The organism is Phyllobacterium zundukense (assembly GCF_025452195.1).
GTDB classification, from domain to species: Bacteria; Pseudomonadota; Alphaproteobacteria; order Rhizobiales; family Rhizobiaceae; genus Phyllobacterium; species Phyllobacterium zundukense_A.
In genome coordinates, this window is the sequence record NZ_CP104973.1 from 3,501,578 (window position 1) to 3,613,802 (window position 112,225).

A 112,225-nucleotide genomic window follows, 5' to 3' on the forward strand; every position below is an offset into this window, starting at 1 on the left:
GCTGATTTCGATCGGCAGGTGAATATGCTCGTTTTGAAGCATGGGCCCGATCTGTCAGAATTCGGCCGTACAATCCGCTATTTGTGGGAAGCACGCTCCATTACAGGGCAAATGATTGCTCTCGACGGAGGGCAGCATCTGGCATGGCAGACGCCGGATGTTTCAGGAATTGATGAATGAACGACCCGGCAAATCAATCCAGTCCAAAACAGTTTCTTTCCAACGATGTGAAAGAAAACGATATCGATTTGCCCGTCGATGAGGATCTGGAAGAACCAATCGAGGAAAGCAACGAACCTGTTCGCGACGTAGCGGCTCTGATCAGTGCAATCGAGTGGGATTCGACGATCGTCAGCGATGGAACCAGCGGCGCCGATGTAATCGCTGCGCTGGTAAAGCGCTTGCCAAACAAGCCGGGCGTCTATCGCATGTTCAACGAGGCTGGCGACGTGCTCTATGTCGGCAAAGCGCACAGCCTGAAGAAGCGTGTTTCCAATTATGCCCGCGGTCAGGGCCACAACAACCGCATCGCGCGGATGATCCGCGAAACCATGAAAATGGAATTCGTCGTCACCCGCACGGAGACGGAAGCACTGCTTCTGGAAGCCAATCTGATCAAACGGTTGCGGCCGCGCTTTAATGTGCTGATGCGGGACGACAAGTCGTTTCCGTATATCCTTCTCACAGCACCCAAGCAGACTGACCGGCGGCTTGCGCCTGGAATTTTCAAACATCGCGGTGCACGCTCGAGCAAAGGTGATTATTTCGGACCCTTCGCATCGGCGGGGGCAGTCGGGCGCACCATCAATGCTCTGCAGCGTGCATTCCTTCTGCGCACCTGCACGGATTCGTTCTACGAAAACCGCACACGCCCTTGCCTGCTCTACCAGATCAAGCGCTGTTCCGGTCCTTGCACCGGAGAGATCAGCGAAGCGGACTATGACGAACTCGTCAGCGAAACCAAGGCGTTTCTTTCGGGCAAAAGCCAGGCGGTGAAGACGCATTTGTCAGATGCGATGCGCGAGGCTTCGGCAGATCTCGATTTCGAGCGGGCAGCTGTATATCGCGATCGCCTGTCGGCGCTGTCGCACGTTCAGGCACATTCGGGCATCAATCCGCAATCGGTGGAGGAAGCCGACGTTTTCGCGATCTATCAAAATGGCGGCGTGACCTGCATCCAGGTGTTTTTCTTTCGAACCGGCCAGAACTGGGGCAACCGCGCCTATTATCCCAAGGCGGATTCGTCGCTCTCGGGCGCCGAAGTTCTCGGCGCATTCCTGTCGCAGTTCTATGATGACAAGCCTTGCCCCGCGTTGATCATGCTTTCGGAAACCGTCGAAGATCAGGAATTGCTTGGCGTTGCACTGACGGCGAAATCGGATCGCAAGGTCACAATCACAGTTCCGCAACGCGGCGAGAAACGCGATCTGGTCGAGCACGCCCTCAGCAATGCGCGCGAAGCCCTTGGTCGCCAGTTGGCGGAGACGTCATCGCAATCGCGCCTGCTCAAGGGCGTGGCCGAGACCTTCGGGCTGGAGAAAACACCGCGCCGCATCGAGGTTTACGACAACTCTCATATCATGGGAACCAACGCCATCGGCGCGATGATCGTCGCCGGCCCGGAGGGTTTCGTCAAAAACCAGTATCGCAAGTTCAATATCCGCTCGACCGAGATCACGCCTGGCGACGATTTCGGCATGATGCGCGAGGTGATCGAGCGGCGTTTCAGCCGACTGGTCAAAGAGCACGGTACGCCGGAAACGAAGGATGCGCCGGCGGAGGATGTGGAGATCGATGAATTCGACGATGATTCCGATGCTTTCCCGGCCTGGCCTGACATAATCCTCATCGACGGCGGACAAGGTCAGATGAGCGCGGTGCGCGGTATCCTGCAGGAGATGGGCATTGCCGACAAGGTCACCGCCATCGGTGTCGCCAAGGGCGTCGATCGCGATGCGGGGCGCGAACGGTTTTTCATGGAGGGTAAGCCCTCCTTTACGCTTCCCCCGCGCGATCCGGTGCTGTATTTCCTGCAGCGTCTGCGCGACGAGGCACACCGCTTTGCTATCGGCACGCACCGGGCCAAGCGTAAGAAAGAGATGGTAAAGAATCCGCTGGATGAAATCGCGGGAATCGGTCCTTCACGCAAACGCGCTCTGTTGCATCAATTCGGCACGGCAAAGTCGGTTTCGCGGGCGGCTGTCGAAGATTTGATGAAGGTCGACGGTATATCTGAAGCCATGGCCATTACAATTCGCGATCATTTCCGTACATAAGGTCTTAACTCTTGAAATCGGGACATAAATGCGCCCGACTCTCCATTGATGAGCTTGACGTTTGGCGGTCGAACCCTTTTGATCGGCGCTGATTTGGATTGGTTGGAAATATGCCCAAAAACAACGCCTACTCTCTGCCGAATATTCTTACCTATGCCCGAATAATTGCCGTCCCCCTTGTCGTGGTATGCTTTTTTCTGGAAGGACGCCTGCAATCCAGCGATGCGGCGCGCTGGGGCGCTCTGGCGATCTTCGCTATTGCCAGCATAACCGATTTCCTCGACGGCTATCTAGCGCGCATCTGGAAGCAGACCTCGACCATCGGCCGCATGCTCGATCCGATTGCAGACAAGCTGCTGGTTTCGGCCTGTCTGCTGCTGTTGGCGGCGGATGGAACAATCGCCGGCTGGTCGCTCTGGGCTGCCATCATCATCCTTTGTCGCGAAATTCTTGTGTCAGGCCTGCGTGAATATCTGGCGGAACTCAAGGTCAGCGTGCCGGTAAGCCAGCTTGCCAAATGGAAGACCACTATTCAGATGGTTGCCATCGCATTTCTGCTAGCGGGACCTGCCGGCGACGAACTTGTGCCGGTGATCACCATATCGGGTATTATTCTATTGTGGATTGCCGCACTGATAACGCTGTACACTGGCTGGGATTATTTCCGGGCCGGGCTGAAACACGTGGTGGACTGACCAATGACCAAACTCGTCTATTTCGCATGGGTGCGTGAACGGATCGGCAAGGGCGAGGAATATCTCGATCTTGAGCCCTCGATCATCACGGTCAACGACCTCTTGACCCATCTAAAGTCCCGCGGTGAGGAATATGAATCAGCGCTTGAATACCAGGATGTGATCCGCGTCGCGATCAATCAGGAACATGTCGAGCACGATGCGCCGATCAAGGGCGCACACGAGATTGCGCTTTTCCCGCCAATGACCGGGGGATGAAGCATGAGCACGGTCGAACCACTCATCCGCATCCAGGCTGAGGATTTCGATACAGCCGCCGAAATTGACCGGATGACCAGGGACCGCCGCGGCATCGGCGCGGTGGTGACATTCAGCGGGCTTTGCCGGGATGAGGCCGGGACGCTGGCAGCACTTGAAATCGAACACTATCCCGGCATGGCGGAGGTCGAAATTGGCCGTATCGCCGAAGAAACTCTGGACCGCTGGAGTTTAACGGGCCTGACCGTCGTCCACCGCTACGGTTTTATCAAACCTGGTGAGAACATCGTCCTTGTCGTCGCTGCCTCCGCTCACCGGCAGGCAGCTTTCGAGGCCGCATCGTTCCTGATGGACTATCTGAAGAATGCCGCGCCTTTCTGGAAGAAGCAGCACCTCGTCAGTGGTGAGGTCAGCGACTGGGTCGAGGCGAAGGCAACCGACGAGGAAGCACTCAAGCGCTGGGGAAAAACCAAATGAACCGTGTCGCAGTTGGTTCACTCATCATCGGCTTTCTGGCCGTCCTGGTACTGCTGGTTTTGTCATTGTCCGCTCGCAGTGACGAACCCGGAGGTGAGATCAGGGATGTTACCTGGCTTGCCGAAGACATCGACGGGCGCGGTGTCATTGATAATGCGCAAACGGCTCTGACGATCAATGCCGACGGATCTGCGAACGGATCGGGCGGCTGCAATCGCTTCATGACCAGCGCCACGATCGATGGATCCAATCTGTCTTTCAAACCGGCGGCTGCAACACGCATGATGTGTCCGCCCGCCCTGATGGATCAAGAACAAAAGTTCTTCTCCGCACTTGAACGGACGCGGTCCTACGCAATCGATGCCGACACCGGCAAACTGCTGCTGCACGACGACGCCGGAAAAACCATCGTCCAGTTGGCAAAGCAGAATTGATTGATCCAAAACAAAAAAAGCCGGGCATTTCACCCGGCTTTTTTTATTCGCGCAGCCGAGTATCAGCCGACGATTTCAGTACCGGAAAACCAGTAGGCAATTTCTTCTGCGGCAGTCTCGGGGGCATCGGAACCATGAACCGAGTTCTCGCCGATCGAGAGGGCAAAAATCTTGCGGATCGTGCCTTCGTCGGCATTGGCCGGGTTGGTCGCGCCCATGATTTCACGGTTACGGGCAATGGCATTCTCGCCTTCGAGAACCTGAACGATAGTCGGGCCTGAGGACATGGACTCAACCAGCTCGCCGAAGAATGGACGTTCCTTGTGCACAGCGTAGAAGCCTTCGGCTTCGCGGCGGCTCATCCACACGCGCTTGGAAGCTACAACGCGAAGGCCAGCTTCTTCAAACTTCTGGGTGATGGCACCGGTCAGATTGCGGCGGGTCGCGTCGGGCTTGATCATCGAAAAAGTACGTTCAATTGCCATGGAATGAAACCTTGTCATTTGGGGGAATGGTGGCGGCTCTATAGCGGGAGCAGGCCCATTTGCCAATAGACCATTTGCCAATCCATTGCGGTGGCAGACCATTTCAAGGTCGTTTGGGCACTGGTTCCCTCGCGGGTGCTACGCTACGCTTGCTGATTGTCAGTGCTGCAACAAGCGCACTCAAGACAGCAAGGCCCGCAGCTCCAAACATGATGAGCCGATAGGCATTGGTCAGAGCATTGACGTCCATCGAGGAAAGTTCCGATCCGCCGACGGCAAGCCCCAAAGCCGCCACCGCTACAAGTCCCCCGCCCCGTGCCGCCGCATTGTTGACACCGGATGCCGTGCCGCTTTTTTCATCCGGGGCGGAATCGAAGACGGTGGTCGTCAGCGGCGGAATGCTGACTGTCATGCCGATGCCAACTACGATCAGCCCAGGCAGGAAGCCGATCCAATAGCCTGGATATTCGCCAGACACTGCCAGGATCACAAAGCCAACTGCCGTCGCCAAGGGGCCGATAATCAGCAGTATTCGCGACCCGATCCGTTCGACCAGCCCTCCGATCCAGCGCGATCCCAACCCCATGATCAGCGAGAAAGGCAAGAGGGCCGCCCCTGCCGCGGTCGCGCTGTACTTATGGACCTCGATCAACAGGAATGGCAGCAGGAACAAGGCTCCGCTAAGCGCGGCATACAGCAGAACGGTAATGCCGTTGGCGCCTGCAAAATCTCGATCGCGGAATAGCGACAGCGCCATAACCGGCGCGACAGACCGAGATTCTGCAATGATGAACAGCACGCCCGCGGGAACGGCTGCAGCAATGGCGAGCCCGCCAATCAGACCGCTACCCTCGCCAGAAGCAATTAATCCGTAGCTGAGTAATCCGAGAGCCAGCACCGCGAGCGCTGAGCCGCGCAGATCGAGGGGCTCGGATGCGCCTTTGCTGCGGTCGTCGGCCGGCAACTTCCACGCGAGGAACAATGCGACGGCGGCAATTGGTGGATTGATGTAGAAGATGGAGCGCCAGCCCACCGTATCGACCAGCCACCCGCCAAACGGAGGTCCCAGAGCCATCGTGAGCGCGCCAGCCCCCGCCCATGTTCCGATCGCCCGCCCGCGTGCCTCCCCCCTGAATGCGGCACTGATAATGGCAAGGCTGGCAGGCACCAGCATCGCAGCGCTCGCACCCTGCAACAGCCGCATCGCTATCAGCCATCCGGCCGATGGTGCCAAACCACATCCCATCGAGGCAACGGCAAAGCCGATGAGACCGGCGATGAAAATACGCCGCCGGCCGAAGCGATCACCAACCGACCCGCCAAGCAGAATGAGACTTGCAAGCATCAGCATATAACCATTGACCACCCATTGCATGGTGGCAAGGCTTGACCCGAAGCTCCCCTGAATCGCAGGGAGCGCGACGTTCACCACGGAACCATCGATGAAGCTCAAGCTCGAGCCGAGAATTGTGGCGGGCAGAACCCACTGGGTCTTGCCATTCGTCCCTTTCGGCTGTCTCGCATCAGGCGTTTCGCAGGGGAGGAGTTGCGGGCCCGTCATTTCAATTCTCGCGGCAAAATGATTTCATGGAAACAACTCCTCCTTCAGATATCATTATGTCAATAACGCAACCTTATTTATAGAGAGCCAATGTAATGGAACAGCATTTCAGGATGCTTGCCGCATATAACCGCTGGGTAAACCAACGGCTCTATGCCGCGGCAGCCGAGCTCAATGACGAAGAATACCGGCGCGACATGCGCGCATTCTTCACTTCGTTGCACGGCACCCTGAACCATCTGCTGGTGACCGATCGTATCTGGCTCTACCGTTTTACTGGCCAAGGAGATGCCCCGAAAACATTGGATGCGATCCTGTTCGAAAAACTGGAGGCGTTGAAGGCTGCACGAGAAACAGAGGACGCGCGTATCATCAGCTGGATCGACGGCCTGGACAGCTCGGATATTGCCGGGCGCTTTACCTATACGACGGTCAGCGACATGCGGACGATCAGTCAGCGTCTTGCGCCGGCGCTCTCACATCTCTTTAACCACCAAACGCACCATCGTGGTCAGGCCCACGCCATTTTGACAGCACTCGGCAAAGCTGCTCCATCCTTTGATCTCATCCAGTTCCAGCGGACAGAAGAAGGCAGACCTTATTCATAAGGTGTTGTGAAGTCTCTTTACCTCAAGCGCACGGCAGATATGCAACAGTACAGTCTTGCGGAAAAGCCATTTCCCGTGCAAAAGCGCGGCCATGCTTATTCTCGACGATATATCCGTGCGTATGGCCGGCCGCCTGCTCATCGACCACGCCAGCCTGAATCTGCCATCTGGCACCAAGGCTGGACTGGTCGGGCGCAATGGCGCGGGCAAATCAACGCTGTTCAAGGTGATTACCGGTGAACTTCACGCGGAAACCGGGGATTTCTTCCTGCCGAAGAACATCAAGATCGGTCAGGTGGCGCAGGAAGCACCGGGCACCGAGGATTCCTTGATCGAGATCGTGCTTGCCGCCGATACCGAGCGCACTGACTTGCTTGCAGAGGCCGAGACAGCCACCGACCCGCATCGTATCGCCGATATCCATATTCGGCTTGCCGATATCGATGCGCATTCCGCCGAGGCGCGCGCCGGTGCGATCCTGTCAGGACTTGGCTTCGACGCGGAAGCGCAGAAACGTCCGGCTTCATCATTCTCGGGCGGGTGGCGCATGCGTGTCGCCCTCGCCGCTGTTCTTTTCGCCGAGCCGGACCTTTTGCTTCTCGACGAGCCGACCAACTATCTCGACCTTGAAGGCACTTTGTGGCTCGAGGATTATGTGCGCCGTTACCCGCACACTGTGATCCTGATCAGCCATGACCGCGATCTTCTGAACTCCGCGGTGAACTCGATCATCCATCTCGACCAGACCAAGCTGACGCTTTGGCAGGGCAACTACGATCAATTCGAGAAGCTTCGCAGCGAAGCACTCGAATTGCAGCAGAAGCAGCGCGTGAAGCAGGAAGCACAACGGAGCCACATGGAGGCTTTCGTCGAGCGTTTCCGTGCCAAGGCATCCAAGGCCAAACAGGCGCAGTCCCGGCTGAAGGCACTGCAGAAACTGAAGCCGATTTCGGCCCATATCGAAGACCACGTGATGCCGTTTCATTTTCCGGAACCGGAAAAAGTGGTGGCCTCGCCGATCATCGCGATTGAAAGCGGTGAGGTCGGCTACACGCCGGGTAGACCCATTCTCAAGCATCTCAATTTGCGTATCGATGCGGATGACCGTATTGCCCTGCTCGGCTCGAACGGCAATGGTAAATCGACACTGGCCAAGCTGATCGGCGGTCGCCTGCCCTTGCAAAAAGGCAAGATGACCGTGGCGCCGAACCTGAAAATCTCGTTCTTTGCCCAGCATCAGCTCGATGATCTGATCCCTGAGGACAACGCGATCGAGCATGTGCGCAAATTGATGCCGGATGCGCCGGAATCGAAGGTGCGTGCCCGCGTTTCACGCATGGGCCTGGCCACTGTGAAGATGAACACGGCGGCAAAAGACCTTTCCGGCGGTGAGAAAGCCCGGCTTTTGATGGGTCTTGCCACCTTCCAGGGTCCGAACCTGCTCATCCTCGACGAGCCGACGAACCATCTCGACATCGACAGCCGTGAAGCACTGATGCACGCGCTCAATGATTTCGACGGCGCTGTCATCCTGATCGCTCATGACAGACATTTGATCGAAGCGACCATGGACCGGCTTTGGCTGGTGCGTGATGGCGGCGTTGCGCCCTATGATGGCGATCTCGATGCCTATCGCTCGCTGGTCTTGGCCGATGCGAAAGCCGAGCGGTCAGGTAACAAGATCGTGGTGGAAGAAGGCCAGAAACTGAGCAAGGCCGAGCAACGCAAACTTGCCGCGCAGAAGCGTGAAGCCTTGAAGCCTTTGCAAAAGAAAATCCAGGAAGCGGAGGCACAGGTGCATCGCTTTCAGAAAAAGATCGACTCGCTGCAGATTCAGCTTGCTGATCCGGTCATCTATACGCGCGAACCCGCAAAGGCGACGCAGATCGGCAAGGAAATTGGCTACGCCAAGTCTTCGCTCGCCCGCGCGGAAGAAGAGTGGCTGACACTTTCCGGCGAATATGAAGAGGCGATGACCGAGCTGGCGCAGTAGCGCCAGTTTCAAGCACCGGCATTTGGAATAACAGCGGTTGTATAGAGGCAATGTAACTGCCAGCCGAGCGGTTCATAGAGTGCACGGCCATCGGGCGTTGCCACGAGTGCCGCGCGTTGCATGCCTTTTTCTCGAGAAAGCATTTCGAGCCGCTTCATGACAGACCGACCGAGCCCCTTGCGGCGATGGTTCTCATGGGTACTTATCCGGTCATAGACGGCCAAATCCCCAGGAAATCCGATCCGTCCCGTGGCTGCGATCTCCCCGTCCCTGTCAAGGATATTCACGATGGTTACGCCATCATACACCTGATGGTCACATACATAGCCATCCGGCAAAGAGGTGGTTTCGCCTTGCATGCGCCCGGACAGCAACATCATGAATGCGGGAGATTGGATATGCCAACGTGCCGGCAGATTCGGCTGGACAAACTCCGGCGGCGCACAGACCTTCAGAAAGATCGCGGGCTCGGAAATGGCCTCGGCATGCTGACGGACACAATCGGAATATCCTGAGAAAACATAACGCCTCAACTGATCCGGAAGACCGACTTCGACACGATAGCCCCCGTTCTCGAAAACGGGTGGCGCTACCTGACGGGTTAGCGCCCACCCTTCCACCCAGATTCTGACTATTGCAGGATCCGCTTTCAAATTTTTCTCATTTGCTGACATGCAGATTCTATAGCTGCTTCCGCAACTCAATCGCCAGCAGATTTTTCTTGCGCGTTGGCAAGGCGAACCCGGCCACGAACGCACCAACGCCGATGACGGTCGAAACGGCAAAGACGATTATCGTGGCGTCGCGCAGGGCCGCCGGTGTCGCGGCTTCAGGATAGCCCACGGCATTGGCAACGAGACCAGCGAGAGCGGCGCCGATCGCATAACCAACGGATTGCAGGGTCGGCAACAGGGCCGAGGCACGGTCCCGTTCGCCGCTTCGCGCTGATTCCATGACCGACTGGCTGAGAAAACCCCAGCTGACGCCGAAGCCAGTGCCAATGGCGATCTGACCCAGCATTACGACCAGCGGCATATCGACGAAGAAGCCGAAGACGATTGTAGCGAGGCCCGCGACGAGCAGTGTCGGTCCGAGCCGTATCAACCATGCACGGCGACGCTGGTCCTGTATGTTGGCAACGAGGATGGCAACGGTACTCCATGCAATGGCGAACGTAGCATTGAAGGCACCTGCCTTTGTCGGGCCGTAACCCCAGAGGTTCTGCAGGGTCATGACCAGGTAAACGGACGTGGAGGCTTGTGCAACCGGCATGAGCAGGACAATCCATAGGCCAATGCCGACAGTGGAATTCAGAGCGAAGGCATCGGATGGAAAGAGGGGTGTGCGGCTGCGCCGGTCGATGACGACTACCGAAGCGAGGACCACTGCGGCGCCCAGGACAAACAGCACTTCCGTCGCAACCGTCTGCATGATGCTGGCAAAGGCGACCAGCATGATACCGAAACCGATGGCCGCCAACCGAAGGAACGGTACGGCCAGGCGTGCGATCTCACCGGAAAACCTGGGCACAATATAAAAAACCAGTGCGATGAATATCAAGGCCAAAGGCACATTGACAAGGAACGCGGCGCGCCATGACAGATGTTCCGTGAGCAATCCGGATACAAGTGGTCCGCCGAAGGCGGCAACGGCCCAAACGACGGCCTCGGCACCGAAAACCTTAGCGACGAGCCGCGAGGGGAAAAGTTCGGGAATGAGTGCGTAGCAAATCGCGGCGATGATGCCCTCCCCAAGTCCTTGAAACGCACGCCCGATCAGTACCTCAGTCATCGACGAAGCGAAGGCTGCGATAAGCGTGCCCGCGAGAAACACCAGCGCGGCCCCCACCAGCGCCATCCTTGCGCCTACTCTGGCCTTCAGCAATGCGCCACTGGCGCCGCCGACGATGGAGAGGACGAGATAGAGGGTGAAAGCCCAGGAAATCAGCTCGAGTCCGCCGATTTCACGCACTGCCGTCGGAAGAGATGTAGAAACCAGGAAACCATTGAAGGCGAACAGCGCGACACCGAGGCACAGCGTCAGGGTCGCCGCCGAATATGAAGGGCTCAGGAGCTCCGACCAGCTGGTACTGCGGGCTTCGTCTTCTGTCGTCTCGTGCATGGCATTTCCTCAATTTAACAAGTCTAGCATTTTTATATTCCCTCAGATAAAACAAGCAATAGCTTTTTAAATTTTTCTTGCTATCTTATGTCCATGCAGGATCGCACGACAAATCGCATGCTTTATTCGCTGAAAGTGGCCGGAGCGCAAACGGCGTCAGCGCTTGGTGACAGGCTCGGCGTTACCGCAGTAGCAGTCCGCCAGATGTTGGGACGGCTGCATGAAGATGGTCTTGTGGCTTTCGAAGATAGCCGGGAGAGCGTTGGCAGGCCCAAGCGCTTCTGGCATCTGACCGACGCCGGAAACGCCCGATTTCCCGACAACCACGCCGGATTGACGGCTGAACTTCTGGCGTCGGTATCAGCCGTCTTTGGTGATGCCGGGCTGGACCAGCTGATCTCCCATCGTGAGAAAATAACACTGAACCAGTACCGCACGGCGTTGGAACCGATTATTTCGCTAAAAGAGAAAGTCCAACACCTCGCAGAAATTCGTTCGGCAGAGGGCTATATGGCCGAAGTCAGCCGGGACTCAGGCGGCGAACTTATACTGATCGAGAATCACTGCCCTATCTGCGTTGCAGCCAAAGCCTGCCAGAAATTATGCCGGTCAGAGCTCGAGGTATTTCAGGCGGCGCTTGGGCCGAATGTCGAGGTCAAACGCTTTGAGCATATATTGAAAGGTGCGCGGCGCTGTGCCTACCGCATTGTCGAAAAGCACAATGAGGACCATCAGTTGGCGATGAAGCTGTAAAGCATGGGGCTCATATAATTGTTGCCGACACGCCAGTAATCGCGCAACGGCCCGCCCTCGCAGCGAAAACCAAGTCGTGTCACCAGCCTGATAGACGGCGCATTGTCAGGATGAATCACTGCTGCGATGCGGTGGGTGTTCAGCTTGCCGAGGCAATGGGACATCACCGCTCGGACCGCTTCGCTCATAAGACCCCGGCCATGCCATTCCGACCGAAGAATGTAGCCGATCTCCAACCGGCGATTGAGCGGCTCACGGTGATGATAGTTGACCATGCCGATACAATTATCGCTGTCCTTTTCGGCAACTGCCCAAGCGATGGATTGATCAGGCAACGTGGTCTTGGCGAGCATCCGCACCCAGCTCCGCGTTTCCTGAATATTCTTGCAGGCAGAAAAATCCCAGTAGCGCACGAGATTTGCATCTCCAATACAGGCGTGGAGCCCGGCGTCATCCTTCGGCTCGAATTGGCGCAGCCGAAGTCTTTCGGTAAGGATCTTCGGAAAGGTCCCTGCCTGATCCGCCATCATCTGCCCCATTTGGGCGAAGGTGGCACCTTGCTTGCTGCTGCCTTGCGACTGCGTCTCAGGCGAACGAGCCCAAAAAGACTGATCACAATCAGCGCAATGCCAACTGGCATGGCTCGCCAGTCGACAGCGGTCGCGCCCTTGCGCAAGACAAGATCAACCTCCGCCACCTCGAGACCGTCGAAATCGCCAGGTCCGATGGTGAAGACATAGTCGCCACCTTCCACCGGATCGATATCACCGATGGTGTCGCGGTAGACCTGCGGACCCTGCGGTGAGCCCCTGTTGGCCGCCTTGCTGTTCTCGTAATTCAACGTCGTGACAAGAACGTCCTTGCCTTGCCGCGTCACGACGGCTGTCAGCGCCGAGCGCCCTACGGAAGGGATAAAATTCCGCAAAGGCTGCATATCGACGAAGGCGCGCACCGGAGCGTCGTCAGCAGTCAAGGTGACGGTGACGGGCTTGTAGGGGCCGGGACGATCATAGACGCGCCACGAGCCGATTTCTTCTCCCGAGAAATTGCCGACCACCCAAGGATATCCAATCCCGAGCCCAATTCCAGCGATCAAGAGGAGTAGCAAAAGCGGACGCATCAACAGTTTCTCAAGCTTTCTTTTCCCAACGCCCTTCGGCGTTCTGCTGCCAGTAGGTCAATTTGTGCCCCTGTTCTTTCAACAGTTTCCATTGCGCCCTCGCCTGTTCCAGCTGTTGCTGGTCGTGGCCATCAAACATGAGAACCAGCCGCTCATAGGCTTCGACGTTCTGCGGTTCCGCGCCATCGACGAGAAAGCGTACCGTCGCGCTGTTGGGGTTGCCGTGGCCCGTCGTCAGAATGATGGGCTGCTCTTCCGGATGAGGCTCCTGGTCAGTCGCATGCGCAAGAAACGAAGCATCGGACCAGGTCCATAGATGATTGTCGAGACTGTCTCGCCGCTCTTCGGAACCTGTCTGGATGACGACTTTCCATTTGCGATCAAGCGAACGCTCGACCAGACCCGGCAGTGCGTTCTCCAGCGTCGATTCAGTCAGATGGTAGAAGAGGATTTCGGTCATATTACCCAAGAATTCAGAATTTCGTGTGTTTCGATCTGGTCTTCACCATGATTGGCTCAGTTTTGATATGGTTCCACCATCCCCGCAAGCGTGGCCGTTCGTCAATCAGTCGAGAGCCGGGTGCCACACTATCCGCTGCCGCCAGTACGCTGGCGAGATAGCATGTCGCCAAAGTCCGATCATTCAACCCGGCCTCGGGCGAAGAATTCACAAAGCCTTCAAGCACCCCAAGGACGTGCCGAGATTTCTCGATGTCCTCGTCAGCCGGATCAAGCCCCTCGCGCCAATAAACCGGAACGTACAGACCCCAAACCAGCGGGCGATAGGCATAGTTATCGACGATCCGCATAATCTGACGCATCCGTGCACTATCCTCGGCTCTGGACGGCACAAGCCTGGGATGTTCGATGACTGCATCGATGTAATGGACAATGACGTCCGTCTCATAAAGACGCACGCCGTCCATCTCCAACGCCGGGATACGCTTGAAAGGATGCCGGAGATCGTAGTCTTCCGGCAGGATTCCACCTTCAAATGGGTCAGCCTCGATCAATGCAAACTCGACCTTCTTTGCCAGGAGGACGAGCCGCACTATGCGCGTGTAGACGCTTTCTTCGGTTCCGTAGAGTTTGACCTCCACCCGACCTACCCTTCGAAATTGTCGCGAACCAGCCTGTCGAGAAGGCGAACGCCGTAGCCCGAGGCCCAGGACTGGCTATATTCATTGGTCGGCGCGCCTATTGCCGTTCCGGCAATGTCGAGGTGGGCCCAAGGCGTATCGCCCACGAAGCGCTTCAGGAACTGTGCGGCGATGATTGCGCCACCGTGACGCCCGCCAATGTTCTTCATGTCGGCATTCTTGGTGTCGATAAGTTTGTCGTATTCGGCGCCGAGTGGCATCCGCCAGAGCCTTTCGCCGGTTGCCTGGCCGGCATCGAAGAGCTGTGCGGCGAGCGCGTCGTCATTGGAAAACAGCCCTGCCTGATAAACGCCGAGAGCCACCATGATTGCACCTGTCAGAGTCGCGAGATTGACCATGAATTTGGGCTGGAAGCGATCATTGCAATAGTAGAGCGCATCGGCGAGGACGAGCCGTCCTTCCGCATCGGTGTTGAGCACTTCGATCGTCTGGCCCGACATGGACGTGACGATATCGCCGGGGCGCTGCGCATCACCATTGATCATGTTTTCAACGATGCCGATGACACCAACGACATTGACCTTGGCCTTGCGTGAGGCAATTGCATGCATAAGGCCGGTGACTGCGGCCGCACCGCCCATGTCGCCCTTCATTTCCTCCATGCCGCCAGCGGGTTTGATGGAGAGACCGCCAGAGTCAAAGGTCACGCCCTTGCCGACAAAGGCGATCGGCTTGTCTTTGCCTTTGCCGCCATGCCATTCCATGATCGCGATGCGCGCGGGGCGCGTGGACCCCTGTGCGACGCCGAGGAGCGAGCCCATGCCGAGCTTCTTCATGTCCTTCTCTGTCAAAATCTCGACCTTGACGTCGAGCTTCTTCAGCTCTTCGATGCGTTCGGCGAATTCGACTGGACCGAGAATATTCGCAGGTTCGTTGACAAGATTGCGGGCAAGAATAACGCCATCCGCCACCGCTTCGGCGCTTGCAAATGCCTTTTTCGCGGCGTGAGGATCCGCTACCTGGATAGTAATGCTGGCGACGAATTTATCTTCCTTCTCGCTCTCGTCTTTGCCTTTTTTTGTCTTGTACTTGTCGAATGTGTAGGAGCGAAGCAGCATGCCGAGTGCAAAATCCGCAGCGTTTTCGGCTGAAATCTCCGTGCCGGGCAAAGCGAGGATCACCGACACATTTTTTGATTTTCCGATTTTTGAGAATGCCGCGCCACCGATTTTCAACCAATCATCGCCCTTGAGCTTGGCCGGATCGGCGCCACCCACCAGTACCAACCGTTCCAGTTCAGTGCCATTTGGAGCGAGGGTCGAGAGGCTCGTTGCAAGTTTTCCCTTGAAATCCGAGACACCGATGATACGCGACAGCAATGCTTGTCCGACGACAGATTCGGCTTCTGCAGCTGCTTTGCCTTCAGCGGGAACAAGCAAGATTGCGGTGCCGCTTTCGACAGCTGCATATTTTGCGAAACTGATGGATGGGCGTTTGGACATGATATCTCCGGTTTGAACAAAAATGTGACTTTCATGATCATCGATCTTGATGAATGAAGGGGGTGATCGTGAAGGGATTGACTAAGACCTTGTTAACTAGCTTTCTTCGCCTATTTTTAGCCAAGCCTGACTAGATTGAACATATGTCGGGTTTATTGAACATGTAACGGGTTCGTCCCATAAAGCTCAAAATAATGCCTTGGCTCCCATGGCATGGATTGAACGGTCGGGCTTTAATGAACGGCTGGTCCAACAAGGTGGCGGAACTCTTTTTGCGAAACATGACATGCGCCTGATTGAGATATACATCTTGCGACGGATCGTCGTCATGTTTTTTGCCGTTCTGCTTTCAGCGGTCGGAATCACATGGATCGTCCAGGTGCTCGGTCGCATCAATTTTCTGACGACCAGCGGACAAAGCTTCTACTATATCCTGAAATTCAGTTCCAACTTGCTTCCATCCGCATTTCCCGTGGTGATGCCGTTTGCTCTGGTGATTGCCGTGACGCAAACACTTTCGACGATGAACCAGGATTCGGAACTGGTGGTCATCAATGCGGCTGGCGCGCCACGCTCCGCCGTGATCTCGCCCTGTCATGCTTTTTGCGATCGTCATTGCGGCTGCATCCTTCCTCATTTCCAACTTCGTCGTGCCGTATTCGCAGATGAACATGCGTCAGATGGTGGCCGAGGCGCGTGGCGATGTGATCAATCTCGTGGTTCAACAAGGTTCGTTCCGGGAAATCGATACGGATCTTTACCTCCAGATCGAGAACCGTGATTCCAACGGTACGATACAGGGCCTGTTCGTTTCTGATTCGCGCGACAAGACGACGGATCTCATTTATTATGCCAAGGAAGGCCTTGTCGTCCAAACCGCCGATCAGGGCCTGCTGATCATGAAGGATGGCGAGGTTCATCGACGCGATGTGCAGACTGGCAATGTGTCCATCATCAAGTTCAATACCTATGCTCTTGATCTCGCGGCATTTCTTTCGTCGGACGACAAGGAAGCCACGATTTTTCCGAAGGACCGGCCTCTCGATTACCTCATGAATCCGGATCCCAACGACAAACAATATCAACAGCGTCCGCTTCGCTACACTTCCGAGCTTTACAAGCGCTTGACGGACTGGATGTATCCAATCGTGTTTGCGCTGATCTCTCTCGCAGCAGCCGCCGACTCACGGTCTCACCGCGAAGCGCGCATATCCGCTTCATTTACGGCCATAACGATCAGTCTCATTGTGTTCTGGCTGGGATATTCGACCGGGCAGAGCACGGACAAGAATGCGTCGCTGCTGCCAATGCTGTTCGCAATTCCAATTCTCGCGGCGCTTTCCGCGATCTATGCGCTCGCAACCAATCGCCAGATCGGTATCCCGACAACGTGGAGCAACTGGTTCAAGAGTATCTTTGAAACCAGACAGGCAGCGTTCGCCAGCGCCGGAGCAAGATTGTTCGGTCGCAAGCGCGGAGGACACCGGTAATGATCGGCTGGACGCTCGGGCGCTACTTCTTCCTCCGCTATGTGACGATCACATGCTATTTCCTGATGGGCAGCTTTGCGTTGGCCCTGATCCTCGACTTCACCGAATTATCGGGAAAACTGTCTGCGCTGCCCGATTATTCTGCGATCCGTGCTTTTGGGCTGTCGGTGATGCGCATTCCCTACATCATGCAGCAGGTATTTCCGTTCATCGCGCTGTTTGCAGCGATGGCGACGCTTATTTCGCTCAATCGTAAATATGAACTGGTCGTCGCCCGTTCTGTCGGCGTTTCGGCCTGGCAGTTTCTTCTGCCGGCCTGTACAGGAGCGTTTCTTTTCGGCCTGGCGGCTGTGCTGGTCGTCAATCCGCTTGCTGCCTATGGTTTTGAGCGAAGCGAACAGATAACTGCTAACTGGCGCGCCGGAAAAGCCAATGATGTATCGGCAGATCGCGTCCCTTGGTTGCGGCAGAAAACCGAAGAGGGCGAAACGATCATCGGCTCCAAGTCGATCGTCAACCGTGGGTTGCGTTTGATCGACGCGGTCTTCATTCGGCTTGACAAGAATCAGGACGTTACCGAGCGGCTGGACGCCAAGAGCGCCGATCTGGATGACGGTTTCTGGCAGCTGAATCAGGTGACGAAATTTGTCTTGGGAGAGACGCCGGTTTCCTTGGACACCGTGCGCATTCCAACCCATCTGCGCCCTGAATTCGTTGAAGAAAGCCTCGCGCGGCCCGAGACCATTCCTTTTTTTGAGCTGCGTAACAAAATTGCCGCAGCTCGCTCTTTTGGCTATCCAGCCAACGCTTTTGACATGCATTTCCAGTCTTTATTGGCTTTGCCGGCTCTGCTGATGGCGATGACTTTAATCGCTGCAACCGTTTCGTTGAAATTTGTTCGGTTTGGACAATCGGGGACGATGATTCTGGGTGGCGTCCTCGCAGGCTTCGTGCTTTATGTCGTCACTGTTGTGGTCAAGGCATTTGGTAATGCGGGATTCGTTCCGCCTTTCGTTGCCGCATGGACACCCGTGTTGATTGCAACATTTTTTGGGGTCTCCTTTCTGTTGCACAAGGAGGATGGTTAGAGTGGGATTGAATGTAACGCGCTCGGTGTTGCCGGCGTGGCTTGCACACCTTGCGTGCAGCACGGCCTTGCTATGCCTTGCGGGCGGGATTTCGCTCCCAGCCTACGCCCAGACGGGCGATGCACTTGTTGGAAATGTACAAACGGATCCAAACGCACAATTGCTGCTGGAGTCGGATGAGCTTGTCTATGACATCAACGCCAAAACCATTTCGGCGGTCGGCGGCGTGCAGATCGATTATGACGGAAACCGCCTCGTGGCGCGCAAGGTCACCTATGATCAGAACACCGGCCGCCTCAAAGCGGAAGGCAAGGTCGAGATCGTCGAGAAAGACGGCAACCGCATCTACGCGGAAAATCTCGATGTTACCGATGATTTCAAGGAAGGCTTCGTCAACGCATTGCGCGTCGAGGCGGCCGACAATACCCGCTTTGCAGCCGAGACCGCCGAGCGCATCGGCGGCGAGCTGACGACATTCAACAATGGTATCTACACGGCGTGCGAGCCCTGCCGGGCCAAGCCTGATCGGGCGCCGCTGTGGCAAGTTCGCGCCCAGAAAATTGTCTGGAATGGCAAGAAGAAAACCATTCGCTTTGAGCGTGGCCGATTCGAGATGTTTGGCATGCCGCTGGCATTCCTGCCGGCGTTCGAAATTGCCGACCCTACGGTCAAGCGCAAGAGTGGCTTCCTGATTCCGAGCTACCGCCACGAAACGGAACTCGGTTCCGGCGTCACGGTGCCCTATTTCTGGGCGCTGGCTCCCAACTACGACCTGACGCTGCAGGGAACTTACTATACGCAGCAAGGCTTCCTGGGCGAGGCGGAGTGGCGTCACCGGCTGGCGAATGGTCAATATACGATCAAGCTTGCTGGCATCGACCAGCAGGATCCTGGTGCGTTTGACAGCATTGACAACGGCGACGAGGTCGACGCAAATGCTACGACACGCGGCATGATCGGAACGACCGGAGCGTTCAACATAAACCCGCGCTGGACGTATGGCTGGAGTGTCCTGGCTCAGTCGGACAAGGCTTTTGCCTATCGCTACGGCATCGCAGACTATGACAACTATAACATTACCGACCAAGTCTATCTGCGTGGCCTGCATGACCGCAACTATTTCGATCTCAGTCTCTACCGGTTCCACGTTCAAGAGGGCTTTGAAGACTCCGATTCGAGATCTTCCGAGGAAAAGCAGCCCTGGGTGCTGCCCAGCCTCGACTATGCCTACACGCCTACGCAGTCGGTTGCGGGCGGCGAACTTAATTTCAATTTGAATTTGCAGGCCCTGCATCGTGACAAATTTGACGGCAATTTCAGCGGTGTTGATCGGACTGGCTACATAGCCGGCATAGAAGGCGACGATGGCCGCATTACCGGGGAAGCCGAATGGAAACGGTCTTTTATCACGCCTAGCGGACTGGTCATTACCCCACTTCTCGCCCTACGGGGCGATGGTGTTTATGCAGATGGCACGTTTGTCAATGCCGACAAAAGTATCGGTGATGTGCGTTCCGACGTCTTCCGCGGCATGGCTACCGCCGGTCTTGAAACGAAATGGCCGATCCTGTTTACAGCCGCCAACTCGTCTCACGTGCTCGAGCCGACGGCCCAACTTTTTGTTCGCAACAACGAATCCTATGCGGGTGACTTGCCGAATGAAGATGCACAGAGTTTCGTATTCGATGCCTCAAACCTGTTCGAACGTGACAAATTCTCGGGATATGATCGGGTGGAGGGTGGTACCCGTGCCAATCTCGGTCTCCGCTATTCCGGTACCTTCAATAATGGCTGGGGCTTGAATGGTATTGCAGGCCAATCGTTCCAGCTGGGCGGGCTCAATTCCTTTGCATCGCCAGATTTTGTCAATGCTGGTGCCGAATCCGGGCTGGAATCGGCTCGTTCCGACTATGTTGCAATGATCGGTGCAAACAAAGGCGCGTTCAATATCACGACTGGCGGAAGATTCGACAAGGACGATTTTGAAGTCAAGCGTGCAACAGTGGCAACCACGACGTCTGGTAAATATGGCTCCGTTTATGTGAAATACGCTTTCATCGCCGCACAGGAAACCTATGGCTTTCCCGACGACCGACAGGAAGTCACTGTCGGTGGACAGGCCAAGTTGACGCCGAATTGGCGGCTCCTCGGCTCCGGAACGTATGATCTTGTGTCAAGTACCCTCGTAAAGCGCACTGCTGCGCTTGCCTATGATGACGAGTGTTTCACGTACAGTATGTACTACACTCAGGAGCAACCTGTTACCGTGAACAATGTCGAGGGGGAGAAGACGTCAACGTTCGGCTTCAACATCTCTTTCCGGACCTTGTGGGGAATCGGCAAACCGGTCGATATCGGCGGCATCTAATCGTATTGTCTAAGCTGGCCGCACTTGCGGCCAGTCATGCTTTTGCCTTAGTAAAGCGACAATAAAGAGGAAATGAAAATCACAAGAACAAAAACCAGGGTCCATTTCGCGAAAATGGTCCATGATCGGACAAGTTGAGAAATGATGGTGAGGAAGCATATTCTTGCAGCGGCGATGATCACTGCATTGAGCTCGGTTCTGACGGTTGGCGTGACATTGCCTGTTGCAGCAAGCGAGATCAAGATTGTCGTCAACGGAGCCGCCATCACCGACTACGATATTTCAAAGCGTGCTGCCTTCCTGAAACTTCAGCATAAAAAGGGCAACCTTACCCAGCAGGCGCGGGATGAGTTGACCGACGAGGCGCTCAAACGTCAGGAATTGAAACGTCTCAATTTGCTTGTTTCGGATAGTGAAGTGAACGATGCCTATATACGCTTTGCCACCAATAACAAGATGACGCTCAATCAGCTTAACGGCGTGCTGGACAAGTCCGGCGTGACACCGCAGCACTTCAAAGAATACATCCGCATGCAGATGAGTTGGGGCCGCGCGCTCGCCACCCGCAACCGTAATCAGGGTGGAACCAGGGTTTCCGAGCAGGATGCCGTGCAACGCATGCTCAAGGATGGCGGCAAGAAGCCCGTCTCTACCGAATATCAACTGCAGCAGGTGATCTTCGTCGTACCGGCCAATAATCGCGGCATTCTCGCCAAGCGTCGGGGAGAAGCCAATGCCATGCGTGGCCGTTTTAGCGGCTGCCAGGCAACGCGCGATATCGCCAAGGGCACACTGGATGTCACAGTGCGCGATCTCGGCAAATTCGTAGAGCAGGAACTGCCACCGGAATGGTCGAAGCTGGTCATAGCCACGCCGGTGGGTCAGGCGACGACGATCCTGGATACGGATAAGGGCGTCGAATTTCTCGGCGTTTGCGCCACCCGTCAAGTCTCTGACGATCGCGTGGCCCGCCTCGTCTTTTCCCAGGAAGCGACAGCCGCCGCGGGCGACGGCAAGCCGGATGCATCGGCAGATGCCGTCGACAAGAAATATCTCGAGGAACTGCGCAGCAAGGCGAAAATCGTCACTGAATGATGGGATTGCATCAGGTCGTAAACTCATAAATCTGATGGAAATGGTATGAGTTCACGATCTAGCATGGAAGCCGCTCTCGCCGTCAGTTCCGGTGATCCTTCAGGTATCGGACCCGACATAGCAATCGCTGCATGGATGTTGCGCGAGCACATGCGGCTTCCCGCGTTTTTTCTGCTTGCAGACACGAAGTTAATCGCGTCGCGCGCTGTAAAGCTGGGCGTGAATATTCAACTGGAAATCGCAACACCCGAGAACGCAGCGACTATATTCGGCGAGGCGCTACCGATCGTGCCGCTGAAGCACCGGCAGTCGGATCAACCAGGCGTTCCACTGGCCGAAAATGCGGCAGGAACGATCGAGGCAATAGAAGAAGCGGTAGCATTGACGCTTGCGGGCCGCGCTCGTGCTGTTGTCACCTGCCCCATCGCCAAGAAGCCGCTCTATGAGGCCGGTTTCAAATTTCCGGGTCATACGGAGTTTCTGGCGCATCTTGCCGGCGAGCATCTGGGATATGAGGTAACGCCGGTGATGATGCTGGCTGGACCCTTGCTACGGGCAGTTCCCGTAACAATTCACATCGCCTTGAACAAGGTTCCTGCTGTTCTCGACACGGTGACGATCCTGACTGTCTGCCGTATCACTGCACTGGCACTCAAACATCAATTCGGCATAGCCAACCCACGGCTTGCCATTGCCGGGTTGAACCCGCATGCGGGCGAAGGCGGCAGTATGGGTATGGAAGACGAACTCATCGTGCGTCCGGCGGTGGAAACGCTGCGTGCTGAAGGTATCGATGCGCGCGGGCCTCTCCCGGCGGACACAATGTTCCATGCCGCTGCACGAGCCACCTATGACGCCGCGATCTGCATGTATCACGACCAGGCACTGATCCCCGCCAAGACGCTGGGTTTCGATGACAGTGTCAATGTTACGCTCGGCCTGCCCTTCGTGCGTACCTCGCCGGACCACGGCACAGCTTTCGATATCGCAGGATCCGGCAGGGCCAAGCCTGACAGCCTCATTGCAGCATTACGGCTTGCCGATGAACTGGCGCCAAACCGCACACCAGGCACATGAGCATAGATAGCCTTCCACCGCTGCGCGAAGTCATCCAACGCCATGAGCTGATGGCGAAGAAGTCGCTCGGGCAGAATTTTCTGCTCGATCTGAACCTGACAGGAAAAGTTGCACGCCAGGCAGGCGATCTCAAGGATCAGACTGTCATCGAGGTGGGACCCGGCCCTGGCGGCCTTACGCGTGCCCTCCTCGCCCAAGGTGCCAACGTTATCGCCATCGAGCGCGATGAACGCTGCCTGGCCGCTTTACAGGAAATATCCGATCACTACCAGGGCCGGCTTCGAGTCATCGCCGGCGATGCCCTGGATACGGATTTCTCTGCGCTAGCAGACGGCAGCAAGGTGAAGATCGTCGCCAATCTGCCCTATAATGTCGGCACGCAACTGCTGATCAGTTGGCTGCTTAGTGAACCATGGCCGCCGTTCTATGCGTCACTGACGCTGATGTTTCAGCGAGAAGTGGCTGAACGGATCGTTGCGCGCCCGGGCTCGGACGCCTATGGCCGTCTCGGCGTGCTGGCAGGCTGGCGAACAGAGGCGAAGATTACTTTCGACGTACCGCCACAGGCATTCACACCGCCGCCAAAGGTTACGTCCTCGGTCGTCCATCTGGTACCGCGTGTGGCCCCGATCGCCTGCGATGCGGCAGTGCTTGGACGTGTCACTCAGGCTGCCTTTGGCCAGAGGCGCAAGATGCTGCGTCAAAGCATCAAATCGCTTGGCGGTGAAGCGTTGCTTGCCAAGGTCGGGATCGACCCGACACGCCGGGCGGAAACGCTGTCAATCGAAGAGTTCGTAGCGCTAGCGAATGCGCTTTAGTCCAGCTTTTCATCAAGAAGACTGCTGACGAAATCGAACAGGCCCGGACAACGGTCACGGCGCAAGCGTTCGGCGGTGACGATCGACTGAACCTGCTGATAGGCGCGGTCGAGATCTTCGTTGACTATGACATAGTCGTAGGAGCGCCAACGCTCGATCTCGTTACGCGCATTGTCCAAACGCATATTGATCACCTCTTCAGCGTCTTCGGCACGCCGATGCAGCCGCTCTTTTAAAGCGGCCATGGATGGAGGAAGGATGAAGATACTGACGACATCGCCTTTCATCTTCTCCTGCAACTGCAACGCGCCCTGCCAGTCGATATCGAAAAGCATATCCTGACCATCTGCGAGCGCATTTTCCGCAGCCTCCCGCGGGGTACCATAAAAATTGCCGTGAACCTCTGCCCATTCGATCAACGCGTCGCTGTCGCGCAGCCGCTCAAACTCGCGTGTCGAGATGAAATGATAGTGGACGCCCTCGATTTCGCTGGCGCGGCGGGGCCGTGTCGTCACGCTGATCGACAGCGCGAGCTCAAGCTTTTCCTTGTCAGTAAGCAGCATTCGGGCAAGCGTCGACTTACCCGCCCCGGACGGCGATGACAGGACGAGCATAAGACCGCGTCTTTTAATGCTGTGCGAGCGAGATCGTGTCATATTGATACCGTTCTGTTTCCCGGATGGCGAGACAATCCACGCGGAAGGTGGCAAGGCCGATGCCTTTCCATCGTCCCATGCCGCCTGACAAAGTGGGTGTCCGCCAGCCGGAAACCCAGCCGTTGGTTTGCTCTGGCAAACCAACACGCTGTTAAACCCGCTGATCGAATTATCCGCATTTCGCAGAAACGCGGTTCGATCAGTGGGCCGGGTGAATTCGGGCCAAATCCATCGGGCTTCGGCGTCGTCCGATGGAAAGGCATCGGCCTCGCCAAAACCCTCGACCTTGTCCGCGAAATCCGTCCGGCAGAACGCATCAATATGGCCCGATCTCGCTCTAGCATGATTACTCCAGATTCTGTATCTGCTCGCGCAATTGATCCACAACAGCCTTCAGGTCAAGTCCGATCGATGTAATTGAAGCGGCATTGGCCTTCGAACAAAGCGTGTTCGCCTCGCGGTTGAATTCCTGGGTCAGGAAATCAAGCTTGCGGCCAACACCGTTGCCTTGCTTCAGAAGATCACGAGCTGCGGTGACATGCATTTCCAGCCGGTCAAGCTCTTCCTGGATGTCGGCTTTCGTCGCCAGGAATGCCGCCTCCATATACAGCCGCGACTCATCCAATGCGGGAGCGGCATCGAGCAGCAGCGAGACCTGTGCAGCCAGACGCGAGCGAATAGCATCGAACGAGCGGCTTGGATCAAGCCTCGCCTGTTCCACCAGCATCTCGATCGCCGCGATCTGTACAGTCAAAATCTCGCCCAACGCCTTGCCCTCGGCTTGGCGATTGTGCACCAGTTGAACCAGTGTTTCGTCCAGAACCGCCAGCACTGCCTCTTCTATCTTGCGCTGTTCTTCCGGATCGGCCGTCTCCTGCGGCGCCTCCAGGACGCCACGGAGCGCTATGAGGCCCTCCGGCGTGGACGCTGCCAGACCGTAATCTTCGCGCAGACGTGCAGCGATCGCTGCCAATTCCTTCAGAAGTGGTTCGTTGATGATCGCCTTGGCAACACCCGCGCTGCGATCGACGGTAAGGGCCGCCTGAAAATTTCCGCGCTTGAAATGCTGGCTGAAAAGGACGCGGGCTTTCTGCTCGATCGTTTCAAGACCAGCTGGCAGGCGAAACCGCACGTCGAGACCTTTGCCGTTAACCGACTTGATTTCCCACGAGATTTGCACCCCGGCGCTGTTCCGGAGGTGACGGGCAAATCCCGTCATGCTTTGCAATGACATGTCTACCCCCTGGAACGGAAGGCCACTCCTTCGGGCCTCCAGTATCAATTTCCGCCAGTTGCATCCGGCAATGCATTCTTGTCACCGGTTGCCGCCTTGGCGGCCTCATCGAGGCGATTCTTCTCGACATCGCGCCAGCGTTTCACATTATCATTGTGTTCTTCAAGCGTCTCGGCAAATACATGTCCGCCAGTGCCGTCGGCAACGAAGTAAAGGTCCTTGGTCTGCGACGGATGAGCGACGGCTTCCAGCGCATCACGACCAGGATTTGCGATCGGCCCGGGTGGCAGGCCATTGATCGTATAAGTGTTGTAAGGCGTCGGCTTCTCAAGATCTGACTTCAGGATCGGGCGGTCCGAAGGCTTGCCCTTGCCACCAAACAAGCCATAAATGATCGTTGGATCGGATTGGAGGCGCATGCGCTTGTTCAACCGGTTGATGAAGACGGCGGCAACGCGTGGACGCTCGTCCGCCTTACCAGTCTCTTTTTCGACGATGGAGGCGAGCGTCACGAACTCTTCGATGGTTTTCAATGGAATCTTGGGATCGCGGCGCTCCCAAATGTCTTCAACCAGCTTTTTCTGATCGGCCTGCATCTTCTTGATAAGTTCCTCGCGCGTTGTGCCGCGAGAAAAACGCATTGTATTAGCGAAAAGCGAGCCTTCACTGGGCATGATTGCCGGCAAATCGCCAACAAGCACGTCATCCTCGCGCACCCGCTGGAAAATCTGCTCAACGGTAAGACCCTCCGGAATCGTCAGCGAACGAAGTACGGATTTTCCGCTGCGCAACAGATCCATGATCTCTCGCATGGACGCATGCGCCTTGATTTCATATTCGCCGGCTTTCATGTCTCCCTGATGGCCATAGGCCTGAACGCCATATTTAAAGACCCGGGCATCACTGATAATGCCCCGCCTTTCCAGTCCATCGGCTATCTCGACAATCCCGGTACCGCTCTTCACAACGTAGTTGGTTGTAACATCGCTAGGTCCAGGCTCATTGAAGGCCAGCTTGCCAAAGTATACCGCGGCCGCGGCCGCAAGAACCACCAGCACGACGAGCGACAGCATGAAATTGGCAAAAACAACGATCTGGCTGCGAGCGCGACGAGAGCGTCGCTTCGGCAGAGGTGGCGGTGTACCTGGTTCCGGACGCAATGCTTCAGAAGCCGATTGCGGGACAATCGGCTTACGATCCGGCGTGTTGGCCGCTGAACCGTTTGTCTCTTCAGACTGCTGATCTGAGCTCACGCAAGCACCTCGGGACATGATACCGGCTGACGCCGGTAGAATCGATTGTGATTATGGCAAAAACGCGAGAGCGCCCCGCCATAAAATCAATCACTGTTGATAACGCCGCATCACGAGCGAGGCATTGGTACCGCCAAACCCAAAGGAATTGGAAAGCGCGATATCGATCTTGCGTTCGCGCGGCTTGTGCGGAACCAGATCGATCTTCGTTTCCTTGGACGGCTTATCCAGATTGATCGTTGCAGGGGCGATATTATCGCGGATCGCCAGCACGCAGAAAATAGCTTCTGTCGAGCCAGCGGCACCAAGAAGATGACCGATGGAAGATTTGGTGGATGACATCGATATTTTCGAAGCGGCATCGCCGACAACGCGTTCGACCGCACCGAGTTCAATCGTATCGGCCATGGTCGAAGTGCCGTGTGAGTTGATGTAATCCACATCGCCCGGCGTTATACCTGCGCGCTTCAAAGCCATTTCCATAGAGCGCTGTGCGCCCTCACCACTCTCTGATGGTGCGGTGATGTGGTAAGCATCGCCGGATAGGCCATAGCCGATGATCTCGGCATAAATCCTGGCGCCGCGAGCCAGGGCATGTTCCAGCTCTTCAAGGACGACAACGCCAGCGCCTTCACCCATCACGAAACCATCGCGGTCTTCATCATAGGGTCTCGACGCGGTTGTCGGATCGTCGTTTCTGGCAGTGGACAATGCCTTGCATGCAGCAAAGCCGGCTAGCGAAATGCGGCTGACTGGCGACTCCGTGCCACCGGCCACCATCACATCGGCATCTCCAAAGGCGATCAAACGCGAGGCATCGCCGATAGCGTGTGCACCGGTGGAGCAAGCGGTAACGACTGCATGATTTGGACCGCGCAGCTTGTGTTTGATCGATACCTGACCGGAAGCCAGGTTTATCAGACGGCCGGGAATGAAGAAGGGCGAGATGCGGCGGGGGCCCTTGTCGCGCAGTGTATAGCCTGCTTCGACAATGCCCTCGAGGCCACCAATGCCGGACCCGATCAAAACACCTGTACGGATCTGATCTTCATCGCTTTCCGGCGCCCATTTGGCATCCGCAAGGGCCTGGTCTGCAGCCGCAACGGCGTAAACAATGAAAGGATCGACCTTGCGCTGCTCTTTGGGTTCCATCCAATCGTCGGGATTAAACGTACCATCAGAGCCATCACCCACCGGAATACGGCAGGCGATCTTGCAAGGAAGATCTTCAACTTCAAATTCCGTCACACGCCGGGCACCACTCTGGCCGGCAAGAAGCCGTGACCAGGTTAGTTCAACCCCGGATGCGAGAGGAGAAACCAGCCCAAGGCCGGTTATGACAACACGCCTCATGGCAGATCCTTAACTATCCAATGCAACATGATTGTTTCCGGCCCAACGCATGAACGAGCAAGGTTAAGCACCTTATATCACGATCGCTGCGGGGCCGAACAAAAATCAGGCAGATGCTTTGTCGATGAACTTGACGGCATCGCCGACTGTCAGAATCGTCTCGGCAGCATCGTCCGGGATTTCGACGCCAAACTCTTCTTCAAAAGCCATCACGAGCTCGACAGTATCAAGGCTGTCGGCGCCCAGATCGTCGATGAAGCTCGCACCATCGGTGACTTTCTCGGCATCAACGCCCAGATGTTCAATAACGATTTTCTTGACGCGTTCTGCAGTATCACTCATGTGGAAACCTCAACCTGTTTGTTTTTCCCTATGCCTTGGTTAGCGGCACGGATGACTCTAATCAAGCAATAAGATGGTTGTTCCGCCCTGTTTAACAGCTAAAACACCCGTCCTTGCGGCTCTTTCCTTGCGGAACTGAAAGGACATCAAATCGATTTGACTGCCCAGACTGGTGCGCGACTTATCACGCTTTATTCACTGCCTCAATCTCATAAATGTGATTGAGACCAATACCCACCGATACCGCGGTACGTTCTGGCTCAGATCATCGCCATGCCACCGTTGACGTGAATGGTCTGACCGGTGACATAAGATGCTTCAGTGCTGGCAAGATAGACAACCGACGAAGCAACTTCGGCGCCCGTACCCATGCGGCGCATCGGAATTGCCGACATGATGCTTTCTTTCTGTTTGTCGTTGAGCTTGTCAGTCATTGCCGATTCGATGAAACCCGGTGCAACGCAGTTGACCGTGACGTTGCGGCTGGCGATTTCCTGCGCCAAAGATTTGGAGAAGCCGATGAGTCCAGCTTTGGAAGCGACATAATTGGTTTGACCCGGATTTCCTGTGACGCCCACGACCGAAGTTATGTTGATGACGCGGCCATAACGGCGGCGCATCATCGGATGCGTGAGTTCGCGGGTCAGACGGAAAACTGCAGTCAGATTGACTTCAAGCACATTGTCCCAGTCCGCATCGCTCATGCGCACGAAGAGGCCGTCTTTGGTGATGCCCGCGTTGTTGACGAGAATATCAACGCCCCCAAGATCGGCTTCGGCCTTTTCGCCAAGCGCCTTGACCTCGTCGCGATCGGAAAGATTAGCCGGGAAGATCATCGCCCGATCACTAAAATCAGACGCCAGAGCTTCGAGCTTCTCTACACGTGTGCCATGGAGCCCCACGGTTGCGCCCCGTGCATGGAGCGCACGAGCGATTGCCTCGCCAATACCACCCGTCGCACCCGTGATAAGAGCCTTGCGGCCTGTGAGATCAAACATTGCGCGTTCCTTTTTAAGCGTTGAGGGCAGCGACAGCCGCATCGATGTCTTCTGGTGTGCCGACAGCAATACCGGATATGTCTTTATTAATACGGCGGGCAAGACCAGTCAGCACTTTGCCAGCACCGATTTCGTAGAGCGTTGTGACGCCATTATTACCAAACCATTCTACCGTCTCGCGCCAGCGCACCTGTCCGGTCACTTGCTCAACCAGCAATGCGGCGATTTCGGCCGCAGACTTGACGGGCGCAGCGCGGACATTGGCAATAAGCGGCACGACCGGATCGTTCTTGGAAACGTTGGCCAATGCGATGCGCATGGCTTCCGCAGCGGGCTCCATCAAAGAAGAGTGAAAAGGAGCGGAAACCGGCAGCATAATCGCGCGTTTGGCCCCTTTGGTGGAGGCCAGCGCAGCCGCTGCCTCGACAGGGCCCTTCGCGCCGGAAATCACCAACTGACCGCCGCCATTATCATTGGCGATCTGAACAGGTCCCTGATTTGAGGTTTCGGCGCAAATCGCCTCAACATCTTCATGCTCAAGGCCGATAATGGCGGCCATGGCGCCCTCACCCGCTGGAACCGCCTTCTGCATGGCGTTGCCGCGAATGCGCAAGAGGCGCGCCGTATCGGATAGCGAGAATGTGCCGGCTGCACAAAGCGCCGAATACTCGCCGAGAGAATGGCCGGCGACATAGGCAATTTTATCCTTCAAGGATACGCCCTTGGACTCCAGCACCCGAAATACGGCGATGGATACGGCCATCAATGCGGGCTGGGCATTGGCAGTCAGCGTCAATGTTTCTTCAGGACCTTCCCAGATGATTGAAGACAGCTTCTCACCCAGAGCTTCGTCCACCTCGTCGAGAACAGCACGGGCCTCCGGGAAATTCTCGGCCAAAGCCTTGCCCATGCCGACAACCTGGCTTCCTTGACCTGGAAAGGTGAATGCAATGGACATAAGCTGCGCCTCCAAAGGTTGCTTATATTGTGAATCTGACGCGCGATGTGCCTACAGGCAAGGACGAAGTCAAGCTTTGATGCAGCCAAAACGACTAACGCTAGGCATGCTCGGCTTTAGGCTAAGTGATAGATTGACTGACGTCGACCACCCTCCTCATAGTTGCTCAGGCTACGAACCGGGAGAGTTAATGAGCAAACGTCTTGAGCAGATGCGCTGGAATCCAAAGGCGGACTGGCGCATTGAAGATGTTCAGACCGTTTGCAAGGAGTTTGAAATTATCTGCAAGAGGTCCCGCTCCGGCAGTTCTCATTATAAGGTCTCGCACGCATCACAGTACGAGATTTTAACGATCCCTTTTAAAAGACCGATTAAGCCTGTATATATACGGAAACTCATCGAGTTTGTTGAAGCTGTGAGGAATTCACGTGACCTATCATAAATATCCGGTCGTTGTTTCTGCCCTTGCCGATGAGGAAGGCGGAGGATTTGGTGCTTATGTACCCGATCTTCCAGGTTGCATGAGTGACGGCGATACACCCGAAGAGGCCGTACATAACGCTTATGATGCAATCGAAGCCTGGATCGAGGCCGCCAGTGAGTTGGGCCGCGATATTCCAGCACCCTCTCAGAAACTGACACTTGCCTGATTATACGCAATTTACGCCCACTTAGAAAATCTGCCAGGCGGGTTGCTTATTGGGCCATTTGCCCGTATAGAGCGCCCGTTCATTGCTCGGCGTCAGCTGGGGGCTGAACGGAGGGCCGGATTTCGATCCGTCGAAGCATAAGAGCTTCAGCCTCCCGTGTCTCCGCTCTCGATCGTCTCCATCAGCGTCCTTTCTTCCCCGGTCATCCGGCAGAGAGATTCGCAGAGGTTTACCGTTGGTTCCGGGCAATATTAACGAAGAAAGGCAAAGACAATGGCTCTTTATGAACATGTGTTCCTTGCTCGACAGGACATTTCGCAGCAGCAGGTCGATGCGCTTGTAGAACAATACAAGGGTATCATCGAGACCAATGGCGGCACAGTCGGGCGTATTGAAAGCTGGGGGCTCCGTGCTCTCACCTATCGTATCAACAAGAACCGCAAGGCGTACTATTCGCTGCTCAACATCACTGCTCCTGCAGCAGCTGTTGCTGAGCTCGAGCGTCAGCAGCGCATCAACGAAGATGTCCTGCGTTTCATGACGATCCGCGTTGACGAACACGAGGAAGGCCAGTCGGCCATGCTCGCTCGCCGTGACGATCGCCGCGACCGCGACGACAACAAGTTCGGTGGCCGCGACGACGACCGTCCGCGCCGTCCACGCCGTCCGCGTGACGAAGCCGGTGAAGGAGCAGAATAATGGTTGATATCAATCAGATCCCGACCCGCCGTCCGTTCCATCGCCGCCGCAAGACCTGCCCGTTCTCGGGTGCCAATGCGCCGAAGATCGACTACAAGGACGTAAAACTCCTGTCGCGCTACATTTCTGAGCGTGGCAAGATCGTTCCTTCCCGTATCACGGCTGTCAGCCAGAAGAAGCAGCGCGAACTCGCACAGGCGATCAAGCGTGCCCGTTTCCTCGGCCTGCTGCCATACGTTGTAAAATAATAAACTGAGGCGGTGGGTTTCGACCCTCCGCCTCATTCCACCATCCGCGATGGGCGCGGGTCTGGTGATTCAGAAAACCCGAGTTGAGGTAGTGGTCTAAGGACCGCCTCTAACTGCTGAAACAAGCAGGACAGCGAGTGAAATGAAACTGACTGCAAAAGATATTGGCGTAGGTGTGCTAGCGGGCTTTGCCGCTGCACTGCTTTCGGTTGGCGTTATCACGCAATCGACCCTCGCCATGGCGCTCCTGCTGTTTTCACCGCTGCCTATTTTTGTGGCCGCTCTCGGCTGGGGTACGGCCGCCGGATTGATTGCCGCACTTTCCATGGCTGTCGCCGTCTCCGTGCTTGCCGCGCCAATGGCGGCCCTTATCGTTGTCCTGATCACTGCGCTCCCTGCTGCCGCTGCATCGTACTTTACCGGCCTAGCGCGCCCTGCCGATGAAATCGGTGGACCGAAGGACGTCATGGTCTGGTATCCGCTCGCCGATACTCTGCTGCGCCTAGCGCTGATTGTGGCAGCCAGTTTCATCGCAATCGGCATGCTCGTCGGTTTTGGCGATGAACTCGCGGCCGAACTGGCGAAATCACTGGGGCAGCAGCTTGCCGCGAGCAACCCTGAACTTGCCGCAAATGCCGACGTTGCGCAGAGCATGGCACTGTTTGTCGTGCGTGTACTGCCCGCTCTGCAGCCTGCCATATGGGTGACGATAATCGTCGCCAATCTTTATCTGGCGCTGCGGTTGACGGCCGCTTCCGGCAAACTACGCCGACCGCATGACGATTGGCCGCGGGCGCTGCGCATGCCCCGCGCCGCGCTTATCGTCTTCGCCATCGCTTGCGCTGCCTGCTTCCTGCCGGGCGGCATCGGCTATGCCGCAACCGCGATTGCCGGCGCACTCGGTGCCGGTTTCACGATGGCGGGTTTCGCCATACTGCATGCAAGGACGCGCGGCGCAGCGTGGCGCCCAGTGGCACTATGGTTCGCTTACCTCGCGGTTGTGCTTTTCGCCTTTGTGCTTTTCCTCTTCCTTCTTGCCGGTTTGTTCGACACGTCGCGCAACGCCCCGGTTTCGAAGGCTGCGAATACAACACCACCTAACAACGACAACTAACATTAGAACAGACAAGGATAATTCAAATGGAAGTCATTCTTCTCGAACGTATCAGCCGCCTCGGCCAGATGGGCGAAACAGTCAAGGTAAAGGACGGCTTTGCCCGTAATTTCCTGTTGCCACAGGGCAAGGCTCTTCGTGCCAACGAAGCCAACAAGAAGAAGTTCGAAGGTCAGCGCGCGCAGCTCGAAGCACGCAATCTCGAACGCAAGACTGAAGCACAGGCGATCTCCGAAAAGCTCGACGGCAAGTCGTTCATCGCCGTTCGTTCGGCAGGTGAAACCGGTCAGCTCTACGGTTCAGTTTCGACACGCGATATCGCTGATCTGATCACCGCTGAAGGCTTCTCGATCAACCGCAACCAGGTTGAACTGAACACGCCGATCAAGACCATTGGCCTGCACAAGATCGTGCTGACACTTCATCCGGAAGTTGAAGCAACGGTCACGATCAACATTGCTCGTACTGCAGATGAAGCCGAGCGTCAGGTAAAGGGCGAAGATCTTACCTCCGCCGAGGCGATCTACGGTATCGAAGAAGTTCCGCTTGCGGACGAATTCTTCGACGAGGACGAAGAAGGCGAAGAAAACGCCTGATCTTTCTTCGATAGATCATTCTTTCGAATGATCTCATCAACATTTTGAAAGTACCCGGCAGCAGTGCCGGGTATTTTTTTGCTTTTCAGGAACAAAAAAACGATTAGATTTGTTTGTCTTACCACGCCCGACCACGGCTCACCTCGAGCCTGCTAATGGCCGAGCTCTATCGTCAATGATGGAGATTGTTCATGAATGCCATACTAAAAGCCGCGCTCTCGCGGATGATCTACACTGGCACTTTGGTTATCACAGACTCTTCCGGTAAATCTCAAACCTTCGGTGATGGAACCGGAGAGCAATTCGCCTTTCGCATCAACAGCGCAGCGGCCGAACGAAAGATCGCTTTCGACCCATCGCTACACTTCCCGGAAGCCTATATGAACGGCGATATCGACGTTCTCGAAGGCGATATTTATGACGTCCTGAAGATCATTTTCGAGAATACCGGGGCGACTGTCGCCAAGGAACCCTGGATGTTGGCGATCGAAGGCATACGCCGTGCCACCCGCCGCCTGCATCAGATGAATACGCTGACTCGCGCTTCCAGCAACGTCCAGCGCCACTATGACCTGTCTGAAGACCTCTACAGGTTGTTCCTCGATACGGACATGCAATATTCCTGTGCCTACTTCGAACGGCCGGATGCAACGCTGGAAGAAGCACAACTGGCGAAGAAGCGTCACATCGCAGCGAAACTGCTGTTGAAAAAGGGGCACAAGACGCTCGATATTGGTTGCGGCTGGGGCGGACTCGGAATCTACCTCGCCAAGCACCTCGAAGCCAATGTGACCGGTGTAACGCTGTCGCAAGAGCAATTCGGTATCGCCAACAAGCGCGCATTCGAAGAAGGCCTGACGGGAAAAGCGCAATTCACCCTTCAGGACTATAGAACGATCGAAGAGAGCTTCGACCGCATCGTGTCGGTCGGCATGTTCGAACATGTCGGTATCGGGCACTTCCCGGAATATTTCCAGCATACCGCACGGCTTTTGAAGAAGGACGGTGTATTCCTCCTGCATTCCATCGGCCGCTCGGATGGCCCCTCCTATACGAACGCCTTCATCCAGAAATACATATTCCCGGGCGGTTATATTCCGGCACTCTCGGAAGTGCTGCCGCACATCGAAAAGGCTGGTCTCGTTGTCACCGATATCGAGATTCTCCGGCTGCACTACGCGGACACCCTGCGTATCTGGCGCGAACGATTCATGGCGAGATCGCGAGAAGGCCAAGGCGATCTACGATGAACGGTTCTGCCGCATGTGGGAGTTCTATCTTGCGGCTTCGGAAGCGGCGTTCCGCTGGCAAAACCTGGTCGTGTTCCAGATCCAGCTCGCACACCGGCAGGAAGCCGTGCCCCTAACCCGGAACTATATCGAGAAGGAAGAAAAGCGGCTGAAGCGGCTTGAATGCGAACGGAGCTCCGCCAATAGCCAGGTGGAGACCAAGGAATCAGTCGCCGGGCGGTAAGTCCGACGACAGACTACCCCCTAACATCAAAAACCATCCGCAGGGCGATTTGCGGATGGATTTTTTGTGTTTTCCACTGCGCCCAAATTGCGACATTGAGCGTTGCGGGTATACACTGTCATCTGCGAATCACGCGCCAAATCGGTGGCTCTGAGTCAAGCTGTAACATCCTGTTTTGTACTTCTTGCTGTGGACGGAAATGTATAGTCCGCCTCCGCATTGCGTCGTTAAAAACGCCGTGGCCATGTTGATCGAGGAACAGGAAAATTTGAAATGGCTGAAGCTACGGTACGCAAGATCAACGAGGCTCAAGGAGCGCTTTACCGCGAGGCCCCTAACAATATAGAGGCTGAACAGGCCCTGTTGGGTGCCATTCTCGTCAACAATGACGCGTTTTACCGGGTTTCCGACTTTCTGAAACCGACCCATTTCAACGAACCGCTACATCGCAAGATCTTCGAAGTCGCTTCCGATATGATTCGCATGGGAAAGATGGCGAATCCGGTGACGCTGAAGACATTCATGCCCGCTGACGCCAAAATCGGCGAAATGACGGTGATGCAATATCTCGCCCGCCTCGCTGCAGAGGCGGTAACGATCATCAATGCCGAGGACTATGGCCGGGCGATCTACGATCTTGCCACGCGCCGGGCTTTGATCACTATCGGCGAAGACATGGTCAACATAGCCTACGACGCCCCGGTTGATGTGGCGCCGCAGGGCCAGATCGAAGATGCGGAGCGACGCCTGTTCGAACTCGCCGAAACCGGCCGCTACGATGGCGGATTTCAGACATTCACCGATGCAGTCAAGACTGCCGTCGACATGGCCAACGCGGCGTTCATGCGTGACGGTCACTTGTCCGGCATTTCGACAGGCATTCGTGCGCTCGATGCGCGCATGGGCGGCCTCCAACCATCTGACCTGATTGTCCTCGCAGGACGCCCCGGTATGGGCAAGACCTCGCTTGCGACGAATATCGCATTCAACATTGCCGCCGCCTATGAGCCCGAACAGCTCGCTGATGGCACGTTCAAAGCCAAGAACGGCGGCGTGGTCGGCTTTTTCTCGCTCGAAATGTCGTCGGAACAGCTGGCAACCCGTATCATTTCCGAGCAATCGGAGATCAGTTCCTCGAAAATCCGTCGCGGCGAGATCAGCGAAGCCGATTTCGAAAAGCTTGTCGCCTGTTCACAGCACATGCAGAAAGTGCCGCTTTATATCGATCAGACCGGCGGTATTTCTATCGCCCAGCTTGCAGCGCGAGCGCGGCGCCTGAAGCGCCAGCGCGGGCTGGACGTCCTGGTCATCGATTATATTCAGCTCATGCAAGGGTCGTCAAAGCGCGCATCGGAAAACCGTGTGCAGGAAATTACCGAAATCACCACCGGCCTGAAAGCGCTTGGCAAGGAATTGAACACGCCGATCATCGCCCTCTCCCAGCTGTCGCGTCAGGTGGAAAGCCGTGAAGACAAGCATCCGCAACTTTCCGACTTGCGTGAATCCGGTTCGATCGAGCAGGACGCGGACGTTGTGCTTTTCGTCTATCGCGACGAATATTACATCAAGAACAAGGAACCCAAGGTCGGGACGGAAGAGCATTTCAAGTGGCAGGCCGATCTCAACGAGGCTACGGGCAAGGCGGAAGTCATCGTCGCCAAGCAACGTCACGGCCCGACAGGCACGGTAAGACTGGCGTTCCAGGCGGAATTTACCCGCTTTACCGATCTTGCCGAAGATCCGCATCTTCCTGAACGGTTCGAGTGAACCTTTGACTGCCAAAAAGCCCCAGATCACTACGGCCGGCGCAGATCCCCGGTTAGCCGGGGGGCGGTTGACCATCGATCTCGATGCGCTCGCCGCCAATTGGCTATTTCTCGCTAAAAAGTCGAAACCCGCAGAGACCAGTGCCGTCGTCAAGGCCGACGCGTACGGCCTCGGCATTGTCCATGTCGTTCCGGCGTTATGGCAGGCTGGATGCCGCACATTCTTTGTCGCACTGGCCGAGGAAGGTCTACGGGTAAAAGCTGTCGCACCCGATGCGCGGGTGCTTGTGCTCAACGGGTTTTTTGCCGAGGCATTCGAAACTTATGGCCAATCGGATCTCATTCCCGTTCTTGGCTCGATCCATGAACTCGATTTGTGGAAGAGCCTGAATGCCCGTCGAAAGGACAAGCTTCCCTTTGCGCTGCATGTGGACACCGGTATGAACCGTCTCGGCCTTAGCCTGACTGAAGCCTTGGCCTTTGCGGCCGATATGCGGGACCAAAAACCGGTTCTACTGATGACGCATCTCGCTACGGCTGACGAGCAGGCGCATGCGTTAAACCTAAAGCAAATTGAATCATTTCAAAAACTTCGCGGGGCTTTTGCAGGAATTGAATCCAGCATCGCAAATTCCCCCGGCATTTTTCACGCGCGTATAGGTGAATATGAACTCAGCCGACCCGGCGTTGCCATGTATGGCGGTGAACCACTTTCGTCCGCCGCCAATCCCATGCGCCGTGTGGTGACGCTGGAAGCACGCGTTGTACAGATCCGCACCGGACTAAAGGGCGAGACCGTGGGTTATGGCGCTACCACGACGCTTGAACGCGACACGCGTATTGCGGTTTGCTCGGCAGGCTATGCGGATGGTTATCTTCGTTCTGCATCGGGCAGCGGTGTGCCGTTGCGCGCCGCCGTACCCAATGGCGGCGTTGGCTTTGTTGCCGGGAGCAAAGTTCCAATTATTGGTCGTGTCACCATGGATCTGACGTCATTCGATATCACTGATCTTCCAGTGGATACCGTTAGCCCGGGAGACTTCATCGAACTCTTCGGCCACAACATTGCGTTGGACGACGCTGCCCGCGCCGCTGGAACGATCGGATATGAGTTGCTTACCAGCCTTGGGAATCGCTATCACCGGCGCTATCTCAAATCCGAAAGTAATTGATGGCAAAGCCAAGAATTCAATTTATCTGTCAGAACTGCGGTGCGGTGCATACCCGTTGGGCCGGCAAGTGCGATGAGTGCGGCGAGTGGAACACGCTCGTTGAGGAAGGCACGGCTGGCGGCATCGGCAGCGGACCTGGCAAGCTATCGTCGCGAAAAGGCCGCGCAGTAGCGCTGACCACACTTTCCGGCGAAATCGAGGATGCACCGCGCATCCAGTCAGGAATCGGCGAACTGGATCGTGTGACCGGCGGGGGATTCGTCCGCGGTTCGGCGATCCTCATCGGCGGCGATCCCGGAATCGGCAAATCGACATTGCTGACGCAGGCTGCGGCTGCCCTCGCCCGCCAGGGTCACCGCGTCGTTTACGTTTCAGGTGAAGAGGCAGTGGCGCAAATCAGGCTACGCGCGCAGCGATTGCATGCTGCCGACACCGACGTGCTGCTCGCGGCCGAAACCAATGTCGAAGACATCCTGGCCACCATCTCCGATTCGAAGCGGCCAGATTTGATCATAATTGATTCGATCCAGACATTGTGGACAGACGCCGCCGATTCTGCCCCCGGAACAGTGACGCAGGTGCGTGCCGGCGCCCAAGCCATGATCCGCTATGCCAAGCAGACTGGCGCGGCAGTTGTTCTGGTGGGGCACGTGACAAAGGAGGGTCAGATCGCCGGGCCTCGCGTGATCGAGCATATGGTCGATGCGGTGCTCTATTTCGAAGGCGAAGGCGGCCATCATTACCGCATCTTGAGGACTGTAAAGAACCGTTTTGGCCCGACGGACGAGATCGGCGTGTTCGAAATGTCAGACAAGGGATTGCGCGAAGTCGCCAATCCTTCCGAGCTTTTCCTGGGTGAACGCAACGAAAAGTCGCCGGGAGCTGCGGTTTTTGCAGGCATGGAGGGCACGCGTCCGATACTGGTCGAAATCCAGGCGCTGGTTGCGCCCTCGACACTTGGCACGCCGCGCCGTGCGGTTGTCGGATGGGATGGAAACCGGCTGTCAATGATTCTCGCCGTACTCGAAGCGCATTGCGGCGTAAGGTTCGGTCAGCACGACGTTTATTTGAATGTGGCCGGCGGATATCGAATAACCGAGCCCGCAGCGGACCTTGCAGTTGCATCTGCACTGGTTTCCTCAATTGCCGGTATTGCCCTTCCCGCAGATTGCGTCTATTTCGGCGAAGTCAGTTTATCTGGTGCGGTTCGCCCGGTGGCGCATGCTGTGCAGAGGCTGAAGGAGGCAGATAAGCTTGGGTTCAAGCAGGCTGTTCTTCCCAAGGGAAGCAACGATGTGGCAAAGAACGGCAATGCTCGTCTGACAGAAACCGCTTCGCTGCCGGACCTAGTGGCCCGGATTGCGGCATCGGGACCTGACAAGAGACAACGCGACGACTGACCAGATAGTATTGGCCAGACTGAATATGGGGACGAACTTAAATGCCAATAACGTTGCTTGACGGAATTCTATTGGGCATCACTCTCGTTTCGGCGGTTTTGGCCATGGTGCGCGGCTTTTCGCGCGAAGTCTTGTCGGTGGTTTCCTGGGCAGCCGCGGCCGCAGCCGCATATCTCTTCTACAAGCCGGTCATTCCGTTTCTTACGCCGTATATCAGCAATGATACGATTGCGCAGATCGCAGCGGCTGGCCTCGTCTTCGTCGTTACGTTGATTGTCGTGTCGATCATTACAATGAAGATTGCCGATTTCATCATCGACAGCCGTATCGGCGCACTCGATCGTACGCTGGGTTTTCTCTTTGGCGCAGCACGGGGCATCCTTCTCGTCGTTGTCGCCATGCTGTTCTTCAACTGGCTGGTTCCCGAGAACCAGCCGGCATGGGTGGGCCAGGCAAAATCCAAGCCAATGATCGATCAACTGAGTACAAAGCTGATCGGCCTGTTGCCGGAAGACCCGGAATCGACCATCCTTAATCGCCTGAAGCCCGGTACGACAGCGGCTCCGGATGCGGCACCCGACGGCACCACCACAACACCGGAGCCGAAGGAAGACATTCCGCCGGAAGGGTCGACAAACCAGCCTTGATGCAGTCGAAGAACACAACTGCGTCAATATTGGCATTTATCAGGCCTTGGCGTTTACTTGGTAATGCTCCATATACGTGGCATAATGCGAAATAGGCACAATTGACTCGATCCCGATTACCTTGGCCAAGGTAATCTTGGGGCGGAAGGGCTGGCGGCAATGACCGACATTTCTCGTAACGATAATCAATTGATGTCCCTGGATGACGACACACTGCATGAAGAGTGCGGTGTGTTTGGCATTTTGGGGCATCCCGACGCCGCGACCCTGACCGCGCTCGGGCTGCACGCACTGCAGCATCGCGGCCAGGAAGCCGCCGGTATCGTCTCCTATGACGGGAAGCAGTTTTGTTCGGAACGCCGCATGGGTCTCGTCGGGGACCACTACACCAATCCGGCAACCCTTGCACAATTGCCCGGCGACCGGGCAATCGGCCACGTACGCTATTCAACCACCGGCGACACGGTTCTACGCAACGTGCAGCCGCTTCTGGCCGAACTTGAGGTCGGCGGCATCGCCATTGCCCATAATGGCAATTTCACCAACGGCCTCACCCTGCGCCGCCAGCTGATCGCTGATGGCGCAATTTGCCAGTCCAATTCCGATACTGAAGTCGTACTGCACCTCATCGCCCGTTCACGCCACGCGTCATCCAGCGATCGCTTCATCGACGCGATCCGCCAGATGGAAGGCGGTTATGCGATGCTCGCACTCACCCGCACCAAGCTCATCGCTGCGCGTGACCCGATCGGCATTCGCCCGCTCGTGATGGGCGAACTCGACGGCAAGCCGATTTTTGCTTCCGAGACCTGCGCGCTCGACATTATCGGTGCGAAATTCGTCCGCGATATCGAGAATGGCGAAGTGGTGGTCTGCGAAATCCAGGCTGATGGGTCGATCAGCATCGATACTTACAAGCCGCAGAATCCAAAGCGCGAACGGCTTTGCCTGTTTGAATACGTTTACTTCGCCCGTCCGGACTCGGTCGTTGGCGGACGCAATGTCTACACTGCCCGCAAGAACATGGGCATCAATCTCGCCAAGGAAGCGCCACTCGAGGCAGATGTGGTGGTTCCAGTTCCGGATGGCGGCACCCCGGCAGCCATTGGTTTTGCCCAGGCAAGCGGCATTCCCTTCGAGCTCGGCATCATCCGTAACCATTATGTCGGACGCACCTTCATTGAGCCAACGCAATCGATCCGTGCCTTTGGTGTGAAGCTGAAGCATTCGGCCAACCGTGCCGTCATTGAAGGCAAGCGCGTTGTGCTTGTGGATGATTCCATCGTTCGCGGTACGACTTCGGTCAAGATCGTGCAAATGATCCGTGACGCCGGTGCGCTCGAGGTACACATCCGCGTTGCCAGCCCGATGATCTTTCATCCGGATTTCTACGGCATCGACACACCCGACGCCGACAAGCTGCTGGCCAACCAGTATGCGGACCTCGATGCGATGTGCGACTACATCGGAGCGGATTCCCTGGCATTCCTGTCGATCGACGGGCTTTACAAGGCTGTCAGCGGGGCTCCCCGCGATCCGCGCTCGCCGCTTTTCACCGATCACTACTTCACTGGCGATTATCCGACGCGGCTTCTCGACAAGGATGGGGCGAGTAACGTTCGCCAGTTCTCGCTTCTCGCAAATAACGGTTGAGTTCACTCTATGATTTCTGACGGCAGTTTTCGGCTGGACGGCAAGCTTGCGCTCGTCACCGGCGCATCCCGTGGCATTGGCTATTCTCTCTCCAAAGAACTTGCAGCCCGCGGCGCTCACGTCATTGCCGTTGCCCGCACAGTGGGCGGGCTTGAGGAACTCGACGACGAAATCAAGGCAGCAGGCGGGACCGCAACGCTCGTTCCCTTGGACTTGACTGACATGCCCGCCATCGACAGGCTTGGCGGTTCCATCCATGAGCGCTGGGGCAAGCTTGATATCATGGTCGCCAATGCGGGCATTCTCGGAACGATTTCGCCAATCGGACATGTGGAGGCGAAAGTCTTCGATCGGTTGATGGCAATCAATGTCACGAGTGTCTGGCGTCTGATCCGCACCGTTGATCCCCTGTTGAAGCTGTCTGACGCCGGGCGCGCCATCCTGCTATCATCGAGCGTCGCACATACTGCTCGCGCCTATTGGGGACCCTACGCCGCTTCCAAGGCTGCTGTGGAAGTGATGGCGCGCGCCTGGGCCGAGGAATCGCAACAGACGCGCTTGTGCATCAATTCCGTCGACCCTGGGGCTACCCGCACCGCCATGCGTGCGCAGGCTATGCCAGGCGAAGATCCTGAGATCTTACCCACGCCAGCGGAGGTCGCCGCAAAGATCGCCCTGCTGTGTGACCCGGCGCTGAACGCGACCGGCAAGCTCTACGACGTGCGCGCCGACAAATTGCTGAGCTACAACGACCCGAGCTAACCAACGAGGCGCATGATCTTTTCCGCCTTCTCGTTTGCGACTGAAGTCCGGCCACGCCATGCCTTCGGGCTCATGCCGGTCACACGCAGGAACTCGCGATTGAAATTCGACTTGGTTTGAAAGCCGGCATCGAACATGATCCGTGTGATCGGTTCGTCCGTGTCAGCCAGCGAGCGGCAAGCTTCCCTCACCCTGTAATCATTCACATATTGCGAGACGCTCATCGACTTGACGCGATTGACCGCGCTCGACACTTGCCGGACCGAGAGCCCCATTTTCCGGGCAAGCCGGTTGAGATTGAGATCGACATCACGATAGAGCGTGCGCGATTGCATCAGATCGTCGAGCGAGGCTGCTATTTGCGCATCCTCAGCACTTGGCGTTATGACCGGTGCAAACCTGTCATCACCCGCTGACTCGGTGGGCGGCTGGCTCGTCCCTGCAACCGTCGCTGCTGTTCCCAAAATGAACAAAGCCAATACGTTGCCGAATGCAACGATGCTGCCGGAATAGACGCCGCCAGTTTCCGCGAAATCAAAGCTGATCACGATATCCATCAAGCCTGAAGCCAATACGGCAAAGGCTGTAACCTGCAAAGCCCGGTAGGCGCTGATCACGCCATCGAGCCTCGATGAGCCGAGCGCATTGGGTCCCGCCCATGCGAGCGCAGTGAGCGCAGTGCCGTAGCCGAGAAAAATAAGAATGAGAGCAAGCGAAATAGGGGCTGGCCAGAACGCGATGAAGCCAAGGATTACCAAGGCCGGAAGCGCGTGCAACAGGAGGACTGGCCGGTTCAACGGCGACCGACCATCCCTCAGCCCTTCGAAACTCAGCCAGGCGAGTGCGGGAACGATCGCCGCCAGAAAGGCCTGCACCGGCAGGATCAGGGTAATCCCGTAACCCCAGCGCACACCAATCACGACCGACTGCAAAATATAGACAGCGATCAGTGCGGCAAAGAACGGATTCGGAGCGTTGCCGTCATTCCGCCTGATCATCTGGATCAGCAGGATGAGAAGCAGAAAGGCAACGACAAATGGCAGCGGGACAAAGAGCATGAGTCAAATACCAACAGTTTATGAATCACTATGACCTCAATTGCGATTGAGGACGACCGAAATTGTGTTTGAGGTCGAAAATAGCGCCTCGATACCGCTCCCTTGGCCCAGCGCCGATCAAGTGCCAAATCAAGGAGAACCGATGAAATTTTCGACCAAAATTTGTGCCGCAGCCATCCTGTCCCTCACCGTGATGCAGACGGCCAAGGCTGATGATACAGTCGGCGTTCGCCAAATCCTTGCACCGTCGAAAGAGCGTGGCGTCGATCTTGATGTAACCGTCTGGTATCCGGCGCAAGCCGGTGGCGAGACGGTCGTGCTGGGCGAGACCGCGTTTTTCATTGGAACGCCCGCCACGCGCGACGCGCCGATGTCCCAGGGGAAGTTTCCGCTTATCCTGCTTTCACATGGTGCCGGGTTGGCCGGGAACGCGCAAGCTTTGAGCTGGGTTGCAACACCCTTAGCTGAACAGGGCTTCGTTGTTGTCGCGCCTACGCATCCGAGGAATACGGGCAGTAATAAATCCGCCGCTGAGACAATGAAGATATGGTTGCGACCTTCCGATCTCACGGAAGCCTTGAATACAATTGAGAAGGATGAACTCTTCCAAAATCACCTTGATCAAGACAAAATTGGTGTTCTTGGTCTTTCCATGGGTGGTAATACCGCTTTGGCATTAGCGGGTGCTCGCATAGATCCCCAACTTTTGGCAGGCTATTGCGATACGGACTTGCTCAATCCTTCCCTTTGCGGGTGGGTCAGACAGAGCGGCGTTGACCTTCATGCGATGAATTTGGAATCTGCAAATCGTGACAATAGAGATGAACGCGTCCGGTTTGCCATGGCAATTGATCCTGCCCCATCTGATATCTTTGAATTCAACAGCTTTTCCAAGATCAAAATCCCGGTTGATATCATTAATCTCGGTAAACCAGGAAAAATCCCGCTGAGCGCTCAAGCCTCCGGGATCGCAAAAACGATTTCCAATGCGAGGTACACAGTCGTTGAAAATGCCAGCCATTATAGCATGTTTGCCGAATGCAAACCCGGCGCCGCCGACATCATTGTGTCTGAAAAGATAGGTGATCCACTTTGCGATGACGGTGGCGGGCCGTCACGCGCCGCAATTCATGCGCAGCTGATCGACATGATAAGCAAAGCCTTTGAACGGACGCTAAAGGCCTCCCGCGCCAAATAGCCTGCGCATCGAACCTACAAAAAATAGCTACCTCAAAAGGCTCTTCGGACGAAGTGTCTAAGCGATGGAGATTGCAATGAAATTCCGGAAAATAGTTACACTCTCGACCTTCGTTTCTGCTCTTGCCTTGAGTATCCTCCCCTCTCAGGCCGCAGGTCTCAAATTCCTCGAGGTGCCTGCCAACAATCGTGGACCCGTTCTGACGGCCGCCGTCTGGTATCCGTGTGTTGGCAAGCCGATACGGGTAGAAATCGGCTTCGACTATTCGACAGCTGTGCGGGACTGCCCACTCACAGGTGAAAAACTTCCGCTCATCATGATCTCGCATGGTGTAGGTGGATGGTTCGGCAATTATCATGCACTTGCTGAAATGCTTGCCGATGCAGGATTTGTAGTCGCTGCTATCAATCATCCACGGGATAGCGGCCAATCGAAAACGAGAGATCCGAACGATATAGCCTCCATGACCCAGCGCCCTGTCGACATGACAAGGCTGGTCGATTTCATGCTGGACCGCTGGTCAGGTGCACCACAGGTCGATCCGGCACGAATTGGCGTTTTCGGCTTTTCAAGAGGCGGCTTCACTGGCCTCGCCATGATTGGCGGCAACCCCGACTGGAAATTGCTGCTAGATAATTGCCCGACCTATCCGGGAAACCGCTTTTGCGAGCAAATTCGTAGCTCCGCAATTGCTCCTTTGGCCGGTGATCCACGGATCAAAACTGCAGTGTTGGTTGATCCTGCGGGCGGTAGCCTATTCACCGCCGAGGGCCTGGGCAAAGTGACGGTTCCAGTCCAGTTATGGGCATCCGAATATGGTGGAGACGGTCTATCACCCAAAGATGCCGCAACGGTTGCTCATAACCTGCCCGCCAAGCCAGATTACCGTATCGTGCCGAACTCTGGCCATTTCTCTTTTCTCCCACCTTGCAGCCAGGAATTTGCGAAACTCGTGGCCAACTCCGGTGAGCCTGAGCTATGCACCGACACGGCAGGCTTTGATCGCGTGGCTTTCCACAAGCAGTTCAACGCAGATATCCTGGCCTTCTTCCGCAAAAATCTGATCGAAGCCGAGCAGTGAAACCGGTGTGGTTCCGAAATCAGGATATAATTTCGGAACCAGCACTTTCAGCATTTGCCAATGCGGCGCGATCTGCCGCTTCGTAGCGCTTCCAAGCACGCGCACTGAACGGCAGTGTGAGGAAGAAGCAGATCGTGGTCAGCGTCAACGTTTCCCAAGTGTAGCTCATCAGAAAGGCGACATAGAGAACAATGAACAGAAACGAGGGCATGACCCAGTCCGAACGCAGCCTCGTTCCTAGGGCCTTGCCGCTATAGACCGGCAGGCGGCTGATCATCAGCACTGCTACACCAACGGTATAGGCGGCGGCGGCGAAGGCGATTGCACGTGTGGGCGCAAGACCGAGGAAGCCGAGATAAACCGGCAGCATCACAAGCATCGCGCCCGCCGGGGCTGGTACGCCCGTGAAAAAATGGTTCTGCCAGAGCGGTTTCCCAACCACATCGAGCATAACATTGAAACGGGCAAGGCGAAGACAGCAGGCTATGCAGTATAACAACGCGGCGATCCACCCAAACGAACGCGCCTGATCCAGCATATAGGCGTAGAGGACCAGAGCCGGGGCGACACCAAAATTGACGATGTCGGCCAGCGAGATCCATCTGTGCACCGAATTTCGTGGAGCCCTTCATCATACGGGCGAGGCGTCCGTCGATTCCGTCGAGAAATGCCGCCAGGAGCACCATGGACACTGCCAGTTCGTAACGATTCTCGAAGGCCAGCCTGATACCCGTCAGCCCGGCGCAGATGGCAAGAACTGTAATCACATTAGGCGCGAGATAGCGCAACGGGATTCGCCGACCAACAGGGCCGGTCGTCTGCGGCTTCTCGTCAAACAATGGATCGACTTCGGTCTCGGTCATGCGCCCTGCCTCAACTGATCCGCACTAACGGAGCGCTTGCCGCGCCACCGAATTCGGCGATGACGGATTCGCCGCCGACCGCAGTCTGGCCGATCGCGACGCGCGGCGTAAAGCCCTCCGGCAGATAAACATCGACGCGCGAACCAAAGCGAATGAGACCGAACCGCTCGCCGATCGAAATGGCAGTGTTTTCGTCCGCCCAGCAGACAATGCGGCGCGCCACAAGCCCGGCAATCTGCACGACGGCGATCTCACCATTTGGACTGTCAATCAAAAGGCCATTACGCTCATTCTCAGTGCTGGCCTTGTCGAGGTCGGCATTGAGAAACTTGCCCGGCTTGTGGACAATCGTAGTTATCCGGCCGCGGACCGGAGAGCGGTTGATGTGGCAGGAAAAGACGTTCATGAACACGGATATCCGGGTCATCTCCTTATCCCCAAGGCCAAGCTCGCGCGGCGGGATAGCGGGCCCAACAGCTGAAACGATGCCATCTGCCGGACTGATCACCAGCTTGTCATCCGTCGGGGTAACACGCTGCGGGTCACGATAGAAATAGATGCACCAAGCAGTGAGAATGAGACCAATCCAGAACAGCGGCTCCCAAAAATAGCCGAGGATGATCGTCGCTCCGGCAAAACCGGCGATGAACGGGTACCCCTCCCGGTGGATTGGTACCAAGGTGTTGCGTATGGAATCGACAAGACTCATCAATGTATTCCTGGTTGTACCGGCAGCTCAAATTCCCTGAAACGGCGAGCGCTCCACGGCAAGTCGCGCGTTACTTATCGGAGATTGGCAGCAGGAGCAAACCATTCAAGCGGGCATTGCGGGCTTTCCACGCACGATGACGCCAAGGTCGTCTTCCTCCTGTACCCGGCGCAAACGCTCCTCAGCTTCCGTAGCCTCGCGCTGACGGTTCCACATGGAGGCATAAAGCCCCCTCTTGGCCAGAAGCTTTGCATGGGTGCCGCGCTCGGCGATCACTCCATCCTTCAGGACAATAATGTCATCAGCCCCGATGATGGTTGAAAGCCGATGGGCGATAACCAGTGTCGTGCGATTGCGACTGACAAGGTCAAGCGCGGACTGGATCTCATGCTCGGTGGCGCTATCGAGAGCCGAAGTCGCCTCATCCAGGATCAGGATAGGCGGAGCTTTCAAAATCGTTCTTGCAATCGCCACGCGCTGCTTTTCGCCGCCGGAAAGCTTAAGTCCGCGCTCCCCCACCATGGCGTCGTAGCCTTCGGGCAACGTTTCAATGAAAGGTCCTATCTGTGCAAGCTCCGCCGCATTGCGCATCTCGGCCTCCGTCGCAGTGATGCGCCCGTAGCGGATATTATAGGCGATGGTGTCGTTGAAGAGGACAGTATCCTGCGGAACCATGCCGATAGCGGATCGCAAGCTGTCCTGCGTCACGTCGCGGATATCATGGCCATCGATGGTGATCGAGCCGTTCTGGATGTCGTAAAAGCGGAACAGCAGGCGCGACAGGGTTGATTTGCCCGCACCGGAAGGCCCGACAATCGCTACTGTCTTGCCTGCGGGAACCTCAAAGCTGACGCCTTTCAGGATCGGGCGCTTCGGATCGTAGGCAAACTGGACGTTGTCGAAACGCACAGCCCCCCGTTCGATCACCAGCGGCTTGGCATCGGGCCTGTCCATCACTTCCTGCTCGACATCGAGCAGGTCGAACATCTGCTCGATATCCGTCAGACCCTGACGCACTTCGCGATAAATAAAGCCGATAAAGTTGAGCGGGACGGACAACTGCATCAACATTGCATTGATGAAGACGAAATCGCCCAATGTCTGCGTACCCGCAAGCACCTCCCTGCCCGACATGATCATCATGACCGCCATGCCGATGCCGAAAATAACCGCCTGTCCAAAGTTAAGCCAGCCAAGCGAAGTCCAGATGCGTGTCGCCGAAATCTCGTAGCGCGCCATGGCAGCATCGAAACGACCGGCCTCCATATTCTCATTGCCGAAATATTTGACAGTTTCATAGTTGAGCAGCGAGTCGATTGCCTTGGAGTTGGCGTCCGTGTCAGAGGCGTTCATGTCCCGGCGAATGCCGATGCGCCAGTCACTGGCTCTTACCGTGAACCATGTGTAGAGCCACACGGTTGCCACCACGACTGCCAAATAGGACATTCCGTAGGTCACGGCGAAAATGACTGCGGTCATCAGAAACTCGATGATCGTCGGCGCCGTATTCAGGATGGTGAAGCGAACGATGGTCTCGATGCCCTTCGTTCCGCGTTCGATGATGCGCGAAAGACCACCCGTACGGCGCTCCACGTGGAAGCGCAGCGACAATTCATGCATGTGTACGAAGGTCTTATAGGCAAGCTTTCGTACGGCATATTGGCCAACACTGGCGAAGAGTGCATCGCGTAACTGGTTTAAACCCGCCTGAACGATACGTGCAGCATTGTACGCTGCCACCAGCATGAGCGGACCGACGAGGAGTGCCGGTACCAGATCAGAGGCCTCGAATTTCCCGTTCAAGGCATTTGTCGCCCATTTGAAAAAATAGGGAACGAGGATCAGGACCACCTTGGAGATGATCAGATACACAGAAGCCCAGACGACCCGCATTCTTAAATCAGGGCGTTCCATCGGCCACATATAGGGCCAGAGATTACGAATGGTCTGAAGGGTTTTTCCAGACTCGTCTGAGACGGTTTTATTGGCCACTGTCAATCCTTGAAGGCAATTTCGAGTTCGGGCAACGCTTGCGTTTCCTCGATCATTGTTTCTGGCGCACAGCAAAGGCGGGCCATGTCGTTCACAAGTGCGGCTATACTGGCAAACGCTACCGGATCGATGCTGTAATGAGAGCTCTGGCCGGACTGCTTGTAGCGCACAAGACCGGCATCGACGAGAACCTTCAAATGCTGCGATACGGTAGACTGCGCCAGATCAAGCCCGGCGACGATATCTTTGCAACACGAAGCATCAAGGCACGCGAGCTGGCGGACAATGCGCAAGCGCGCTGGATGTGCCAACGCGGCAAGTATGCGCGCTGTATTGGCATCAGAATGATGTTGGAACGAGCCCGTGCATTTCATCGTTCATCGGCGATAAACGATATAATTTTCTGATGCAAGGAGAAATTGCGATTCTTTTTTTCGAAAACAGGTGTTAACAGCCCGTCTTTTCTATTGAACTACAGGCTTATCTTTTTCTGGCAATGCGAAGATCTGCCCGGGGTAAATCATGTCCGGATTGCGGATCTGTTCCTTGTTAGCCAAATAGATAGTCGTGTAGCGCATGCCAGCACCATAGGTGCGGCGTGAAATCTGCCAAAGACTGTCACCGCGGCGGATGATCACCGATCCATCGACATTCTGGAGAGGAGTGCCCGCATCGGCGACTTGAGGCGCCTGTCCGTCGGTTTTCGGTGCAATGGCACCGGTCTCGGTTTGCGAATCGGCACCCGGAGTTGCCGGTGCGACGGCCGAGACACGCTCGCCGGCCTCGCGCTTGAATGGAACCGCGGCTCTGGCCACGACCGTCACGCCATCCTTGCCCAGCATATCAGCACGGATGATATAATCGCCTACAGCCAGCTGCTGAACAGTCTGGACCAAAAACCGGCCATTGGGTGCTGTCTTTGTCGTTCCAAGCAGAGTGGAATTTGCGTAGACCTTTACCGCGGAGCCCGCTTGGGCATTACCGGCGACGAAAATCTTGCTGCCTTCAAGCTCGACAGCCTCGACCGTGATCAACGCTTTCTCTGCAGGAGCGATGCCCGGCTTGTCACCCTTGGGTGCAGCAACAGTTGTTGGCTGGGTGGGTGAAGGCGCGGGTTCCACCGGCTGGGGCTTTGTGATCATGCGGCTCGGCTGGCCGGACTGCTCAACAAGAGCCAATACCTGACCAGTCTTTGACTCTGGAATGGAAACTATCGCCGTCTCAAGCGAAGTCATGGCGCTGCCGTCTTGTGTTGTCGAGCGCAAGACAAGCTGGTAGTCGCCCGGCTTCAGCGGATTATCCAGCGCGATAACGAAATCACCATTCTCAGTCGATTTGGTCGTGCCGATGACACTGGAGCGCGACAAAAGGTCAACCGTCGCATTTTTTGTGGCATTGCCGGCGATGACGATGGTGCCTGAGGGATCGACGCGTAGAACATCGAAAGTAGGCGCGCCATTATTTGCCGTTGCTGGCGGCGGAGCCGACACTTGTCCGGAAGCAACGTTTGTATCCGGTACGGTCGTCAGGGATTGAATTTGAGGTTCGGAATTTGCCTGGGGCGCTGCAGGCTGTGTCTGCATCGTTCCATTCATCACGGGAGCTGGTTGCTCTACAACCAGCTTACCCGGCATCAGGCCAACATAGGCCGCAACAAGACCGGCAGCAACGACAGTACCAAATCCCAAAAGCGCAAATTTATTCTCGAACATCGTTCCCTGATCCTATTGTTCCTTTTGCTCTACCGCCTTTTCTGTCAAGCTACAAGAAAACCCTTTAGATTCAGACCCATTCTTTCGACGTATACATAAAAGCCGGCGTATGAAACTTTTGTCTCGCAGGTGTACCGACTTGACGTTTTGTGATGTGCAAGGCACCACTCATTGTATGAGCAAGATTCGATCAATTTGTGTCTATTGTGGCTCCTCACCGGGTCGCGACCCGATTTACAAACAAAGCGGCAAGCTTCTTGGTCAAGCGATCGCTGAGCATGGGCTTGAGCTCGTCTATGGCGGCGGCACCAAAGGCATTATGGGCGCAGTCGCAGACGGAGTCATGTCTGCGGGTGGCAAAGTCACAGGAATTATTCCAAAATTCCTGATGAACAAAGAGGCCACCGAACACGCGCTTGGCCAGCTTTCAGAGCTTATTGTTACCGAAGACATGCATGAGCGCAAGCATAAGATGTTCGAGCGTTCGGATGCGTTCGTTACCTTACCCGGCGGTATCGGCACTGTCGAAGAGATCGTCGAGATCATGACGTGGGCGCAACTCGGCCGTCATCGGAAGCCTATGGTCTTCGCCAACGTCAACGGATTTTGGAATCCGATGCTTGCCCTCATCGAGCACATGAAAGCCGAGGGTTTCGTGCACACGTCACATTTGGTCAATCCGCTTGTGGTAGAGAAGCCGGAAGATATCGTACCCGCGATCCTCAATTCCGCTGCTCGAGGTGACCGGGAAGGCAATGAAGCAATCATAGAGCGGCTGTAGCAGCGAAGGGGATCTCATGGCGGATAATATTACCCCGGATCCCCCGAGCTACGCACCCCTCATCCAAAGTGATGAGTTTGTCATCGCCCACAGCTTCCGCGATGACGGCACATTATTACCATCCGCACATGCCAGAGCAGCAGAAAGCGCGTGGATTTGGAAAAGCTACGGTCTCGCCGATGCGCGGGCAAGGCGAAATCTCGAAACTGACGAAAGCCTGCCGGAAGTTGTGCGGGAAGCATTGCTCTCCCCCGGTGATCAATATCAGATCACCTATGAAGAAGGCTGGCTTTACGGTGAATTGCCGGATCTGCAGCACAAGCATTATGGTGATCCGCGGGAGCTTGGTTACTTTCGCTTCGCTTTCAATGAGCGATTCTTCATCAGCGGACGCCGTCACCCACTCCAATCCGTGGATGATGTGCGTCAGGCTATTCTCGGCGGCAAGGTAAAGCCGAAATCGCCGATCGCGCTGTTCAATGCCATCTTCCGGCGTTTTCTCGATCTTCTTAAAATAGAGATCACCAAACTCTCGGAAACCCTGGATTCCATCGAGGATCATATCGTCGGCGAGAACTGGCAGGGCGAGCGGGAACGTCTCGTGCCCGTCCGGCGTCAGATCGTTGTCTTTCACCGCTACCTCACAGCGGCGACGGGTCTGTTCCGTCATATCGATCATGCCGATCGCCGGGTCTTTCCCGAAGACTTGGATGATCTGATTGAAGGATTGTCGCGCCGCGCCGAAACGTTGCACGCGGAAGGTGAACAATTACAGCAGCGTGCACGCCTGCTTCAGGACGAGCTCCTGGCGAAACTGACGGATCAGTCAAACCGGTTTCTGTATGTCCTGTCGGTGATGACCGCGGTCCTTTTGCCGAGCACCGTGATCAGTGGCCTGTTCGGGATGAACACCGGTGGGCTGCCGCTGGCCGAGAGTGCGCATGGCTTTTGGTTTATCACCGCATTGGCATTGGGAATCTCTGGAATGGTCTTTCTCGTGGTGAGAAAGATCGGCGGATCGCGGAACTAGTGCGCCGGTTCCAACCGCAGCTTTCGCGCTTCATGGACCATCGACCAGGTGTAGATCGCAAGGGCTGACCAGATCAGGCCGAATGCAATGAGCTGTACATGCGAGAACGGCTCATCGAAGACAAAGATTGCAATGAAGAACACAATCGTCGGCGCGATATATTGCATCAAACCAATGGTCGTATAGCGCAGGAGCTTAGCGCCGAGGGCATAGAAGATAAGCGGCACAGCGGTTGCAAGCCCTGCAAACAGCAACAGACCCGTGTCGTGCGGTGCGCCATTGATGAAGTGACTTGTGTTCTGCGTCAGGGTCCAGGCTATGAAACCGAGCGAGGGAATGGAAAGTATCAGAACCTCGAGAGTGAAACCCTGGATGGCGCCGATTGGCAAGGTTTTGCGAAAGAAACCATAGAAACCAAAGCTGAATGCGAGGACCAGTGAAATCCATGGAAGACCCCCGGACGACACCGTCAACAAAATGACCGCGCATGTGGCCAAAGCTACGGCAACCATTTGCGCCTTCGAAAGGCGTTCAGACAGGAAGATGCTGCCAAGGACGACGTTCACCAGCGGATTGATGTAATAGCCCAGCGCTGTATCCACAGTGTGATTGTTGCCGATGGCCCAGACATAGCTGCCCCAGTTCACGGTGATAAGACTGGCGGTCAATATGGCCATGGCCAGCATGCGCGGGGTCGTGAAGGCGGCCCTCAGGTCGCCAAGCAACCTAAGCCACCAAAGCAGTACGACGGCAATGGGAACCGACCAGACAATGCGATGAGCCACCACCTCCAGCGCTGGTATATGCGCGACCGATTTCAAATAAAAGGGCAGTATGCCCCACAACAGATAAGCACAGAGGGCGAAAATAAAGCCCTTCTTTCCATCCGACATTCCAATGAAACCACTGGATGTCGAATGGTTGCCGGCGACGGCTCGATTGCTATCAATTTGTTCGGTCATGGTGCGAAGTCCTAGTCCGCGCACTGCACGCCGTCTATTGAATTCGACTGATCAATCGATCAAGTCGTTTGATGTTTTCGCTCAAAATTTGGGATGTGACTTGCTCAAAATGGCAGAAAATCCCCTATTCAGCTGCTATTTTTCCTGCCAAATCCCGATTTTTCATCAGTTTATAGACAATGGAGTCCATTAGCGCCTGGAAGGATGCGTCGATGATATTGTCCGAAACACCGACCGTCCACCAGCGCACATTGCTGGAATCGGTCGACTCGACGAGCACGCGCGTGATGGCCTCGGTACCGCCGTTCAATATGCGTACCTTGAAATCCGCAAGCACCAGATCAGCGATCTCCTCCTGATAGCGGCCCATGTCCTTCCGCAACGCCAGATCGAGCGCATTGACCGGTCCATGCCCTTCAGCGACGGACATCCGCGTCTCACCATCGACCTCCATACGGACAACGGCTTCCGAGACGGTCTTGATATTGCCATTTGCATCAAAGCGCCGCTCGACCATGCAGCGGAACGAGTCGACTTTGAAGAACTCGGGGACAGTGCCGAGCGTCCGCCGCGCCAGGAGCTCAAAACTGGCATCAGCGCCTTCATAGGCGTAGCCCTCGGACTCATGTTCCTTGACCAGCGCAATCAGCGTATCGAGCCTCGGATCCGACTTGGCCACGGGAATGCCGCGACGTTCAAGTTCATTGATGAAATTGGATTTCCCGCCTTGATCCGAAACCATGACCTTGCGACGATTGCCAACAGTTTCCGGCGGTACATGTTCATACGTCGACGGTTCCTTGATCAAGGCCGACGCGTGAATGCCCGCTTTCGTTGCAAATGCCGACGCGCCTACGAACGCGCCTTGCATATTGGGTGCGCGGTTGAGCAATTCGTCGAAACTGCGTGACAGGCGGGAAAGCCCTTTGAGTTTCTCGAGGCTGATGCCGGTTTCGAAACGCTTCGACCAATTGGGTTTCAGCATGAGCGTCGGGATGATCGTCACCAGATTGGCATTTCCGCAACGCTCACCGATACCGTTGAGTGTGCCTTGCACATGGCGGACACCCGCATCGATCGCAGCAAGCGAATTGGCGACTGCCTGCTCCGTATCATTGTGCGCGTGAATGCCAAGATGATCGCCGGGGATCAATTTTGTGACGGCACGGACGATTTCGGCGACTTCCACGGGCTGGGTGCCGCCATTGGTATCGCACAGCACGACCCAGCGGGCTCCCGCCTCGTAGGCGGTTTTGGCGCAGGCTACCGCATATTCCGGATTGGCTTTATACCCATCGAAGAAATGCTCGCAATCGACGATGGCTTCCTTGCCTGCCTTAACGGCGGCGCGAACGGAGGCATCGATAGACTCGAGGTTTTCCTCATTCGTGCAGCCGAGCGCTACGCGGACATGATAGTCCCAGCTTTTGGCGACAAAGCATATGGTGTCGGCCGACGAACGGATGAGCGCTGTAAGTCCGGGATCATTGGAGGCCGAGACGCCGGCGCGCTTGGTCATGCCGAAAGCTGCGAATTTGGCATGCTTCGTACGCTTTTCGGCAAAAAAAGCAGTGTCGGTGGGATTGGCTCCCGGATAGCCGCCCTCGACATAGTCGAAGCCGAACTCATCCAGCATTGATGCGATGACTTTCTTGTCCTCAACCGAAAAGTCGATGCCGGGCGTCTGCTGGCCATCGCGCAGTGTCGTGTCGAAGAGATAGATCCGTTCTTTTGTCACTCGCCCGCCTCCCCTCGCGGCCCCGATGGCGGCCACTGTTCCGTGTCATGGTCGGGGTGTTGATAGGATATCATCGTTTTCAGGAACTCTATCGATTCCGCGTCACTGTCGGATGTGTATCCGGGCAGTTTCGACAGATCGTCAATGTAAGGCAATTTATCTTCGATGCCCCACTGCACGGTGGGCGCCAATTCTTCAGGTTCATCGAATGCACCGATAGCAAGTGCAATGCCGTCCGGTGCTTCATATGTCAGCGGCGTTCCGCAGTTCGCGCAAAAGCCGCGCTTGACGTGATTAGACGATTGGAACCTCTTGGGCTCACCCCGTGTCCACTCAAAATCGGTGCCGCGCACTGATGTCAGGGGCGCGAAAAAGTTGCCGAAGGCTTTTTGACACATGCGGCAATGACAGATCGATGCATCACCCAGTGTACCCTCCACGCGAAAACGGATCGCGCCGCATTGGCAACCGCCGGTGTAGATGGGTTTGTTATCCAGACTCATCGCTTCATCTCCCAGGTCGTGACGCGTTCGCCGGTTGCGGGATCTTTTCCGTCCTTCAATTGAATGCCTTTTTCCAGCAGCTCATCGCGGATGCGGTCAGCTTCGGCGAAACTCTTGGCTGCAAGCAAAGACAGGCGATTGTGGATCTTGGCTTCGATTTCACTCTCGAGCTCGGGTGAGACGCTTTCCACGCTCAGATCAATACCCAGTAGTGCGAACACTGCACGATAGTCCTCACGATCGACGCCGCGTGACTTCCTGATCGATGCCAGCCAATTGATCAGGCTTGGGGTTGCGAGGTCGTCCGACAGGATATCGATCGCCTCATCCGGAACTACTCCGATGCCGGCGTCGCCCACATATTCGCGAGCTTTGGCGAGGATATTTTCTGCCTCCTCCAGCTTTCTGACACTGAAATCGATCGGCTCGCGATAGTTGGTCATGAGCATGGCAAGGCGCAGCACTTCGCCCGGCCACTTACGGCCATCGAACGTGTCTGTCTCCAGCAGTTCATGGATGGTCACGAAATTACCGGTGCTTTTGGCCATTTTCTGACCCTCGACCTGCAGGAAGCCGTTGTGCATCCAGATATTGGCCATGCGGTCGGTGCCAAAGGCGCAGCAGGACTGGGCAAGCTCGTTTTCATGGTGAGGGAACACCAGATCGATGCCACCGGCGTGGATGTCGAAAATGTTCTTCACCGGATCATCGCATTGCAGTCCGCCGCCAAATGGTTCAAGCAGCTTCGCCATCGACATGGCCGAGCACTCGATATGCCAGCCCGGGCGACCGAGACCATCGATGCCCGCGGGCGACGGCCAGCCCGGTTCCCCTTCCTTGGAGGGCTTCCACAGAACGAAATCCATCTCGTCTCGTTTGTAGGAGGCAACATCGATGCGCGCACCGGCAATCATGTCGTCAGACGAGCGGCGGGAGAGCAACCCGTAGCGCGGGCCCTTGGCGGCATCCATCGCCGATGGCGAAAACAAGACGTGACCGTCCGCGACATAAGCAACGCCACGCTCGACAAGGCGATCAATCATCGCCACCATTTCAGCAATATATTCGGTCGCGCGTGGTTGAGACGAAGGCTGCAGATTACCGAGTGCTGCCACATCCGCCTGGAATTGCTCGTTCGTTGCTTCGGTGACCTTGCGGATCGCTTCATTCAAAGGCAGGTCCGGATAATCGCGGGCGGCGCGAGCGTTGATCTTGTCGTCGACGTCGGTGATGTTGCGAACGTAGTTCACATGGCTTTCGCCGTAGATATGACGAAGCAACCGAAACAACACGTCGAAGACGATAACCGGCCGCGCATTGCCGATGTGCGCATAGTCATAGACGGTCGGACCGCAGACATACATGCGCACATTATTCGGATCGATCGGCACAAAGGTCTCCTTCGTGCGCGTGAGCGTGTTGTACAGCTTCAGTTCCTGCGGCATGTCCTGGATCTCAAAATTCGGGGTTCATCGTCAAAACGCATATCATCGCGCTGGTCTGGCGACCGGTGCGTTTCGCATCTTTATCAGGATTTTTGAGACGAAAACGGCCGGGCCAGCGAGCGCTAGCTGATAATAATCCGACAGGTAATAATAATCGTTACGGGCGACGTTTTCATGCGGGCATTTATGATCGAGTGCGGGCAAATCGTCAAGCGCTCGCGCCAAAGACGCGGTGTTGCATTTTTGCCGACTTTGCGATGGTTAATCCAAATTAACCGAATAGCCTAAAATCCTCCTGGAAAGTGCCTTCTTTCCGGCCAATTTGAACGGGAATCCTGATGCCTTAGACTTTAGGGGAATAAAAGGACCAAACCCATGACCGATGCCCAGCAAACGGCAAAGCCGCGCGAAAGTGCCCGCGCCGACCATCTCACCTCGCAATACCGCGCGATCGGGCCAGCTGCGATCCTTGCAGCCGTGCTCAGCACCGTTCGCCAACGCCCGCAATTGAAGTTTGCTTCAATTGTTCAGGAAACGGACTAACAGGCTTAAACCAATACCGGCCATGACGAGGCCGATCAAAACGTCAAGTACGCGCCACGCGGTCGGCTTCGCAAAAATCGGCTGCAATAGCCTCGCGCCATAGCCGAGGCCGAAGAACCATATGAAGGACGCAAGTGCGGCGCCTGCGCCATAGGCCGCACGGTTCACGCCTTCAAAGCGAGCCGACAGGCCGCCAAGCAGAACGACAGTATCAAGATAGACATGCGGGTTGAGGAAGGTCAGCGCCAGAACGGTGCCGATCGCCACCTTCAAATTGCCGTTGCCGGTGTTCGCAGCTTTCAGTACCTCGGGGTGGAGCGCGCGCCGAAAGGCAATCGAAGCATACCAGAACAAGAATGCGGCACCGCCGAGCGTCACGACCGAGATGAGTGTGGGCGATTGCGCGATCAGCGTCCCAAGACCTGCAACGCCTGCCGTGATCAACAGGGCGTCGGACAGAGCGCAAATAAAGCTCAAGACGAAGACATGTTCTCGCAGCAGTCCTTGCCGCAATATGAAAGCGTTCTGCGCGCCGATGGCGATAATAAGGGACGCACCAAGAAGGAAACCGGAGAGAGCGGCTGGAAACATCGGGTAGATATCCTGAGAGAATAGTTGGATCGGGGTGTTAGAACAGTTTCATCTGGTTGTCAGGCTCCGGCGGTTTGACGCTTCCTGGCTTCTTCGCTTCGGCTAAAGTCTCGACGAACCGCTCCTGGATTTCCGGACCTGTGTTGTCGACCTTGTTGACCCTGTTCGATACACGGATCGCTTCGAAGAAATCCGCCTGAGCAGGCCTCAAGAGATCGGCGACGTGACGCGGTTCCTGCGTCTTGCAATCGAGCCAACGTGCAAAATCTTTCTGCTCTATGACAACAGGCATGCGGTCGTGGATGAAACGCAGATCCTCGCTGGCGCTTGTCGTCAGGATCGCGCCGGTGTCCATTTCGGAGCCCTCTGCATTCGCCCACGGTTCATATATCCCGGCGAATGCGATAGTTGCGCCGTTACGCGGGCGAACCCAGTAGGCTTGCGATTTCCTGTTGCCGTCCCGCCGCCACTCGTAGAACCCCGAGGCCGGAACGAGAGCCCGCCGATGGCGCATTGCAGCCTTGAAGGATGCCTTCTCGATTGCCGTTTCCGAACGGGCATTGATCATCAGTGGGTAATTTGCCGTATCCTTTACCCAGCCAGGAATAAAGCCCCACCGGACCAGCAGCGCCCTGCGATCAGGCCGGTTGCTGCCCGGCGGCGGTGTTTCACCGGCGATGACCATGAGGATCGGCTGTGTCGGCGCGATATTGTAGCGCGGAGGAAACGCCTCGAGCTCCATGAGCGCGAGATAAGCCGCGACCTCTTCCGGCGTTTCGAGGAGTGAAAAACGTCCACACATGCAGTCAATGCCTGATTTGTTTTGGGAGTGGCGATCATCCGCATTTGCGATGCACGGTCAAGGTGGCCTTGTCAAAACTTCTCTTACCGCCTACCCCTGACGTATGGACCAAATTCCCCTCTCCGTCACTGTCGATGGCGTCTCGGCCGTTTGCATACGCGATCAGGCATTCTTGCTTGTCGAGAGAGCACACGAGCCGTCAAAGGGCTGGCTGGCGTTTCCCGGCGGGCGACGCGAGGAGGGCGAGACACCGCAAGAAGCAGCAATACGGGAACTGCACGAAGAGACCGGTATAACAGCAACCGAGGTGACGTATCTCACGACCGTTACGTTCGATTACTCGACACCGGAATTTCCAGCGCCGAAGCCTTTCCGCTTGGCTGTATTTTTGGCGCTTGATCCAATGGGAGAAGCAATCGCTGCGGACGATGCGGCGGCCGTGCATTGGCTCAGGGTGGAGGAAATGGCCGAATTCGACGTGACCGAGAGTGTTCTCGATGTCGTAAACGAATTGGCTCTCAGATTTAAAAGCTGAGGGTATTGACCACAGACGCCTTGAAGATGCCAAGCTTTCGGGCAACAACCTTTTCGGGGAACTAGTCTCGGGGTTGTTGCGTGCGGCGTACAATAGTCATCACAGCATTTTTGACGGCAATCGCCACGGCTGTGCCAGCTTACGCGGTCGACCCTCTGTATGAGGCAAAGCTCCTGCGTCTGGCCGAAGTTCTCGGATCGATACATTCACTGCGTAATCTTTGCGGCGAAAGGAGCGACCAGTGGCGGGATCGCATGGATTCGCTGCTCCTGGCGGAGAATCCGGACCCAGCACGCCGGGCCAAGTTGATTGCCAGTTTCAACCGCGGATACCGTACATTCAACGAAACTTATTCAACCTGCACGAGCCAGGCGATTGCGGCGATTGACCGCTACCAAATCGAAGGAACAAGGCTTTCTTCGGAGATCGTATCGGGCTATGGAAATTAACCAGGCTTTAACTGTTGAAGCCAATGAACCGCATTTTAAACAAAACGTATGGTATTGTTTAGCGGTAGTTTAAGAATTGGCTTCGGCCAAGGATGGTATATCATGAACATGACATCAACAGACCTTGATAGGTTGGTTGCAGAAGAAAAAAAGCTGGTTGCAATCGAATATCAGAATGAAGTCTGGGCTGATGGCACGCTTGAAGGTATCGAGCCTGAAATTATGGCTGAAGCTGCTTTTGCCACCGCATTGACCGAATTGATCCGTGATAACGGTGAAGGGTCGGCATTGGCCTTGCTCGATGGCTTGCGCGAACGTATTTCTGCGGGTGAATTTTCATCGAGATCGCATTCTGCAATAATTGGTGATCCTGCATGCCTGAAAAGCACTTTTCCGCTTCCGCGATCGCCGGAACCTTTTTCCTAGCGGCAGCGGTTTGTGCTTTCTCCATTCCGGCTTTTGCTGCCGGCGTCGATACGCGGATGCAACTCGCGTTGAGCGAGATCAAAAAAGAAGAGCTGCCCAAAGCCACCGAGCCTGCGACGCCCGGTGCCGAACAGAAACCAGCTGACGAAACCCAGAACCAACCCTCCTCACCCGAAAAGCCCGACGCAACGCCGGAACAGCCTGCGCAGGCACCGGCAGCAACGGATGATGATGGCGGTGCTGCTGCGCAGAGCAACAATCCTGCCATGCCGAACGCCAAGGAAGGCGCACCGACACCGCAGGTCGAATACGACGTCGCTAAACTGCCTTTTCCGGTGCAGAAAATGCGCGAACTCATTCTGACTGCAGCCAAGTCCGGATCAATTGAAGCGCTCCGTCCGCTGATCGGTTCAGGCGATGATGTCACGATGCTTTCGCTGACGGATATCGATGGCGATCCATTGGCCTATCTGAAAAGCCTCGCCGGCGATCCAGATGGCCAGGAAATTCTCGCTATTCTGGTCGATGTGCTTGAGTCCGGTTATGTGCACCTCGATGCCGGCACGGCAGACGAACTCTATGTCTGGCCCTATTTCTTCGCCTACCCGCTAGACAAGCTCGACGCCAAGCAAAAAGTCGAACTCTTCCAGATCGTCACCGCGGGCGATTACGACGAGATGAAGCAATTCGGCACTTATGTATTCTATCGCCTTGGCATCACGCCAAAGGGGCGCTGGCGGTTTTTCGTCACCGGAGACTGATCTTATAAAAAGATTCATAAAAAAGTTTGCTCGGATGTCACGTTCGGCAAAGCTGTCTCGTCTTGTGTACAGGCAACTGAGTGCCACATAAGGAGATACAGAATGAAACCAAGATTGAACCTCTACAATTTCCAAGAACTCATCAAGCCAATGCTCAAGATGGAAGAGAGCGTCGTCGGCAGCGGGCTGGAAATGAGCCTTATCGAGCTCGTCAAGATGCGGGCTTCACAGATCAACGGCTGCGCCTTCTGCCTCGACATGCATTCGAAGGATGCTCGAAAGAAGGGCGAGACTGAGCAGCGCCTGTATTTGCTGAACGCATGGCGGGAATCGCCGCTCTATAGTGATCGCGAACGCGCGGCATTGGCCTGGACGGAGGCATTGACGCTGATATCCAAGACCCATGCTCCGGACAACGTCTATGACGTGCTGAAGGAACAGTTCACCGAGGAGGAGATCGTCAAGCTGTCCATATTGATCGTAACCATCAATGGGTGGAACCGCCTGGCTATCGGCTTCCGCTCTGTCCATCCGGTGGAAAAAAACAGTGCCGCAGCCTGACAATAGCGCCGAAACGTTCAATCGCCTCAGACCGCGCCTGACCCGCATTGCCTACCGCATGCTCGGGTCAGTCGCGGAGGCGGAGGATATCGTCCAGGAGGGCTTCATTCGCTGGCATCAGGCTGACCGGTCTGATGTCCGCAGCGACGAAGCTTTCCTCGTGCGTACTATCACGCGGCTTTGTCTGGACCATCTCAAATCCGCACGCGTTCGGAGAGAGACTTATGTCGGGAACTGGCTCCCGGAGCCCATTTTCGACCCGAGCGAAGACGAGTCCGACAGCGATATTACCCTGACGCTGATGATGGCGCTGGAACGATTGTCGCCCTTGGAGCGCGCAGCGTTTCTTCTGCATGACGTATTCGGCCAGGATTTCAATCAGATTTCCGAGGCGATCAGTCGAGATCCAGCAACGTGCCGGCAGCTCGCGAGTCGAGCCCGCAGCCACGTTCAGAAAGCAAAACCGCGCTTTCCGGTTTCAGACGAGCAAGGCAAAAATATCGCCACTGCCTTTTTCAAGGCATCCCGCAGTGGCGACATGCAGGCCCTGCAGTCTCTATTGGCGGACGACGTCGTGCTCTATGCCGATGGCGGCGGCATTCGCTTCGCTGCAATCGATCCGATCCATTCAATGGCAAATGTCTGCCTATTCTTCGGAGACGTTTCGCGCCGGGCAGCCTATAGTGTACCGCCATTAGTGCACGAAGGACTCATCGATGGCCTGCCCGGCTTTGTGACAGCGGAAAGTGACGGGATTCCGCAAACCACTGCACTTGAAATCGAGGACGGCAAGATCAAGGCGATCTACGTCGTGCGGAATCCTGAAAAACTTCGTCATCTCGACTTTGCGCATTGACCCTCGGCTGGTGTTCGTTAGCTTGGCGAGCAACGCGCCCTCCAAGGATCTTATCTATGCAACAATTGACGATGTATCAGGTGGACGCATTTACCACCGAACTCTTTAGCGGCAATCCTGCCGCAGTGCTTGTCCTTGATGATTGGTTGCCAGTAGAGACAATGCAGGCGATCGCCAGCGAGAACAATCTGGCCGAGACCGCCTTCGTGAAGCCCAACGCGAGTTGCTGGGATCTACGCTGGTTCACGCCAGTGCACGAGGTCAATTTCTGCGGACATGCGACGCTCGCAACGGCGCATGTGCTTGCAAACGAGCTTGGCGTGGAGCATGAGCTGGTGTTTCAGACCCGCGTCGGCGCTTTGCGCGTCAATAGGAGGAACTCGGCATATCAGCTTGATTTCCCAAGCTTTCCGCCAAAGCCGATTGGCGAACTTCCTACGCTGCTCAACGAAATTACTAGAGGCGAACATTTATCGGCATTCCAGAACTTCGAAAACATCTTTGTTGTGTTGAAGAATGAGCAGGCGGTCCTCGACTTCATTCCGCATTTGCCGAAGATCACACAGCTCGACCCATTTGGGTTCGTGATTACGGCAAGAGGCGACGAACATGACTTTGTTTCGCGTTATTTTGTTCCGCATGCGGGCATTCCGGAAGATCCGGTGACAGGCTCAATCCATGCCACGCTTGTGCCCTATTGGGCGGAAGAACTGGGCAAACCCAGGCTTTCAGCGTTTCAACGCTCGAAGCGCGGTGGACATCTGCTTTGTGAGCTCGAGGGTGACCGCGTGCTGATTACAGGTTCAGCCGTTACCTTTATGAAGGCTCAGATTTATTTGCCCTGAAGCGCCTCGCCGAACAACACCGGCTCGCCTTGGCTTGGCGTCACAATCTCCCCTTCCCACATGACCTTGTGACCACGGATGATCGTGCCGACCGGCCAGCCGGTTACCGTCTTGCCGTCATAGGGCGTCCAGCCGGCCTTTGACCCGACCTGCGCATTGGTAATGGTTTCGCGCCGTTTCATGTCGACGATGGTCAAATCGGCATCGTAGGCGACCGCAATACGTCCCTTGCGAGCCATGCCGAATAAGCGGTTGGGACCATGCGAGCTCAGATCAACAAAACGCTCGATCGACATACGGCCAGCGTTTACGTGGTCTAGCATGATCGGCACCAGTGTCTGCACGCCGGTCATACCGGATGGCGACGCCGGATAGGGCTTTGATTTTTCTTCGAGTGTGTGCGGCGCATGGTCGGACCCGAGCACGTCGACAATCCCCTGCCCGATGCCCTTCCAGACGCCATCGCGATGACGTGCGTCGCGTACCGGCGGGTTCATCTGCAGCAACGTTCCAAGCGTCGCGTATTGGCTGGCATCGAGGGTCAAATGGTGCGGCGTTGCCTCGCAGCTCGCTACATCTTTGTGACCGCCGAGAAAGTCGATCTCCTCTGCGGTCGAAATGTGTAGAACATGGATGCGCGCGCCGGTTTCGCGGGCGATACGTATGAGACGCTGGGTACATTGCAGCGCCGCGATCTCGTCGCGCCAGATTGGGTGTGAAGACGGATCTCCCGGAACGCGCAAACCCTCGCGTTCGCGCAGGCGGAATTCGTCCTCCGAATGAAACGCCGCACGGCGGCGGGTGTTTTTCAGGATAGAACGCACCCCGTCATCGTCCTCGACAAGCAGATCGCCAGTAGACGAACCCATGAATACCTTGATGCCAGCAGCGCCGGGCAAACGTTCGAGTTCGGCGACATCATTTGCATTGTCGCGCGTACCGCCGACCCAGAACGCAAAGTCGCAGTGCATGCGATGGTGGCCACGCCGAACTTTATCTTCCAGCGTTTCGGCCGATGTCGTCAAAGGCTTGGTGTTCGGCATTTCAAAGACTGCTGTGACCCCGCCCAGCACTGCAGAGCGCGACCCGCTCTCCAGATCTTCCTTGTGCTCAAGACCCGGCTCGCGAAAATGCACCTGGCTGTCGACGACGCCCGGAAGGATATGCAAGCCCGTGGCGTCAATGATCTCGGCGGCTGAAGCGCTGCCAAGATTGCCGATGGCAGCAATGCGGCCGTTGGCGATGCCAATATCGCGCAAGCCAACACCGTCCTGGTTGACGACAATCCCGCTTCTGAAAATTGTATCGAATGTCTGAGCCATTTGCTTTCCACTCCAGCCTTGCGAACGCGTCCCTTGCGGATTACGTAACAGGGACAGGAAAGGCAAGGGTGATCGAATGCCGCGGCTAAGTTTAAGTGGAAGAGCAATCCTGAACGTTACGGGTGAGGATGCCGAAGATTTCCTGCAAAACCTCATTACCACCGATCTCGACACGCTGGAGCACGACGATCTAAAACCTGGTGCCTTGCTGAATCCGCAAGGCAAGATCCTGTTCGAGTTTCTCGTTTCACGGAACGGCGATGGCCTACGGCTTGATACACTGCAGACCTCCGCAGATGATCTGTTGAAGAGGCTGACGCTCTATAAACTGCGCGCCAAAGTGCAATTAGCCGTGGATTCAGAATTGCTTGTCGAGGTTTCCTGGGAAAATGAGTCCGGCGCTTCAGAAACCGATTCAACAGTGCATGACCGGCGTTTTCCCCAAGCGCTCAACGTTGTGCGATGTTATAAGGGTGAGCCTTCATCAGACGTTCCAGAAACAATGTGGACTGCTCTGCGCATCGCCCACGGGGTGGCGGAAGCGCCGATGGATTATACCCTCGGCGATGCCTTTCCCCATGATGTCAATCTGGACCAGACTGGCGGCGTTTCTTTCAGAAAGGGCTGTTTTGTCGGTCAGGAAGTTGTCTCGCGCATGCAGCATCGTGGAACCGCGCGAAGACGTATCCTGATTGTGACGGGAGCGTCGGACCTGCCGGCTACCGGGACATCCATAACGGCCAACGAACGCGATATTGGCGCGCTCGGCAGTGTTGCAGGATCATCTGGCCTTGCTCTCGTTCGCATCGACCGGGCGAAGGACGCGATGGATAGCGGCATTCCCATTCTGGCAGGAGATATTCCGATCCACCTTGCCATTCCGCCCGAACACCGGTTTACATTTCCCGACGCGAAGCAAGAGGCCTGATCGGGGAATAGGATGCTGCGACCGGCAAAGCCGCAACCGAGCAATTTGAAGAAAACAGAATTTCGCGCCTGGCAGCGCATGCTTTCAGGGCGACGACTGGATTTGCTTGACCCCTCACCGCTCGATATTGAAATCGAGGACATTGCACAGGGCCTGTCGCGTGTTGCGCGCTGGAATGGTCAGACGGTTGGTGAGCACGCATTCTCGGTGGCGCAGCATTCGCTGTTGGTCGAAGAAATCTTCGGGAAGATCGCCCCCGAGGCCACGACGGAGCAACGCCTTATAACTCTCCTGCATGACGCACCGGAATATGTGATCGGCGACATGATTTCACCGTTCAAAGCCGTTGTCGGTGGAGATTACAAAAGCGTCGAATTGAGATTGCAACATGCTATTCATCTGCGCTTTTCGCTCGCGCCCATAGTTCACCAAAGTTTACGTGCCCTGATCAAGCGCGCGGATGCGATTGCCGCCTATTATGAAGCGACGCGCCTTGCAGGGTTTGCGGACAAGGAAGCGGTGCAGTTTTTCGGGCGTCCCCGCGGAATTGATCCAGAAGGTCTCGACTTGACGGCACTCGCAACCCAGAATGCACAAAATGCTTTTCTGCTGCGTTTTGCTATACTTAATGAGTCACGGGCAAAGAACCAGGGATAAGAACATGCCGCATATCGTTGTCTCTCCCTTGTCGCGTCTCGCTGAGTCTGCAACCCGTTTTGGCGCGCGTGATATGATCACGCTTATCAATACCGATACGGTCGTGCCCCGCCCCGTAGAGATTCTAGAGACGCGTCATCTTTTTCTGGGATTCAACGATATTCTCGAGCCTGCGGAAGGCATGATACACCCCGCGTCCGAACATATCACCCAGCTGATCGCGTTTGGCCAACGTTGGGACCGCAAGGCACCCTTGCTCATCCACTGCTACGCCGGTATCTCACGCTCAACCGCTGCCGCCTACATCACCGCGATTGCGCTTAATCCGGAGCTTGATGAAGAGCTCCTGGCGCAGAAATTGCGCCAGAATGCACCCTCTGCCACACCCAACGGCAGGCTGGTAGCGCTCGCCGATGATATCCTCGTTCGCAACGGTAGAATGGTGGATGCCATCAACGCGATCGGTCGCGGTGAAGAAGCCTTCGAAGGCACGCCGTTCATTCTTCCGCTGACGGTGTAGACGTGACGGGCACACCCAATGCCGTCGAGATCAATCTTAGCGCTGCCATCGTAGCCGTCGCAAACAATGATCCGCTGATCTTGACCACACCTTCCAGCGATGACAACGAGCGCGACGAGTTGCCCTTCGGCCCGTTCAACCCGCTGTTGCATCGAACCTTCGAGACCGGACTGCGTGAGTGGGTGGCGGAACAGACGCCTCTACGTCTTGGCTATGTCGAACAACTCTATACCTTCGGTGATCGCGGCCGTCACAAAACCGCCGAAGATCGCGATCTGCACATTGTCTCAGTCGGCTATCTTGCGCTCACGCGTATAACCGATGACGGAGATGCGCTTCGCAAATCCGGTGCTCGCTGGCGCAGCTGGTACTCGTTCTTGCCTTGGGAAGACTGGCGCCTCGGCAAGCCCGCTATGATCGATGAAACGATCCGACCGGCTCTCCATGCGTGGGCGGAGAAAAGCGGGCTTCCCGCGCGGCTAAGCCGTTTCCGGCTCGCCTTCGGAGACGATGGAATTATGTGGGATGAAGAGCGGGTGCTTGAACGTTATGAACTCTTGTATGAGGCGGGACTGATAGAGGAGGCAGCGCGGGATGGACGGGCGGAAGGCACGCATCTTTCGCGCATCCTGGGACTTCCGATGAGTTTTGACCACCGGCGTATTCTCGCGACCGCAATCTCGCGACTGCGGGCCAAGCTGAAATACAGGCCCGTGGTATTCGAATTAATGCCTCCTACCTTCACCTTGACCGCATTGCAGGAGACTGTGGAGGCAATTTCTGGCCGCCATCTGCACAAGCAGAATTTCCGCAGATTGGTCGAGACAACGGAACTGGTCGAGCCAACCGGCGCAGAACAAACGCAGGCGCGAGGCAGGCCTGCAGCGCTTTATCGATTCCGGCACAATGTCCTTGAAGAGCGCAGCGTGGCGGGATTGCGCGTTGGTGGCAGGGGATAGGAGGAAATGATGAACGACAAGCCGACATCGCTCAATGCCGAAGGAATATCCGAACCATTCGCATCGGAAAATGTTCCGTTGGAGGAATGGTCGAAAGGTACGCGCTATGGCAGCAGATTTCGCTATCTTTCCGGATACGGCGGAGCGAACCACGTCGGTGTTGCCCTGGAAGAACTCGCGCCGGGCAAGGAATCCAACATGAACCATTATCACATGCTCGAGGAGGAGCAGGCCTTCATCCTCGAAGGTGAGATGACGCTGCGGCTAGGCGACAAGACATATCTGATGAAGGCGGGGGATCACGTCTGCTTTCCGGCCGGTCAGAAAGTCGGACATTCGTTCTACAACCACAGCGACACGCCCTGCCGCTTCATCATGATCGGAGAGAAAAATCCGAACGAAGTGGTTGTCTATCCCGAAACCGGGCGTGTCGGCGTCCGCTTGATGCGTGAAGGCTACGATAGTTCGGCCACCATGGAATATTGGCAAGGTGCTGATATAGAGCATAAGCCGCGCAGCTAGTTCTACTTCAGCAGATAGATGTGCTCATCGCCGGGGAACTTTCGCGAACGAACGTCATCCGCGTAAGCTTTGACTGCTTCTTCGATAGCTGTGCCGACAGCACCGTAAACCTTGACGAATTTGGGCGGCTTCGGGTTGTAGCCGAGCATGTCCTCAAGCACGAGGATCTGACCGTCACATTCGACTGACCCGCCAATTCCAATCGTGGGGATAGCGATCTCGCGCGAAATCTCAGCCGCTAGCGGCTCGACAATTCCCTCAAGCACCACGGAAAAGGCTCCAGCGTCGCTGACCGCCTTTGCATCGGCCTTGATCAGCGGCCATAGTGCCGTGTCGCGACCTTGTGTCTTGAAGCCACCGAGCGTGTTGACGGATTGCGGCGTCAGTCCGATATGCGCCATCACCGGTATGCCGCGCTCGATCAGGAAGCGGATGGTGTCAGCCATGCGCACGCCACCCTCCAGCTTGACGGCACCGCAACCGGTCTCCTGCATGACGCGAGCAGCATTGCGGAACGCAATCTCGGGGTTCTCCTCGTAAGAGCCAAAGGGCATATCGACCACGACCATCGCCCGCTTTGAACCACGCACCACGGCACGGCCATGGGCGATCATAAGATCGAGCGACACGCCGAGCGTTGAATCCATGGCGTAAAGAACCATGGCGAGACTGTCGCCAACGAGGAGAATATCAGCATGCTGGTCGACGATACGCGCAGTGTTGGCGTGGTACGAGGTCAGAGCAACGATCGGCTCACCACCCTTGCGGATCCGTATTTCAGGTGCGGTGACCCGGCGAGTGACAATTTCCTGGCTCATTGCTCCTGCTCCCTCTTTCCCGTTCAGCCGACAACGCGCTGGTCGATCAGACGCACCTTGCCGAAGCGGACTGTCAACAAAATGACGACTGGCTGTTTGAATTTGCCCGAAACCGGATCAAGCGTCCGCGCATCGCGAATATCGACGGATTCGATCTTGCCGCGCTTCTCGGTTTCCAGAACTGCGCGAACGGCGTTGCGAATGGCCGATACGGAGCGCTGACCGCAGCCGACCAATTCCTCCGCCTGCACCAGTGATTTCGCCAGGATCACAGCAGCCTTTCGATCGGCAGGGGTCAGCATGGCATTGCGTGACGAACACGCAAGGCCATCATCTTCGCGCACTGTGGCCACCCCCGTTATCTCAATTGGCATGTCGAGATCGGCCACCATCCGGCGGACGATCGTCAATTGCTGGTAATCCTTCTCGCCGAAAAACGCTTGGTCCGGCTGAACTATATTAAACAGTTTGGTGACGACAGTTGTAACGCCGCGAAAATGCCCAGGGCGTATCTTGCCGATCAGTATCCGCGACAGGACCGGGTTATCAACGATCGTATTGGCACCTTGGCGGTAGATTTCCGCAATGTCCGGCGTAAACGCGTAGTCGACGCCCTCTGCATCGAGCTTGGCAAGATCTCCTGCCATGTCGCGCGGATAGGAGGACAGGTCCTCATTCGGTCCAAACTGCGTCGGGTTGACGAATATCGAAACGACGGTCACGTCGCAGGCAGTTTTGGAATTGTGGACCAGTGTCAGATGCCCAATGTGCAAATAGCCCATGGTCGGCACGAGACCGATGGATTTGCCTTTGAAGCGTTCGGATTTGAGGGCAGCGCGCAGTTCTGCAATGGTGGCGATGACCTTCATTTGATTTCGATGTCCAGTCCAATGTCCAGCGTTGGCGCCGCCATGGTAATTTTCGATGACGAGATATAATCGACACCGGTTTCTGCAATCGCCTTGATCGTGTCAAACGCTATATTGCCGGATGCTTCCAGTTTCGCCCGACCAGCATTGATTTTCACCGCCTTTTCAAGCAGTTCCGGCGTCATATTATCAAGAAGAATCACGTCCGCGCCGACAGAAAGCGCCTCTTCAAACTGCTTGAGGCTGTCCACCTCGACCTCGATCTTGACAAGATGCCCGGCATAGGCGCGTGCGGCGAGAATGGCCTTTGCGACACCACCTGCCACTGCGATGTGATTATCCTTGATCAGGATCGCATCATCGAGACCGAAACGATGATTGGAGCCGCCACCGCATTTCACCGCATATTTGGCAAAGGCGCGCATGCCGGGAATGGTCTTGCGTGTGTCGCAGACCCTGGCGTTGGTGTGGGCAATCAGATCAGCGAATTTTGCGGTATAGCTTGCGATGCCACTCAGGTGCATGAGGAAATTGAGCGCGACGCGTTCGGCGGAGAGAATGGCACGGGCATTGCCTTCGATACGTGCAATGTCCTCACCCGGCTCGACCCTAGCACCATCCCTCACCAGCGCAGTGATTTTCAGCTTCGGGTCCATCAACGCAAAGGCGGTGCGGGCAAAATCTATGCCACAGATCGTACCGGCTTCACGGCTCGAAAGGCCTGCGTTGGCGATTGCATCCTCCGGCAGGGTCGCGTTTGTCGTGATATCCCCTGCTCGGCCGAGGTCTTCGAGCAGCGCAGCACGTACGGCATCCTCGATCAATAATTGCGGAAGAGATGGCGGGAAGGCTTTGCACATGTCTTCACCCATCAGGCCAACTCCATCATTTCACTCACAGAAGCGTCAGCATCGGACAGTGTCAAAAATGTCCTGTGCTGCCACTCAGCACGCTTCTCTGGATAGTCAGTGCGGAAATGGCCACCGCGGCTTTCCTCGCGTCGCAGCGCACTGACGGCGACCAGCTTTGCCGTCGCCAGTACATTGCGAAAGGCAGCATCACGATTGGCTTGGTCCAGCTCCAGAATGGTCTTCAACCCTTGAAGCATGCCTTTGCGGTCGCGGATAACTCCAAAACTGGCACTCATCGTCTTGCGCAGCGTGGTCATCGCCGCCGTATCCGCTTCGGCGGCCAGATCGTCCCTGTCTACCGAGCCCTTCGACCAATCTTCAGTATAATTTGCGTTACCCTTGCCGATCTTGGCGGCAATGCGCGCGGAAAACACGACGGCTTCGAGCAGGGAATTGGACGCCAGCCGGTTTGCCCCATGCGCTCCGGTCGAAGTGCATTCGCCACAAGCCCACAACCCGTTGATCGAGGTGCGCCCATCGGCGTCTGTCAAAATACCGCCCATGAAGTAGTGCGCGGCAGGAATGACAGGAATGGGATCAATAACAGGATCGATGCCGGCATCGCGGCAATACTTGTAGACCGTCGGAAACTCCTCGGCGAATGACGCACCCACGGCCTTGGTGCAGTCGAGCCAGGCACCGCGACCAGCCATGACTTCAGCATAAATCCCGCGCGCCACGACATCACGGGGACCCAGTTCTGCATCGGGATCCAGCTTGAGCATAAAACGTTCACCGGCGCGATTGATCAATGTCGCACCGTGACCGCGGAGGGCCTCCGTCGCCAGGGGTGCCGGGTCTTTGTTCACATCCAGCGCTGTCGGGTGAAACTGCACGAACTCCATATCCGCCATCATTGCACCGGCCCGTGCCGCCATGCCGATACCCTCGCCGCGTGCCTCGGAAGGATTGGTGGTCACCGCATAGAGATGGCCGATGCCGCCGGTGGCGATCACAACCGCCTGTGAAGCCAGTTTTACCTGCGTGCCGCGCCCTGCTTCTGTTCGTGCGATGACACCGGTTACCGCGCCTTTGTCGATCATCAGATCTTCGACCACATACCCTTCCATCACCCTGATAGATGGCGTGTTTTCAACCGTTTTCACCAGGGCCTGCATGATCGCACGACCCGCCATATCGCCGCGTACCCTGACGATACGACTTTCAGAATGCGCCGCCTCGCGCGATACCTGCAGCCTGCCTTCGAGATCCCGGTCAAAGGGAACGCCGTAGCCGAGAAGATCGTGGACGCGAGACGCCGCCTCGCTCGCCATCAACCGCGCGATGCTCTCATCGACGATACCGTCACCAGCGGCGACCGTATCAGCGACGTGCTTTTCCTTCGTGTCGCCTTCCGAGACGGCAGCAGCAATGCCCGCTTGCGCCCAGGCCGAGGATGCACCTCGCCCGATGGGTGCCGCCGCAAGCACGGTGACTGGCCGGGGAGCGAGTTTCAGTGCACAAAAAAGTCCGGCAAGTCCGCCACCGATGATGATGACAGGATCGGAATGAATGGACATCAGCTTTTCTCGTCTCAGTTCTTCAGGTTGACCATACGCTCTACAGCGAGCCGCGCCCTTTCGGCGATCAGTGGATCGACGTGAATTTCTTCACGCATGTAGACCAGGCTTTCGAGAATGTTCGGCAATGTGATGCGCTTCATGTGCGGGCAGAGATTGCACGGCTTGATGAACTTTACATCCGGCACTTCAGATTCGATATTGGAGGCCATGGAGCATTCCGTGACGAGCAATACCTTGGCCGGACGATTGTCCTTCACATAGTCGATCATGCCTCGCGTCGATCCGGTATAATCGGCGATCGCCACCACTTCAGGCGGACATTCAGGATGAGCAATGATCTGGATATCCGGATCGGCTGCCCGATATGCGAGCAACTCATCCGCGGTGAATCGCTCGTGCACCTCGCAATGACCTTTCCACGTCAAGATCTTCACGTTCGTCTGCGCAGCAACATTCTGCGCCAGGAATTCGTCCGGAATGCACAAAACCCGATCGACCCCGAAGCTCTCGACAACTTGGACCGCATTGGCCGATGTGCAGCATATATCGCTTTCCGCCTTCACTTCAGCGGAAGTATTTACGTAGGTGACAATCGGCACCCCCGGATAGGTCTCGCGCAACAGGCGGACATCAGCCCCGGTGATTGACTCGGCCAGCGAGCAGCCAGCACGCATATCCGGGATCAATACGGTCTTATGCGGATTGAGTAACTTGGACGTCTCCGCCATGAAGTGCACGCCGCATTGGACGATGATTTCAGCGTCCACACGTGTCGCCTCCTTGGCAAGCTGCAGGGAGTCACCGACGATGTCGGCCACGCAGTGAAAAATCTCCGGGGTCTGATAGTTGTGGGCGAGGATGACAGCGTTGCGCTGTTTCTTCAGCCGGTTTATCGCAGCTACATAAGGTGCGTAGACCGGCCATTCGATCCGCGGGATATGGTGAGCGACGCGCTCGTACAAATGTTCGGTTTCAGCAGCGATCTCCACTGTGTAGGCAAGATCCGGCATCTTGAGAACGCCAAAACGTTTCGCTGCAGTTTGACCGGACACGCGGTCGGTCTTGATGCGGGCAGCGCTGGTCATATCCACTTCCTCCTGGACATTCTTTCACCCGGCAAGTCGCCAAGTCTTGGTCACTGGCCATTTATACTCACTTTGAGCATATTTATGACCAAAAGAAAAACGGCAGGGCCGTCGCGAAATACATAGGGGATTATTTTGCTGGCTTCAAGGTTGATAATCGAGCTTTTTGATACGCGCTGGCGGGAAGGACGCGCCAGATGCGGCCTTGACGACCTTTCCGTCCCCGTAATTACCAGCCCCTGGACTGACGGTAATCGTTGTAACGGCGTTCCTGCAAATAGCGTCGCTGCGGGCTGTCGCCACCGATACGCGGTGTGCAATCGGTAAACACCTTCGCATCGCGATCGCTTGGTCGATCGCACCAGACAAGTGGACTGACATTGCCCGAGTTGGCGCAACCGCTGAGTGTCATAGCGCCCAGCACCACAATCGGCAGAAATCTTCGCATGAAATCAATCCTTACTCACGAGACGCAACGCAATTCAGCAATTCCCGAACTACCCATCAAACTCATTTAAGTACCAATCAACTCTATTCAATTGATTGGGATGACAAATAGGATAATCCTGCTCCTTCCATAAAAGGAGACGGCCATGCCGCAGAACGAAGCAAATGTCGTCCAAAAGTCCGGCGTACCGTGGCTCATTATCATTGCCGGCTGTCTTATTGCGCTTTTGACATTTGGGCCGCGCTCCGCGATGGGATTCTTCCAACTGCCGATGCTTGCCGAGAAGGGCTGGGATAGAACTACGTTTGGCATGGCCATGGCACTGCAGAATCTGTTCTGGGGTGCCGGACAGCCATTCTTTGGCGCGATCGCCGACAAGTATGGCACGTGGCGCGTGCTGCTTCTGTCGGCGCTATTCTATTCGAGCGGCCTGGTCATGATGGCTTGGGCCACATCGCCGGGCATTCTCTATCTCGGCGGCGGGGTCCTCGTGGGCCTTGGCATTGCCGCAGGTTCCTTTGGCGTCATTCTATCGGCCTTTGCGCGTAACGTTTCGGCCGCCAGCCGGACCTTCGTCTTCGGTATCGGCACTGCGGCGGGCTCCGCAGGCATGTTCGTCTTTGCACCGATCAGTCAAGGCCTCATCGATCGGTTCGGCTGGTCGGATGGTCTGGTTTATCTCGGGCTGGCAATGTTGATTGTTCCGATCCTTGCCATACCTCTGCGCGGCAATTCCTCAAGCGGAAGAACCAAGGAAGCTCAATACAAGCAGTCGATTGGCCAGGCATTGAAGGAAGCATTGGCACACAAGAGCTATCTGCTACTGACGACGGGCTTCTTCGTCTGCGGATTTCAGGTGGCATTTATCACGGCACATTTTCCTGCGTATCTGGGCGACATTGGCATCGATGCTACCTATGCGGTACTGGCGCTGGCACTCATCGGATTTTTCAACATCATCGGCTCGCTCGCATCAGGCGTCATCAGCCAGCGCTATTCCAAGCCGAAATTTCTGGCGTTCCTCTACATTGGTCGTTCGATATTGGTCACGGCCTTTTTACTCCTTCCGCAAACAGGAACTTCCGTCATTGTGTTCGCGATCCTCATGGGACTGATGTGGCTTTCGACCGTGCCACCGACAAACTCACTCGTGGCCATAATGTTCGGCACCCGCTATCTCGGCATGCTCGGCGGCATTGTGTTTTTCTCGCACCAGATTGGCTCGTTCCTGGGTGTCTGGCTCGGCGGCTACCTCTATGACCACTTCGGCAGTTACGATCCGGTCTGGTGGCTTGGAGTCGCGCTGGGCATATTTGCGGCGATCGTGCATTGGCCGATTGAAGAGACTGCCGCGGCACGCCCTGCCCTACAGCCGGCGGAATAGAGAAATACGCCGTTCAAGCTAGCGAACGGCAGATTTGTTTGTGCAGTTTCCGGCCTCAGTCTCTCAGAACAGCTTCAATCTTGTCGAGCGCTTCCGCATTACCGATGCCTGTCAGAAACGCCAGTGTGGTGATGACAGGCTTGCCAAGATCCTTTGGCAGCTGTGCTGTTGTGACGACGAGATCGACATCATCGATCTGTCCTGCGACTTCCGTCGTCTTGCACTGCCTTGAATTGAAGCGGATGCCACGCTCCTTCATTGCATCTTCGACCGCATGCGCTACCACTGTCGACGTGGCGATACCCGTTCCGCATGCAAAAAGCACAGTCTTCTGCCTGGCCATAAGGTTCCTCCCTAATCTTTAATGCAGACTTATCGCAGAATGCGGGACACGTCTTCCACCGATTCGGATTGAATCAGCGCCGAAATAATTTCGGGTGACTGAATTGTGCCTGCGATCTGCTGCAACATTTCGATTTGCTTGTCCTTGTCATTGAGGGCCATCAGGAAAACCACGCTGACCTGCAGCTTCTCGTCCGGATCTTCCATATTGGAAAACGACACTGGTTCAACCAACGTTGCAAGTGCCAAACCGGGCCTCAGCACATGTTCGGGATCCGTGTGGGGAACAGCTACGTTGTTATCACAGCCAAGCGGCAGGCCCGTAGGCAACATAACCTCACGGGCGATCACGGCATCGGCGAAGCTTGGTTTGACATATCCCAGCGCTAACAATCGATCTGCCAAGATGCGGATGACATCCTGGTCTGTCGCGGCCTTGACCCCGAGGACAATCGCCCCGGGATCAAGATAGTTCATCAAGGCTTGCGCCATTCATCTACTCCACTGGTGCTGTTAAACGGTTTCATCTGTCCCGAGATCGTCGGCACCTGCTGCGCGCTCCCACGCGGCTGTATTGCGTCGATAGGCCCAGAAGGCCCCGGCGATGACAATTGCCAGCACCGCAAGCCCAGCTGCGCCCAAATTCTGGATCAGGGCAATGACGACATAGGGTATCCACAGGAAGCCATCGACAACGCTTGTGATCTGCACTGCATTTGCAGGCATCTGGAAGCCGGATGATTGCGCTGCAGCCGTGAAGAGCGGAGCAAGGGCATTGGCAACGTAAAAGCCGACAGCCAGAGTGACAATACCGACGATCACCATGCGGAAGACGTTGCCCTTGAGAAGTGGCGCAGTCATGGCGACAAGGAACGGAATGACCGCGAGATCAGCAAACAGGATAACGCGGTTTCCGGGCAGGATGATCGACAGGATGATCGCGATCGGCACAAGAATGAGCGACGACGATATTGCCGCGGGGTGACCGATGAGGATGGCGGAATCGAGCCCCACCAGCAGTTCGCGATCGCCGGTACGTTTACGCACGAATTCCTGCGCAGCATCGGAAACAGGCAAAAGGCCCTCCATCAGGATCTTCACCATGCGTGGAAGCAGCAGCATGACAGCTGCCAGTGTCATGCCGGTCTGGAGCACCTTCGTGAGCACTACCCCGAAATCACCGGCGTTGTAGTAGGCGATGATGCCAAGCACCAGTCCAATGATGAGACCGAGAATGACCGGCTCACCGAAAACACCAAAACGCCGTTCGAAGGTTTCGGTGTTGAGCTCGATTTTGTTGATCCCGGGGATACGATCAATGATCCAATTGAGTATGATCGCAATCGGAAGGATTTGCGCCGATGCCAGATGCGGCACGGAAATACCGGGGATTCCATAGAATTTTTGTACTGCCCTCGCGGACCAATCCGCGAACAGCAGGCACAATGCAACCATCAGCGCCGCAACGATCAAGCCGTAAGTGAGGCTGTTGGTAGCCGCGACGGCGAGCGAGCCGATGAAGGCAAAGTGCCAGAAGTTCCAAACATCGACGTTCAACGTGCGGGTAAGCCGCGTCAACAGCAGCGCTATATTGACCACAATGGCGATCGGGATGACCCACAGACCGACGGACGATCCAAAAGCGATCGCTGCGGCCGATGGCCAACCCACATCCACAATGTCGCGATGGATGCCGGTATTGGTGACGATCGCCTTGGCGACATCACCAATCGACGTGAGCATCAGCCCGAGAACCAGATTGATACCGATGAAGGCAACGCCGATTGTGACGGCGGCCCGGAACGCCCTGCCCGGTCTTGCCCCCAAAACCAGCGCAATGATGAAAATTACAATTGGCAAAAGGACAGTCGGTCCCATTGCGTCGACGGCGGCTTTCAAGCCCGTCAAGATATTATCCATTCATTCCTCCCCCGCAGTCCTCCTCGACCGCACATCGCAGAACATTTGTATTCTGCAATGCATCAATGTGTACTCATATGCAATTTGGTAAGTCAACGCATGACTTCCGCCAGGACACGGTTTGGCAAAATTCAGATCGCAAAGTTGCAGTTTTTCAACAAGTTTTAAAGGAGTTGGCTGGTCTCGGACGAAGAAATCACCGAATTCGACAATGATCTGGCAACAGCATTCAGGAAGCCGTCGCGTGCTTCAGGCGGCTTTTGTGCTCTGGGTTCCCAGACATGCCGGGTGAAGAAAAAACTGGTCAACCGGAACCCAGCGATGATCTCGGCAAGCGATGCAGCGCGCACGCTTGAATTGACCATGAACGGCGGCATGGCAAGCAGCTTGTCTGCCCATGGCGCTCCGGCATCGCGCGAGACTGCGCGTCCGGATTTCGGCGATACATAGGTCAGGTTCTGATCCGAGCCCGTGGAGGCGCAGCGTTTCAGGTCCAGACCGAAACCCAGTTCCTCGAGCATCATCACTTCGAAACGTACAAGGAGTTCGCCGGCGATCAGTGTATCTTCGCAATGTTCGAGGATGATCGCCAGCGTTTCGAACAAATTCTGATGCGGATCGCGCTCGGGAAGCAACCGCAGATGCGCGGCCGCAAGTTGCAGCCCGTAAAGCGCCACCGGCTGCTCTATCAATCGCGCAGCAGAAAAGCTGACGGGCTCGACCTGCATCATGCCGAGATGTTCATCTATACGCGCCCGCCAGATGACGTCGACGCGATTACCCGCCTGCAACAACGGCTGCATGCGACGAGAACGCCCGCCGCGTACCAGTCCCATGTGGCGGCCGTGTTCGCGCGTCATCAACTCAAGGATGGCACTGGTTTCCCCGTGTCGCCTTGTTCCAAGGATTATGCCCTCGTCATGCCATTCCATATAACGAGACTGGCGCTATGAGTTTGGGAATTCAAGGCCCATTTCGCGGTAACGCTCGGGGTCATTGCCCCAGTTGTCACGAACCTTGACGAAAAGGAAGAGATGCACCTTCTGCTCGAGGATTTCCATCAATTCCTTGCGCGCGGCCTGGCCGATGGCTTTGATTGCTTGCCCCTCGTGTCCGAGAACAATTTTCTTCTGGCTGTCGCGCTCGACGTAGATCACCTGCTGAATGCGAACAGAGCCGTCTTTCTTTTCTTCCCAGCTCTCAGTTTCGATGTGTGAGGAATAGGGCAACTCGTTGTGCAGTCGCAGATAGAGCTTTTCGCGGGTGATTTCCGCTGCAAGCATACGCATGGGCATGTCGGAAATCTGATCCTCCGGATAATACCACGGACCTTCCGGCAAATTGTCGGCAAGGTATTTCAACAGATCCTTGCACCCATAACCCTTCAGCGCGGAAATCATGAAGGTCTTGTCGAAACTGACCATTTCATTGGCTTTTTGCGCCAGTTCCAGCAGCTTTGGCGCTTCGATACGATCCACCTTGTTAAGGACGAGGATCACCTTTCGCTTCTTCTCATGGAGACTGCCGAGTATCGCTTCGGCCTCTTCGTCGATCCCTTGCTCGACATCGATGAGTACCAGAATGAGATCGGCGTCCTTGGCTCCACCCCAGGCAGTCGTGACCATTGCGCGGTCCAGACGGCGTTTCGGCTTGAAAATGCCCGGCGTATCGACCAGTACCATCTGCGTCTGCTCGTGAATGACGATGCCGCGCACCAGCGCGCGCGTCGTCTGCACCTTATGGGTAACGATCGACACCTTGCTTCCAACGAGCTGGTTGACCAGAGTTGACTTGCCGGCATTCGGCGCGCCAATCAAAGCGATAAAGCCCGAGCGGGTTGGAACATCGGGCTTTGCGTCGACTTCTGTTGTCTGTTCTTGTTCGGTCATTATGGCTCTTCTTCCTGCGTCTTCTTACGAACGCCTTGACGATAAAGCAACGCAACTGCGGCTTCCTGTTCGGCAATGCGCTTCGAACGGCCCATGCCGGTCGCGGGATCGAAGCCTTTGACATCGACCTTCACCGTAAACTGTGGATCGTGATCGGGGCCTGTGCGGTCGACCACGCTGTAAATCGGCTGAGCGCCATTCTGCTGGTGCGCCCATTCCTGCAATTCCGTTTTCGGATCGCGCTGCGCCGAGTTGATTTCGCGCGAGCGGGCATCCCAATAGTGCTCGATAAAAGGTTGCGCCGCTTCCAGTCCGCCGTCCAAATAAATCGTGGCGATCAGCGATTCAACCACGTCGGCACGCAGGCTTTTGAGCCGTTTGTCGGCAAGGCCCTTCACATCGGAGCCAGTACGAATAAACTCGTGCAGACCGATCTCGTCAGCAACTGACGCACAGGTATCGGCATTGACGAGGGAATTCAGCCGCAACGACAGTTCTCCTTCCGTCGCGGTTGGATAGGCCCGGAACAACAGTTCGGCGATCACCAAGCCAAGAACGCGATCGCCCAGGAACTCAAGGCGTTCATAGTCGGACCCGGCTGACGGGCGTGCGCTTGCATGTGTCAGCGCACGCTCCAGACGACCTAGATCGCGAAAAGTGTGCCTGGTTTTTTCCTCCAGTCTGCGAACGGCGTCGGCGGACAGGCTCATTGGATCATCAATTATTCTGGACGGAGTTTGGAGTGCCGTTGACGCTATGCAGCAGGCGACCGAAGCGAACGTCCGAGGGCCAGCGCCAAATTTCTAACGGGCTTGCTTTGTCGGCGATCGAGAAGAAGATGAGGTTGGCGCGGCCAACGAAATTCTCAAGCGGAACATAGCCCACGTCAAAACGGCTATCGCTCGAATTGTCCCGGTTGTCGCCCATCATGAAGTAGTTTCCTGCTGGAACGATAAACTCCCGCGTGTCGTCGCCGAGGCCATTCGGCGTCAGATCAAGCGTATCGTAGGTGACGCCGTTCGGCAGCGTTTCACGATAGACGTCGACGGGTCGGTTGACTTCGGTAACGTCGGGATTGTCGATCTGGCCAACCTTCTCGCGCGGTACGGCCACATCATTGATGTAGAGTACACCACCGCGCATCTGGATTTTGTCACCCGGCAGTCCGATAACGCGCTTGATGAAATCCAAAGACGTGTCATTGGGCTTGCGGAAGACGGCGATATCACCACGTTTCGGCTCTCCGCTCCAGATGCGGCCCGAAAACAGATCGGGCGCAAAGGGAATCGAATATTTGGAATAACCGTAGGAGAATTTCGAGACGAACAGATAGTCGCCTTCAAGCAGGGTCGGCCTCATCGAGCCCGATGGGATGTTGAAGGGCTGAAACAGCAACGTCCGGATGACCAGTGCGAGCAGCAGCGCCTGCACGATGACGCTGATCGTCTCACCAAGACCACCAGAATTCTTCACAACAGCTTTGTCGCTCACGTGCCTCATATCTCCAAAAATCAATGTGCCCCCTCTTAACCGCTGAACGCGCGGGGGGCAATGCCGCTCAATGCTGTTTGATTAAGGCTATTCTTCGATTCTCTGCGCCTCGATAATCACAAATGCTTGTGCAAGGGGAAAATCATCGGTGATGGTCAAATGAATTCGTGCGGAACAGCCGGCAGGAGTTATTGCCGAGAGCCGTTGCGCCGCTCCATTTGTGAGTTGCATGGTGGGTGCACCGCTGGGCAGGTTGACGACGCCCATGTCGCGCCAGAACACACCGCGTGACAGACCTGTGCCGAGAGCCTTGGCGCAGGCCTCCTTCGCGGCAAAACGCTTGGCATAGGACGCGGCACGCTCTTTGCGGCGGTCAGACTTGGCTTGTTCGACCGGGGTATATACCCGCTCGACAAAACGGCGACCGTGGCGTTCAAGCGTCTTTTCAATACGCCTGATATCGATCAAATCGCTGCCGATTCCAATGATCATGTCGGCTCGATTGCCTTCTCAAGTCTGAACGAGGCCTTTTGCCGCCGATGCTGGAAGCTAGCCACTGTCCAGCGCACAGGAAAATAGATGAGAAGCGCTGCGATGAGACCGAGCGGAACGGCTCCGATCAGCATGGGCTTGATCAGCGGTTGCCACAGAACGAGAAAATCCAGATGCCTGAGCATAGATCCGAGATGCGGCGGCAAGGGTTCTCCACTCAAGCTGCCGCTCAAGACAAAGCGGCCGACCTCCAGCGTTGCGGCCCAGATGAAAGGCAGTATCAGAGGATTGCCCAGAGTTGTCCCGATAACTGCCGCGGCGACGTTGCCTCCGATCAACCAGGCTATGGTCAGGGCAACAGCAATATGGATGCCGAGAAGCGGAATGAATGCGGCGAAAATTCCACATGCAAATCCCGCCGCGATCGCGTGGGGAGACGCTCTCAGTCTCAGCACACGTTTGCCGAAATAGCGTAAAGACCGACCGACGGAACGGCGAGGCCAAAGCGCCACGCGCAGCCGTTCCCGCAGGCAAGGTTCTTTACGCCTCTTGAAAAGCATTTCTATTCAAGTCCTTCTGCACCAAAGCAACGTATACTTTGAATGTGTCAAATGCGCTTTGGTTCATTTAGTTCATTCAGATGTTGCGACTACCGGGCTTAACAGGCGGAATTGCGGCAAGTTCAGGCGGAAGGTCGTCAGCAGGATAGGCCGGCACTTCATATTCTGCCAGCGCTATCAACGGCACTCCAACATCACTTTTTCCAGCAGACCGGTCGATGATACACGCTGCTGCCAGCACATTCGCGCCCAATTCCTGCAGGCAGGTGACTGTTTCACGAATGGAAAGCCCTGTCGTCACGATATCTTCAACAATGACGACACGCGCACCCTTGGCAATGTCAAAGCGACGAAGCTTGAAAACACCATTTTCACGCTCGACCCAGATCGCCGGAACGCCCAGATGCCGTGATGTCTCGTAGGCCGGAATGATACCACCGATGGCGGGACCAACCACATAATCAATCTGGCCGAGTCCGGCGACGTTAATTTTTTCCGCGAGGCCGCGGCAGACACGCTCGGTCTTGTCAGCATGCATGAAGACGCGGGCTTTCTGCAAGAAGATCGGGCTGCGCAAACCTGATGTCAGGATGAAATGGCCTTCCAAGACCGCCCCCGCCTCGCGAAACACTTCCAGAACCTCGTTTGTATTCATTCCGCCTCTCTATCCGCTAACGCGCTGCGCATCGCTGACGCATTTGCTCTCTTTAAGTTTTGTCAATATCCGATTGAGATGTTTGAGATTCCACACTTCCAGATCAACGATCATTTGTGTGAAATCCGGGGCTGTACGGACCATTGAAAGATTGTGAATGTTTGTCTCGTTCTCAGCAATGATCTGCGCAATTTCCGCTAACGATCCCGGGGCATTGATCGCCGAAATGTTGATGCGAGCCGGGAAACGATCGCGGCGGCTCTCATCTATATCCCATCGAACATCGATCCAGCGCTCCGGCTGATCGTCATAGGCCATCAACGCCGAGGACTGGATCGGATAGATTGTCATTCCTGCGCCCGGTTGAAGAATGCCGACGATCCGATCGCCTGGAACCGCACCTTCAGGCGAGAAGTGCACAGGCATATCCGGGCTAGCGCCACGGATCGGCAGGGCGTTCGGTCCACCCGGTTCCAGACCAGCAGCCTCGGCACCTTCCGGCATTTTGAAGATCATCCCGGAAGTGTTGCGGAAATTCACCCAGCCCTCCTCGCGGTCGGGCGCGCTCGGCTTCGGCTTGGCGTCCTGATACTCCGGATAGACCGCCTTCATCACGTCGGATGATGGCAATTCACCGCGCCCGACTGCAGCCAGAACATCATCGATCTCCTTGCGCGCCAGACGAGGCAGGCCCTTTTTCAATTCGTCGCGCGAATAGACCTTCCCTGCCCGCTCGAACGCCCTCTCAAGTATCTGCATGCCGAGGCCGGAATATTGCTTGCGCACAGCCAGCCGCGTGGCGCGGCGAATGGCAGCGCGCGCCTTGCCTGTGACAACGATCGATTCCCAGGCGGCAGGCGGTGTTTGTGCCTTGGAGCGGATGATCTCCACTTCGTCGCCGTTATGCAGAACGGTCATCAGCGGCATGATGCGGCCATTGACCTTGGCGCCCACGCAGCTGTCACCGATATTCGTGTGCACAGCGTAAGCGAAATCAATGGGAGTAGCGCCGCGCGGCAGTGCAATCAGGCGGCCCTTCGGCGTGAAGCAGAAGACCTGATCCTGAAACAATTCGAGCTTCGTATGCTCAAGAAACTCTTCTGGATTGTCGCCCTCCGCCAGCGCCTCGATAGTCTGGCGCAACCATGCATAGGCATTGGTTTCTGTCGAAATGACGTGGGGATTCTGTGCACTGCCGCGATCCTTGTAGATCGAATGCGCCGCGACGCCATATTCGGCGATGTCGTTCATCTCGCGGGTGCGGATCTGCAGTTCGACGCGCTGGCGGGATGGACCAACGATGGTCGTATGAATTGAACGGTAATCGTTCTGCTTCGGTGTCGAAATGTAGTCCTTGAACCGGCCCGGAACCATCGACCAGGTCGTGTGAATGATACCGAGGGCGTTGTAGCAATCGGCAACCGTATCGACGACGACCCGAAACCCGAAAATGTCCGATAGCTGCTCGAAGGAAAGGCCCTTGCTCTCCATCTTGCGGAACACCGACCATGCTTTCTTCTGCCGGCTTTTGACGCTGGCCTTGACGCCGTGTTTTTCGAACAGGCTGGAAAGATCGGTTTCGATCTGCTTCAGCGTCGCCTTGTTCTTCTCCATTAACTCGGCAAGCCGATTTGTGACGGCGTTGAAGGCCTCAGGGTTGATGTAGCGGAATGCGAGCTGCTCCAGCTCCTCGCGCATGTCCTGCATACCCATGCGGCCAGCCAGCGGCGCATAGATATCCATCGTCTCCTCTGAGATGCGCAGGCGCTTGTCTTCGGGAACGTGATGAAGTGTGCGCATATTGTGCAGGCGGTCGGCGAGCTTGACGAGCAAGACGCGCACATCATCAGAGATCGCCAACAGCAATTTACGCAGATTTTCAGCCTGAACGGCCTTTTTCGAGACAAGATCCAGCTTCTTCAGCTTGGTCAGCCCCTCGACAAGCTTGCCTATATCCGGGCCGAATAACGTGTCGATTTCCTGTCGTGTCGCTGAGGTATCCTCGATAGTGTCATGCAGCAAGGCGATGGCGATTGTCGCTTCGTCGAGGTGCATGTCTGTCAGGATGGCAGCGACTTCCAGCGGATGGGAAAAATACGGATCGCCCGATGCGCGTTTCTGGTGACCATGCTTCTGCATGGCATAAACATAGGCCTTGTTAAGCAACGCCTCGTTGACGTCAGGCTTGTAACGCTGCACACGCTCGACAAGCTCATACTGACGCATCATGGATGGGGGTCTCCGGAGTTACACACAAACAGAATTTGGTCGAAGATAGAATTGTTATGCCGCCTATATGGTAATTGCGTTACCAACACGCAAAAATAATGCGCCGCAGAGACTGCGACGCATCAAAAAGAGATTTGATGTAGAGACGTTTAACAGTCTCTTAGTAGTCGTCGCTCTTCTCGGGGGCTACCAGCCCTTCGATACCGGCCAACAATTCTTCTTCCGACATCGAATCGAAGGAAACATTGTCGTCAGCATCGGTCTCGACAGTCTCTGTCACATCGCTGTCTGCAGTAACCTGCGGCACAGCGGCTGCTTCGGGCTCATCGACTTCCACATGCTTCTGCAGCGAATGAATGAGATCTTCCTTCAGGTCACCGGGCGAAAGCGTTTCTTCTGCGATTTCGCGCAGGGCAACGACCGGGTTCTTATCATTATCGCGATCGATGGTAATCGATGCACCTTGCGAAATCAGGCGCGCGCGGTGACTAGCCAGCAGAACCAGCTCAAAACGGTTCTCAACCTTGTCAACGCAATCTTCAACAGTGACACGGGCCATAAACTGCCCCTTTCATTTTTAACTGAATTAGCGGATTAATGGGGACATAACGTGCTTGCACGCAAAAAACAAGCAAAAGCGCCGAAAGTTCGCGCTACACGGAACGAATACCGTATGGTACCTCACCGAATGTTGAGCACTTATGTCCAAAAACATATACAAATCTTCAATCGAGGTCTTGGCTTTTGGCGCAACCCGACGTAATTAAATATTCAACTTTCGTATAAGATCAGATCGGGCTTTGTTATTCTCCAGCTGATTTGAAATTGAAGCTCAGATTTTTGAAATGGAACGTTATTATGTTTGATCCCCGCGAAAAGATCGTCCTGTTTATCGATGGTGCAAATCTCTACGCAGCGTCCAAGGTACTCGGATTTGATATAGATTACCGCAAACTGCTCTCAGCTTTCCAGAAACGCGGCTATCTGTTGCGTGCGTATTATTACACCGCACTGGTCGAAGACCAAGAGTATTCTTCAATTCGGCCGCTGATCGACTGGCTCGACTACAATGGTTATAAGGTCGTGACCAAGCCTGCAAAAGAATTCACGGATTCTGCAGGCCGCCGCAAGATCAAGGGCAATATGGATATCGAGCTTGCTGTCGATGCCATGCAACTCACTGATACGGTTGATCATTTCGTTATCTTTTCCGGCGACGGCGATTTCCGCTCACTGGTCGAGGCACTGCAGCGCAAAGGCCGCAAGGTCAGCGTCGTTTCGACGCTATCGACGCAGCCGCCGATGATTTCGGACGAGTTGCGCCGCCAGGCCGATCATTTCATCGATCTGACATCGCTCCGGGCCGAGATCGGCCGTGAGCCATCCGAACGGGCGCCGAGGCCGCGGATCGAAGAAGAACAGGTCGATTATTGATCGCGACGGGTTTTGAGCGTCGAACCCTCTCCCGATTGCCCCATATGCGTCCGCCTGCATGATTTCATCGCCGAATGGCGGGTGAAGGAGCCGGGCTGGCACAATGCGCCCGTACCAACCTTCCTGCCCGTCAATGGCGTTCAATCGGTCAGGCTGCTCATCGTTGGTCTGGCGCCCGGCCTGCGCGGCGCCAACCGTACAGGACGGCCCTTCACCGGCGACTATGCCGGCGATCTTCTCTATAACACATTGAATGAATACGGTTTTTCGCGCGGTACATTCGCAGCGCGCCCCGATGATGGCCTGCAACTGATCGATACGGCCATCACCAATGCGGTTCGCTGCGTTCCGCCGGAAAACAAGCCGGTTGGCGGCGAAATCAGCAATTGCCGGCGGTTTTTGACCCCGACCATCGAACAGTTCGTCAATTTGCGCGCCATTGTCACCCTCGGAACCATCGCGCACCAATCGACGGTCCGGGCCTTTGCCCAGCCCGTGGCGAAGTTTCCCTTCAGCCATGGCGGGCAATCCGACGTCGGCAGTATCCGGATCTTTTCGAGCTATCATTGCTCGCGCTACAACACCAATACCGGCCGCTTGACGACAGGGATGTTCAAGGGTGTGTTCGCAGAGGTCAGAGGCTATCTTGATGATATTGCTACGTAATTTGCTGTCACGTACCCCCTCATGGTGAGCTTGTCGAACCACGCACTGCTGCTATGCGTGGTTCGACAAGCTCACCATGAGGGAGGTGGGTTGATGGCAAATATCTCAGCCGCGCTCTTTCATCAGCCGTGATTTTTCGCGGTTCCAGTCGCGCTGCTTTTCGGTTTCGCGCTTGTCATGCAGCTTCTTGCCGCGCGCGACGGCGATCTCAAGCTTGGCCCGGCCCTGGTCGTTGAAGTAGAGTTTCAGCGGCACGACCGTCATGCCCTCGCGATCCACGGATTGCGCCAGCCGCGACATTTCCCGTTTGGAAATCAACAATTTACGATGGCGGCGAGGTTCGTGGTTGAAGCGATTGGCCTGCAGATATTCCGGAATATACGAGTTGATCAGCCAGAACTCGCCATTCTCGAAACTCGCATAGCTCTCGGCAATATTCGACTGGTTGCGGCGCAGCGACTTGACCTCGGTGCCCTGCAAAACAATGCCAGCCTCCAGCGTGTCGAGAATCTCGAAATTGAAGCGCGCTTTACGGTTTTCCGCGATGATTTTGCGAACCGTTATCGGTTTTGAGGCAGTTTTTGGCTTGTTCATGCAATTTATATGGGATTCCTGATGTTCTTTCGCAATTCCGGACGAAAAACCGTTTCACACTTTTCCTGGAATTGCTCTAATTCACCAGACCGGCGTGCCGCATCGCCTGATCGATACGATCGGCGGTTTGGGCCTCGACCTGTACCATCGGCGAACGGAGCGCATTCTGCATCTTGCCAAGTTTCGCCAGCGCATATTTCGGCCCGGAGGGGTTCGGTTCAAGGAACAGCGCCTTGTGCAACGGCATCAATTTATCTTGCAATACCAATGCCTTGTCGTATTCACCGGCCAGCGTCGCCGCCTGGAATTCCGCGCAAAGCCGCGGCGCGACGTTCGACGTCACCGAAATACAACCATGGCCGCCATGGGCGTTGAAGCCGAGCGCCGTCGCATCCTCGCCGGAGAGCTGGATGAAATCCGTGCCGCAGGTGATGCGCTGTTCCGAGACACGCTCGATCTTGCCAGTCGCGTCCTTGACGCCAGCTATGTTCTTGAAATCATTGGCAAGTTGACCCATCGTCTCCGGCGTCATATCGATGATCGACCGCCCCGGAATGTTATAGATGATGATCGGCAGCGACACGGCTTCGGCGATCGCCTTGTAATGGGCGTAGAGGCCGCGCTGGCTCGGCTTGTTGTAATAGGGCGTGACGACGAGAATGGCATCGGCACCGGCTTTTTCGGAAAACTCAGCCAATTCAATGGCTTCACGCGTATTGTTGGAGCCCGCGCCCGCAATCACCGGCACGCGCCCGGCGGCTTCCTCGATGCAAACCTCGACGACGCGCTTGTGCTCCGCATGGGAGAGCGTCGGCGATTCGCCGGTGGTGCCGACAGGGACCAACCCATTGGTTCCATTGTCTATTTGCCAGGAAACGAAGCCACGAAAGGCTTTCTCGTCGAACGCGCCGTCCTGATAGAAGGGCGTGACGAGAGCGGTGATTGAGCCTTTCAGCATGGGAAACTCCAGATAATAATGATCAGCCCCGCGACCCTACCCGGTCATGAGGTGGCGCACCATAGTCGCGCGGGCTTTTGGTTACAAGTTCCTTTTGGTGATGGAAATCATCAACTTGAGACAACTAAAATTCCCGCCCCGGTTGAAATTCTTGCAGCAGAATCGAGCTTTCTTGCATAGGAATCGCCAATTTTTGTCTGCGTTCGGCGCGAATTCGTAGCATTTGCGCATCCAGATCGGGGTCCGAGCGCCGCAAACATGCCAATTTGGGCCGCCAAACGGGATGAAAGGCGGAAATTAAAGAAACGATCGTTCAATTAAGCGTTGGTTCATATGAAAGCACTCTGCGCCAATTTATGCAACTAGGTGTACGTGTCAGGTTGAGGCGGGCTTTTTTCGCGCGCGCAATATGCCCCAGTAATAATTTCGCCACCTCAAGAACAGCGTGTGGTGGGTTCAAGTAACAGCTTTTTGCACCGGAAACGCCTTACCGTGGATAAGTCCGGACTTTATCGACGGGTGTTCGACTTTGGTAGGCTCTGGATGAGGGTCACCATGTGCGTGGTTCGTCGTTCGACAAGCTCACGATGAAGAAGCTCACCATGAGGGAGGTAGTGGACTGCCTTAACATCGGTAGCGTCGGCGCATGGATCATCGTTTGCAGTTTTGGCTCCCTGCAATCAACCCACTTCCCTCATGGTGAGCTTCTTCATCGTGAGCTTGTCGAACGACGAACCACGCACATCGCTGAACCTGTCGAAGGGTAACCACCTTATGCCAACAAGTTACTTGAGCACTTCTGCCGAATTGCGACCCACCGCGCGTGAACTCAGAAAGAGGCAGCGCAGACTTGTCCGCGCCGCCTCCTCCGTGCGCGTCCCTCCCCGAGGACGTGCTCCCCGTCCATTTCACCTGCTTCACGCACTTGCGAGGATGAAGCCGGTTGCGCCAACTGTTTTGGGCAGATCCGCCTGTGCAGGATTGTGGGCGAAGTTTCCCGCACGCGCGAAGATTTGCCATGGAACAGCCGCCGTGCGAACGGGCATGCTTAACCACGCTTCGGTATTGCCAAATGAACTGGCCAAGCGAATTGGCCGAAGCGAACTGGAATGAGGCCTTCCAAGGGATGCCCAAGGCTCCGCATGACTGCGCGCTTCCGGCACATTCGCGATTACCCTCTCCCACAGGGTTCGGCCCCTCAGTTTTCGCAATTCCGATCGGGAAAACGGCTTGATAATTTTCCCGGAATTACTTCAGGAGCCGGCGAGCTTATGAATATATGTTGCCTTGCACTTTCGATCAAACGCCACCACCCGGAGGCTCATGAACGGGCAACAAATATAAACCTGTTTATACACCCTTCTTCTGTGCGTGCATAGTTATATTGATTGACGAAAGGCGCTCATGACTTAAGCGGAATTGTATTCGGGGAAGTACCTAGCTCGTTTTATCTAAGCCTTATTTCGCATGGTCTCATTGCTATCTCATACCAAAGGCGTATGTTTGATACCGTTGGCTGCTGAGTAACTGGCCCCCGAGGAGGATACCGGCCCATGCAGCCCGAACGGGGAGTGCACGATCATGGCGATCAATCCTCAAGTACAAGCACTGTTCTCAGTGCTTGGCATCACAACAAGTCCAAATCAGATAACCGGCATAGACGGTAATTTACTTCCAGAAATACTCAACGGGACCAGCGGCAGCGATTACATGCTTGGCCTGGGCGGCATCGACACCCTGAATGGTGGCGGCGGCAATGACTATCTCGAAGGCGGTATGGGAGCCGACGTTTTAGTTGGTGGGAGCGCCGCGAATACGCAGGATACGCTTGGCTATGCTACGGCGGGCAGCGCGGTCAACGTGACCCTTGTCGCCAACGGCCTAGCCGCCCTCGTCGGTGGTGCAGCGCTCGGCGACGTCGCCACGGGATTTGAAAATGTCGTTGGTTCGGGTTTCGCCGATACCATCACTGGCGACAACCTTGCCAATGTGCTTGCCGGGTTGGACGGCGACGACACGCTGAATGGCGGTGGTGGTGATGACACACTGATTGGCGGTGATGGGGCGGATAGGCTCAATGGCGGCGATGGCATCGATACGGTGGACTACAGCGGTTCAATACTCAACGTTGACGTAGACCTTTATGGAAGTAGTGGTTCAGAGGATGCCGTCGGCGATATTTACCAGGCGGTAGAGAATGCCGTTGGTGGTTCTGCCAATGACACCCTCGATGGCAACGACGATGCCAATCGACTGGATGGCGGAGGCGGCAACGACTGGCTACGTGGAAACGAGGGGAATGATATTCTCATTGGCGGTCTCGGTAGCGACATGTTAACCGGGGGCGACGGTTTCCGTGGCTCCGACTCGGGTGGTTCCGATAAATTCCAATACAGGTCATTGGCTGAAATACTGTCCAATGATGTAATCAAGGCCTTTTTTAAAGACGATTTCATAGACCTTTCAATGGCAGATGCAGATCCAAATACCGCCGGGCGACAACCGTTTCATTTCGGTCCGGGTGTCGGACAAATCGAGTACTCCAGCGGGCTGTCCCCCACAATACACGTCACCGGTGAAAGCGGCGGCATCAATGTAATGATCCGAAACACGCTAGGACTGGAAGCCTACAATTTCATCTTCTGATTCATTAAATCAAGGCCGTTAAGCGTGGGAGGGGTCGGTGAAACGCGCTTCCCTCTCCGTCATCCTAAGTCCTCGGGTTAAACCCGAGGATGACCCGAGGACCCATTCTACCCATTCAAAATCTCGACTCCTTGAGGAGGAAATGATCTCCGCAAAGACAGATGGGGTCCTCGGGTCAAGCCCGAGGATGACGGAAAGGTTGATGCTTGGATGACGGAAAGGTTGGTGCTTAGATGCTGGAGAGGAACGAGCATCGAGGTGCCACAGGACAGCGTCTAGTAAAGTGTGTCGTAGAGATCTTCCCAATCCGGATTCATCCGTTCAATCAGATCAATCTTCCACTGCCGGTACCAGTGCTTTAAAGATTTCTCTCGCTGAATGGCCTCTACGATAAGAGCATGTTCCTCGTACCAGACCAGTCGTGTACAGCCATATTTCCAGGCAAATCCGGGTGTATGCCCTTCTTTGTGTTCATAGATGCGACCCGGAAGATCGGACGTCACGCCGATATAAAATGTTCCATTCTTGCGGTTGCCAAGGATGTAGACATAGCCACTCATGCAGCGTAAGTCCGAAAAGTTCGCCAGTGCTCAGTCTGCTTCGCTAACATCGTTCGTGTAAATTGGACGAAAGGCTAACGCGCCACCTCTCCGTCATCCTCGGGCTTGACCCGAGGACCCATTCTACTCATCAAAATCTCGAATCTTTGGGGAGGAAATGATCTCTTCAAAGAAAGATGGGTCCTCGGGTTAAACCCGAGGATGACGGAGAGGTTGGAGTCAAGCCCGAGGATGACGGAAAGGTGGTGGATGACGGCAGAATGACGGAGAGTAGCTAGCTAAGGCTGCTGGGTCACGAACCCGTTACCTTTAAAATCCGGCCCTTCCGGCTAACGCTTTGTTAAGAGTGCTTTCATACGTCCGCCATTATTATGTTATGGTCTTTTGGATCGAGGGGCTTTTCACGATCCGCTTCAACATAACCGGTAGTTTTATGCTGAGAACTTCTGTTTTGCGTCATGTTCTTCTTGGCCTCACGCTCGCGTTGAGTGCGACGGCTTCGCACGCCCAAAATCCTGTGCCTTCGGCGGCGGTCCCTGTCCCCACGTTGAAGCCTTTCGCCCCGACGCAAACGCGCGTCAGCCCGGCCATCCAGGCGGCGATGCATCCGGACCCGGTGACGACGGCGGGCATTGCCCAGCCCTCCAAGCCTACGGCCATCGCCGGGAGCCTGAAGAGCGGGCTCGATGCCATCGCTTCGGGTGACGTGCGGCGGGCGATCGGCATTCGCAACGGCCTGCCCGCGCAGGCGCTCGACCGGCATATATTGACCTGGGCTATCGGCCTTTCCAATGCGCCGGGCGTGCCAAGTTCCGAGATCGCGCAGGCCGCCGCAGAACTGCCGGGCTGGCCGGGCATGGCGACTTTCCGCAGCAATTCCGAACGGGCGCTTTACAAGGAAAATCCGGCGCCTTCGGTGGTGATCAGCGCCTTTGGCAATACCGCGCCGCAGACCTTCGAGGGCACGCTGATCCTCGCCCGCGCCTATGTGGCCAGCGGCAACCCGCGGGCCGCGCGGCAAATCCTCGGGCCGTTCTGGCGCACGAAGAAGCTCGATGACAATCAGGAGAGCATGATCCTCAAGGAGTTTTCCGGGGTCATTTCGCGCGAGGATCACCTGACACGCATGCTGACCATGCTCTATGAGGGCAAGGTGAAATCCGCCGGGCGCGTGGCCAAGCTTGCCGGGGCGACATCGCTGTATCAGGCCTTTGCCGCCGTGCTGCAAAAGGCGCCCGATGCCGGCAAGAAGCTGGGCCAAGTGGATGGATCCTGGGCGCAGAACGCCGCCTATATCTTCGCCAAGGCGCAATATTTGCGGCGGCAGGAGAAATACAAGGAAGCGGCGGACACAATGGCTGCGGCGCCGCGCGATGCGGCTTCGCTGGTCGATCCGGATGCGTGGTGGACCGAGCGCCGGGTGCTTTCGCGCGAATTGCTGGATATCGGCGATGCCAAGCGCGCCTACCGCGTTGCCGCCTCGCACAGCGCCGAGACACCGGCCGTTGCGGCGGACGCGGAGTTTCACGCGGGCTGGGTGGCACTCAGGGCGCTGAACGATGCGAAAACGGCGCAGAAGCATTTTGCCCGGATCGCCGAGATTTCATCGAAGCCAATGTCGGCTTCCCGCGCCTATTACTGGCTCGGACGCGCGGCGGAGGCCGGCAGCGCGGGCAGCGCCAGCGAATATTACACGCGGGCTTCCCGCTATGGCACCACATTCTACGGGCAGCTCGCGGCGGCCAAGCTCGGGCAATCCGGGTTGCAACTGCCCTATCCCAAGCCGAGCGAAGCGGAGCGCACGCGCTTTGCGCAGCGCGAGGCCGTGCGGGCGATCCAGCGGCTCGAGGATACGGGCTACGATTCCCGTGCGGCGATGCTTTATACGAGCCTTGCGCAGGAACTCGACAGTCCGGGCGAACTCGCGCTGCTGGCGGTGATGGCCGAGCGCAAGGGCAATCACTACGTCGCCCTGCGCGTCGGCAAGGCTGCGGCGCAGCGCGGCATCGATGTGGGCGCCCTGTCGCATCCGATCGGCGCGATCCCCGGTAATGCGAACATTTCCGGCTCCGGCACCGCCCTCGCCTATGCCATCGCCCGGCAGGAGAGCGAGTTCAACCCTGCCGCCGTATCGAGCGCCGGGGCGCGCGGTCTGCTGCAGCTTTTGCCCGGGACGGCGAAGGGCGTCGCCACCCGCGCCGGCATGAGCTATTCGGCGGACCGCCTGACCACTGACGCGGCCTATAATGCGACGCTCGGCGCGAAATTCCTCGGCGAGCAGATCTCGAAGTTCGATGGTTCGTATGTGCTTACCTTTGCCGGCTACAATGCCGGCCCGACGCGGGCCAACCAGTGGATCGCGAAATATGGCGATCCGCGCGGCAAGCCGCTCGACGAGGTGGTCGACTGGATCGAGCGCATCCCCTATACCGAGACACGCAATTACGTGCAGCGGGTGATGGAAAACTACGAGGTCTACAAGGCGCGGCTTACCGGCAAGGCGCAGATCGAAAGCGATCTGACCGCCGGACGGCGCGGCTGATCGCTTGGCCTTCCGTGACATGTTTTACGATGCGCCGGATGGGTTGAAGCTTTACGCGCGGGTGTATGAACCGGCGCGTGAAGTGGATAGCCTACCGCTCGTGTGCCTGCCCGGCCTGACGCGCAACGCCAGGGATTTCCATGAACTGGCGCTGGTGCTTTCGGAACATCCGGAAACACCGCGGCGCGTGATCAGCTTCGACTATCGCGGGCGCGGGCTGTCGGCCTATGATCCCGATTTCACGCATTATAATATAGGCATCGAGGCGGGCGATGTGATTGCCGGGCTCAAGATGCTCGAAATCGATCGCGCGGTGTTTCTCGGCGCGTCGCGTGGCGGGCTGATCATCCACATCCTCGCGGCGATTGCGCCGCAGCTCTTGGCAGGCGTGATCTTCAACGATATCGGCCCGGAGATCGCACCGGCGGGATTGCTGCAAATCAGCCAGTATCTGAACAATCCGCGGTTGCCGAAGAACTGGACTGAAGCGGCGGAGATCCAGCGGGCCGTGCACGGGGCCGCGTTCCCGGCGCTGAGGGATGCGGACTGGGAGCGCTTCGCCCATGCGATTTATCGCGAGATCGATGGAGCTATTCGCCCGGATTACGACCCGAACCTCGTGAAAACGCTGGAAGGCGTGGATTTCACGCAGAAATTGCCGGATCTGTGGGCGCAGTTCGATCTATTGGCGGAGTTGCCGCTGCTGGTCATCCGCGGGGAAAACACGCCGCTGCTGGCACCGGAAACGGTCGAGGAAATGACACGCAGGCATCCAGCGCTGCAGGTGATCAACGTGGCCGGTCAGGGGCATGCGCCAATGCTGGAAACCGGACGTTTGCCCGAACTGATCGCAGCATTTGTGGCCGGTGTGGATCTACGCGCGGTTTAGGTTTCCGGGCCTTGGAGCTCTTCTAGCCTGGCGATACTGCTGTGCGTGGTTCGACAAGCTCACCATGAGGGAGGTGAGTTGACTGCAGGGGGGCAATTGCAGGGGATGGGGTCAACTGCAGGGAGTGGGCTAATCTGCAGGGAGGTGGTTGACTGCAGAAATTCTGCCACGTTGGCGATTGTCGTTGCAACACTCTACTTCCCTCATGGTGAGCTTGTCGAACCACGCACAGCAGCATTGCCAAACGGAAAACGCTCAACCGCTTTTGCCAGTTCTCGCTGGCTTCGGTGCAGCCTTTTTCGGCGCGGCCCTAGGCTTCGCCGCAGGCTTGACCAGGCCCGTGGCCTGCTTGATCCAGCCCTCGCGATGCGCGCGGCCGGGAAAGCCGATTTCCTCGCTGACCCAGGCGGCTTCATCGGAAGTCCAGCCGGCGATCTGGTCGAAGTGAAAAATACCGGCCGCGAAGAGTTTCGACTCGATCACGGCACCAATGCCATTGATGTCGGTCAGCTTGTCGGGCTTGCCGCGGCGTGCAGACTTGAGCAGCGCCGGGCGGTGCTTGTCATCCTGCCGGGGGCTCCGCACGACTTTTACCTCGGCCTTTGCCTGGCTTTTCCTTGGCGCGGCCGTCTTGCGCGTTGACCGGTTGCGATCCACACCTGCAGGGCTGAGTGCGGGAACCGGCTCTGCCGGCGGAATCATGGCGGCGGCTTCCCTCGCGGATTTCTTCACATCATCATTTGCAGGCGTACCGAGCAGCGACAGAGACGCAAGCCGCACATCTGCCGCTCTGGTCGAGCTTTCAGAAACAGAATCTCTTTTTGCCGAGAACCTCTTGGAAACATTGCCTAAAATCGCCCCGATGATAAACGCGGCGGCAATAAGGAACAGCGACGATAAAATGAACATCACCATGATAATTATCCCACTTCCCGCACAAGTCAGGCCTGGGTCGACCAGCCGACATAGAAACCGACAAGAACAGCAATCAGAAGAAAGAGCCAGAGCTCGCTGATCAGGTACCACATGCCGTCGTCCTCCCAATGGCTGCCGGCAAGAGCGGATTCCAGCTCTTGTTCTTACGCAATTCCGGACGGAAAACCGGTTCCCACTTTTCCTGGAATTGCTTTAATTGCTGCTGGCGCTGGCCGGCACCTCCAGTTTCACCTCGCCCGGCTTGCCATTGCCCGGCAACGCCGTATGCAAGGCAGCATTCAAGCTATCATAACCATTCGAATTGGCAGCGGTACCCCTGATGTTGTAGGTTTCACCGGAAATTTCGACTTCACCATTGGTCAATTGCGCAGCTTGGGCCAGCGCGAAATCGACAAGATCGAAGAAACCCGGCGGTGCGCCGCGCGCCACAGCCATTTCATCCAGAATTTCGATGCCGGGCATGGCACGTTCCGCGGCGGCGAGGATGCTGGCACGGGCGTCGCCATAGGGAACATTGCCCGAAAGCAGGATGCCTTCATCGGATTTGGTGACCGCGAAGGAAAAAGGCACAGCCAAGGGCAAAAGTGTCGCCTGATTGTCGACGACGCGAACGCCCCTCGTCTCGCTCACAATTTTTAACGCCTCCGCGAGCGCTTCCTCGGATGGTGCAATCCCCTTGAGGACCAGATCGCGACCATCGATTTCAGCACTCGCCCACGGATTGCCGGTATCCAGCGCATTGTTGGCTGCATCGGTGAGCTCACGGTCGATCGGATCTGTCAAAAACCACATGGCCAAGGACGTCAGCAGCGCAACGGTGACTACGCCAGGCCAGAACCAGCTTTTGATTATGTGCATATATTCAATACTCTCTCGTCTTAACCCGGACCATCTCTGCCCGCTATTTATGGCCATTTCAACACAGGGGTGTGTCCGCGTGCCACAAACATCGTCCAAGCACCGGATTTTCGGCAAAAGAAAACCCGGCAGCTTGCGCTGCCGGGTCCAAATCAACCAATCCGTGAAGGATTAGAAGTTGCGCTGGAAGCGGATGATACCGCCGAATGCGTCGTCATCACCACCGCTGTTGAAATCAGCAAGATCAGCACGAGCGCCATCGAACTTGGTGTAGTTGATTTCTGGCGTGATGGTGAAGCCAGGAACCAGCTCGTAAGCTACGTTAAGAGCGAGGGCATAGGTGCCTTCTTCTTCGTAAGCAGCCTGTGCGTTGATGGTTGCCTTGTCGGTAGCCTTGACGGACAATCCGCCCCAAGCTGCCCAATCACCTTCCCAAGAGCCGAACCAGTTACGCTCGACCAAGCTTTCGTCGTAGTTGGACTGATAGCCACCCATGATCCATGCGGAGAACATTTCGTTGAACTTCACGTCCAAACGCAGCTTGCCAGCGAACTCTTCAACGTTGGAGTCGTAGCCAACAACACCGGAGATACCACCCCAGCCCTGTTCAAACTTCGCACCAGCAAGAACGTGTGGCATGTAATCTTCGATGACATAATCGTTGTCAAAGACAGTAAAGCCGTCCTGGCCTTGCTCAGCACCGATCATAGCGGAGAAACCGTTGCCGCCAGTGAAGGTGTAGCTGACCTGGTTGCTCTGGCCGGACTGGTAGTTGATCACGTCGTCGTTGATGATCGCGCCAGCATAATCTGTCCACGAACCGAAGAGTTCGTCAGCAGTACCGATGCGGAAACCACCGAGTTCAATCCATGCCTGCGGCAGCGAACCGTTGTCATCTTCACCATTGGTGAACTGGAAACGGCCCTGGATGTAGGAACGCAGAGTGCCGAGTTCGGTTTCCGAACGAGCGTCGAAACGAATTTCTGCACGAGTGCGCTTGTACCAGGTTTCTTCACCGTCTGCACCGACGTTGCCGCCTGTGTAAACATTGTCGCCACCAGCAGCATCATAACGGACATAGCCGCTGATCTTCAGGCAGGTTTCGGTCCCCGGAATATAAAAGAAGCCAGCGCCGTAAGCGTCGCAAACGCGAACGTATTCGACGGGCTCTGGTTCAGCGACGACGACTGCATCTGCAGCGCGTGCCCCTGATACTGCAACGAGAGCTGCAGCGGAGCCGATGAGAAGGCTCTTGATGTTCATTTCTGACCTCCAGTCAAAGTTAAAAATGGGTCTGGGCATTCCAATTTGGCTGAAGGACAACCTGTCCCCATCCCCTAAGTCCAAGAAGAAATGCGATGAACGCCCTTCCTCCCGACAGACCATACTCGCCAGCGCCGGGGTTTCAACCACGAATGTCCGCATCGGCACCTTGCGAGGGCTCTATGCCAAGCCGCTGTTGCACAAAAGCCACGAAATCGCCTCGGGTCCTGCAATATCTTTACCACTCATTAATATTGGTAACCCGGTTTTTAATAAAATCTTGCCGGAACGTGGCGGGATTGGAACGGCGAACACCCCGGGAATCGGCCATTACAGCGGTGTTGCCGGCCAATCGCTGAATCGAATCAATGATTTCCTGCTCTCTCCGAATGGTGATTTGACATGACATATCTCTACCTCCTTATCGCCATAGTCTGCGAAGTGGTGGCAACCTCCGCCCTTAAACAGGCCGATGGATTCACCAGGCTTTGGCCATCGCTGGTTTGCATTGCCGGCTATGGAGCGGCGTTTTACCTGCTATCGATTCTGGTGAAGACCATGCCCGTCGGCGTTGTCTATGCGATCTGGTCCGGCGCGGGAATCGTGCTGATCGCAGCCGTCGGCTGGTTCTGGTTCAAGCAATCGCTGGATATTGCTGCGATCATCGGGCTGATCCTGATTGTCGCCGGCGTGCTCATCGTCAATCTCTTCTCCAGCTCGGTCGGGCACTAGAACAGGTTTTGCTGGCCAAATTGGTGCGCCAGCTACGCATTTTCCAGGAGCCTCCCGTCGAATCTTGACTGGAGGTCAGAAATGAACATCAAGAGCCTACTTCTCGGCTCCGCTGCAGCCCTCGTTGCAGTAACCGGCGCCCGCGCTGCAGACGCAGTCGTTGTTGCCGAACCCGAACCTGTCGAATACGTCAAAGTGTGCGATGCTTACGGTGCGGGATTTTATTATATTCCTGGAACCGAGACCTGCCTGAAGATCGACGGCTATGTGCGTGCGGACATCTCGGCTGGCGACGACGCGTATTCGGGCGCAGAACGCGATACCTATGACTGGCGTGCGCGTGCTCTTCTCCGCTTCGATGCCCGTTCGGAAACCGAACTCGGTACATTGAAGTCCTTCGCCGAGCTTCGTTACAACTTCAAGAATGGTGCGGACGCCGAAACCGTCGACCTGAACCAGGCAACCATCGAGCTTGGCGGCTTCCGCGTCGGTGCAGCCGACTCGCAGTTCACAAGCTGGACAAACTATCTCGGCGACATCATCAACGACGACGTGATCGCCGAAGGCAACTACGTTACCAACCAGATCAGCTATACGTTCACTGGCGGCAATGGTTTCTCTGCCTTTGCCGGTCTTGAACAGGGCGGCGGACGGGCTGACGTTGTATTCGTTCAAAGTGCCATTACCGGCGAAGTTATTGCGGGTTCTGTCACTAACACGATCCAGGACTATACGCCCCATGTCGTGGCCGGTGTTAAATTTGAGCAGGGTTGGGGCTCTGTTGCTGCCGTTGCCGGTTATGATTCGGTCATCGAAGAATTTGGCGGCAAGGTTCGTGTCGATGTGAAATTCAACGACACAATTTCTGCCTGGGTCATGGGTGGCTATCAGTCCGGTTGGGATGATGCCTACGGCGTCGACGACGCTGGCAACGACTTCTACGTGCACACCAAAAATTACTATGCCCCCTGGAACGGTGACTACGCTGTTTGGGGTGGTGTGGCCGCCAAGGTTACCGATACCGCAACCGTCAATGCCCAGGTTGGCTACGAAGCTGACGGCACAGTTGCTGCTGCCTTGAACGTCGGCTACGAGCTGGTTCCCGGCTTCAAAATCACACCAGAAATCAACTACACGTCGTTCAGCGGCGGTCGCGGTGACGTGGTTGAAGCACAGGGCGGCAATAAAAATGCTTTCGGCGGGATCCTCCGCTTCCAGCGCAACTTCTAATCCTTTGATTGGCTAAGCCAAACCAATGCCGGGTTTTTTTCCCGGCATTGGTTTGTCGTCCTCGACAGCCAATTCGAAGCTCGTTGTTCGCATTGCAGGTACCGCCCCAGGGCATCCGCCCCTACCCGAATTTGAAACGCCCAAATCCATTTTCTGTTGATTGGAGATTAGAAATGAACATCAAGAGCCTGTTTCTCGGCTCCGCTGCAGCTCTCGTTGCAGTATCCGGCGCGCGTGCCGCAGATGCGGTCGTTGTGGCTGAACCAGAGCCTGTTGAATATGTGCGCATCTGCGACGCATTTGGCGCCGGCTTCTTCTATATCCCCGGGACCGAAACCTGCCTGAAAGTCAGCGGCTATGTCCGTGCGGAAATCCGTGGCGGTGACGATGTTTACAAAGGCATCGAACGCGACACCTATGACTGGCGTGCCCGTGCCGTTACCCGCTTCGATGCCCGTTCGGAAACCGAGCTCGGCACATTGCGCTCCTATGCTGAACTTCGCTACAATTTCAACAATGGAGCAGACAAAGAAACGGTCGATCTGAACCAGGCAACCATCGAGCTTGGCGGCTTCCGTGTTGGCGCTGCCGACTCGCAGTTCACAAGCTGGACCGGCTATCTCGGTGCCATCATCTCCGATGACGTTATCGCCGAAGGCAATTACGTCACCAACCAGATCAGCTACACCTATTCCGCCGACAATGGTTTCTCGGCATTCGTAGGTACGGAACAGGGTAAAGGCGACTACCTGGTCGATGACTATCTTCCGCATATTCTTGGTGGCGCGAAGTTCAAGCAGGGCTGGGGTTCGGTTACCGGTGTTGTCGGTTACGACTCCAAGGCTGAAGAATGGGCCGGCAAGGTTCGTCTGGACGTAACGGTCACAGAGGCTATCTCGGCGTGGGTCATGGGCGGATACAAGTCCAATGACGTCAAGGACTTCTACGGTACCTGGAATGGCGATTACGCCGTCTGGGGCGGTATTGCTGCCAAGGTTACAGACAAGGCAACTGTCAATGCACAGGTTGGCTATGAAGACGAAGGCACAATCGCTGCTGCTTTGAACGTAGCTTACACGCTGGTTCCAGGTTTCGTTATCACGCCGGAAGTCAACTACACCAAGTTTGACGATGCTCGCCAGGCCCGTACGCGCGGTGCCAAGGATGATGCCTTCCAGGGCATCATCCGCTTCCAGCGCAACTTCTGATCCCTTGATCTCACACTACCAACGCCGGGCTTTTTCCGGCGTTGGCCTTCCCCTCAAACAATATTCACCATTCAATTTTCAGCGTTCGTAGAGCAACGCACAGACATTTAGCGAGAGGATTTTCAAACCGGTCGTGGACCGAGGAGATGGTGACATGTTTGGACAACAACCCGCAAGGTTGGACGTTGATGAAGCCGGTGACGGTTTTATCAGACGGAAGTCTATTAGCCTAAAGTGGCATGGGTTTCCGGATTGCGCTTTCGGAAAAGACGGGTACAACTCGTCGGATATTGTACCGAATATTTTTCCGATGTTTGTTTCATCGATTAGAGCGCAATCACTATGACGATTTCTGCCTTGGGTGTCGCCCCCTCCCCGCCCGAAACGGCGTTTCCGGTCCGGTTCCAGTACGATCTCAGCTATGCTTCGGCGGATCATGGGATCAAACGATTGGTCAAGGAGCATTCTCTCAACAATCTGACGGCGCAATATATCAGTATTCTCTGGGACGAAGGTTCGCATAAAACCAATGTCCGGTCCTTCCTTGGAGAAATCTGCGAAATATTGAGCGGCGAGCGTTTCAGCGTTTTCACGCAGGAAATGCTTGATTCTGTGATCGGCACGCTACGCGAGCGCGGCAATAGCAATGCAACCATCAATCGAAAGATGGCTGCCTTGAGCAAGCTGCTGCGGAAGGCGTGCAAAATGGGCGACATTTACAATTTGCCGGAGTTCCGGCGCCAAAAGGAACGGCAGGGACGTATCCGCTTCCTTGAAGCCGAAGAGGAACTGCGGCTTTTCTCGGCGATCCGCATGCGCTGCGAAGACAGCTACAGGTTGAGCGTGTTTCTGGTGGATACGGGTTGCCGGCTTGGCGAAGCAATCGGCCTCAACTGGAACGATCTGCAGGATTCACGATCGACCTTCTGGCTGACGAAGTCTGGCCGCAGCCGCACGGTTCCTTTGACCAGCCGGGTGAAGGAGGTCGTCCAGATCCCGCATGGCCGGTTGAAAGGCCCTTTCGCCATGCACACGCAAGTGCGTTTTCGCGCGATCTGGAACGAAGCCAAGGCGGAAGTCGGGCTTGGGACAGACGATCAGGTGGTCCCGCATATTCTGCGCCACACCTGCGCCTCGCGGCTGGTGCGCGGCGGCATCGATATCAGGCGCGTACAGATCTGGCTCGGCCATCAGACGCTGTCGATGACGATGCGCTACGCCCACCTTGCGACCAATGATCTCGACAGCTGCGTGGCTGTGCTCGAACGCCACTAGGGTCTGCAGGCTCATGGCAAGGCAGCCTGCAAACGGCGTTGTTCTGTGCTCCGGTGTTCACGTACCACAATGTGCGCTGCGCTCGGGTGCTCGAAAAACCACCTTTCGACCGACATGAATCTCAACCGCCCCTAAAGCACAGTTCCGTTTTGCCATCTGCGAACAGAACTGGCTCTGAATGAGAAGATTTGGATTACCTATTGGACCAGCGGCATGCGGAAGGTGAACCGCGTTTCTTCCGGGGTCGAGGAAACCTCCAGCGTCCCGCCATGCACGCGCGCAATTTCCGAGGCAATATAAAGCCCGAGCCCCAGTCCCTGCTGGCCGGCCCGCGCTTCACGCCGGAAGAACGGCAGGAATAATTGCGCCATTGTTTCCGGCGGGATAGGTTCTCCTGTGTTGGAGACCCACAACTCAAAGACGCCATTATCGATCGATGCGTTGACGCGAATGGGACCATCTTCGGAACCATGCATCAGGGCATTGCCGAGGAGATTCGACAGGAGCTGGCCGATCCTGACCCGGTCGCATTTCAATGGATCTTCGAAATCGAGATTCGCCTCGACAACGTGGCCGGTCCGAACGGAAGCCAATTCATCGATGACCTGAACCAGTGTCGGCTTCAACGGTTCCGCATCGTCGAGTTCCAGCACAACGCCTTCCCCCAGCCGGGCGCGCGCCAGATCGAGCACATTGTCGATCAGGCCCGACATGCGAACGACGCTGCCGCGGATCAGCTTGACGATGTCCGTCGCTTTCTCATCCAGCGGCGAGCGAAGCAGCATGCGCGTTCCAGAATCGATCGACGCTACCGGATTGCGCAGATCATGGCCAAGTACGGCGACGAATTGCTCGCGGAATTCGGAAATCTTGCGCTCGTCGAGAAGCGCGGCTTCCGTTCTCGCCAGACGCTCATTCGCGTGCAGATGAAAGGCGATCAATTCGGCAAACAGTTTGAACATGCCAATCGTTTCGGGATTGTTGAGGCGCGCCGGCCGTGGACCGATGGCGCAAAGCGTGCCGAAAAACGAACCGTCCGGGAGGATGACAGGCATCGAAATATAGCTCTGGAAGCCGTAGATCGCCGGCATGTGATGATTGGAATAAACTGGATCGTTCGCGACTTCGTCGATGACCACCGCCTCGCGGCTATCGCAGATGGTGGTTTTCAGCTTCAGTTCATCGCCAGGCTTGAGGCCAAATTCGATCGCATCGAGAACCTGGCAGGCGATCCAGCGATCTTCGGTTACCCGCGCTACGGCGGCAAAGCCCATGCCGGTACTGCGGCAAACGACATCGAGGATCATCGGTACCGCAGCAATCCGGCCGATCGCATCGATGTCGGCCTGAAAGTCATTGTTCATCAAGCCTTCCGATATTGTAGTCGCACCCAGGGTCCGAGACATATCCGTTTTTGCGCGTGAGAAAAAGTGGCATTGGCGTGTCCGGACCGCAAAGGCCGGCCCATGGGGCCGGGACTTGTTAATAGGCAAAGTACTTTCATGCGATGGTGTCACTATCCAAGAAAAACTGTGCCATATAAACGTCTTTCCGATTTAGCCTCATAATACATCTGCATTACAGGCATCTAACCTTGACGATTAATTGACGTTGCGTCACTCATCTGCAAGGATTTCATCCGGCACATCGGAGACCTTGCATGGCACTATGGTTGGATATACTTCGCGAGAAAAACGATCTTGCGGGGCAGCTGAGCGAAAAGATACCAAGGTTCCTCGCCTATGAGCGCCTGACACTGGATCAGGCAACGCGGCTGCACATCTTTCTGGAAAATCACGCGGAAGAAATGCGAAACCTGGCCAGGGAGATCGGCGCGGTCGACCTTGTCGAGGCATTGCATGAAGCCGCCGATGCGCTGGAAAGGATATTCTCTGACCTTGCGGCGGCGGCCGAGCTGAAGGTTGCGGAGCTTCGCCAGAAAGAGGCCTATGTCAACGCGCCGCCCGCCCCGAAACTCGCCTACAGTTAAAGCGAGCGGGCAGTAATCACCCGCCGAATTGGCAGCGGTTGACGATCTGTCCCGCCGAAAACTTCGCTGCGCGGCGCCAGGATCTCGTCCGTATCGCCGCGGTAGGTGATCAATTCCCCGCAAATCGCGCGCTGGTCCTCGACATTGAGCACAGAATATTTGACCCAGCCGATCAATGTGCTGGTCTTTTCGACGGCGCCGATAACGACAAACCGCGCACCGGCCTGCCTGGCTTGCCGGGCAAGCGGTTCGAAGCCCGGGTCCGCTGCCGTGCACTGCGACGCCTCGCAAGGCAGCGTGACGAGTCGTAGCTTGCCGCTGGCTGCCAACCGATCGCGCAGAAAATCAGAGAGCGCCTTCAGTCTCCGCTTGTGCGCATCGCTCTGATCGACCGGTTCACCGGAGGTGTCGAGAAAGTCAAAATTTGCGACTGCAACCGGCACTGTGGACTCGGCACGCGCCGGCAGAACAGCCATCACGGCACCGAGCACCACCGCCGCAAACGAGGCATGGACAGTCATTTCATCATCCTTTCCCGCTCCCCCGGAGGACACGGGAGAAGGATAGTTGAAACTGCAACGATGTCCAATCTGACGGCAATGTGGCGGCCGGCAACTTTCCCTTGCCTCTTGACATCCAACGTTCACATTGAATTGATAGGGGACGGCTCAGCGTCAAGAGGAGCATTCATGCACGACGATGATGAAGACGACAATATCATGCATTACACCACCCCGATGTGGTGCCATTTGCTCATCTTCGGCTTTGCTGTCTCGATCGCTGTCGGTATCTGTCAACTCTGTTCATAACGTTCTGCCCGCACGTTAAAATAAACGCGGCCCGACCCTCATAAACTTGGGGGAACAGGGCCGCGCCGGACCTCGATGCCCGCATGGGCATGGCAGAAACTGTCAAGCTTTGGCAGCCGTCTAGCGGTGTTTGCGCTGCGTCTGGAACACCAGGATCAGGACGACTGCAACAGCGAGCAGAATAGACAGATCACGCATAACCGTAACGTCCAAATTCGAATGGCCCGCGCGGGCCACTTTTATCTGATTGTCGTTTCCCGGCCGGTTCAGCGGCAACGAGCCCACTTGCGTAGACATTCGCAGAATAGCCGGAACGTCATATGAAATCGATTGGAGGTTCGGTCCGAAAATATCAAAATCTTATAAAGGGACCTGTGGTCCGGCTGGCGAAATGGCGGATTTACCTGTCACCCCACGGCAACCGGAGGAGCGTGGCGTCTTCCCTCGTGATACTCGCTCCACGCCTGTCGGAGGATTTGCACCGAAGATGTAAGGAAGATACCTGCCATGAGTGCCGCAACCGCCAAGTCAGGCCATGCGGTCGATGTGCCCCACACTCCAAAAGCCGCAGCCATAACCACGACGTTGCCGATCGCATCATTGCGAGAGCAGAGCCAGACAGATCGAACATTCGCGTCACCATCTTTATAGGGGCGCAGCAAAAGAACGGAGCCAAGGTTTGCAGCGAGCGCCAAGAAGCCGATCACACCCATCACCTCGGCGCTCGGAAGTCCGAGGACAAAGACTTGATAGACGGTCGAACCAAAAACCCAGACAGCCATGACGGAAAGCGAGAGACCCTTGAACAGGGCGGCTGTCGCTCGCGTGCGCAGGCTTGCCCCGATCACGGCGAGGCTCAACCCGTAGGTGACGGTATCGGCAAGGAAATCCAGGGCATCCGCCTTGAGCGCCTGCGAACCCGCCAGTTGACCAGCTACCATCTCCGTCAGGAACATCGCCCCGTTTATGGCGATCACAGTCCAGAGTATCCGTTTGTAGCGCGGGTCCACGCCATCAAAGAGTGGCACTCCACCGGAACAGCAAGTGTCTTGAACCTTGTGGAGAGCGGCTGGCTTGTCCACGGGAAAGACCAACGGGGCCGGGGCGCACGATGTGCCCGTTTCGTGGTTACAGCAGTAATCAGCCATGCGGTGCCTCCTTTTATATTGGCACTCTAGTCCCTATAGTGACTAGAGGTTCAAGGGGTTTTTCATGGATTTTTCGATTGGTGAACTCGCGCGACGTACCCAAGTCAAGGTGCCAACCATACGCTATTATGAACTGATTGGCCTCTTGCCGCTGCCGGCTCGCACCGAAGGGCAGCAAAGGCGCTACGATAAGACCAGCATGGCGCGGCTCGCCTTTATCAGGCATGCGCGCGAACTCGGCTTCAACATCGAGGCAATCCGTGCGCTTCTCTCGCTGCAGGACAATCCGGATCAATCTTGCAGCGTTGCCGACAGGATAGCTTCAGCGCGCCTCGCTGAAGTCGAGGAACGCATTGCCAGCCTCAGCGCCCTGCGAACGGAATTGCAACGGATGATCGAGGAATGCGCCTGTGGCCGGGTGGCTGAATGCCGCGTAATCGAGACCTTGGCCAATAGCAGCCATCGGCATGGTCGCTTGGCTGAGAACTGATCGCATGGTGATTGTCCGCATTGGCAGACGCAGTTGCGTACATGTCGATGCGTCTAGCTCGCGCTGCGGACCATCTGTATAGGTGAGCCATGTTGACGATTCTCGTTCATGCCGGCGCCGCCCTCGCGGAAATCGCTGGTTGCTTCTCCTTCTGGGCGTGGCTCAGGCTCGACAAGTCGGCGCTTTGGATCATGCCCGGCATGGCCTCACTGGCGCTGTTTGCCTACCTGCTTACTTTAGTTGACGCCACCACGGCGGGACGCGTTAATGCGGCTTATGGCGGGGTTTACATCGTCGCCTCGATCTTGTGGCTGTGGCTGGTCGAAAACAGCAAGCCTGGATCTATGGGACGTGACAGGGACAGCTATCTGCCTCTTGGGTGCCGCTGTTATTCGGCTTCCGGCGAGAGCCTAGCCTGTAGTAGGACATCGAAGAAGCTGCCCAATGACCGCTTGTGGCGGATATTGTTGAAAAACTCGGCATTGCCGATGCTTGGGACGCGTGATTCAATCCTCTGAGTGATTTGCAGGGGATCAGGCGAATGATGGGATGTCAGGCGGTTTCGGCGCAGCTCTTCTACGACTTCTGCCTCGATGATTATGTCCCTGCGGACCATCTGCTGCGCGGGATCGATCGTCACCTCGATCTCGATAGCGTTCGAGCACAGTTGAAGCCTTTTTATAGCAACACTGGGCGGCCCTCAGTTGATCCTGAGCTGATGATGCGAATGCTGATTATCGGCTACAGCATGGGTATCCGGTCGGAACGGCGACTTTGCGAGGAGGTCCATCTCAATCTCGCATATCGGTGGTTTTGCCGCCTTGGCCTGGACGGAAAGGTACCGGATCATTCCAGCTTTTCGAAGAACCGTCATGGCCGGTTCCGGCAAAGTGATATCCTCCGGCACATGTTTGAGACTGTGGTGGAACGGTGCCTTGCCCAAGGGCTGGTGGGAGCAGAAGGCTTTGCGGTTGATGCCAGCCTGATCGCGGCGGACGCCAATAAGCAGCGTTCGGTGCCCGGCACTGAATGGAAAGCCGAAGACGATGCTGGCCGCTCGGTTCAGGAATATCTGGCGGTTCTGGATGACGCGGCTTTTGGCGCTGCCTCGCCGGTGACGCCGAAGTTCATTTCGCAATCCGACCCGGCAGCTCAGTGGACAGGTGCTCATAAGGGGCATGCCTTCTTCGCCTACGCCACCAATTATCTGATCGATACTGATCACGGTGTCATCCTTGACGTCGAGGCTACGCGAGCGATCCGTCAGGCGGAGGTCGGAGCATCCCGCACGATGATCGACAGAACCGAGAACCGCTTCGGCTTGAAGCCAGGCTATCTGGCAGCCGACAGCGCTTACGGTTCTGCTGACAATCTTGCCTGGCTAGTCAAGGAAAAGGACATCGCGCCGCACATTCCGGTGTTTGATAAATCCAACAGGACCGACGGGACCTTCTCGCGTTCGGACTTCACCTGGGATGGCGAGAATGATCGCTACATCTGCCCGGCAGGCGAAGAGCTCAAGCAGTTTCACCGAACCTATGCATCGCCCAGATCGGGGATAACGAGTGAAGGGACGCGGCTCTATCGCGCCAGCAAAAAGAACTGCGACGCCTGCGAATTCAAACAGCGCTGCTGCCCGAATGCGCCTGCTCGCAAGGTGCCGCGTGATCTCAACGAAGATGCCCGCGATGTCGCCAGAGCTATTGCCGCCACACCCGCTTACGAGCGGTCCCGGCATCGCCGCAAGAAGGTCGAGATGCTCTTCGCTCACCTCAAACGCATTCTCCGGATGGCGCGTTTGAGGCTGCGAGGTCCATGTGGTGCGCGAGACGAATTCCTGCTTGCAGCAACCGCCCAGAACCTCAGAAGACTGGCGAAACTCAGACCACAAAGGCCACCACACGGCGTCATTGCTGCATAAAAGCGGCCAGAAAGGATACCCTACGCGAAAGTGCGGGGCAGATAGCCCATCATCCCTACCGGAAGGATGCTGCAACAGCCCGATGAACAGCTACCTGGCCGAGTTTTTCAACGATATCGGCGCAAAGCGGGCGCTCATCCTTTGAAGAGAGACTGCCCGACATGGCAACACGTGGCGCGTCGGCAGGTTGACGTCATGCCACTTACTTTCGACCAAACACCTCGGACAAAATCACCTTCACCGCTGCCTGAGCCGCCGTGGTTGCCGTGTCATTGTACTGAGAGCTCGGGCCATATTCGACGCAGGCGTCGGCATAGCTGAAGGGACGGCCCGTCGCTGCATTCAACAATTTTCCATCCTCTTCGTTGCGCCAGCAATTTCGCGACGTCTGATTGTCTGGATCAGCAAAGCGTGCGGGATTGCGCGGACTGTCGAACCCATGCAGTGCGCCATCGTACTCGGTCATCGTTGCATCGTTACCTGCCTTGGCCAGACGCTCTATATAGGAACGACAAGGAGCAGGTGGTGTCCAGTCGTCGTCAGCGCCGTGGAATTCGCGAATTGGTACGGCCGCAACCTTCAATTCGTCGACAAGCTGGAAATTGCAGGCAGGGTAAAAGGGCAGATGCGCTACGATTTGAGCCCTGGAAGGGCCGAATGATCGCTGAAACCGTATCATTGCCGAATACAAAGCCGTGTTGCCGCCGCGGGAGAATCCCATCAGTGCAACACGGGATGCGTCAATATCCGGGTGTTCGGCCAGTGCATCCGCAGCCCGGTATGCATCGTAGATCTGCGTAAACTGGCCGAACTGAGATTGATCGGTTGACGCTTGGGTGAGACCCCGGGCCGTGTAGCTGTCCAGGCTCAGTGTAGCTATACCTATACTGTTGAGAAACCTTGACCATCCCCACACGGCTCCACTCCCAGGACCATCGGTGCCGTGGAGCAAGATGACGACAGTAAGTTTGCCTTTGTCGTCCGGGCCGCTCAGAACACCCTTAAGCACGACAGGTATCCCTGCTTTCTGGTTGCCTTTAAGGAAATCCTCGTCCGACAAGGTGCGGGATTGGATTTCGAGTGTGTTCTCCAAAGCGAATGTGGCTGTGCCGAAAAATGACGCGAAGCTCAACACGACGAAAAAAGCACTTACCCTGATCATGACCGCAATCCTCGGAGAGCTATAAGTGAAAGTTACACGATGGGCGGGTTCTCCAGTATGTTGCCCATATATTGTGTGTTCAACATCGAAGATGCAGCTAGCTGGCGATAATTGAAGCAGTCAGCCTTGCCACTACGCGAAACCAGGCTGGCCGCCCGGTCCATATGTCGACAAGCCAGAAGGCAGCGAAGGGTGGCGCAGATCTACGGACGCCCCGCAGGCTGATCCTGCGGAAACTTGTCGTCATGGACGATTGCTGCGGCTTGGTCGAGGTCGTCTCTCACCTCGAAACCGATCCAGTGACCGTCCATCAGATGTGTTTGCCTCGCACAGGCCAGGAAATATTCTCCGGACTGCATAGCGACAAAGTTGATTTGCCTTCGCTCATTGTATTTGATTCCCTCTGGCGGATCGGTATACGCCCCCCAGACAGCATCCTTGGCCGTCAACTTCACCGGCATTTCTGACTGAGCATAGACCCTGGTCACCATCAGGCTATGCGGGAAAGACAAGGAGCCATTGATGAACGTGATCTCTACTGACCAATCCGTTGGGACGATTATGGTAAGATTGCCGCCCCAGTATCCGTTGAAATCGATAATGTCGGTCCGGATGTCGTCCCTGCGATACCGTTCGACCTGATTCCAGTCGGCAACAATCTCTATCGCCACGGTTTTTGCTCCGGGTACGTTCTTGATCCAGCTCGGTACGAAAGGCTCGGCGGCCAGTGCAATTCCAGGCAACAGTCCCAAAACGATGAAGGCGAGAAAGGCAATATGGGCACGGCACTCCATCGCAGAGCTCCTCCCGAGCGCGATATAGACCAATCCAACGAAAGTACTCTCAAATGAAGTGCTACACCAGCAAGCGCACATTAGTCGCAAACTTTGAGCACTAAACCGTCATGTCCAGTTCTGTGCTTCGAAGGGTCAAGCTCCTCGAGGATATTGACCGCTGTTGGCCCCAAGCGGACTAAGCATATCGTTAACTCAGAAGCCTTGCGCACTGTACGATGGCCCTTGGTGGGCCATGAGACGATCGTGCGGATTGGCTGCCAGTACCCCTTGTCGGAAGAGCACTCCTCTCTTACGATGTAACAATGTTACAATCAGTCAGTGGAGCGCCGGCCAATCCGGCCAATTCAGCAAGCCCTCGATTTTTTGAGAGCGCCGGCATCAGAACGGGATCGCGCGTCCTCGATATCGGCTGTGGGAACGGTGATCTTAGCCGGTTCGTCGCGAGGCTGGCCGGGCCGCAGGGCGAGGTTGTTGCAGTTGACAGTAGCGAAGCGGCGCTGGCACTGGCACGTGCCGCAGGAGGTGAACCCGATGCGGCGCCGATCACTTATCACGCGGTCGATCTGGCGGACGATCTGCACGATCTCGGTCGCTTCGATGTGATCGTCGGACGCCGTGTTCTGATGTATCTCCCAGACGCTTCCGCCACGCTCGTTCGGCTGGTCGGACTTGCGAAACCTGGGGCGATACTGGCCTTTCAGGAACACGCGCGCGCCAGTCTTCCCTTCGGTCTTGCAGCCCTTCCTCTGCATCAACGTCTTTACGACTGGATATGGGACACAGTTGCGGCCGAGGGCGGCGACGTGACACTTGGTCTGCGCCTCGTTGAACAGATGCGCTCGCAGGGGCTTTCGATCGC

General features: G+C 56.2%; 114 protein-coding genes and 5 pseudogenes (2 of these 119 cut by a window edge). 60 read left to right on the forward strand and 59 right to left on the reverse strand.

What is annotated here, in order from left to right:
* The 6 genes from N8E88_RS29580 to N8E88_RS29605 all read left to right on the forward strand — a co-directional run.
* Positions 1 to 180 carry the end of an SDR family oxidoreductase gene (locus N8E88_RS29580; protein WP_262293639.1) on the forward strand. Its footprint begins 588 nt before the window's first position, so only the last 180 of its 768 coding nucleotides appear in the window; the start codon falls outside the window, past its left edge; the stop codon is at positions 178 to 180.
* Positions 177 to 2,276: an excinuclease ABC subunit UvrC gene (gene uvrC / locus N8E88_RS29585; protein ID WP_262293640.1), complete on the forward strand. Its 2,100-nt coding sequence runs from the start codon at positions 177 to 179 to the stop codon at positions 2,274 to 2,276. The genes N8E88_RS29580 and uvrC overlap by 4 nt, the downstream gene beginning before the upstream one ends.
* Before the next feature lie 110 nt (positions 2,277 to 2,386).
* On the forward strand, positions 2,387 to 2,971 hold the full coding sequence (pgsA, locus tag N8E88_RS29590) for a CDP-diacylglycerol--glycerol-3-phosphate 3-phosphatidyltransferase (protein WP_262293641.1): 585 nt from the start codon (positions 2,387 to 2,389) through the stop codon (positions 2,969 to 2,971).
* A gap of 3 nt (positions 2,972 to 2,974) precedes the next feature.
* A complete protein-coding gene (gene moaD, locus N8E88_RS29595; RefSeq protein WP_262293642.1) occupies positions 2,975 to 3,229 on the forward strand; it encodes a molybdopterin converting factor subunit 1 in 255 nt (84 codons plus the stop codon).
* A 3-nt stretch (positions 3,230 to 3,232) separates the two neighbouring features.
* On the forward strand, positions 3,233 to 3,706 hold the full coding sequence (locus N8E88_RS29600; RefSeq protein WP_262293643.1) for a molybdenum cofactor biosynthesis protein MoaE: 474 nt from the start codon (positions 3,233 to 3,235) through the stop codon (positions 3,704 to 3,706).
* Entirely contained in the window at positions 3,703 to 4,140 is a 438-nt protein-coding gene (locus tag N8E88_RS29605; RefSeq protein WP_262293644.1) for an META domain-containing protein, read from the forward strand. The genes N8E88_RS29600 and N8E88_RS29605 overlap by 4 nt, the downstream gene beginning before the upstream one ends.
* A gap of 62 nt (positions 4,141 to 4,202) precedes the next feature.
* Here the strand turns inward: N8E88_RS29605 and ndk are convergent, their stop codons facing one another.
* Both ndk and N8E88_RS29615 read right to left on the reverse strand, forming a co-directional pair.
* The gene (ndk, locus tag N8E88_RS29610) at positions 4,203 to 4,625 is read right to left on the reverse strand and encodes a nucleoside-diphosphate kinase (RefSeq protein WP_112527903.1); all 423 of its coding nucleotides are present in this window, start codon (positions 4,623 to 4,625) and stop codon (positions 4,203 to 4,205) included.
* Positions 4,626 to 4,728: 103 nt separating this feature from the next.
* Entirely contained in the window at positions 4,729 to 6,186 is a 1,458-nt protein-coding gene (locus N8E88_RS29615; RefSeq protein WP_262293645.1) for an MFS transporter, read from the reverse strand.
* A 95-nt stretch (positions 6,187 to 6,281) separates the two neighbouring features.
* Here N8E88_RS29615 and N8E88_RS29620 point away from each other — a divergent pair, with 95 nt between their 5' ends.
* Complete coding sequence (locus N8E88_RS29620) at positions 6,282 to 6,794, forward strand: DinB family protein (protein WP_262293646.1); 513 nt, start codon at positions 6,282 to 6,284, stop codon at positions 6,792 to 6,794.
* Positions 6,795 to 6,885: 91 nt separating this feature from the next.
* Entirely contained in the window at positions 6,886 to 8,787 is a 1,902-nt protein-coding gene (locus tag N8E88_RS29625) for an ABC-F family ATP-binding cassette domain-containing protein (protein WP_262293647.1), read from the forward strand.
* Positions 8,788 to 8,795: 8 nt separating this feature from the next.
* On the opposite strand, the gene N8E88_RS29630 is transcribed toward N8E88_RS29625, so the two are convergent.
* The gene (locus N8E88_RS29630) at positions 8,796 to 9,440 is read right to left on the reverse strand and encodes a GNAT family N-acetyltransferase (RefSeq protein ID WP_262293648.1); all 645 of its coding nucleotides are present in this window, start codon (positions 9,438 to 9,440) and stop codon (positions 8,796 to 8,798) included.
* A 28-nt stretch (positions 9,441 to 9,468) separates the two neighbouring features.
* On the reverse strand, positions 9,469 to 10,908 hold the full coding sequence (locus tag N8E88_RS29635) for an MFS transporter (protein ID WP_262293649.1): 1,440 nt from the start codon (positions 10,906 to 10,908) through the stop codon (positions 9,469 to 9,471).
* A 117-nt stretch (positions 10,909 to 11,025) separates the two neighbouring features.
* Here N8E88_RS29635 and N8E88_RS29640 point away from each other — a divergent pair, with 117 nt between their 5' ends.
* Positions 11,026 to 11,661, forward strand: a complete 636-nt coding sequence (locus tag N8E88_RS29640; protein WP_262293650.1) for a helix-turn-helix transcriptional regulator — start codon at positions 11,026 to 11,028, stop codon at positions 11,659 to 11,661.
* Here N8E88_RS29640 and N8E88_RS29645 read toward each other — a convergent pair.
* From N8E88_RS29645 to N8E88_RS29665, 5 genes are read right to left on the reverse strand one after another with little or no spacing between them, the layout of a single operon-like run.
* A complete protein-coding gene (locus N8E88_RS29645) occupies positions 11,640 to 12,200 on the reverse strand; it encodes a GNAT family N-acetyltransferase (RefSeq protein WP_262293651.1) in 561 nt (186 codons plus the stop codon). The genes N8E88_RS29640 and N8E88_RS29645 overlap by 22 nt on opposite strands.
* Positions 12,188 to 12,781 (reverse strand): hypothetical protein, encoded by a 594-nt coding sequence (locus N8E88_RS29650; protein ID WP_262293652.1) that lies wholly within the window; start codon positions 12,779 to 12,781, stop codon positions 12,188 to 12,190. Before N8E88_RS29650 ends, N8E88_RS29645 begins: the two co-directional genes overlap by 13 nt.
* 10 nt (positions 12,782 to 12,791) lie before the next feature.
* Positions 12,792 to 13,241 carry a DNA polymerase III subunit chi gene (locus tag N8E88_RS29655; RefSeq protein WP_262293653.1) on the reverse strand — a complete coding sequence of 150 codons (450 nt, stop codon included), beginning with the start codon at positions 13,239 to 13,241 and terminating at the stop codon, positions 12,792 to 12,794.
* 13 nt (positions 13,242 to 13,254) lie between these two features.
* Positions 13,255 to 13,881: a glutathione S-transferase family protein gene (locus N8E88_RS29660; RefSeq protein WP_262293654.1), complete on the reverse strand. Its 627-nt coding sequence runs from the start codon at positions 13,879 to 13,881 to the stop codon at positions 13,255 to 13,257.
* Between the two features lie 5 nt (positions 13,882 to 13,886).
* On the reverse strand, positions 13,887 to 15,383 hold the full coding sequence (locus N8E88_RS29665) for a leucyl aminopeptidase (RefSeq protein WP_262293655.1): 1,497 nt from the start codon (positions 15,381 to 15,383) through the stop codon (positions 13,887 to 13,889).
* 286 nt (positions 15,384 to 15,669) lie between these two features.
* On the opposite strand from N8E88_RS29665, the pseudogene N8E88_RS29675 reads away from it, so the two are divergent.
* The 6 genes and pseudogenes from N8E88_RS29675 to rsmA all read left to right on the forward strand — a co-directional run bounded on the left by N8E88_RS29675 (position 15,670) and on the right by rsmA (position 23,319).
* Positions 15,670 to 16,873: pseudogene (locus N8E88_RS29675) on the forward strand (LptF/LptG family permease).
* A complete protein-coding gene (gene lptG / locus N8E88_RS29680) occupies positions 16,873 to 17,961 on the forward strand; it encodes an LPS export ABC transporter permease LptG (RefSeq protein WP_262293657.1) in 1,089 nt (362 codons plus the stop codon). The pseudogene N8E88_RS29675 and the gene lptG overlap by 1 nt, the downstream one beginning before the upstream one ends.
* Position 17,962: 1 nt before the next feature.
* Entirely contained in the window at positions 17,963 to 20,329 is a 2,367-nt protein-coding gene (locus tag N8E88_RS29685) for an LPS-assembly protein LptD (RefSeq protein ID WP_262293658.1), read from the forward strand.
* 141 nt (positions 20,330 to 20,470) lie between these two features.
* The gene (locus N8E88_RS29690) at positions 20,471 to 21,424 is read left to right on the forward strand and encodes a peptidylprolyl isomerase (protein WP_410010632.1); all 954 of its coding nucleotides are present in this window, start codon (positions 20,471 to 20,473) and stop codon (positions 21,422 to 21,424) included.
* A 45-nt stretch (positions 21,425 to 21,469) separates the two neighbouring features.
* A complete protein-coding gene (gene pdxA / locus N8E88_RS29695) occupies positions 21,470 to 22,501 on the forward strand; it encodes a 4-hydroxythreonine-4-phosphate dehydrogenase PdxA (protein WP_262293659.1) in 1,032 nt (343 codons plus the stop codon).
* The gene (gene rsmA / locus N8E88_RS29700) at positions 22,498 to 23,319 is read left to right on the forward strand and encodes a 16S rRNA (adenine(1518)-N(6)/adenine(1519)-N(6))-dimethyltransferase RsmA (RefSeq protein ID WP_262293660.1); all 822 of its coding nucleotides are present in this window, start codon (positions 22,498 to 22,500) and stop codon (positions 23,317 to 23,319) included. The genes pdxA and rsmA overlap by 4 nt, the downstream gene beginning before the upstream one ends.
* On the opposite strand, the gene gmk is transcribed toward rsmA, so the two are convergent.
* The 7 genes from gmk to fabD all read right to left on the reverse strand — a co-directional run bounded on the left by gmk (position 23,316) and on the right by fabD (position 30,113).
* The gene (gene gmk, locus N8E88_RS29705; RefSeq protein WP_262293661.1) at positions 23,316 to 23,975 is read right to left on the reverse strand and encodes a guanylate kinase; all 660 of its coding nucleotides are present in this window, start codon (positions 23,973 to 23,975) and stop codon (positions 23,316 to 23,318) included. The genes rsmA and gmk overlap by 4 nt on opposite strands.
* Before the next feature lie 346 nt (positions 23,976 to 24,321).
* A complete protein-coding gene (locus tag N8E88_RS29710; RefSeq protein WP_262293662.1) occupies positions 24,322 to 25,209 on the reverse strand; it encodes a YicC/YloC family endoribonuclease in 888 nt (295 codons plus the stop codon).
* Positions 25,210 to 25,253: 44 nt separating this feature from the next.
* Entirely contained in the window at positions 25,254 to 26,480 is a 1,227-nt protein-coding gene (gene mltG, locus N8E88_RS29715; protein ID WP_410010633.1) for an endolytic transglycosylase MltG, read from the reverse strand.
* Positions 26,481 to 26,552: 72 nt separating this feature from the next.
* Positions 26,553 to 27,815, reverse strand: coding sequence for a beta-ketoacyl-ACP synthase II (fabF, locus tag N8E88_RS29720; RefSeq protein ID WP_262293664.1), 1,263 nt, complete (start codon positions 27,813 to 27,815; stop codon positions 26,553 to 26,555).
* A gap of 105 nt (positions 27,816 to 27,920) precedes the next feature.
* Positions 27,921 to 28,157: an acyl carrier protein gene (locus N8E88_RS29725; RefSeq protein WP_091880344.1), complete on the reverse strand. Its 237-nt coding sequence runs from the start codon at positions 28,155 to 28,157 to the stop codon at positions 27,921 to 27,923.
* Between the two features lie 260 nt (positions 28,158 to 28,417).
* On the reverse strand, positions 28,418 to 29,155 hold the full coding sequence (fabG, locus tag N8E88_RS29730) for a 3-oxoacyl-[acyl-carrier-protein] reductase (protein WP_262293665.1): 738 nt from the start codon (positions 29,153 to 29,155) through the stop codon (positions 28,418 to 28,420).
* 13 nt (positions 29,156 to 29,168) lie between these two features.
* A complete protein-coding gene (gene fabD, locus N8E88_RS29735) occupies positions 29,169 to 30,113 on the reverse strand; it encodes an ACP S-malonyltransferase (protein WP_262293666.1) in 945 nt (314 codons plus the stop codon).
* Positions 30,114 to 30,541: 428 nt separating this feature from the next.
* Here fabD and N8E88_RS29740 point away from each other — a divergent pair, with 428 nt between their 5' ends.
* The 12 genes and pseudogenes from N8E88_RS29740 (at position 30,542) to N8E88_RS29795 (ending at position 42,293) form a co-directional block, all read left to right on the forward strand.
* On the forward strand, positions 30,542 to 30,763 hold the full coding sequence (locus tag N8E88_RS29740) for a type II toxin-antitoxin system HicB family antitoxin (RefSeq protein ID WP_262293667.1): 222 nt from the start codon (positions 30,542 to 30,544) through the stop codon (positions 30,761 to 30,763).
* A 273-nt stretch (positions 30,764 to 31,036) separates the two neighbouring features.
* Positions 31,037 to 31,462, forward strand: coding sequence for a 30S ribosomal protein S6 (gene rpsF / locus N8E88_RS29745; protein WP_106664746.1), 426 nt, complete (start codon positions 31,037 to 31,039; stop codon positions 31,460 to 31,462).
* Positions 31,462 to 31,710, forward strand: a complete 249-nt coding sequence (gene rpsR, locus N8E88_RS29750) for a 30S ribosomal protein S18 (protein WP_008128538.1) — start codon at positions 31,462 to 31,464, stop codon at positions 31,708 to 31,710. Before rpsF ends, rpsR begins: the two co-directional genes overlap by 1 nt.
* A 142-nt stretch (positions 31,711 to 31,852) precedes the next feature.
* Positions 31,853 to 32,824, forward strand: a complete 972-nt coding sequence (locus N8E88_RS29755; protein ID WP_262293668.1) for a DUF2232 domain-containing protein — start codon at positions 31,853 to 31,855, stop codon at positions 32,822 to 32,824.
* 26 nt (positions 32,825 to 32,850) lie between these two features.
* Entirely contained in the window at positions 32,851 to 33,420 is a 570-nt protein-coding gene (rplI, locus tag N8E88_RS29760; protein ID WP_262293669.1) for a 50S ribosomal protein L9, read from the forward strand.
* A gap of 191 nt (positions 33,421 to 33,611) precedes the next feature.
* Positions 33,612 to 34,893: pseudogene (locus N8E88_RS29765) on the forward strand (class I SAM-dependent methyltransferase).
* A gap of 273 nt (positions 34,894 to 35,166) precedes the next feature.
* Positions 35,167 to 36,660 carry a replicative DNA helicase gene (locus N8E88_RS29770; protein ID WP_262293670.1) on the forward strand — a complete coding sequence of 498 codons (1,494 nt, stop codon included), beginning with the start codon at positions 35,167 to 35,169 and terminating at the stop codon, positions 36,658 to 36,660.
* A 4-nt stretch (positions 36,661 to 36,664) separates the two neighbouring features.
* The gene (gene alr / locus N8E88_RS29775; RefSeq protein WP_262293671.1) at positions 36,665 to 37,831 is read left to right on the forward strand and encodes an alanine racemase; all 1,167 of its coding nucleotides are present in this window, start codon (positions 36,665 to 36,667) and stop codon (positions 37,829 to 37,831) included.
* Positions 37,831 to 39,231, forward strand: a complete 1,401-nt coding sequence (radA, locus tag N8E88_RS29780; RefSeq protein WP_112527853.1) for a DNA repair protein RadA — start codon at positions 37,831 to 37,833, stop codon at positions 39,229 to 39,231. Before alr ends, radA begins: the two co-directional genes overlap by 1 nt.
* A 41-nt stretch (positions 39,232 to 39,272) precedes the next feature.
* A complete protein-coding gene (locus N8E88_RS29785; RefSeq protein ID WP_262293672.1) occupies positions 39,273 to 39,878 on the forward strand; it encodes a CvpA family protein in 606 nt (201 codons plus the stop codon).
* Between the two features lie 159 nt (positions 39,879 to 40,037).
* Entirely contained in the window at positions 40,038 to 41,531 is a 1,494-nt protein-coding gene (purF, locus tag N8E88_RS29790; protein WP_262293673.1) for an amidophosphoribosyltransferase, read from the forward strand.
* A 9-nt stretch (positions 41,532 to 41,540) separates the two neighbouring features.
* Positions 41,541 to 42,293, forward strand: a complete 753-nt coding sequence (locus N8E88_RS29795; protein ID WP_262293674.1) for an SDR family NAD(P)-dependent oxidoreductase — start codon at positions 41,541 to 41,543, stop codon at positions 42,291 to 42,293.
* Here the strand turns inward: N8E88_RS29795 and N8E88_RS29800 are convergent.
* The gene (locus tag N8E88_RS29800; RefSeq protein ID WP_262293675.1) at positions 42,290 to 43,351 is read right to left on the reverse strand and encodes a helix-turn-helix domain-containing protein; all 1,062 of its coding nucleotides are present in this window, start codon (positions 43,349 to 43,351) and stop codon (positions 42,290 to 42,292) included. The genes N8E88_RS29795 and N8E88_RS29800 overlap by 4 nt on opposite strands.
* Before the next feature lie 142 nt (positions 43,352 to 43,493).
* Here N8E88_RS29800 and N8E88_RS29805 point away from each other — a divergent pair, with 142 nt between their 5' ends.
* Positions 43,494 to 44,549 (forward strand): alpha/beta hydrolase family protein, encoded by a 1,056-nt coding sequence (locus N8E88_RS29805; RefSeq protein ID WP_262295680.1) that lies wholly within the window; start codon positions 43,494 to 43,496, stop codon positions 44,547 to 44,549.
* A gap of 76 nt (positions 44,550 to 44,625) precedes the next feature.
* A complete protein-coding gene (locus N8E88_RS29810; protein ID WP_262293676.1) occupies positions 44,626 to 45,630 on the forward strand; it encodes an alpha/beta hydrolase family protein in 1,005 nt (334 codons plus the stop codon).
* 19 nt (positions 45,631 to 45,649) lie between these two features.
* Here the strand turns inward: N8E88_RS29810 and N8E88_RS29815 are convergent.
* The 5 genes and pseudogenes from N8E88_RS29815 to N8E88_RS29835 form a co-directional block, all read right to left on the reverse strand.
* Positions 45,650 to 46,493 (reverse strand): annotated as a pseudogene (locus N8E88_RS29815) (CDP-alcohol phosphatidyltransferase family protein).
* A 10-nt stretch (positions 46,494 to 46,503) separates the two neighbouring features.
* Positions 46,504 to 47,202: a phosphatidylserine decarboxylase gene (locus N8E88_RS29820; protein WP_262293677.1), complete on the reverse strand. Its 699-nt coding sequence runs from the start codon at positions 47,200 to 47,202 to the stop codon at positions 46,504 to 46,506.
* A gap of 105 nt (positions 47,203 to 47,307) precedes the next feature.
* Positions 47,308 to 49,194, reverse strand: a complete 1,887-nt coding sequence (locus N8E88_RS29825) for an ABCB family ABC transporter ATP-binding protein/permease (RefSeq protein ID WP_410010634.1) — start codon at positions 49,192 to 49,194, stop codon at positions 47,308 to 47,310.
* 2 nt (positions 49,195 to 49,196) lie between these two features.
* Positions 49,197 to 49,568, reverse strand: coding sequence for an ArsR/SmtB family transcription factor (locus N8E88_RS29830; RefSeq protein ID WP_262293678.1), 372 nt, complete (start codon positions 49,566 to 49,568; stop codon positions 49,197 to 49,199).
* A 90-nt stretch (positions 49,569 to 49,658) separates the two neighbouring features.
* Positions 49,659 to 50,906 (reverse strand): LysM peptidoglycan-binding domain-containing protein, encoded by a 1,248-nt coding sequence (locus N8E88_RS29835; RefSeq protein WP_262293679.1) that lies wholly within the window; start codon positions 50,904 to 50,906, stop codon positions 49,659 to 49,661.
* 175 nt (positions 50,907 to 51,081) lie between these two features.
* On the opposite strand from N8E88_RS29835, the gene N8E88_RS29840 reads away from it, so the two are divergent.
* On the forward strand, positions 51,082 to 51,687 hold the full coding sequence (locus N8E88_RS29840) for an LOG family protein (RefSeq protein ID WP_262293680.1): 606 nt from the start codon (positions 51,082 to 51,084) through the stop codon (positions 51,685 to 51,687).
* Between the two features lie 16 nt (positions 51,688 to 51,703).
* Positions 51,704 to 52,717 carry a CorA family divalent cation transporter gene (locus tag N8E88_RS29845; protein WP_262293681.1) on the forward strand — a complete coding sequence of 338 codons (1,014 nt, stop codon included), beginning with the start codon at positions 51,704 to 51,706 and terminating at the stop codon, positions 52,715 to 52,717.
* Here N8E88_RS29845 and rarD read toward each other — a convergent pair.
* The 4 genes from rarD to cysS all read right to left on the reverse strand — a co-directional run bounded on the left by rarD (position 52,714) and on the right by cysS (position 57,365).
* Positions 52,714 to 53,679: an EamA family transporter RarD gene (rarD, locus tag N8E88_RS29850; protein WP_410010635.1), complete on the reverse strand. Its 966-nt coding sequence runs from the start codon at positions 53,677 to 53,679 to the stop codon at positions 52,714 to 52,716. The two genes, N8E88_RS29845 and rarD, sit on opposite strands and share 4 nt — an antisense overlap.
* A gap of 124 nt (positions 53,680 to 53,803) precedes the next feature.
* Positions 53,804 to 55,417 (reverse strand): citramalate synthase, encoded by a 1,614-nt coding sequence (cimA, locus tag N8E88_RS29855; protein ID WP_262293682.1) that lies wholly within the window; start codon positions 55,415 to 55,417, stop codon positions 53,804 to 53,806.
* The gene (locus N8E88_RS29860) at positions 55,414 to 55,920 is read right to left on the reverse strand and encodes a GFA family protein (protein ID WP_262293683.1); all 507 of its coding nucleotides are present in this window, start codon (positions 55,918 to 55,920) and stop codon (positions 55,414 to 55,416) included. Before N8E88_RS29860 ends, cimA begins: the two co-directional genes overlap by 4 nt.
* On the reverse strand, positions 55,917 to 57,365 hold the full coding sequence (gene cysS, locus N8E88_RS29865) for a cysteine--tRNA ligase (RefSeq protein ID WP_262293684.1): 1,449 nt from the start codon (positions 57,363 to 57,365) through the stop codon (positions 55,917 to 55,919). The genes N8E88_RS29860 and cysS overlap by 4 nt, the downstream gene beginning before the upstream one ends.
* A 375-nt stretch (positions 57,366 to 57,740) precedes the next feature.
* Here cysS and N8E88_RS29870 point away from each other — a divergent pair, with 375 nt between their 5' ends.
* Positions 57,741 to 57,908: a transcriptional regulator gene (locus tag N8E88_RS29870; RefSeq protein ID WP_112527813.1), complete on the forward strand. Its 168-nt coding sequence runs from the start codon at positions 57,741 to 57,743 to the stop codon at positions 57,906 to 57,908.
* Here the strand turns inward: N8E88_RS29870 and N8E88_RS29875 are convergent.
* Together N8E88_RS29875 and N8E88_RS29880 are read right to left on the reverse strand one after the other, a co-directional pair.
* Positions 57,885 to 58,499 (reverse strand): LysE/ArgO family amino acid transporter, encoded by a 615-nt coding sequence (locus tag N8E88_RS29875; protein WP_262293685.1) that lies wholly within the window; start codon positions 58,497 to 58,499, stop codon positions 57,885 to 57,887. The two genes, N8E88_RS29870 and N8E88_RS29875, sit on opposite strands and share 24 nt — an antisense overlap.
* A 37-nt stretch (positions 58,500 to 58,536) precedes the next feature.
* Positions 58,537 to 59,301, reverse strand: a complete 765-nt coding sequence (locus tag N8E88_RS29880) for an SOS response-associated peptidase (RefSeq protein ID WP_262293686.1) — start codon at positions 59,299 to 59,301, stop codon at positions 58,537 to 58,539.
* Between the two features lie 103 nt (positions 59,302 to 59,404).
* Here N8E88_RS29880 and N8E88_RS29885 point away from each other — a divergent pair, with 103 nt between their 5' ends.
* The 7 genes and pseudogenes from N8E88_RS29885 (at position 59,405) to N8E88_RS29915 (ending at position 63,734) form a co-directional block, all read left to right on the forward strand.
* Positions 59,405 to 59,836: an NUDIX hydrolase gene (locus tag N8E88_RS29885; protein WP_262293687.1), complete on the forward strand. Its 432-nt coding sequence runs from the start codon at positions 59,405 to 59,407 to the stop codon at positions 59,834 to 59,836.
* A gap of 80 nt (positions 59,837 to 59,916) precedes the next feature.
* On the forward strand, positions 59,917 to 60,285 hold the full coding sequence (locus tag N8E88_RS29890; RefSeq protein WP_410010636.1) for a TIGR02301 family protein: 369 nt from the start codon (positions 59,917 to 59,919) through the stop codon (positions 60,283 to 60,285).
* Between the two features lie 102 nt (positions 60,286 to 60,387).
* A pseudogene (locus tag N8E88_RS29895) lies at positions 60,388 to 60,630 on the forward strand (hypothetical protein); the annotation flags it as partial.
* Positions 60,631 to 60,659: 29 nt separating this feature from the next.
* A complete protein-coding gene (locus N8E88_RS29900) occupies positions 60,660 to 61,472 on the forward strand; it encodes an NADH-quinone oxidoreductase subunit E (protein WP_262293688.1) in 813 nt (270 codons plus the stop codon).
* 102 nt (positions 61,473 to 61,574) lie between these two features.
* Entirely contained in the window at positions 61,575 to 62,033 is a 459-nt protein-coding gene (locus N8E88_RS29905; protein ID WP_262293689.1) for a carboxymuconolactone decarboxylase family protein, read from the forward strand.
* A gap of 58 nt (positions 62,034 to 62,091) precedes the next feature.
* Positions 62,092 to 62,889 carry a sigma-70 family RNA polymerase sigma factor gene (locus N8E88_RS29910; protein WP_315975322.1) on the forward strand — a complete coding sequence of 266 codons (798 nt, stop codon included), beginning with the start codon at positions 62,092 to 62,094 and terminating at the stop codon, positions 62,887 to 62,889.
* Between the two features lie 56 nt (positions 62,890 to 62,945).
* Positions 62,946 to 63,734 carry a PhzF family protein gene (locus N8E88_RS29915; protein WP_262293691.1) on the forward strand — a complete coding sequence of 263 codons (789 nt, stop codon included), beginning with the start codon at positions 62,946 to 62,948 and terminating at the stop codon, positions 63,732 to 63,734.
* Here N8E88_RS29915 and N8E88_RS29920 read toward each other — a convergent pair.
* A complete protein-coding gene (locus N8E88_RS29920) occupies positions 63,722 to 65,056 on the reverse strand; it encodes a dihydroorotase (RefSeq protein ID WP_262293692.1) in 1,335 nt (444 codons plus the stop codon). The genes N8E88_RS29915 and N8E88_RS29920 overlap by 13 nt on opposite strands.
* A gap of 76 nt (positions 65,057 to 65,132) precedes the next feature.
* Here N8E88_RS29920 and N8E88_RS29925 point away from each other — a divergent pair, with 76 nt between their 5' ends.
* Genes N8E88_RS29925 through N8E88_RS29945 form a run of 5 tightly spaced genes read left to right on the forward strand, consistent with a single transcriptional unit; the run spans position 65,133 to position 68,642 of the window.
* Positions 65,133 to 65,984: a CAF17-like 4Fe-4S cluster assembly/insertion protein YgfZ gene (locus N8E88_RS29925; RefSeq protein WP_262293693.1), complete on the forward strand. Its 852-nt coding sequence runs from the start codon at positions 65,133 to 65,135 to the stop codon at positions 65,982 to 65,984.
* Between the two features lie 12 nt (positions 65,985 to 65,996).
* Complete coding sequence (locus tag N8E88_RS29930) at positions 65,997 to 66,641, forward strand: YfbR-like 5'-deoxynucleotidase (RefSeq protein WP_262293694.1); 645 nt, start codon at positions 65,997 to 65,999, stop codon at positions 66,639 to 66,641.
* A gap of 4 nt (positions 66,642 to 66,645) precedes the next feature.
* On the forward strand, positions 66,646 to 67,161 hold the full coding sequence (locus N8E88_RS29935) for a tyrosine phosphatase family protein (protein WP_262293695.1): 516 nt from the start codon (positions 66,646 to 66,648) through the stop codon (positions 67,159 to 67,161).
* A 2-nt stretch (positions 67,162 to 67,163) separates the two neighbouring features.
* The gene (locus N8E88_RS29940; protein ID WP_262293696.1) at positions 67,164 to 68,120 is read left to right on the forward strand and encodes an NUDIX hydrolase; all 957 of its coding nucleotides are present in this window, start codon (positions 67,164 to 67,166) and stop codon (positions 68,118 to 68,120) included.
* A gap of 6 nt (positions 68,121 to 68,126) precedes the next feature.
* The gene (locus N8E88_RS29945; protein WP_262293697.1) at positions 68,127 to 68,642 is read left to right on the forward strand and encodes a cupin domain-containing protein; all 516 of its coding nucleotides are present in this window, start codon (positions 68,127 to 68,129) and stop codon (positions 68,640 to 68,642) included.
* Between the two features lie 2 nt (positions 68,643 to 68,644).
* Here N8E88_RS29945 and panB read toward each other — a convergent pair whose 3' ends face one another.
* From panB to N8E88_RS29975, 6 genes are all read right to left on the reverse strand, one after another.
* Positions 68,645 to 69,460 carry a 3-methyl-2-oxobutanoate hydroxymethyltransferase gene (gene panB, locus N8E88_RS29950; RefSeq protein ID WP_262293698.1) on the reverse strand — a complete coding sequence of 272 codons (816 nt, stop codon included), beginning with the start codon at positions 69,458 to 69,460 and terminating at the stop codon, positions 68,645 to 68,647.
* 23 nt (positions 69,461 to 69,483) lie between these two features.
* Positions 69,484 to 70,329 (reverse strand): pantoate--beta-alanine ligase, encoded by an 846-nt coding sequence (gene panC / locus N8E88_RS29955; protein ID WP_262293699.1) that lies wholly within the window; start codon positions 70,327 to 70,329, stop codon positions 69,484 to 69,486.
* Positions 70,326 to 71,189 carry a carboxylating nicotinate-nucleotide diphosphorylase gene (gene nadC, locus N8E88_RS29960; RefSeq protein ID WP_410010709.1) on the reverse strand — a complete coding sequence of 288 codons (864 nt, stop codon included), beginning with the start codon at positions 71,187 to 71,189 and terminating at the stop codon, positions 70,326 to 70,328. Before nadC ends, panC begins: the two co-directional genes overlap by 4 nt.
* An 11-nt stretch (positions 71,190 to 71,200) precedes the next feature.
* Positions 71,201 to 72,760 (reverse strand): L-aspartate oxidase, encoded by a 1,560-nt coding sequence (locus N8E88_RS29965; RefSeq protein WP_262293701.1) that lies wholly within the window; start codon positions 72,758 to 72,760, stop codon positions 71,201 to 71,203.
* Positions 72,761 to 72,774: 14 nt separating this feature from the next.
* Positions 72,775 to 73,848 (reverse strand): quinolinate synthase NadA, encoded by a 1,074-nt coding sequence (gene nadA / locus N8E88_RS29970; protein ID WP_262293702.1) that lies wholly within the window; start codon positions 73,846 to 73,848, stop codon positions 72,775 to 72,777.
* Positions 73,849 to 74,077: 229 nt separating this feature from the next.
* Complete coding sequence (locus N8E88_RS29975; protein ID WP_262293703.1) at positions 74,078 to 74,296, reverse strand: hypothetical protein; 219 nt, start codon at positions 74,294 to 74,296, stop codon at positions 74,078 to 74,080.
* 145 nt (positions 74,297 to 74,441) lie between these two features.
* Between N8E88_RS29975 and N8E88_RS29980 the strand changes: the two genes are divergently transcribed.
* A complete protein-coding gene (locus N8E88_RS29980; protein WP_262293704.1) occupies positions 74,442 to 75,680 on the forward strand; it encodes an MFS transporter in 1,239 nt (412 codons plus the stop codon).
* 55 nt (positions 75,681 to 75,735) lie between these two features.
* Here the strand turns inward: N8E88_RS29980 and N8E88_RS29985 are convergent, their stop codons facing one another.
* From N8E88_RS29985 to rpoZ, 12 genes are all read right to left on the reverse strand, one after another.
* Positions 75,736 to 76,023, reverse strand: coding sequence for a PTS sugar transporter subunit IIB (locus N8E88_RS29985; RefSeq protein ID WP_262293705.1), 288 nt, complete (start codon positions 76,021 to 76,023; stop codon positions 75,736 to 75,738).
* Between the two features lie 29 nt (positions 76,024 to 76,052).
* A complete protein-coding gene (locus N8E88_RS29990; RefSeq protein WP_262293706.1) occupies positions 76,053 to 76,514 on the reverse strand; it encodes a PTS sugar transporter subunit IIA in 462 nt (153 codons plus the stop codon).
* 21 nt (positions 76,515 to 76,535) lie between these two features.
* Positions 76,536 to 77,942 carry a PTS galactitol transporter subunit IIC gene (locus N8E88_RS29995; protein WP_262293707.1) on the reverse strand — a complete coding sequence of 469 codons (1,407 nt, stop codon included), beginning with the start codon at positions 77,940 to 77,942 and terminating at the stop codon, positions 76,536 to 76,538.
* 164 nt (positions 77,943 to 78,106) lie between these two features.
* Complete coding sequence (gene recO, locus N8E88_RS30000; RefSeq protein ID WP_262293708.1) at positions 78,107 to 78,874, reverse strand: DNA repair protein RecO; 768 nt, start codon at positions 78,872 to 78,874, stop codon at positions 78,107 to 78,109.
* A gap of 15 nt (positions 78,875 to 78,889) precedes the next feature.
* Complete coding sequence (gene era / locus N8E88_RS30005) at positions 78,890 to 79,831, reverse strand: GTPase Era (RefSeq protein ID WP_262293709.1); 942 nt, start codon at positions 79,829 to 79,831, stop codon at positions 78,890 to 78,892.
* Positions 79,831 to 80,541, reverse strand: a complete 711-nt coding sequence (gene rnc, locus N8E88_RS30010) for a ribonuclease III (protein WP_262293710.1) — start codon at positions 80,539 to 80,541, stop codon at positions 79,831 to 79,833. The genes era and rnc overlap by 1 nt, the downstream gene beginning before the upstream one ends.
* Positions 80,542 to 80,548: 7 nt before the next feature.
* Positions 80,549 to 81,331 carry a signal peptidase I gene (gene lepB, locus N8E88_RS30015; RefSeq protein WP_410010637.1) on the reverse strand — a complete coding sequence of 261 codons (783 nt, stop codon included), beginning with the start codon at positions 81,329 to 81,331 and terminating at the stop codon, positions 80,549 to 80,551.
* 78 nt (positions 81,332 to 81,409) lie between these two features.
* A complete protein-coding gene (gene acpS / locus N8E88_RS30020) occupies positions 81,410 to 81,814 on the reverse strand; it encodes a holo-ACP synthase (protein WP_262293712.1) in 405 nt (134 codons plus the stop codon).
* Complete coding sequence (locus N8E88_RS30025; RefSeq protein ID WP_262293713.1) at positions 81,811 to 82,374, reverse strand: DUF2062 domain-containing protein; 564 nt, start codon at positions 82,372 to 82,374, stop codon at positions 81,811 to 81,813. The genes acpS and N8E88_RS30025 overlap by 4 nt, the downstream gene beginning before the upstream one ends.
* A 76-nt stretch (positions 82,375 to 82,450) precedes the next feature.
* Entirely contained in the window at positions 82,451 to 83,029 is a 579-nt protein-coding gene (gene pyrE, locus N8E88_RS30030) for an orotate phosphoribosyltransferase (protein ID WP_262293714.1), read from the reverse strand.
* 9 nt (positions 83,030 to 83,038) lie between these two features.
* The gene (locus tag N8E88_RS30035; protein WP_262293715.1) at positions 83,039 to 85,258 is read right to left on the reverse strand and encodes a RelA/SpoT family protein; all 2,220 of its coding nucleotides are present in this window, start codon (positions 85,256 to 85,258) and stop codon (positions 83,039 to 83,041) included.
* A 160-nt stretch (positions 85,259 to 85,418) separates the two neighbouring features.
* Positions 85,419 to 85,817, reverse strand: a complete 399-nt coding sequence (gene rpoZ, locus N8E88_RS30040) for a DNA-directed RNA polymerase subunit omega (RefSeq protein ID WP_262293716.1) — start codon at positions 85,815 to 85,817, stop codon at positions 85,419 to 85,421.
* A gap of 299 nt (positions 85,818 to 86,116) precedes the next feature.
* Here rpoZ and N8E88_RS30045 point away from each other — a divergent pair, with 299 nt between their 5' ends.
* On the forward strand, positions 86,117 to 86,692 hold the full coding sequence (locus N8E88_RS30045) for a LabA-like NYN domain-containing protein (RefSeq protein ID WP_262293717.1): 576 nt from the start codon (positions 86,117 to 86,119) through the stop codon (positions 86,690 to 86,692).
* Between the two features lie 12 nt (positions 86,693 to 86,704).
* Complete coding sequence (locus tag N8E88_RS30050; protein ID WP_262293718.1) at positions 86,705 to 87,358, forward strand: uracil-DNA glycosylase; 654 nt, start codon at positions 86,705 to 86,707, stop codon at positions 87,356 to 87,358.
* Positions 87,359 to 87,463: 105 nt separating this feature from the next.
* Here the strand turns inward: N8E88_RS30050 and smpB are convergent, their stop codons facing one another.
* Both smpB and dapA read right to left on the reverse strand, forming a co-directional pair.
* Entirely contained in the window at positions 87,464 to 87,952 is a 489-nt protein-coding gene (smpB, locus tag N8E88_RS30055; protein WP_112527746.1) for an SsrA-binding protein SmpB, read from the reverse strand.
* A gap of 76 nt (positions 87,953 to 88,028) precedes the next feature.
* Positions 88,029 to 88,910: a 4-hydroxy-tetrahydrodipicolinate synthase gene (gene dapA / locus N8E88_RS30060; RefSeq protein WP_262293719.1), complete on the reverse strand. Its 882-nt coding sequence runs from the start codon at positions 88,908 to 88,910 to the stop codon at positions 88,029 to 88,031.
* A gap of 1,581 nt (positions 88,911 to 90,491) precedes the next feature.
* Between dapA and N8E88_RS31625 the strand changes: the two genes are divergently transcribed.
* Positions 90,492 to 91,556, forward strand: coding sequence for a calcium-binding protein (locus N8E88_RS31625; protein ID WP_315975276.1), 1,065 nt, complete (start codon positions 90,492 to 90,494; stop codon positions 91,554 to 91,556).
* Between the two features lie 275 nt (positions 91,557 to 91,831).
* On the opposite strand, the gene N8E88_RS30075 is transcribed toward N8E88_RS31625, so the two are convergent.
* Positions 91,832 to 92,116, reverse strand: a complete 285-nt coding sequence (locus N8E88_RS30075; RefSeq protein WP_262293720.1) for a GIY-YIG nuclease family protein — start codon at positions 92,114 to 92,116, stop codon at positions 91,832 to 91,834.
* A gap of 433 nt (positions 92,117 to 92,549) precedes the next feature.
* Between N8E88_RS30075 and N8E88_RS30080 the strand changes: the two genes are divergently transcribed.
* Together N8E88_RS30080 and N8E88_RS30085 are read left to right on the forward strand one after the other, a co-directional pair.
* Entirely contained in the window at positions 92,550 to 94,658 is a 2,109-nt protein-coding gene (locus N8E88_RS30080; protein ID WP_262295684.1) for a lytic transglycosylase domain-containing protein, read from the forward strand.
* Positions 94,659 to 94,662: 4 nt separating this feature from the next.
* Positions 94,663 to 95,547 carry an alpha/beta fold hydrolase gene (locus N8E88_RS30085; RefSeq protein WP_315975277.1) on the forward strand — a complete coding sequence of 295 codons (885 nt, stop codon included), beginning with the start codon at positions 94,663 to 94,665 and terminating at the stop codon, positions 95,545 to 95,547.
* A gap of 255 nt (positions 95,548 to 95,802) precedes the next feature.
* Here N8E88_RS30085 and N8E88_RS30090 read toward each other — a convergent pair whose 3' ends face one another.
* The 3 genes from N8E88_RS30090 to N8E88_RS30100 form a co-directional block, all read right to left on the reverse strand.
* On the reverse strand, positions 95,803 to 96,462 hold the full coding sequence (locus N8E88_RS30090) for a helix-hairpin-helix domain-containing protein (protein ID WP_262293721.1): 660 nt from the start codon (positions 96,460 to 96,462) through the stop codon (positions 95,803 to 95,805).
* Positions 96,463 to 96,675: 213 nt separating this feature from the next.
* A complete protein-coding gene (locus tag N8E88_RS30095; protein ID WP_262293722.1) occupies positions 96,676 to 97,341 on the reverse strand; it encodes a BON domain-containing protein in 666 nt (221 codons plus the stop codon).
* A gap of 171 nt (positions 97,342 to 97,512) precedes the next feature.
* Positions 97,513 to 98,604, reverse strand: a complete 1,092-nt coding sequence (locus tag N8E88_RS30100; protein ID WP_262293723.1) for a porin — start codon at positions 98,602 to 98,604, stop codon at positions 97,513 to 97,515.
* Between N8E88_RS30100 and N8E88_RS30105 the strand changes: the two genes are divergently transcribed.
* The 5 genes from N8E88_RS30105 (at position 98,597) to N8E88_RS30125 (ending at position 103,049) form a co-directional block, all read left to right on the forward strand.
* Positions 98,597 to 99,010 (forward strand): hypothetical protein, encoded by a 414-nt coding sequence (locus N8E88_RS30105; RefSeq protein ID WP_262293724.1) that lies wholly within the window; start codon positions 98,597 to 98,599, stop codon positions 99,008 to 99,010. The genes N8E88_RS30100 and N8E88_RS30105 overlap by 8 nt on opposite strands.
* Positions 99,007 to 99,336, forward strand: a complete 330-nt coding sequence (locus N8E88_RS30110) for a DMT family transporter (RefSeq protein WP_262293725.1) — start codon at positions 99,007 to 99,009, stop codon at positions 99,334 to 99,336. Before N8E88_RS30105 ends, N8E88_RS30110 begins: the two co-directional genes overlap by 4 nt.
* An 81-nt stretch (positions 99,337 to 99,417) precedes the next feature.
* Positions 99,418 to 100,566 (forward strand): porin, encoded by a 1,149-nt coding sequence (locus N8E88_RS30115; protein WP_262293726.1) that lies wholly within the window; start codon positions 99,418 to 99,420, stop codon positions 100,564 to 100,566.
* Positions 100,567 to 100,739: 173 nt separating this feature from the next.
* Positions 100,740 to 101,774, forward strand: a complete 1,035-nt coding sequence (locus N8E88_RS30120; RefSeq protein ID WP_262293727.1) for a porin — start codon at positions 100,740 to 100,742, stop codon at positions 101,772 to 101,774.
* A 342-nt stretch (positions 101,775 to 102,116) separates the two neighbouring features.
* A complete protein-coding gene (locus tag N8E88_RS30125) occupies positions 102,117 to 103,049 on the forward strand; it encodes a tyrosine-type recombinase/integrase (protein ID WP_262293728.1) in 933 nt (310 codons plus the stop codon).
* A 197-nt stretch (positions 103,050 to 103,246) separates the two neighbouring features.
* On the opposite strand, the gene N8E88_RS30130 is transcribed toward N8E88_RS30125, so the two are convergent.
* A complete protein-coding gene (locus N8E88_RS30130; protein ID WP_262293729.1) occupies positions 103,247 to 104,413 on the reverse strand; it encodes a GAF domain-containing sensor histidine kinase in 1,167 nt (388 codons plus the stop codon).
* 296 nt (positions 104,414 to 104,709) lie between these two features.
* Between N8E88_RS30130 and N8E88_RS30135 the strand changes: the two genes are divergently transcribed.
* Positions 104,710 to 105,039 carry a plant Invertase/pectin methylesterase inhibitor family protein gene (locus tag N8E88_RS30135; RefSeq protein ID WP_262293730.1) on the forward strand — a complete coding sequence of 110 codons (330 nt, stop codon included), beginning with the start codon at positions 104,710 to 104,712 and terminating at the stop codon, positions 105,037 to 105,039.
* Here N8E88_RS30135 and N8E88_RS30140 read toward each other — a convergent pair.
* The 3 genes from N8E88_RS30140 to N8E88_RS30150 form a co-directional block, all read right to left on the reverse strand.
* On the reverse strand, positions 105,036 to 105,560 hold the full coding sequence (locus N8E88_RS30140) for a DUF2380 domain-containing protein (RefSeq protein WP_262293731.1): 525 nt from the start codon (positions 105,558 to 105,560) through the stop codon (positions 105,036 to 105,038). The two genes, N8E88_RS30135 and N8E88_RS30140, sit on opposite strands and share 4 nt — an antisense overlap.
* Positions 105,561 to 105,968: 408 nt before the next feature.
* Positions 105,969 to 106,145, reverse strand: coding sequence for a hypothetical protein (locus N8E88_RS30145; RefSeq protein WP_262293732.1), 177 nt, complete (start codon positions 106,143 to 106,145; stop codon positions 105,969 to 105,971).
* A 110-nt stretch (positions 106,146 to 106,255) separates the two neighbouring features.
* Positions 106,256 to 106,996: a cation efflux transmembrane domain-containing protein gene (locus N8E88_RS30150; RefSeq protein WP_262293733.1), complete on the reverse strand. Its 741-nt coding sequence runs from the start codon at positions 106,994 to 106,996 to the stop codon at positions 106,256 to 106,258.
* 64 nt (positions 106,997 to 107,060) lie between these two features.
* Between N8E88_RS30150 and N8E88_RS30155 the strand changes: the two genes are divergently transcribed.
* The 3 genes and pseudogenes from N8E88_RS30155 to N8E88_RS30165 all read left to right on the forward strand — a co-directional run bounded on the left by N8E88_RS30155 (position 107,061) and on the right by N8E88_RS30165 (position 109,407).
* Complete coding sequence (locus N8E88_RS30155; protein WP_262293734.1) at positions 107,061 to 107,486, forward strand: MerR family transcriptional regulator; 426 nt, start codon at positions 107,061 to 107,063, stop codon at positions 107,484 to 107,486.
* An 89-nt stretch (positions 107,487 to 107,575) separates the two neighbouring features.
* A pseudogene (locus tag N8E88_RS30160) lies at positions 107,576 to 107,900 on the forward strand (YnfA family protein).
* Between the two features lie 127 nt (positions 107,901 to 108,027).
* On the forward strand, positions 108,028 to 109,407 hold the full coding sequence (locus N8E88_RS30165; RefSeq protein ID WP_262291616.1) for a transposase: 1,380 nt from the start codon (positions 108,028 to 108,030) through the stop codon (positions 109,405 to 109,407).
* A 202-nt stretch (positions 109,408 to 109,609) separates the two neighbouring features.
* On the opposite strand, the gene N8E88_RS30170 is transcribed toward N8E88_RS30165, so the two are convergent.
* Positions 109,610 to 110,569: a dienelactone hydrolase family protein gene (locus N8E88_RS30170; RefSeq protein WP_262293735.1), complete on the reverse strand. Its 960-nt coding sequence runs from the start codon at positions 110,567 to 110,569 to the stop codon at positions 109,610 to 109,612.
* A gap of 203 nt (positions 110,570 to 110,772) precedes the next feature.
* Positions 110,773 to 111,363 (reverse strand): sulfocyanin-like copper-binding protein, encoded by a 591-nt coding sequence (locus tag N8E88_RS30175; RefSeq protein WP_262293736.1) that lies wholly within the window; start codon positions 111,361 to 111,363, stop codon positions 110,773 to 110,775.
* 305 nt (positions 111,364 to 111,668) lie between these two features.
* On the opposite strand from N8E88_RS30175, the gene N8E88_RS30180 reads away from it, so the two are divergent.
* Positions 111,669 to 112,225, forward strand: partial view of a class I SAM-dependent methyltransferase gene (locus N8E88_RS30180; protein ID WP_262293737.1) — the 5' portion only. 223 nt of this gene lie beyond the right edge of the window; 557 of the gene's 780 nt are visible here — the first part of the coding sequence; its start codon is at positions 111,669 to 111,671; its stop codon lies off the right edge, out of view.

What these genes read in the sequence shown, in the direction of transcription:
- uvrC (WP_262293640.1), top strand. Translation starts at nt 177, where the DNA reads ATGAACGACCCGGCAAATCAATCCAGTCCAAAACAGTTTCTTTCCAAC.
- pgsA (WP_262293641.1), top strand. Translation starts at nt 2,387, where the DNA reads ATGCCCAAAAACAACGCCTACTCTCTGCCGAATATTCTTACCTATGCC.
- moaD (WP_262293642.1), top strand. Translation starts at nt 2,975, where the DNA reads ATGACCAAACTCGTCTATTTCGCATGGGTGCGTGAACGGATCGGCAAG.
- N8E88_RS29600 (WP_262293643.1), top strand. Translation starts at nt 3,233, where the DNA reads ATGAGCACGGTCGAACCACTCATCCGCATCCAGGCTGAGGATTTCGAT.
- N8E88_RS29605 (WP_262293644.1), top strand. Translation starts at nt 3,703, where the DNA reads ATGAACCGTGTCGCAGTTGGTTCACTCATCATCGGCTTTCTGGCCGTC.
- ndk (WP_112527903.1), bottom strand. Translation starts at nt 4,625, where the DNA reads ATGGCAATTGAACGTACTTTTTCGATGATCAAGCCCGACGCGACCCGC.
- N8E88_RS29615 (WP_262293645.1), bottom strand. Translation starts at nt 6,186, where the DNA reads ATGACGGGCCCGCAACTCCTCCCCTGCGAAACGCCTGATGCGAGACAG.
- N8E88_RS29620 (WP_262293646.1), top strand. Translation starts at nt 6,282, where the DNA reads ATGGAACAGCATTTCAGGATGCTTGCCGCATATAACCGCTGGGTAAAC.
- N8E88_RS29625 (WP_262293647.1), top strand. Translation starts at nt 6,886, where the DNA reads ATGCTTATTCTCGACGATATATCCGTGCGTATGGCCGGCCGCCTGCTC.
- N8E88_RS29635 (WP_262293649.1), bottom strand. Translation starts at nt 10,908, where the DNA reads ATGCACGAGACGACAGAAGACGAAGCCCGCAGTACCAGCTGGTCGGAG.
- N8E88_RS29640 (WP_262293650.1), top strand. Translation starts at nt 11,026, where the DNA reads ATGCTTTATTCGCTGAAAGTGGCCGGAGCGCAAACGGCGTCAGCGCTT.
- N8E88_RS29645 (WP_262293651.1), bottom strand. Translation starts at nt 12,200, where the DNA reads ATGGGGCAGATGATGGCGGATCAGGCAGGGACCTTTCCGAAGATCCTT.
- N8E88_RS29650 (WP_262293652.1), bottom strand. Translation starts at nt 12,781, where the DNA reads ATGCGTCCGCTTTTGCTACTCCTCTTGATCGCTGGAATTGGGCTCGGG.
- N8E88_RS29655 (WP_262293653.1), bottom strand. Translation starts at nt 13,241, where the DNA reads ATGACCGAAATCCTCTTCTACCATCTGACTGAATCGACGCTGGAGAAC.
- N8E88_RS29665 (WP_262293655.1), bottom strand. Translation starts at nt 15,383, where the DNA reads ATGTCCAAACGCCCATCCATCAGTTTCGCAAAATATGCAGCTGTCGAA.
- lptG (WP_262293657.1), top strand. Translation starts at nt 16,873, where the DNA reads ATGATCGGCTGGACGCTCGGGCGCTACTTCTTCCTCCGCTATGTGACG.
- N8E88_RS29690 (WP_410010632.1), top strand. Translation starts at nt 20,471, where the DNA reads ATGATGGTGAGGAAGCATATTCTTGCAGCGGCGATGATCACTGCATTG.
- pdxA (WP_262293659.1), top strand. Translation starts at nt 21,470, where the DNA reads ATGAGTTCACGATCTAGCATGGAAGCCGCTCTCGCCGTCAGTTCCGGT.
- rsmA (WP_262293660.1), top strand. Translation starts at nt 22,498, where the DNA reads ATGAGCATAGATAGCCTTCCACCGCTGCGCGAAGTCATCCAACGCCAT.
- gmk (WP_262293661.1), bottom strand. Translation starts at nt 23,975, where the DNA reads ATGACACGATCTCGCTCGCACAGCATTAAAAGACGCGGTCTTATGCTC.
- N8E88_RS29710 (WP_262293662.1), bottom strand. Translation starts at nt 25,209, where the DNA reads ATGTCATTGCAAAGCATGACGGGATTTGCCCGTCACCTCCGGAACAGC.
- mltG (WP_410010633.1), bottom strand. Translation starts at nt 26,480, where the DNA reads ATGTCCCGAGGTGCTTGCGTGAGCTCAGATCAGCAGTCTGAAGAGACA.
- fabF (WP_262293664.1), bottom strand. Translation starts at nt 27,815, where the DNA reads ATGAGGCGTGTTGTCATAACCGGCCTTGGGCTGGTTTCTCCTCTCGCA.
- N8E88_RS29725 (WP_091880344.1), bottom strand. Translation starts at nt 28,157, where the DNA reads ATGAGTGATACTGCAGAACGCGTCAAGAAAATCGTTATTGAACATCTG.
- fabG (WP_262293665.1), bottom strand. Translation starts at nt 29,155, where the DNA reads ATGTTTGATCTCACAGGCCGCAAGGCTCTTATCACGGGTGCGACGGGT.
- fabD (WP_262293666.1), bottom strand. Translation starts at nt 30,113, where the DNA reads ATGTCCATTGCATTCACCTTTCCAGGTCAAGGAAGCCAGGTTGTCGGC.
- rpsF (WP_106664746.1), top strand. Translation starts at nt 31,037, where the DNA reads ATGGCTCTTTATGAACATGTGTTCCTTGCTCGACAGGACATTTCGCAG.
- rpsR (WP_008128538.1), top strand. Translation starts at nt 31,462, where the DNA reads ATGGTTGATATCAATCAGATCCCGACCCGCCGTCCGTTCCATCGCCGC.
- N8E88_RS29755 (WP_262293668.1), top strand. Translation starts at nt 31,853, where the DNA reads ATGAAACTGACTGCAAAAGATATTGGCGTAGGTGTGCTAGCGGGCTTT.
- rplI (WP_262293669.1), top strand. Translation starts at nt 32,851, where the DNA reads ATGGAAGTCATTCTTCTCGAACGTATCAGCCGCCTCGGCCAGATGGGC.
- N8E88_RS29770 (WP_262293670.1), top strand. Translation starts at nt 35,167, where the DNA reads ATGGCTGAAGCTACGGTACGCAAGATCAACGAGGCTCAAGGAGCGCTT.
- radA (WP_112527853.1), top strand. Translation starts at nt 37,831, where the DNA reads ATGGCAAAGCCAAGAATTCAATTTATCTGTCAGAACTGCGGTGCGGTG.
- N8E88_RS29785 (WP_262293672.1), top strand. Translation starts at nt 39,273, where the DNA reads ATGCCAATAACGTTGCTTGACGGAATTCTATTGGGCATCACTCTCGTT.
- purF (WP_262293673.1), top strand. Translation starts at nt 40,038, where the DNA reads ATGACCGACATTTCTCGTAACGATAATCAATTGATGTCCCTGGATGAC.
- N8E88_RS29795 (WP_262293674.1), top strand. Translation starts at nt 41,541, where the DNA reads ATGATTTCTGACGGCAGTTTTCGGCTGGACGGCAAGCTTGCGCTCGTC.
- N8E88_RS29800 (WP_262293675.1), bottom strand. Translation starts at nt 43,351, where the DNA reads ATGCTCTTTGTCCCGCTGCCATTTGTCGTTGCCTTTCTGCTTCTCATC.
- N8E88_RS29805 (WP_262295680.1), top strand. Translation starts at nt 43,494, where the DNA reads ATGAAATTTTCGACCAAAATTTGTGCCGCAGCCATCCTGTCCCTCACC.
- N8E88_RS29810 (WP_262293676.1), top strand. Translation starts at nt 44,626, where the DNA reads ATGAAATTCCGGAAAATAGTTACACTCTCGACCTTCGTTTCTGCTCTT.
- N8E88_RS29820 (WP_262293677.1), bottom strand. Translation starts at nt 47,202, where the DNA reads ATGAGTCTTGTCGATTCCATACGCAACACCTTGGTACCAATCCACCGG.
- N8E88_RS29830 (WP_262293678.1), bottom strand. Translation starts at nt 49,568, where the DNA reads ATGAAATGCACGGGCTCGTTCCAACATCATTCTGATGCCAATACAGCG.
- N8E88_RS29835 (WP_262293679.1), bottom strand. Translation starts at nt 50,906, where the DNA reads ATGTTCGAGAATAAATTTGCGCTTTTGGGATTTGGTACTGTCGTTGCT.
- N8E88_RS29840 (WP_262293680.1), top strand. Translation starts at nt 51,082, where the DNA reads ATGAGCAAGATTCGATCAATTTGTGTCTATTGTGGCTCCTCACCGGGT.
- N8E88_RS29845 (WP_262293681.1), top strand. Translation starts at nt 51,704, where the DNA reads ATGGCGGATAATATTACCCCGGATCCCCCGAGCTACGCACCCCTCATC.
- rarD (WP_410010635.1), bottom strand. Translation starts at nt 53,679, where the DNA reads ATGACCGAACAAATTGATAGCAATCGAGCCGTCGCCGGCAACCATTCG.
- N8E88_RS29860 (WP_262293683.1), bottom strand. Translation starts at nt 55,920, where the DNA reads ATGAGTCTGGATAACAAACCCATCTACACCGGCGGTTGCCAATGCGGC.
- cysS (WP_262293684.1), bottom strand. Translation starts at nt 57,365, where the DNA reads ATGCCGCAGGAACTGAAGCTGTACAACACGCTCACGCGCACGAAGGAG.
- N8E88_RS29870 (WP_112527813.1), top strand. Translation starts at nt 57,741, where the DNA reads ATGACCGATGCCCAGCAAACGGCAAAGCCGCGCGAAAGTGCCCGCGCC.
- N8E88_RS29875 (WP_262293685.1), bottom strand. Translation starts at nt 58,499, where the DNA reads ATGTTTCCAGCCGCTCTCTCCGGTTTCCTTCTTGGTGCGTCCCTTATT.
- N8E88_RS29880 (WP_262293686.1), bottom strand. Translation starts at nt 59,301, where the DNA reads ATGTGTGGACGTTTTTCACTCCTCGAAACGCCGGAAGAGGTCGCGGCT.
- N8E88_RS29885 (WP_262293687.1), top strand. Translation starts at nt 59,405, where the DNA reads ATGGACCAAATTCCCCTCTCCGTCACTGTCGATGGCGTCTCGGCCGTT.
- N8E88_RS29900 (WP_262293688.1), top strand. Translation starts at nt 60,660, where the DNA reads ATGCCTGAAAAGCACTTTTCCGCTTCCGCGATCGCCGGAACCTTTTTC.
- N8E88_RS29905 (WP_262293689.1), top strand. Translation starts at nt 61,575, where the DNA reads ATGAAACCAAGATTGAACCTCTACAATTTCCAAGAACTCATCAAGCCA.
- N8E88_RS29910 (WP_315975322.1), top strand. Translation starts at nt 62,092, where the DNA reads ATGCTCGGGTCAGTCGCGGAGGCGGAGGATATCGTCCAGGAGGGCTTC.
- N8E88_RS29915 (WP_262293691.1), top strand. Translation starts at nt 62,946, where the DNA reads ATGCAACAATTGACGATGTATCAGGTGGACGCATTTACCACCGAACTC.
- N8E88_RS29920 (WP_262293692.1), bottom strand. Translation starts at nt 65,056, where the DNA reads ATGGCTCAGACATTCGATACAATTTTCAGAAGCGGGATTGTCGTCAAC.
- N8E88_RS29925 (WP_262293693.1), top strand. Translation starts at nt 65,133, where the DNA reads ATGCCGCGGCTAAGTTTAAGTGGAAGAGCAATCCTGAACGTTACGGGT.
- N8E88_RS29930 (WP_262293694.1), top strand. Translation starts at nt 65,997, where the DNA reads ATGCTGCGACCGGCAAAGCCGCAACCGAGCAATTTGAAGAAAACAGAA.
- N8E88_RS29935 (WP_262293695.1), top strand. Translation starts at nt 66,646, where the DNA reads ATGCCGCATATCGTTGTCTCTCCCTTGTCGCGTCTCGCTGAGTCTGCA.
- N8E88_RS29945 (WP_262293697.1), top strand. Translation starts at nt 68,127, where the DNA reads ATGATGAACGACAAGCCGACATCGCTCAATGCCGAAGGAATATCCGAA.
- panB (WP_262293698.1), bottom strand. Translation starts at nt 69,460, where the DNA reads ATGAGCCAGGAAATTGTCACTCGCCGGGTCACCGCACCTGAAATACGG.
- panC (WP_262293699.1), bottom strand. Translation starts at nt 70,329, where the DNA reads ATGAAGGTCATCGCCACCATTGCAGAACTGCGCGCTGCCCTCAAATCC.
- nadC (WP_410010709.1), bottom strand. Translation starts at nt 71,189, where the DNA reads ATGTGCAAAGCCTTCCCGCCATCTCTTCCGCAATTATTGATCGAGGAT.
- N8E88_RS29965 (WP_262293701.1), bottom strand. Translation starts at nt 72,760, where the DNA reads ATGTCCATTCATTCCGATCCTGTCATCATCATCGGTGGCGGACTTGCC.
- nadA (WP_262293702.1), bottom strand. Translation starts at nt 73,848, where the DNA reads ATGACCAGCGCTGCCCGCATCAAGACCGACCGCGTGTCCGGTCAAACT.
- N8E88_RS29975 (WP_262293703.1), bottom strand. Translation starts at nt 74,296, where the DNA reads ATGCGAAGATTTCTGCCGATTGTGGTGCTGGGCGCTATGACACTCAGC.
- N8E88_RS29980 (WP_262293704.1), top strand. Translation starts at nt 74,442, where the DNA reads ATGCCGCAGAACGAAGCAAATGTCGTCCAAAAGTCCGGCGTACCGTGG.
- N8E88_RS29985 (WP_262293705.1), bottom strand. Translation starts at nt 76,023, where the DNA reads ATGGCCAGGCAGAAGACTGTGCTTTTTGCATGCGGAACGGGTATCGCC.
- N8E88_RS29990 (WP_262293706.1), bottom strand. Translation starts at nt 76,514, where the DNA reads ATGGCGCAAGCCTTGATGAACTATCTTGATCCCGGGGCGATTGTCCTC.
- N8E88_RS29995 (WP_262293707.1), bottom strand. Translation starts at nt 77,942, where the DNA reads ATGGATAATATCTTGACGGGCTTGAAAGCCGCCGTCGACGCAATGGGA.
- recO (WP_262293708.1), bottom strand. Translation starts at nt 78,874, where the DNA reads ATGGAATGGCATGACGAGGGCATAATCCTTGGAACAAGGCGACACGGG.
- era (WP_262293709.1), bottom strand. Translation starts at nt 79,831, where the DNA reads ATGACCGAACAAGAACAGACAACAGAAGTCGACGCAAAGCCCGATGTT.
- rnc (WP_262293710.1), bottom strand. Translation starts at nt 80,541, where the DNA reads ATGAGCCTGTCCGCCGACGCCGTTCGCAGACTGGAGGAAAAAACCAGG.
- lepB (WP_410010637.1), bottom strand. Translation starts at nt 81,331, where the DNA reads ATGAGGCACGTGAGCGACAAAGCTGTTGTGAAGAATTCTGGTGGTCTT.
- acpS (WP_262293712.1), bottom strand. Translation starts at nt 81,814, where the DNA reads ATGATCATTGGAATCGGCAGCGATTTGATCGATATCAGGCGTATTGAA.
- N8E88_RS30025 (WP_262293713.1), bottom strand. Translation starts at nt 82,374, where the DNA reads ATGCTTTTCAAGAGGCGTAAAGAACCTTGCCTGCGGGAACGGCTGCGC.
- pyrE (WP_262293714.1), bottom strand. Translation starts at nt 83,029, where the DNA reads ATGAATACAAACGAGGTTCTGGAAGTGTTTCGCGAGGCGGGGGCGGTC.
- N8E88_RS30035 (WP_262293715.1), bottom strand. Translation starts at nt 85,258, where the DNA reads ATGATGCGTCAGTATGAGCTTGTCGAGCGTGTGCAGCGTTACAAGCCT.
- rpoZ (WP_262293716.1), bottom strand. Translation starts at nt 85,817, where the DNA reads ATGGCCCGTGTCACTGTTGAAGATTGCGTTGACAAGGTTGAGAACCGT.
- N8E88_RS30045 (WP_262293717.1), top strand. Translation starts at nt 86,117, where the DNA reads ATGTTTGATCCCCGCGAAAAGATCGTCCTGTTTATCGATGGTGCAAAT.
- smpB (WP_112527746.1), bottom strand. Translation starts at nt 87,952, where the DNA reads ATGAACAAGCCAAAAACTGCCTCAAAACCGATAACGGTTCGCAAAATC.
- dapA (WP_262293719.1), bottom strand. Translation starts at nt 88,910, where the DNA reads ATGCTGAAAGGCTCAATCACCGCTCTCGTCACGCCCTTCTATCAGGAC.
- N8E88_RS31625 (WP_315975276.1), top strand. Translation starts at nt 90,492, where the DNA reads ATGGCGATCAATCCTCAAGTACAAGCACTGTTCTCAGTGCTTGGCATC.
- N8E88_RS30075 (WP_262293720.1), bottom strand. Translation starts at nt 92,116, where the DNA reads ATGAGTGGCTATGTCTACATCCTTGGCAACCGCAAGAATGGAACATTT.
- N8E88_RS30080 (WP_262295684.1), top strand. Translation starts at nt 92,550, where the DNA reads ATGCTGAGAACTTCTGTTTTGCGTCATGTTCTTCTTGGCCTCACGCTC.
- N8E88_RS30090 (WP_262293721.1), bottom strand. Translation starts at nt 96,462, where the DNA reads ATGGTGATGTTCATTTTATCGTCGCTGTTCCTTATTGCCGCCGCGTTT.
- N8E88_RS30095 (WP_262293722.1), bottom strand. Translation starts at nt 97,341, where the DNA reads ATGCACATAATCAAAAGCTGGTTCTGGCCTGGCGTAGTCACCGTTGCG.
- N8E88_RS30105 (WP_262293724.1), top strand. Translation starts at nt 98,597, where the DNA reads ATGTTCATTTCTGACCTCCAGTCAAAGTTAAAAATGGGTCTGGGCATT.
- N8E88_RS30100 (WP_262293723.1), bottom strand. Translation starts at nt 98,604, where the DNA reads ATGAACATCAAGAGCCTTCTCATCGGCTCCGCTGCAGCTCTCGTTGCA.
- N8E88_RS30110 (WP_262293725.1), top strand. Translation starts at nt 99,007, where the DNA reads ATGACATATCTCTACCTCCTTATCGCCATAGTCTGCGAAGTGGTGGCA.
- N8E88_RS30115 (WP_262293726.1), top strand. Translation starts at nt 99,418, where the DNA reads ATGAACATCAAGAGCCTACTTCTCGGCTCCGCTGCAGCCCTCGTTGCA.
- N8E88_RS30120 (WP_262293727.1), top strand. Translation starts at nt 100,740, where the DNA reads ATGAACATCAAGAGCCTGTTTCTCGGCTCCGCTGCAGCTCTCGTTGCA.
- N8E88_RS30125 (WP_262293728.1), top strand. Translation starts at nt 102,117, where the DNA reads ATGACGATTTCTGCCTTGGGTGTCGCCCCCTCCCCGCCCGAAACGGCG.
- N8E88_RS30130 (WP_262293729.1), bottom strand. Translation starts at nt 104,413, where the DNA reads ATGAACAATGACTTTCAGGCCGACATCGATGCGATCGGCCGGATTGCT.
- N8E88_RS30135 (WP_262293730.1), top strand. Translation starts at nt 104,710, where the DNA reads ATGGCACTATGGTTGGATATACTTCGCGAGAAAAACGATCTTGCGGGG.
- N8E88_RS30140 (WP_262293731.1), bottom strand. Translation starts at nt 105,560, where the DNA reads ATGACTGTCCATGCCTCGTTTGCGGCGGTGGTGCTCGGTGCCGTGATG.
- N8E88_RS30145 (WP_262293732.1), bottom strand. Translation starts at nt 106,145, where the DNA reads ATGTCTACGCAAGTGGGCTCGTTGCCGCTGAACCGGCCGGGAAACGAC.
- N8E88_RS30150 (WP_262293733.1), bottom strand. Translation starts at nt 106,996, where the DNA reads ATGGCTGATTACTGCTGTAACCACGAAACGGGCACATCGTGCGCCCCG.
- N8E88_RS30155 (WP_262293734.1), top strand. Translation starts at nt 107,061, where the DNA reads ATGGATTTTTCGATTGGTGAACTCGCGCGACGTACCCAAGTCAAGGTG.
- N8E88_RS30165 (WP_262291616.1), top strand. Translation starts at nt 108,028, where the DNA reads ATGATGGGATGTCAGGCGGTTTCGGCGCAGCTCTTCTACGACTTCTGC.
- N8E88_RS30170 (WP_262293735.1), bottom strand. Translation starts at nt 110,569, where the DNA reads ATGATCAGGGTAAGTGCTTTTTTCGTCGTGTTGAGCTTCGCGTCATTT.
- N8E88_RS30175 (WP_262293736.1), bottom strand. Translation starts at nt 111,363, where the DNA reads ATGGAGTGCCGTGCCCATATTGCCTTTCTCGCCTTCATCGTTTTGGGA.